We start from the raw sequence: 115,343 nt of genomic DNA, 5'->3' as shown, positions 1-115,343 counted from the left end.
CTGTTCTACGACAACTACTTCGTGCCCCGCGGCTACGCCTTCGTCGGCGTCGACCTCGCCGGCACCGACCGCTCCGACGGCTGCGTCGACGTCGGCGGGCGCTTTGACATCGGGTCCGCGAAGGCCGTCGTCGACTGGCTGAACGGCCGCGCCCGGGCGTACACCAGCCGTACCGGCGGCACCCCGGTACGGGCCGGCTGGACCAACGGCAGAACCGGCATGATCGGCAAGAGCTGGGACGGCACCATCGCCAACGGCGTCGCCGCCACGGGCGTCAAGGGCCTGAGGACCATCGTCCCGATCAGCGCCATCTCCTCCTGGTACGACTACTACTTCGCGCAGGGCGCCCCCCTCTACGACGGCGGCCCCGACGAACTGGCCGGCTACGTCGAGAGCGACGACGCGCAGGCCCACTGCGCCGCAGTCCGGCAGAAGCTCGCCGACGGCAGCCCGCGCAGCGGCGACTGGACCCCGCTGTGGACCGAACGGGACTACGTCAAGGACGCGGGCAGAGTACGCGCCAGTGTGTTCCTCGTCCCCGGCATGCAGGACCTCAACGTCCGCACCAAGCACCTCGGCCAGTGGTGGGACGCCCTCGCCGAGCACGGCGTCCAGCGGAAGATCTGGCTGTCGCAGACCGGTCATGTCGACCCGTTCGACTACCGGCGCGGCGCCTGGGTCGACACCCTGCACCGCTGGTTCGACCACGAACTCCTCGGCTACGACAACGGCATCGACCGCGAGCCCACGGCCGACATCGAACGCCACCCCGACCAGTGGGTCACCTCGGCGGCCTGGCCCCCGCGCGGCACCCGCGCCACCGTCCTGCACCCGGCGTCCGGCACGCGGGCCGGCGTCGGCACGCTCGGGCTGCGCCCGGCCGCCGGCACCGAGACCTTCACCGACGACCCGCGGCATAGCGAGACCGACTGGGCCGCGCACCTCACCATGCCCACCCCCGAGAAGGCCGGGTTCCTCACGGCACCGCTCACCCGCGACCTGCGCCTGTCCGGCTCCTCCCGGGTGACGGTCACCGCGACCCCGACCACCACCTCCGCCCACCTGTCCGCCGTCCTGGTCGACCTCGGCCCGGACACCATCCGCGACTACGCCGACAGCGCCGAGGGCATCACCACCCTCACCGACCGCACCTGCTGGGGTGCGAGCACGGCCGGGGACAGCGCCTGCTTCAAGGAGACCCGGGCCAGGACGGCCGCCGTCGACCACACCGTGTTCAGCCGTGGCTGGGCCGACCTAGGCCATCACGCCTCCCTGGACAAGGGCGTCCCGCTCACCCCCGGCAAGCCGTACACGATCACCCTCGACCTCGCGGCCACCGACCACGTCGTACCCGCCGGACACCGGCTCGCGCTGATCGTCGCCGGCACGGACCGCGACCTCATCGACCCGCCCGCGTCGGCCGCGCCGACACTCACGGTGAACCTGTCCGGTACGAGCGCGCGGCTCCCGCTGGTCGGCGGTGCGGCGGCGTTCGCCCGCGCCACGTCCGGCAACGCCACGGCTCCCGCGCCGACGCCCCTGTCCGGCGTCCGCGCACCCCGCGTCATCCACCACGTCCCGGCGGCCTGACGGCCCGGCCCCCACCGACCACGCCCTCCGGCCGCCTGCCCACACCACAGGCGGCCGGTCCGCGCGCCCCTACGGCCGGAGCCCGCTCGTCCGGCCGGGAACACCAGCCCGTCTGCGACGGGGGCCCCGGGAACACGAGCCTGCCCCGCGACGGGGACCCCCGGAACACGAGCCCGCCCCCGCGACGGGGACCTCCGGGAACACCAGCCCGCTCACCCGGCCGGGAACACCAGCCCCCCCCGCGACGAGAAACCCTGGAAACACGCGACCTGAAACCTCGGGCCCTACCACTCCCACTCACACCCCCGGGTACGCCAGTTCGGCCGCTTCGCGGGCGCAGCCCCAGGCCACCGTGATGCCGGCGCCGCCGTGGCCGTAGTTGTGCACCAGGGCGCGGCCGTCCGGCAGGGGCCGGCGTTCCAGCCGTACCGCGTCGCGGGCCGGCCGCAACCCCACCCGGTGGGCGAGCACCCGGGCCCCGGTGATCTCCGGACGGACCGCCGCGCAGCGGGCGACGATCGCCGCGGCGGTGTCCGGGTCCGGCTCCAGCGACCAGTCGTCCTCCTCCGCCGTACCGCCGAGGAGCAGCCCGCCCGGCTGCGGGATGAAGTAGGCGGAGGCGGCCGAGGAGTGGTCGACGGACGTGAACCAGGTCGTGACGCCCGGGTTCTCCACCACGACCAGTTGCCCGCGCACGGGACGCAACGCCGGATCCGGCACCAGCGAACGGGCGCCCAGACCGGAGCAGTTGACCACCACGGCGGCGGGCACCGCGGCCAGGTCGGTCACCTCCCGCACCTCCACCACCCCGCCCGCCCTCACCAGCCGCTCCCGCAGCTACGCCAGATGCACCGGCATGTCGATGACCGGAAGCCGTGCCGCAAGCCCGCCGGACACCGCCCGCAGCCCCGGCACCCGGCCCGCCCACGCGCCCAGCCCGTCCAGCCGCGCCCCCTGGTGCACGCCCTCCACCAGGCGTACGCCCGTCTCCCCGGGCCGCGCCGCCAGCTCCTCGTACACCGTCAGGGAGTGCAGTGCCCACGCGCCGACCAGCGGCTCCGGCTCGATGCGGTACGGCCACCACAGCCCGCCCGCCAGCGCGGAGGTCGTCCGCTCGGCCGGCTCCCGCGCCCACACCCGCACCCGCCGCCCGGACTCGGCCAGCAGCACGGCCGTCGTCAGCCCGGCGATCCCGCCTCCGACCACGATCACTTCGTCACTCGGCTCGCTGTCCACGCCAGGACGATAGGCCCCGCGGGTGTCCGGCGGCACCCCGCGGCCGAAGGGGCGGGCCGGCGTACCCGGCGCCCCGGTGAGCGGCGGAAACGGGGCCGAGCCACGTACGTACGGCCATTAGGATCGACGCCTGATGACTGCCACCCTCGTTGCCAAGAACCTCGCCGCCGGCCATGGCGACCGCTCCCTGTTCTCCGGGCTCGACCTGGTCGTCGCGCCCGGCGACGTCATCGGGCTGGTCGGCGCCAACGGCGCGGGCAAGTCGACCCTGCTGCGGATGCTCGCCGGCCTCACCCCGCCCGAGCAGGGCGAACTCCGACTGTCCCCGCCGGCCGCGACCGTCGGCCACCTGCCGCAGGAGCCGGAGCGCAGGCCCGGAGAGAGCGTCCGGGAGTTCCTGGCCCGCCGTACCGGTGTCACCGAGGCCCAGCGGGTCATGGACGAGGCCACCCAGGCACTGGTCGACGGCGCGCCCGGCGCCGACGACGCCTACGCGACCGCCCTCGAACGGTGGCTCGGTCTCGGCGGCGCCGACCTGGACGAACGCGCCGAGGAGGTCGCCGGTTCCCTCGGCCTCGCCGTGGACCTGGAGCAGTCGATGACGTCGCTCTCCGGCGGCCAGGCGGCCCGCGCCGGTCTCGCGTCCCTCCTGCTGTCGCGGTACGACGTCTTCCTCCTGGACGAACCCACCAACGACCTCGACCTGGACGGCCTGGAGCGTCTGGAGCGGTTCGTCACCGGCCTGCGCGCGGGCACGGTCGTCGTCAGCCACGACCGCGAGTTCCTCACCCGCACGGTCACCAAGGTCCTCGAACTGGACCTCGCCCAGCGGCGGATCAACCTCTACGGCGGCGGATACGAGGCCTATCTGGAGGAGCGGGACGTGGCCCGCCGGCACGCCCGCGACGAGTACGAGGAGTACGCCGACAAGAGGGCCGGCCTCCAGGACCGCGCCCAGACGCAGCGGTCCTGGATGGACAAGGGCGTCAAGAACGCCCGGCGGAAGGCCGGCAACGACAACGACAAGATCGGCCGGAAGTTCCGCAGCGAGGCCAGCGAGAAGCAGGCCGCCAAGGCCCGCCAGACCCAGCGCATGATCGAGCGCCTGGAGGTGGTCGAGGAGCCGCGCAAGGAGTGGGACCTGCGCATGGAGATCGCGTCCGCGCCGCGTTCCGGCGCGGTCGTGGCGACGCTGCGGGACGCCGAGGTGCGGCGCGGCGGCTTCTCCTTCGGCCCGGTGTCCTTGCAGATCGACTGGGCCGACCGGGTCGCGGTCACGGGCGCCAACGGCGCGGGCAAGTCCACGCTGCTCGGCGCCCTGCTGGGCCGGGTCCCGCTCGACGCGGGGCACGCGGCCATGGGCTCCGGTGTCCTGGTCGGCGAGGTCGACCAGGCCCGCCGGCTGTTCCACGGGCCGGAGTCCGTGCTCGACGCCTTCTACGCGGCCGTGCCCGACACCGAACCGGCGGAGGTCCGCACGCTGCTCGCCAAGTTCGGCCTGAAGTCCGGTCACGTCCTGCGCCCGGCGGCGACCCTCTCCCCGGGCGAACGCACCCGCGCCGGACTCGCCCTGCTCCAGGGCCGGGGCGTCAACCTCCTGGTCCTGGACGAGCCGACGAACCACCTGGACCTGCCGGCCATCGAGCGGCTGGAGTCGGCCCTCGACGCCTACGAGGGCACTCTGCTGCTGGTCACCCACGACCGGCGCATGCTGGACGCGGTCCGGGTGACCCGGCGCCTCGAGGTGGCGGCCGGCAAGGTGACCGAGCGCTAGACCGGTCCGGGGCGGATCGCCTGGGGGGCCGGAGCCGGGTGGCTCCGGCCCCGCCCGGTCAGCGCTTCTTCGGGTTCAGCAGGCCCGCGCGGCGCAGGGCGTCGGCCATGGCGCTGTTGGCCGGTGCCGGTGCCGGCGCCGGCGCCTGCCGTCCGCCCCTGTCACCGCCCGCACGTCCCTGCCGCTGCCCCTGGTCGCCGCTCTGCCGCCGGCCCTGGCCACCGCCACCGCCGCTCTGCCGCTGGCCCTGGCCGCCACCGCTCTGCCGCTGCTGGGGCGGCCGGGTGCCGCCGCGCTGCGGCCTGCCGCCGCCCTCGCCCTGGGGTGCCGCCTCGTCGTCCAGGCGCAGGGTCAGCGCGATCCGCTTGCGCGGGATGTCGACGTCCAGGACCTTCACCTTGACGATGTCACCCGGCTTCGCGACGTCGCGCGGATCCTTGACGAACGTCTTCGACATGGCGGACACGTGCACCAGGCCGTCCTGGTGGACACCGACGTCGACGAACGCGCCGAACGCGGCCACGTTCGTCACCACGCCCTCCAGGACCATCCCGGCGGACAGATCGGAGATCTTCTCCACGCCGTCCTTGAAGGTGGCCGTCCGGAAGGCGGGACGCGGGTCACGCCCCGGCTTCTCCAGCTCCCTGAGAATGTCGGTGACGGTCGGCAGACCGAACGTGTCGTCCACGAAGTCGGCGGGCCGCAGCGAACGCAGGACACCCGTGTTGCCGACGAGGGACGCCACCTCCTGACCCGTGGTCTTCACCATGCGGCGCACCACCGGGTAGGCCTCGGGGTGCACGCTGGAGGCGTCCAGCGGGTCGGCGCCGCCCCGGATACGCAGGAAGCCCGCGCACTGCTCATAGGCCTTCGGGCCGAGCCGCGGCACCTTCTTCAGCTCGCCGCGCGAGACGAAGGGGCCGTTGTGGTCCCGGTGCGCGACGATGTTCTCGGCGAGTCCGGCGGAGATGCCCGACACGCGCGACAGCAGCGGCACGGACGCGGTGTTGACGTCCACGCCGACGCCGTTCACACAGTCCTCGACGACCGCGTCCAGCGAGCGGGACAGCTTCACCTCGGACAGGTCGTGCTGGTACTGCCCGACACCGATCGACCTGGGGTCGATCTTCACCAGTTCGGCCAGCGGATCCTGGAGGCGCCGGGCGATGGAGACCGCGCCGCGCAGCGACACGTCCATGTCGGGCAGCTCCTGGGAGGCGTACTGCGAGGCCGAGTACACGGACGCGCCCGCCTCGGACACCATCACCTTGGTGAGCTTCAGTTCGGGGTGCCGGGCGATGAGTTCACCGGCGAGCCGGTCGGTCTCACGGGAGGCCGTGCCGTTGCCGATCGCGACCAGCTCGACCGCGTGCTCCCGGGCCAGTCGCGCCAGCCGGTCGATCGCCTCATCCCACTTGTTGGCCGGCACGTGCGGGTGGATCACGTCCGTGGCGACGACCTTGCCGGTGGCGTCGACGACGGCGACCTTCACGCCCGTACGGAAACCGGGGTCCAGGCCGAGCGTCGCGCGGGTGCCGGCCGGCGCGGCCAGCAGCAGGTCGCGGAGGTTCGCGGCGAACACGTTCACCGCCTCGTCCTCGGCCGCCGTACGCAGCCGGAGGCGCAGGTCGATGCCGAGGTGGACCAGGAGGCGGGTGCGCCAGGCCCAGCGGACCGTGTCGTTGAGCCACTTGTCGCCCGGGCGGCCCCGGTTCGCGATGCCGAACCTCGCGGCGACGACACCTTCGTACGAGGACGGGCCCTCCGTGGGCTCCTCCGGCTCCAGGACGAGGTCCAGAACCTCCTCCTTCTCGCCGCGCAGCATCGCCAGGACACGGTGCGAGGGCAGCTCGGTGAACGGTTCGGCGAAGTCGAAGTAGTCGGCGAACTTGGCGCCCGCCTCCTCCTTGCCCTCCCGGACCTTCGCGACCAGCCGCCCGCGCACCCACATGCGTTCGCGCAGCTCGCCGATCAGGTCGGCGTCCTCGGAGAACCGCTCGGTGAGGATCGCCCGCGCGCCCTCCAGCGCGGCCTGCGCATCGGCGACGCCCTTGTCCGCGTCGACGAACGCCGCCGCGGCGGCCGTCGGATCGACGCCGGGATCGTCCAGCAGCCGCTGGGCCAGCGGCTCCAGGCCCGCCTCACGCGCGATCTGCGCCTTGGTGCGCCGCTTGGGCTTGTAGGGCAGGTAGACGTCCTCCAGGCGGGCCTTGGTCTCGGCGCCGCGGATCCGGGCCTCCAGCTCCTCGGTCAGCTTGCCCTGCTCCCGCACCGACTCCAGGATCGCGGTCCGCCGCTCCTCCAGCTCCCGCAGATAGCGCAGCCGTTCCTCGAGCGTGCGTAGCTGCGCGTCGTCGAGCATCTCGGTCGCTTCCTTGCGGTAGCGGGCGATGAAGGGCACCGTGGAACCGCCGTCGAGCAGTTCCACCGCGGCCTTCACCTGCCGCTCCCGTACGCCGAGTTCCTCGGCGATCCTGCCTTCGATGGACCCTGCTGCCAGGGAACCGGGTGTCGTCACGATCCCGTACCGCCTTCTCCACTGAGGTTGCGCGGCAATTGTGGCAGGTGACACCGACAACCGGGGATCAGGGCGATGCGCGGCGGGGCGCCGGTGTGACTGGTCGGGATAGTTGCTTCCAACATGAATGGCAATGCGCTGAACGTCGACACGGGTCCGTCCCGAACGTCTCATGCATGTACTGCGTGATCAGCCGGACCTCGGACCGCGTGGATCGCCTCACGGGCCTCCTTATCGACCTTCCGGCTGGAACTGCTCCTCCCAGCGGATCAGCGTCCGAAGCCCGACCGACCTCTGCCAGGTGTTCCGGCTTGACCGACTTCAGCCGGTTGCGGCGTCAGGCCGCCCAGGCTCCTGGGCTGGCGGCCTCGGCACCTCGGTGACAACCATCTCGACCAGTCACAGCCGGTCCCCGGCGCGGACACCCGGCCGCACGGAACCCCGCATGGCCGAAAAGGTGGGAAACGCGTCATTGCGGCCATCGGCGGGGCCGCGAACAATCGGTGCCATGCCGCAGCGATCCGTACTCCTCACCGTCTTCGACGGCCTGCAGAGCCTCGACGTCACCGGCCCCGTGGAAGTCTTCGCCGGTGCGGAGCGGCACACCCCGGGCTCGTACCGGATCCGTACGGCTTCGCCGGACGGCGGGCCCGTGCGCACTTCCAGCGGGCTGACCCTCGTACCGGACGGATCCCTGGCGGATGCGGCGGATCCGCACACCCTGGTGGTCCCCGGCGGGGCGGGCACCCGTGACCCGGATCCCCGGCTGGTGGAGTGGCTGCGCGTGCACGGTCCCCGGGCCACGCGGCTGGTCTCCGTCTGCACCGGCGCCATCCCGCTGGCCCGGGCCGGGCTGCTGGACGGCCGGCGCGCCACGACCCACTGGGCGTACTGCGACAGACTCGCCCGGGACCACCCCGCCGTCCGTGTCGACCCCGACCCGATCTTCGTCCGGGACGGCAACGTGGCCACCTCGGCCGGGGTCACCGCGGGCATCGACCTCGCCCTCGCGCTGGTGGAGGAGGACCTGGGCCGGGAGGCGGCGCTGACCGTCGCCCGCCACCTCGTGGTGTTCCTGCGCCGGCCGGGCAACCAGGCCCAGTTCAGCGCCCAGCTAGCCGCCCAGACGGCCCGGCGGGAGCCCCTCCGGGACATCCAGCAGTGGATCACCGAGCACCCGGACGGCGACCTCGGCGTCGAGGCGCTGGCCGCCCGCGCCGCCCTCTCCCCGCGTCACTTCGCCCGCGCCTTCCGGGCCGAGACCGGCATGACACCCGGCCGGTACGTCGACCGGGTCCGCCTCGAACACGCGCGCCGCCTGCTGGAGGACACCACCGACGGCATCGGGCAGGTCGCCCGGGCCAGCGGCCACGGCACGCCGGAGGCCATGCGCCGCGCCTTCCTGCGCACCCTCGGCACCTCTCCGGCCGAGTACCGCCGCCGCTTCCGCCCCGCCCCCGTGACCTGACCCGGGCTGCGCCGACCCATGATCACCGACCCCAGAGAAGGAAACAGCGTGCAGATCGCCGTCGTCCTCTACGACCGCTTCACCGCCCTCGACGCCGTCGGCCCCTACGAGACCCTCGGCCGGCTCCCGGACTCCGAGACCGTGTTCGTCGCCGAACGGACCGGACCCGTCCGCACCGACACCGGGAACCTCGCGCTCACCGCCGACCGCACCCTCGCCGACGTGCCGCGCCCGGATATCGTGATCGTGCCCGGCGGTCCCGGCCAGACGGCGCAGATGGACAACCCCGTCCTGCTGGACTGGCTGCGCACGGCCGACACCACCAGCGCCTGGACCACCTCGGTGTGCACGGGCTCGCTGCTGCTGGCCGCCGCGGGGCTGCTGCGGGGCCGCCGCGCCACCTCCCACTGGCTGGCCCTGGAGCAGTTGCGCGGCTTCGGGGCCGAGCCGACGGGGGAGCGGGTGGTCGTGGACGGCAAGTACGTCACCGCGGCGGGCGTGTCGTCCGGCATCGACATGGGCCTCACACTGCTCGGCACCATCGCCGGCGACGAACACGCCCAGTCCGTCCAGCTATTGACGGAGTACGACCCGCAGCCGCCCTACGACGCCGGGTCGCCGCGGAAGGCGCCCGCCCACCTCGTCGCGGAGTTCCGCTCCGCGAGCCGTTTCATCCTGACGTAGACACGCTCCAGGTGAAGCGCGGCTGCCTGCGCTCCAGGAACGCGGCGACCCCCTCCGCGGTGTCGCCGCTGCCCCGCGCCTGCCCGGCCCAGTGGGCGTCCCGGTCCGTGCGGCCGTTCGCGAACTCCTTGGCGGCGGCCTGCGTCAGCAGCGAACGGGACACCAGGACCCGGGCCAACTCAGCGACCCGGTCCTCCAGTCCGCCCTCCGGCAGCACCTCGTCCACGAGACCGGTCCGCAGGGCCCGCCCGGCGTCGATCAGTTCGGCCGTGAACAGCAGATACTTGGCCGTGGCCGGGCCGACCAGGGCCACCAGCCGGCGGGTCGAGGAGGCCGGGTAGACGATGCCGAGCTTCGCCGGTGTCACCCCGAACAGCGCGCCGTCCTCCGCCAGCCGCAGGTCGCAGGCCGCCGCGAGCTGCGCCCCGCCGCCCACACAGTGCCCGCGCACCGCGGCGACGGTCGGCTTCGGGAACGCGGCCAGGGCCTCCTCGGCCGCCACCGCGAGGCCCGGCGCCAGGGTCGGCGAACCCCGCAGCGTGGAGATGTCGGCGCCCGCGCAGAAGGTGCCGCCCTCGCCGGTCAGCACCAGCGCCCGCACGCCCGGGTCACGCGCCAGCGCGTCCAGCAGCGGCGGCAGGGCCCGCCACATCTCCGCCGTCATGGCGTTGCGCTTGGCGGGATGACGGATCACCACCGTGGCGACGGAGTCGGTGAGCCGGTGGGACAGTTGGGGCTCCATGCGGCGGATCGTACCCAAGGGGTCGTTCCGCTCGGCACGCGGCGCAGCGACTCGGAGACGGGGCGGCGTGGCCGCGGTGGGCGCCGTATCGTCGGACTAGTTCGCGAACCGCCGCCCGGGCGCCAGAAACGGTCCTGCCCGCGACCTCGTCATACGCACTCGGTCAGAAACCGTTCGATACCCGCTGACTTGCGTTCAGGCGTCCGGACCGAAGCGGATTGTTACCAACACTCGACGCGTGGTGACAATCGAGTGCGAGGGTGGCGACCTGACGATGGACATCCACGGGCGCGCGGACGGCCGGCGCCCAGCGGGGGGCGGCGACCGGCCGCCCGATCCACTGCCGTACGAAGGCGTCTGGCGGTTCACCGCGGCCGCGGTGGACGCCTCGGTCCCGCAGGCCCGGCACGCGGTACGGGACCTGCTGCTGCGCCAGGGCGTACCGGTCCCCGACGACCTGGTGCACGGGCTGCTGCTGATCGTCTCCGAGCTGGTCACCAACGCGGTCCGGCACGCGGCGCTGCTGTCGCCGGTGCTGGCCGTCGAGGTCGCCGTCGGAGCCGAGTGGGTACGGGTGTCCGTCGAGGACAACCACCCCTACCGGCCGACCGCCCTGGAGGCCGACCACGGCCGGACCGGCGGCCGGGGCCTGCTCCTGGTCCGTGAGGTGGCCCGGGAGGCGGGCGGGGTGGTGGACGTCGAGCACACCGCGAGCGGCGGCAAGGTGATCTGGGCCGCCCTGCCGCTCAAGCCCGACTTCTCCTGAGCACCTCTCCTGAGGATCCCTACCAGCCCGCGGACGGGCCCGTCAGCTCCCTGATCGCCGGACGGGCCGCGTCCAGCACGGTCATGAACCAGGCCGAGAAGGGGTCCTGGGCGTGCCGCTCGGCCAGTTCGGCGGCCGTCACGAAGGCCGTCGAGGCGACCTCCTCCGGGTCCGGCCCGAGCGCGGCCTGCACCAGGCCGACGAACAGGTGGTTGTACTCCTGCTCCACCAGGCCCGAGGCGGGGTCCGGGTGGTTGTACCGGACCGTGCCGGCCTCCGCGAGCAGTGACGGCGACACGCCCAGCTCCTCGTACGTGCGCCGAGAGGCCGCCGCGAACGGCGCCTCACCGGGGTACGGGTGACCGCAGCAGGTGTTGGACCACACACCGGGGGAGTGGTACTTGCCGAGCGCCCGCTGCTGCAACAGCAGCCGGCCCCGCTCGTCGAAGAGGAACACCGAGAACGCACGGTGCAACTGTCCCGGCGGCTGATGGGCGGCGAGCTTCTCCGCCGTACCGGTCGTCACGCCCTTCTCGTCGACCAGTTCCAGCAGAATCGCCTCTTCGGTGCCCTCCGACGAGCTGTGCGTCGCGGTGGCAGGTGTGATCGGCATACCCATCCTTCGCCTCGGTCTTCGCACCCCAAGTCTGCCGTACGAATCCGGCACTCCCGGCACTTCCCGGCACGGGACGTCCCCGCGCACGGCGCGGCACCCGGAGCCGGACCCGGTGGGTCATCGTGCCCACCGGCCGCCACCGGGAACCGCCCGCGGCGCCTCGAACGGCCGTGCGGACGGTCAGTGGCACAGCCGCGCTTCGTGCTCCGCGTGCCCGCCCGGCTCAAGCTGGAAGGTGCAGTGCTCCACGTCGAAGTGGTCGCCCAGGCAGCCCTGGAGTTCGTGCAGCATCTTCTCGTTGCCGATGGCGTTCAGCACCTCCGAGCTGACCACCACGTGCGCCGACAGCACCGGCATGCCCGAGGTGATCGTCCAGGCGTGCAGGTCGTGGACGTCCTCCACGCCGTCCAGCGCCAGGATGTGCGCCCGGACCTCCGCCATGTCGACGTCCTTCGGCGCCGCCTCCAGCAGGACGTCGAGCGTCTCGCGCAGCAGCCTGACGGTCCGCGGCACGATCATCAGCCCGATCACCAACGAGGCGACCGGGTCGGCGGGCTGCCAGCCGGTGGTGAGGATCACGGTCGCCGAGATCAGCACCGCCACCGAGCCGAGGGCGTCCGCCGCCACCTCCAGGAAGGCGCCGCGCACGTTCAGGCTCTCCTTCTGCCCGCGCATCAGCAGCACCAGTGAGACCGAGTTCGCGACCAGGCCGACCAGACCGAACACGATCATCAGCCCGGCCCGGGTGTCCGCCGGCTCGACGAACCGCTGCACCGCCTCGTACACGACGTATCCGCCGACCCCGAGCAGCAGCAGGCAGTTGGCCAGCGCGGCCAGGATCTCCGCGCGGGCGAGGCCGAAGGTGCGGTTGGTGCTCGGCGGGCGGCCCGCGAAGTGGACGGCGAGCAGTGCCATTCCGAGCCCCACGGCGTCGGTCGCCATGTGCGCCGCGTCCGCGATCAGCGCGAGCGAGTCCGCGAGCAGGCCGCCGGCGATCTCGACCAGCATGACCGTGAGCGTGATGCCCAGCGCGATCCGCAGCCGGCCCCGGTACGCGGCCGTGGCCGTACCCGTGGCCGGCACGTGGGAGTGCCCGTGCCCGTGGTCGTGCCCTGCCCCCATGACTACCGCCTTCCGTGTGCCTGCCGGGAGGCCAGTCAACTACGGGGCGGGGGTATCGGGCAACGCGGCACTGAACACCGTTGTCATGTGCCCTGACCTGCGGAAACGTTCCGCAGGTCAGAGCGCTGCGGCCCCGTCGCCCCGCGTGCCGTGCCGGTTCACCCGCCGTGGTGCAGGCGCCAGCCCTGCCAGGCAGACTCGGCCATCTCCCGCACCCCGCGCCGGGCCCGCCACCCCAGGGCCTCGGCGGCCCGCTCGGCCGAGGCCACCGCGCGGGGCGCGTCACCGGGGCGGCGGCCCTCCACCACGGGCGCCCTGCGGTCCCCGGTGACCTCCCCTATGACCGTGATCAGCTCGCGCACCGAGACGCCCTCACCCCGGCCGATGTTCAGCGTCAGGTCACCGGCGGCGTCGCCGTCGGCCAGCCGCCGCGCCGCCGCGAGGTGGGCCTCCGCGAGATCGGCGACATGGATGTAGTCCCGCACGCAGGTGCCGTCCGGCGTCGGATAGTCGTCGCCGAAGATCCGCGGGGCCTCGTCCCGGGTGAGCCGGTCGAGGACCATCGGCACGATGTTGAACACCCCCGTGTCCGCGAGTTCCGGCGCCGCCGCGCCCGCCACGTTGAAATAACGCAGGCACACGGTGGAGATGCCGTGCGCCCGCCCCGCCGCCCGCACCAGCCACTCCCCGGCCAGCTTGGTCTCGCCGTACGGGTTCACCGGGGCGCACGGGGTGTCCTCGGTGATCAGGTCCACGTCCGGGTTGCCGTACACCGCCGCCGACGAGGAGAACAGCAGCCGGCCGACGCCCGCCTCGGCGACCGCGTCCAGCAGTGTGGCCAGCCCGCCCACGTTCTCCCGGTAGTAGCGGGTGGGCTGCGCCACCGACTCCGCGACCTGCTTGCGAGCCGCGAGGTGCACGACGCCCGTCACGCCGTACTCGGTGAGGACCCGCTTCAGCAGTGCCCCGTCCAGCGTCGAGCCCCGGACGAGCGGGACCTCGGCCGGGAGCCGCGCGGGCACGGCGGCCGACAGGTCGTCCAGCGCCACGACGCTCTCCCCGGCGCCTGTCATGGCCCGTGCCACGTGCGCCCCGATGTATCCGGCTCCGCCGGTGATCAGCCACGTCATGGTCGCCCACCCTATGCCGAGCCGCCCGGTGTCCCGGATGCCCGGGTCTGCGCCCACGGGTTTGTGGGCCGGGCCCCGGATCCCCGATGATGATCGCGGCAAAGGCCGGGGCAGCCCCCGTGGGCCGGGCCGTGAACGGCCGGTGAACACGGCCTCCGGCCCATCCGATAGCCTCTGCCGACATGCCGCCCGGGTGCCGCAGGCAGGGCGCCCCACCACGCAGAAGACCGGCGCCCGCGCGCCGGCACCCAGGGAGTGAGTTCGGTTGTCGACCGCCATCGTCACCGGTCAGCCGGTGCCCGGATCGTCACTCGAGAACGATCTGCGGTCCCTCGGCTTCGACGTGCGTGTGGCCGCCGACGCCGCCGAGGCGGAGGCCCTGCTGGCCGCGGTGCCCGCCGACCGGCGCGTGGCCCTGGTCGACTCCCGCTTCGTCGGCCACCCGCACGCCCTGCGCCTCGGCCTGACCGACCCGCGCTTCCCGCTCGCCGCCGTCCCCGGAGCCGTCACCGCCCAGCCGGCCGCCCGGCAGGCGCTCACCCGGGCCGTGGCCCGCGAGACCTCCGCGGGCACCGGTACGGCCGGCGAGCCGGCGCCGCTCGCCCCGGGCGGCGCCCCCGCGCTCGCCCCGGACAGCCTCGCCGACCACGTCGTCACCGCCCTCGACGCCGAGGGCGGCGCGGTGCACCGGCCCGAGCTGGGCAGCCTGGTCGCCACCGTGCCCGCCGACCCGCAGGCCCGCAACGAGGCCCGGCAGGCCGTAGCCGCCGTGGACGACGAGGCCGTACGCCTGAAGTCGGCCGTCAAGGCCCGCGACGGCTTCTTCACCACGTTCTTCATCAGCCCCTACTCGCGCTACCTCGCCCGCTGGTGCGCCCGCCGGGGGCTGACCCCGAACCAGGTCACCACCGCCTCGCTGCTCACGGCCCTGATCGCGGCCGGCTGCGCGGCCACCGGCACCCGCGGCGGCTTCGTCGCGGCCGGCGTGCTGCTCATCGCGTCCTTCGTGCTCGACTGCACCGACGGCCAGCTCGCCCGCTACGCCCTGAAGTACTCCACGCTCGGCGCCTGGCTCGACGCCACCTTCGACCGGGCCAAGGAGTACGCCTACTACGCCGGCCTCGCGCTCGGCGCGGCCCGCGGCGGTGACGACGTGTGGGCCCTCGCCCTCGGCGCGATGATCCTCCAGACCTGCCGGCACGTGGTCGACTTCTCCTTCAACGAGGCCAACCACGACGCCACCGCCAACACCAGCCCCACCGCCGCGCTCTCCGACAAGCTCGACAGTGTCGGCTGGACGGTCTGGCTGCGCCGCATGATCGTGCTGCCGATCGGCGAGCGCTGGGCGATGATCGCCGTCCTCACGGCCGTGACGACGCCGCGGATCACCTTCTACGTCCTGCTCGTCGGCTGCGCCTTCGCGGCCACCTACACCACGGCCGGCCGCGTGCTGCGCTCGGTGACCCGGCGGGCCCGGCGCACCGACCGGGCGGCGCAGGCGCTCGCCGACCTCACCGACTCCGGCCCGCTCGCCGAGGCGGTCGGGCGCGTGGCCGGGCGGGGCCTGCCCGGTCTCGCCGTGCCCGCCGTCGCCCTGCTCGGCGGTGCAGCGGTCGTGGCCTGCTCGGCGCTGACCGGCTTCGGCGGCGTCGTACCGGTCGCCGGGGCCCTCGTGTACGTCCTGACCTCCGCCCTCGCCGTCGCCCGCCCCCTCAAGGGCGCCCTCGACTGGCTGGTGCCGCCCTTCTTCCGGGCCGCCGAGTACGGCACCGTGCTCGCCCTGGCCGGCAAAGCGGGGGTGAACGGGGCGCTTCCCGCGGCCTTCGGCCTGGTGGCCGCCGTCGCCTACCATCACTACGACACGGTGTACCGCATCCGCGGCGACGCCGGAGCGCCCCCGGCCTGGCTGGTGCGTGCCGTCGGGGGGCAGGAGGGGCGGACGCTGCTCGTCACCGTCCTGGCCGCGGTGCTCACCGCCTCGCAGTTCAAGGCCGCGCTCACGGTCCTCGCCGTGGCCGTCGCCCTGCTGGTGCTCGTCGAGAGCATCCGCTTCTGGGTGTCCGCCCACAAGGGCGGCGCGCCCGCCGTACACGATGAAGGAGAACCCGCATGATCGGCCTCGTGCTGGCGGCCGGCGCCGGACGGCGTCTGCGCCCCTACACCGACAGCCTTCCCAAGGCTCTGGTGCCGGTGGGCCCCGCGGGCATAGAGGGCGAACCCACGGTCCTGGACCTGACCCTCGGCAACTTCGCCGAGATCGGGCTGACCGAGGTCGCGATCATCGTCGGCTACCGCAAGGAGGCCGTGTACGAGCGCAAGGCGGCCCTGGAGCAGAAGTACGGCCTGAAGCTCACGCTCATCGACAACGACAAGGCCGAGGAGTGGAACAACGCCTACTCGCTGTGGTGCGGTCGTGACGCCCTGAAGGACGGTGTCATCCTCGCCAACGGCGACACGGTGCACCCGGTCTCCGTCGAGAGGACGCTGCTCGCCGCCCGTGGCGAGGGCAGGCGGATCATCCTCGCGCTGGACACCGTCAAGTCCCTCGCCGACGAGGAGATGAAGGTCGTCGTCGACCCCGCCAAGGGCGTCCGTAAGATCACCAAGCTGATGGACCCGGCCGAGGCGACCGGCGAGTACATCGGTGTCACCCTGATCGAGGGCGACGCCGCCCCCGAGCTGGCGGACGCGCTGAAGGCCGTCTGGGAGAGCGACCCGCAGCAGTTCTACGAGCACGGGTACCAGGAGCTGGTGAACCGCGGCTTCAGGATCGACGTCGCGCCGATCGGCGATGTGCCGTGGGTGGAGATCGACAACCACGACGACCTCGCCCGGGGACGGGAGATCGCGTGCCAGTACTGACCCGGCTCATTCCCTCGCCGGTCGTCGTGGACATCCGCCCGGGTGCCCTCGACGACCTGGCCGGTGTCCTCGCCGACGAGCGCATCTCGCAGTCGGGCCGGCTCGCCATCGCCGTCAGCGGCGGATCGGGCGCCCGGCTGCGCGACCGGATCGCCCCCTCGCTGCCCGGCGCCACCTGGTACGAGGTCGACGGCGGCACCATCGACGACGCGGTCCGGCTGGCGGGTGACATAAAGGCCGGCCACTACGACGCGGTCGTCGGCCTCGGCGGCGGGAAGATCATCGACTGCGCCAAGTTCGCGGCGGCCCGCGTCGGCCTGCCGCTGGTCGCCGTCGCCACCAACCTCGCCCACGACGGGCTGTGCTCGCCGGTGGCCACCCTCGACAACGACGCCGGCCGCGGCTCGTACGGCGTGCCGAACCCGATCGCGGTCGTCATCGACCTGAACGTGATCCGTGAGGCGCCCGTACGGTTCGTGCGCTCCGGCATCGGCGACGCCATCTCCAACATCTCCGCGGTCGCGGACTGGGAGCTGTCCCACCGCGTCAACGGCGAGAAGATCGACGGCCTGGCCGCCGCCATGGCCCGCCAGGCCGGCGAGGCGGTGCTCAGGCACCCGGGCGGGGTCGGCGACGACGGCTTCCTCCAGGTACTGGCCGAGGCGCTGGTCCTCACCGGCATCGCCATGTCGGTGTCGGGCGACTCCCGCCCGTCCTCCGGCGCCTGCCACGAGATCAACCACGCCTTCGACCTGCTCCATCCCAAGCGGGCAGCCGCCCACGGTGAGCAGTGCGGTCTCGGCGCCGCCTTCGCGATGTACCTGCGCGGCGCGCACGAGGAGGCGGCGTACATGGCCGGGGTGCTGCGCCGGCACGGGCTTCCGGTGCTGCCGGAGGAGATCGGCTTCACGGTGGACGAGTTCGTCCGCGTGGTGGAGTTCGCCCCGGAGACCAGGCCCGGCCGCTACACGATCATCGAACACCTCGACCTCAAGACGAACCAGATCAAGGACATCTACGCCGACTATGTCAAGGCCATCGGTAGCTGAACTCCGTCCGGTCGTCCACCCCGCGGGGGTGAAGGACCGGCGCAGCGGTGAGCACTGGGCGGGACGCCTCTACATGCGTGAGGTGTCCCTGCGCGTCGACCGCTACCTGGTGAACACCAGGGTCACGCCCAACCAGCTCACGTACCTGATGACCGTCTGCGGTGTGCTCGCGGCCCCGGCCCTGCTGGTGCCGGGGATCGCGGGTGCCGTCCTCGGGATCGTCGCCACCCAGCTCTACCTCCTGCTGGACTGCGTCGACGGCGAGATCGCCCGCTGGAAGAAGCAGTACTCGCTCGGCGGGGTCTACCTGGACCGCGTGGGCGCCTACCTCACCGACGCGGCCGTGCTGGTCGGCCTCGGCCTGCGCGCCGCCGACCTGTGGGGCAGCGGCCGTATCGACTGGCTGTGGGCCTTCCTCGGCACCCTCGCCGCGCTCGGCGCCATCCTGATCAAGGCCGAGACCGACCTGGTCGGCGTCGCCCGCCACCAGGCCGGGATGCCGCCCGTGCAGGACGCGGCGGGCGTCGCCGAGCCGCGTTCCGCGGGCATGGCGCTGGCCCGCCGGGCCGCCTCGGCGCTGCGGTTCCACCGGCTCATCCTCGGCATCGAGGCCTCGCTGCTCATCCTGGTCCTCGCCATCGCGGACCAGGCCCGCGGCGACCTGTTCTTCACCCGTCTGGGCACCGCCGTCCTCGCCGGCATCGCCGTGCTCCAGACGCTGTTGCACCTGGTGTCCGTCCTCGCCTCCAGCAGGCTGCGGTGAGCGCCGTGAAGGTCGGCGCCGTCGTCATCACCATGGGCAACCGGCCCGAGGAGCTGCGGGCCCTGCTCGACTCCGTCGCCAAGCAGGACGGCGACCCCGTCGAGGTCGTCGTCGTCGGCAACGGCTCGCCGGTCCCGGACGTGCCGGCCGGCGTACGCACCATCGAGCTGCCCGAGAACCTGGGTATCCCCGGCGGGCGCAACGTCGGCATCGAGGCCTTCGGTCCCAGTGGGCGCGACGTCGACATCCTGCTCTTCCTCGACGACGACGGCCTGCTCGCCCGGCACGACACCGCCGAGCTGTGCCGGGAGGCCTTCGCCGCCGACCCGGCGCTCGGCATCATCAGCTTCCGCATCGCCGACCCCGGCACCGGCGAGACCCAGCGCCGGCACGTGCCCCGGCTGCGGGCCGCCGACCCGATGCGTTCCTCCCGGGTCACCACCTTCCTCGGCGGGGCCAACGCCGTACGCACCCGTGTCTTCGCCGAGGTCGGCGGGCTCCCGGACGAGTTCTTCTACGCCCACGAGGAAACCGACCTGGCATGGCGGGCCCTCGACGCGGGCTGGATGATCGACTACCGGTCGGACATGGTGCTGTACCACCCGACGACCGCGCCCTCGCGGCACGCGGTCTACCACCGCATGGTCGCCCGCAACCGCGTCTGGCTGGCCCGCCGCAACCTGCCCGCCCTCCTGGTCCCCGTCTACCTCGGGGTCTGGCTGCTGCTCACCCTCCTGCGCCGCCCTTCGCGGCCGGCCCTGAAGGCCTGGTTCGGCGGGTTCCGGGAAGGCTGGGCCACACCGTGCGGTCCGCGCCGCCCGATGCGCTGGCGTACGGTGTGGCGCCTCACCCGACTGGGCCGTCCCCCGGTCATCTGACAAGCTCGTCCGTGAGGGCATGCGCGCCCGCCGACGGACGCACCGGACGACGAACTCGAACGCGAACCCGAAGACGAAAGTTTCCACCTGTGAGTGAGACCACGCACGACGGCACGGTCGCGGTGACCGCGGCCCCGTCGCCCGACGAGGGAGTGACGGCGGACCAGCTTGCCGCCAGGTACGGGCTGACCGTGAGCGGTGCCCGGCCCTCGCTCGTGGAGTACGTCCGTCAGCTCTGGGGGCGCCGCCACTTCATCCTCGCCTTCTCCCAGGCGAAGCTGACGGCCCAGTACAGCCAGGCCAAGCTGGGCCAGCTTTGGCAGGTGGCCACGCCGCTGCTGAACGCGGCAGTGTACTTCTTCATCTTCGGGCTGATCCTGCACGCCAGCCGCGGCATGTCCCGGGACGTGTACATCCCGTTCCTGGTCACCGGCGTGTTCGTGTTCACCTTCACGCAGAGTTCGGTGATGTCGGGGGTCCGGGCCATCTCCGGGAACCTCGGTCTGGTGCGGGCCCTGCACTTCCCGCGCGCCTCGCTGCCGGTCTCCTTCTCGCTCCAGCAGCTCCAACAACTGCTGTTCTCGATGATCGTGCTGTTCGTCGTGGCGATCGGCTTCGGCAGCTACCCGAGCCCGTCCTGGCTGCTGATCCTGCCCGTGCTGGTGCTGCAGTTCCTGTTCAACACCGGACTGGCGATGATCGTGGCCCGCATGGGCGCCAAGACGCCGGACCTCGCGCAGCTCATGCCGTTCCTGCTGCGCACCTGGATGTACACCTCCGGCGTCATGTTCTCGATCAACAAGATGCTGGAGGGGCGCCCCGAGTGGATCGTCCGGCTCCTCCAGGTCAACCCGGCCGCGATCTACATGGACCTGATGCGGTTCGCGCTGATCGACGGCTACGGTGCCTCGAACCTGCCGCCGCACGTGTGGGTCATCGCGCTGTTCTGGGCCGTGGCGGTCTTCGCCGGCGGCTTCGTGTACTTCTGGAAGGCGGAGGAGCGGTACGGCCGTGGCTGAACACGACAACGACGAGCGTCGCCCGACGGTCATCGCCGACGAACTGCACATCGTCTACCGCGTCAACGGCGCCAGGACCGGCAAGGGCAGCGCGACGGCGGCCCTGAGCCGGATCCTCCGGCGCGGCTCCGACGACACGGCGCGCGGGGTGCGCAAGGTGCACGCCGTGCGGGGGGTGTCCTTCGTCGCCTACCGCGGCGAGGCCATCGGCCTGATCGGCTCCAACGGCTCCGGCAAGTCCACCCTGCTGCGCGCCATCGCCGGCCTGCTGCCCGCGGAGAAGGGCAAGGTCTACACCGACGGCCAGCCCTCGCTGCTCGGCGTCAACGCGGCCCTGATGAACGACCTCACCGGCGAGCGCAACGTCATCCTCGGCGGCCTCGCCATGGGCATGTCCCGGGAGCAGGTCAAGGAGCGCTACCAGGACATCGTCGACTTCTCCGGGATCAACGAGAAGGGCGACTTCATCACCCTGCCGATGCGCACGTACTCCTCCGGCATGGCGGCCCGGCTGCGGTTCTCCATCGCCGCCGCCAAGGACCACGACGTGCTCATGATCGACGAGGCGCTGGCCACCGGTGACCGCAAGTTCCAGAAGCGCTCGGAGGAGCGCATCCGGGAACTGCGCAAGGAGGCCGGAACGGTGTTCCTGGTCAGTCACAACAACAAGTCGATCCGCGACACCTGCAACCGCGTGCTGTGGCTGGAGCGCGGTGAGCTGCGCATGGACGGGCCGACCGACGAGGTCCTGAAGGAGTACGAGAAGTTCACGGGCAAGTGACCCGTTTCGGCCAGGGCCCCGCCGGTATCCGTCCGGCGGGGCCCCGCGTCTGCAAAGGAAACGTCAACTCCGGCTGCCGGTAGGAATCTTGGAGCCAATCGGTGTGTTGTTGTGATGTGCAGGACACCCCGGCGGTCCGTGCTGCGTTGTACAACGTAAGCTGTACCGGCGCCGGAACCCGGCAAGTGGGGCGATAACGCGCGACACCCGCCGTCAGGGCGCCTCGCGCGCGGACGGGCGGCGTGTCCGAAATAGTGGGTATTAGGTCGGCAGTGTAGAACGGGAGATGTGACGGCAATGGCTACGGAGACTCCCCTGCTCGACGCAGCATGTGCCGTCCCCGCCCCGGGCAGCGTGCGATGACGGCCACCGACCCGGCGCCGGACCTGGAACGCGCCACCCTGGACAAGGCCGCGAGCGAGAACTTCCCCGTGGCCCCCTTCTTCCTGCCCCGGGCGTGGCGCGAGGACCTCATGGCCGTCTACGGCTTCGCCCGTCTGGTGGACGACATCGGCGACGGCGACCTCGCCCCCGGCGGCGGCGACGCCCGTCTGCTCGGCGTGTCGCCGGACGCGGCCGAGGACCGGCCGGCCCTCCTCGACGCCTTCGAGACGGACCTGCGCCGCGTCTTCGACGGCACCCCGCGCCATCCGCTGCTGCGCCGCCTCCAGCCCACCGTCCGCCGCCACGCCCTCACCCCCGAACCGTTCCTCGCGCTGATCGCCGCCAACCGCCAGGACCAGCTCGTCACCCGCTACGAGACCTACGACGACCTCCTCGCCTACTGCGAACTGTCCGCCAACCCCGTCGGCCGCCTCGTCCTCGCCGTCACCGGCACCTCGACCCCCGAGCGGATCCGGCTCTCCGACGCGATCTGCACCGCCCTCCAGATCGTGGAGCACCTCCAGGACGTCGCCGAGGACCTCGGCCGCGACCGGATCTACCTGCCCGCGCAGGACATGAAGCGCTTCCACGTCCGGGAAACGGACCTCGCCGCGAGAACCGCGGGCGCATCGGTGCGCGCCCTGGTCGCGTACGAAGCACAACGCGCCCGCGATCTGCTGAATGAAGGCGCCCCCCTGGTGGGTAGCGTCCACGGCAGGCTGAAACTGCTGCTCGCAGGATTCGTGGCGGGGGGGAGGGCGGCGATCCGGGCGATCGCCGCCGCCGGATTCGACGTACTTCCCGGCCCGCCCGAGCCCGGCACGTTCCAGTTGCTGCGTGAGGCGGGCGTGATCCTGCGAGGAGAGGGGTGATCCGGACCGTGGATTCTCCGCCGCACGTCTCCGCACCGGTACTCGCCGCCTACAGCTACTGCGAGGCCGTCACCGGGCAGCAGGCCCGGAACTTCGCCTACGGCATCAGGCTGCTGCCGACGGCCAAACGCCGCGCCATGTCGGCGCTGTACGCGTTCTCCCGGCGCGTGGACGACATCGGCGACGGCGACCTGGCCCGCGAGGTCAGACCGGCCCGCCTCGAGGACACCCGGACGCTGCTCGCACGGGTCAGGGACGGCAAGGTCGAGGAGGACGACACCGATCCGGTGGCCGTCGCCCTCGCCCACGCGGCACAGGCCTTCCCGATCCCGCTCGGCGGCCTCGACGAGCTGATCGACGGCGTCCGGATGGACGTGCGCGGACAGACCTACGAGACCTGGGACGACCTGAAGGTCTACTGCCGGTGTGTCGCCGGTGCCATCGGCCGCCTCTCGCTCGGCGTGTTCGGCACCGAACCCGGGGCGCGCGGCGCCGAGCGTGCCCCCGAGTACGCCGACACCCTCGGGCTCGCGCTCCAGCTCACCAACATCCTCAGGGACGTCCGCGAGGACGCCGAGGACGGCCGTACCTATCTGCCCGCCGACGACCTCGCCAAGTTCGGCTGCTCGGACGGGTTCCAGGGGCCGACGCCACCGGACGGCTCCGACTTCGCGGGCCTCGTGCACTTCGAAGTGCGCCGCGCCCGCGCCCTGTTCGCCGAGGGCTACCGGCTGCTGCCCATGCTCGACCGGCGCAGCGGTGCCTGTGTGGCCGCGATGGCCGGCATCTACCGCCGGCTGCTGGACCGCATCGAGCGCGACCCGGAGGCCGTGCTGCGCGGCCGGGTCTCGCTGCCCGGGCACGAGAAGGCCTACGTCGCCGTGCGCGGCCTGTCCGGACTCGACACCCGGCACGTGACCCGCCATGTCTCCCGGCGGTCCGTCAGGAGGCGCGCCTGATGGACCTCCCCGGACCGGACGGCAGCGGCCGGGCAACCCCGCGCAGCGGCGTGGCGTCCCTCACTGCGACGGCCGGGCGTGCACCGTTCGACCAGCACGTCCGGCACGCACGGAAGGACGCACGATGAGCGATGGTTCACGCCCCGCACCGGCGCATGCCGCCACCCCGCAGCCGGCGGGGCGCAGCGCCGTCGTGGTCGGCGGCGGACTCGCCGGCATCACCGCGGCGCTCGCCCTCGCCGACGCCGGCGTCCGCGTCACCCTGCTCGAAGGCAGACCCCGGCTGGGCGGCCTCGCCTTCTCCTTCCGGCGCGGCGAGCTGACCGTCGACAACGGCCAGCACGTCTACCTGCGCTGCTGCACCGCCTACCGCTGGTTCCTCGACCGGATCGGGGGCGCGGCCCTCGCACCGCTCCAGGACCGCCTGGACGTGCCCGTCGTCGACGTCACCAAGCCCGCGGGCAGGCGGCTCGGCCGGCTGCGGCGCGACCCGCTGCCCGTCCCCCTCCACCTGGGGCGCAGCCTGGCCGCCTATCCGCACCTCTCGCTCGCCGAGCGCGCGGCCGTCGGGCGTGCCGCGCTCGCGCTGAAGGGACTCGACCTCGCCGATCCCGCCCTGGACACACAGGACTTCGGTAGCTGGCTGGCCGCCCACGGCCAGTCGGCACGCGCCGTCGAGGCTCTGTGGGACCTGGTCGGGGTCGCCACCCTCAACGCGGTCGCCGGCGACGTCTCGCTCGGGCTCGCCGCGATGGTGTTCAAGACCGGTCTGCTGTCCGACCCTGGCGCGGCCGACATCGGCTGGGCCCGCGTCCCGCTGGGCGAACTGCACGACCGGCTGGCCCGCAGGGCGCTCGACTCCGCGGGCGTGCGTACCCAGGTCCGTGCACGCGTCACCTCCCTCTCTCTCCACGCGAACGGGTCCTGGAGCGTTCAGCTCCCCGGCGAGACGCTGGAGACCGACGCCGTCGTCCTCGCCGTACCCCAGCGCGAGGCCCACGAACTGCTGCCGTCCGGCGCCCTCGACGCGCCGCAGCGGCTGCTGGAGATCGGCACCGCGCCGATCCTCAACGTCCACGTCGTCTACGACCGCCGGGTCCTGGCCGGACCGTTCTTCGCCGCGCTCGGCACCCCGGTGCAGTGGGTCTTCGACCGCACCGACGCCTCGGGACTGCGCACCGGCCAGTACCTCGCCCTGTCCCAGTCCGCCGCGCAGGACGAGATCGACACCCCGGTCGCCGAACTCCGCGAGCGCTACCTGCCCGAGCTGGCACGACTGATCCCGGGGGCGCGTACCGCCGTGGTGGAGGACTTCTTCGTGACCCGGGAGCGCACGGCCACGTTCGCCCCCACCCCCGGCGTCGGGCGGCTGCGGCCCGGCGCCCGCACCAAGGCCACCGGCCTGTACCTGGCCGGAGCGTGGACCGCCACCGGGTGGCCCGCGACCATGGAGAGTGCGGTCCGCAGTGGAGTGAGCGCGGCCGACGCCGCGCTCGGCGCCCTGGGCCGGCCCCGCCCCCGCCGCCTCTTCGGATTCGAGGAGGCGGCCTGATGCCCGATCAGCAGGCGGCGGGCCCCCGCACCCCCGGTACCGCAACAAGAGGAGAGACTGTGCCCACTGTGCCCCCGGCCTCGACGCCCGCTCCACGGGCCGCGGTGGACGTGACCGCGTTGCTGGAGCGCGGCCGGACCCTGGCCACACCGGTCCTGCGTGCGGCCGTCGACCGCCTGGCGCCTCCCATGGACACCGTCGCCGCCTACCACTTCGGCTGGATCGACGCCGCCGGCAACCCGGCCGACGGTGACGGCGGCAAGGCCGTCCGTCCCGCGCTCGCCGTTCTCTCCGCCGAGGTCACCGGCGCCGCACCCGAGGCGGGCATCCCGGGCGCGGTCGCCGTCGAACTGGTGCACAACTTCTCCCTGCTGCACGACGACCTGATGGACGGCGACGAGCAGCGCCGGCACCGGGACACCGTCTGGAAGGTGCACGGCCCCGCCCAGGCCATCCTGGTCGGCGACGCCCTGTTCGCCCTCGCCAACGAGGTCCTGCTGGAACTCGGCACCGTCGAGGCCGGCCGCGCCACCCGCCGGCTGACCACCGCCACCCGCGCCCTGATCGACGGTCAGGCCCAGGACATCTCCTACGAGCACCGCGACCGCGTCAGCGTCGAGGAGTGCCTGGAGATGGAGGGCAACAAGACCGGCGCCCTGCTCGCCTGCGCCTCCTCCATCGGCGCGGTCCTCGGCGGCGCCGACGACGCCACCGCCGACGCGCTGGAGCGCTACGGGTACCACCTGGGCCTGGCCTTCCAGGCCGTCGACGACCTCCTCGGCATCTGGGGCGACCCGGAGGCCACCGGCAAGCAGACGTGGAGCGACCTGCGCCAGCGCAAGAAGTCCCTGCCGGTGGTGGCCGCGCTCGCGGCCGGCGGCCCCGCCTCGGAGCAGCTCGGCGAGATCCTCGCCGCCGACGCCAAGAGCAGCGACTTCGAGAACTTCTCCGAGGAGGAGTTCGCGGCCCGCGCGGCCCTCATCGAGGAGGCCGGCGGCCGCGAGTGGACGGCGCGGGAGGCACGCCGTCAGCACACCATCGCCGTCGAGGCCCTCGACGCCGTCGACATGCCCGACCGGGTACGGGACTCCTTCACGGCGCTCGCCGACTTCGTCGTCGTACGGAAGAGATGACCGTCCTCGGCTCGACAGGCCTCGCGTAGTCGCCGGCCGGTGACGAGCTTTCGCACACCGGCCGACGGCGTTCCCACAGCAGCACGACTTCGCACTGCACGAAGGGGAAGCCATGACAGCGACGACCGACGGAAGCACCGGGGCGACCTTGCCGTCCCGCGCTGCCGCGGCCAGCGACACCACCTTCACCATCCCCGAGGCGGCCGGGGTACGGGAAGCCGCCGCACGCGCCGCGCAGCGCGCCACCGACTCCCTGCTCTCCCGGCAGGACGTCCAGGGCTGGTGGAAGGGCGACCTGGAGACGAACGTCACCATGGACGCCGAGGACCTGCTGCTGCGTCAGTTCCTGGACATCCTGGACGAGAGCACCACGCAGGCCGCCGCCAGGTTCATCCGCGGCGAGCAGCGGGACGACGGCACCTGGGCCACCTTCTACGGCGGGCCCGGTGACCTGTCCGCCACCGTCGAGGCCTACGTCGCCCTCCGGCTGGCCGGTGACGCGCCCGACGCCCCCCACATGGCGAAGGCGTCGGCCTGGGTCCGCGAGCGCGGCGGCATCGCCGCCGCCCGCGTGTTCACCCGGATCTGGCTCGCCCTGTTCGGCTGGTGGAGATGGGAGGACCTGCCCGAACTCCCGCCGGAACTCATCTGGTTCCCCACCTGGATGCCGCTCAACATCTACGACTTCGGCTGCTGGGCCCGGCAGACCATCGTGCCGCTCACCATCGTCTCGGCCAAGCGCCCGGTCCGCCCGGCGCCCTTCCCGCTGGACGAACTGTGCACACCGACCCCGCCCGCCCCGTTCCGCCCAAGCCCCGCGCCCCGCTGACCAGTTGGGACGGGGCCTTCCAGCGTCTGGACAAGGCGCTGCACCGGCTGCGCAAGGTCGCCCCGCGCCGGGTCCGCAAGGCGGCGATGGACTCGGCGGCCCGCTGGATCATCGAACGCCAGGAGAACGACGGCTGCTGGGGCGGCATCCAGCCCCCGGCCGTGTACTCGGTCATCGCCCTGTACCTGCTCGGGTACGACCTCCAGCACCCGGTGATGCGTGAGGGCCTCGCCTCCCTGGACCGTTTCGCCGTCTGGCGCGAGGACGGCGCCCGGATGATCGAGGCCTGCCAGTCCCCGGTGTGGGACACCTGCCTGGCCACCATCGCCCTCGTCGACGCCGGACTCCCGGTCGACCATCCCGCAACTGGTCAAGGCAGCCGACTGGATGCTCGGCGAGGAGATCGTCCGGCCCGGCGACTGGGCCGTCAAGCGCCCTCATCTCCCGCCGGGCGGCTGGGCGTTCGAGTTCCACAACGACAACTACCCGGACATCGACGACACCGCCGAGGTCGCGCTCGCGCTGCGCCGGGTCCGCCACCACGACCCCGAGCGCGTGGACCGGGCCATCGGCCGGGCCGTCCGCTGGAACCTGGGCATGCAGTCGAAGAACGGCGCCTGGGGCGCGTTCGACGCCGACAACACCAGTCCGTTCCCCAACCGGCTGCCGTTCTGCGACTTCGGCGAGGTCATCGACCCGCCGTCCGCGGACGTCACCGCGCACGTCGTGGAGATGCTCGCCGCCGAGGGCCTGGCCCACGATCCGCGCACCCGGCGCGGCATCGCCTGGCTGCTCGCCGAACAGGAGGCCGACGGCTCCTGGTTCGGCCGCTGGGGCGTCAACTACATCTACGGCACCGGGTCGGTGGTGCCCGCGCTCACCGCGGCCGGACTGCCCGGCTCGCACCCGGCGATCCGGCGGGCCGTGGTCTGGCTGGAGAGCGTCCAGAACGACGACGGGGGCTGGGGCGAGGACCTGCGCTCCTACAAGTACGTCAAGGAGTGGAGCGGCCGGGGCGCCTCCACCGCCTCCCAGACCGCGTGGGCGCTGATGGCCCTGCTCGCGGCGGGCGAGCGGGACTCCAAGGCCGTGGAGCGCGGCATCCGGTGGCTGACCGCCACCCAGCGGGCGGACGGCACCTGGGACGAGCCGTACTTCACCGGCACCGGCTTCCCCTGGGACTTCTCCATCAACTACCACCTCTACCGGCAGGTGTTCCCGCTCACCGCGCTCGGCCGGTACCTGCACGGGGACCCCTTCGAGCGGAAGCTGCTCGCCCGGGCCGGGAAACCGCTCACCGAGGCCAAGGGGGCCTGAGGTGAGAGCCGCGCCCGTCGCCGCCCCGCTGCTGATCGCCTGCGCGCTCGGCATCGAGCACCTCGCCCTGCGCACCGGCGACCGGAGCGGGGCGGACGGGCCGGTCACCGTCGTCCGCACGGGCATGGGCCCCCGCGCGGCGGAACGCTCCGTCACCCGGCACCTCGGCGGTCCGGCCCTGGCCGGCGCGGCCGTCCTGGCCACCGGCTTCTGCGCCGGACTCGCCCCCGGCATGCACCCCGGCGACCTCGTCGTCGCCGAGGAGACCCGGGACCCGCGCGGGACCGTCCCGTGCGCGGGCACCGCGGCGCTGGTGGAGGAACTCGTGCGCCGGCTGCCCGGACGCACGGTGCACACCGGTCCGCTCACCGGCTCCGACCACGTGGTCCGGGGACACGAGCGGTCCGACCTGCTCGCGACCGGCGCGATCGCGGTCGACATGGAGTCGGCGGCGACGCTCCTCGCGGCCGTCCGCGCGGGCCCGCGCCCAACTGCGGCCGTCCGGGTGGTCGTGGACGCTCCCGAACACGAACTCGTCCGGATCGGCACGGTGCGCGGTGGAATATCAGCTTTCCGTGTCCTCCGTTCCGTTCTTCCCGCTCTTTTCGAATGGCACCGTTCTTTGCCGCTCCCCCGGAGGTGAGCCAGATGGCCATGCCGTTGCGTCAGTCCATCAAGGTCGCTACATACCTGGCTGAACAGAAGCTACGCAAGCGGGACAAGTTCCCGCTCATTGTCGAGCTGGAACCGCTCTTCGCCTGCAATCTCAAGTGCGAGGGCTGCGGCAAGATCCAGCATCCGGCCGGTGTGCTCAAGCAGCGCATGCCGGTCGCGCAGGCGGTGGGCGCGGTGCTGGAGTCCGGCGCGCCGATGGTCTCCATCGCCGGCGGTGAACCGCTGATGCATCCCCAGATCGACGAGATCGTACGGCAGTTGGTGGCCAGGAAGAAGTATGTCTTCCTGTGCACCAACGCGATGCTGCTGCGCAAGAAGATCGACAATTTCACGCCGTCGCCCTACTTCGCCTTCGCGGTGCACATCGACGGGCTGCGCGAGCGGCACGACGAGTCGGTGGCGAAGGAGGGGGTGTTCGACGAGGCGGTGGAGGCCATCAAGGAGGCCAGACGGCGCGGCTTCCGGGTGACCACCAACTCGACCTTCTTCAACACCGACACCCCGCAGACGATCATCGAGGTGCTCAACTTCCTCAACGACGACCTCCAGGTCGACGAGATGATGATCTCGCCCGCCTACGCCTACGAGAAGGCACCGGACCAGGAGCACTTCCTCGGCGTCGAGCAGACCCGCGAGCTGTTCCGGAAGGCCTTCGCGGGCGGCAACCGCCGCAAGTGGCGGCTCAACCACTCCCCGCTCTTCCTGGACTTCCTGGAGGGCAAGGTCGACTTCCCGTGCACCGCGTGGGCGATCCCCAACTACTCGCTCTTCGGCTGGCAGCGCCCCTGCTACCTGATGAGCGACGGGTACGTGCCGACGTACCGGGAGCTGATCGAGAAGACCGACTGGGACAAGTACGGCCGCGGCAAGGACCCGCGCTGCGCCAACTGCATGGCGCACTGCGGGTACGAGCCCACGGCCGTCCTCGCCACCATGGGGTCCCTGAAGGAGTCGCTGCGGGCGATGCGCGAGACCGTCTCCGGCAACCGCGACTGACGCGACGACCGCCGTCCCCCGGGGACATCCCGGGGTGCCGGCCCGTCCGGTCGCACCGCACCGGCAGTCGCGGCGGACCCGGACCGGGCCGACGGCGGTCGGGGGCGGCGCGGCGGCACAAGTGGTTGAGGCAGGGCACGGACCGAGAGGGCGTCGAGCGTGACCATTCTGGAGAGCATCCGGGGACCACACGACCTGAAGGCGCTGTCCGAGGCGAGACTCGGCGAACTGACCGACGAGATACGCGAGTTCCTCGTGCACGCGGTGTCGAGGACCGGAGGTCACCTCGGACCCAATCTGGGCGTGGTGGAACTGTCCGTCGCGCTCCACCGGGTCTTCGACTCACCGGCCGACCGCATTCTGTGGGACACCGGCCACCAGAGCTACGTACACAAACTGCTGACGGGACGTCAGGACTTCTCGAAACTGCGCGGCAAGGGCGGCCTGTCCGGCTACCCCTCGCGTGCGGAGTCCGAGCACGACGTCATCGAGAACAGCCACGCCTCCACCGCGCTCGGGTGGGCCGACGGCCTCGCCAAGGCCCGCCAGGTACGCGGGGAGAAGGGCCATGTGGTCGCGGTCATCGGGGACGGCGCGCTGACCGGCGGCATGGCCTGGGAGGCGCTCAACAACATCGCCGCCGCCAGGAACCGGCCGCTGATCATCGTCGTCAACGACAACGAGCGGTCGTACGCCCCCACCATCGGCGGCCTCGCCCGCCACCTGGCCACCCTGCGCACCACCGACGGCTACGAGAAGGTCCTCGCCTGGGGCAAGGACGTGCTCCAGCGCACCCCGGTCGTCGGCAACACGCTCTACGAGTCCCTGCACGGCGCGAAGAAGGGCTTCAAGGACGCCTTCGCCCCGCAGGGCATGTTCGAGGACCTGGGCCTGAAGTACGTCGGCCCGGTCGACGGCCACGACATCGGCGCCGTCGAGTCCGCGCTGCGCCGGGCGAAACGCTTCCACGGGCCGGTCCTGGTCCACTGCCTCACCGAGAAGGGCCGCGGCTACGAGCCCGCCCTGGCGCATGAGGAGGACCACTTCCACACCGTCGGCGTGATGGACCCGCTGACGTGCGCACCGCTCGTGCCCTCCCGGGGGCCTTCCTGGACCTCGGTGTTCGGTGACGAGATCGTACGGATCGGGGAGGAGCGGGAGGACGTCGTCGCCGTCACGGCGGCCATGCTGCACCCGGTGGGCCTCGGTGAGTTCGCCGAACGCTTCCCCGACCGGGTGTGGGACGTGGGAATCGCCGAGCAGCACGCGGCCGTCTCCGCGGCCGGTCTCGCGACCGGCGGCCTGCACCCGGTCGTCGCCGTCTACGCCACCTTCCTCAACCGCGCCTTCGACCAGCTACTGATGGACGTCGCCCTGCACCGCTGCGGGGTCACCTTCGTCCTGGACCGGGCCGGCGTCACCGGTGTGGACGGCGCCTCCCACAACGGGATGTGGGACATGTCCGTCCTCCAGGTCGTCCCGGGGCTGCGGATCGCCGCCCCGCGCGACCCCGACCAGCTTCGCGCACAGCTACGCGAGGCGGTCGCCGTGGACGACGCGCCGACTCTGGTCCGCTTCCCGAAGGAGTCCGCCGGCCCGCCCGTCCCGGCCCTTGACCGGGTCGGCGGCATGGACGTCCTGCACCGCGCCGCACACCCCGACGTGCTGCTCGTCGCCGTCGGCGTGATGGCCCCGGTGTGTCTCCAGGCCGCCGAGCTGCTCGAAGCCCGCGGCCTCGGCTGCACGGTGGTGGACCCGCGGTGGGTCAAGCCCGTCGACCCAGCCCTGCCCGGCCTCGCCGCCGGACACCGGACGGTCGCCGTGGTCGAGGACAACAGCCGTGCCGCGGGCGTCGGTTCGGCCGTGGCCCTGGCCCTCGGTGACGCCGACGTCGATGTGCCGGTGCGGCGGTTCGGTATCCCGGAACAGTTCCTCGCACACGCCAGACGTGACGAGGTGCTGGCCGACATCGGTCTCACGCCCGTCGAGATCGCCGGCCGGATCAGCGCCGCCCTGGCTGTCAAGGACGCCGGCGGCACAGCCAAGGAGAGTCAATGACCACCGAGTTCGACCTCGGCGCCCTGCTCGCCCAGCGCGGAGCCGAACGCTACGAGCTGCACGCGAAGCACCTCAACCCGCAGCTCCCGCGCATGCTGCACACCATCGGCTTCGACAAGGTCTACGAGCGGGCGGAGGGTGCCCACTTCTACGACGACGAGGGCAACGACTACCTGGACATGCTCGCCGGGTTCGGTGTGATGGGGCTCGGCCGTCACCACCCGGTCGTCCGCAGGGCGCTGCACGACGTCCTGGACATGGACCTCGCCGACCTCACCCGCTTCGACTGCCAGCCGCTGCCCGGCCTGCTCGCCGAGCGGCTGCTGGCCCACAGCCCGCACCTGGACCGGGTGTTCTTCGGCAACAGCGGCACCGAGGCGGTCGAGACGGCGTTGAAGTTCGCCCGGTACGCCACCGGACGGCCCCGCATCCTCTACTGCGACCACGCCTTCCACGGCCTGACCACCGGGTCGCTCTCGGTCAACGGCGAGAACGGCTTCCGGGACGGCTTCGACCCGCTGCTGCCCGACACGGCCGTACCCCTCGGTGATCTGGACGCGCTCGCCCGGGAGTTGAGCAAGGGCGACGTGGCCGGCCTGATCGTCGAGCCGATCCAGGGCAAGGGCGTGCACCCGACCCCGCCCGGCTATCTGCGCGCCGCTCAGGGGCTGCTGCGCCGGTACCGGGCGCTGCTCATCGTCGACGAGGTGCAGACCGGGCTCGGCCGCACCGGCGACTTCTACGCCTACCAGCACGAGGACGGCGTCGAACCCGACCTGGTGTGCGTGGCCAAGGCGCTGTCCGGCGGCTACGTCCCGGTCGGCGCCACCCTCGGCAAGGAGTGGATCTTCAGGAAGGTCTACTCGTCCATGGACCGGGTCCTGGTCCACTCGGCCAGCTTCGGCTCCAACGCCCAGGCGATGGCGGCCGGCCTGGCCGTGCTGTCGGTGATGGAGAACGAACAGATCGTCGCCGGGGTGCGCAGGACGGGGGAGCTGCTGAAGTCCCGGCTGACCGCGCTCATCGACCGGTACGAGCTGCTCGCCGACGTCCGCGGCCGGGGCCTGATGATCGGCATCGAGTTCGGCCGGCCGTCCTCGCTGGCGCTGCGCAGCCGCTGGACCGTGCTCCAGGCGGCACGCAAGGGGCTGTTCGCCCAGATGGTCGTCGTCCCGCTGCTGCAACGGCACCGGATCCTCACCCAGGTCTCCGGCGACCACCTGGAGGTGATCAAGCTCATCCCGCCGCTGATCGTCGACGAGGCCGACGTGGACCGGTTCGTGGACGCCTTCACCGCCGTCATGGACGACGCGCACAACGGGAGCGGCCTGCTGTGGGACTTCGGCAAGACCCTGATCAAGCAGGCGGTGGCGAACCGCTGACCACGAGGCCGCCGGCCGGCCGGTTCAGCCGGACAGCGCCATGAGGAGGACGAAGAGGTAGAGGAAACCGACCGCACCCAGGGCGGTGCCCGTCACGGCGGTCCAGAGCCGGCCGACGCCCTGCCGGGCTTGGTGGACGCCCATCAGGCCGAACGTGACGGCGAGTCCCCCGGCGATGGGCATCACCGGCAGCAGGGCGAACGTCAGGGTCGGCCACACGCCCGCGGCGGCCACGGTCCCCAGGACGAGTGCGGTGGGGCCGAGGCCGACGGCGGGTGCGTCGGCCCGGCCGGGCGTGGTGCTCGCGGACATGGTATCCCCTGTTTTTTGAACTTGTTCAAATTCAGGGCTCGATCGTAACAGGGCGCGGCGGAGGGAGGCGTGTGGGGACGGGGTGTCGGGGGACGGGGGTCGGAAACAGGCGGGGCTGCCGGGCGGGGCGGCCCCGCGGCCGGAACCGGGCGAGGCTCCACGGCGGGGAGTTATTGCCTCTGAGGCAATAAAATTGCCGCACGGGCAAAAAGCGGGCTCAATGGAGGCATGAACGCCTCAGACGTCCCGCCGCCGACGGGACCGGGTGACGACCTGCCCGCCGTCGCGCCCCAGCTCCGCGCCCTGCGCCGGCGTGCGGGGCTGACGCTGGAGGCCGCGGCGCGTGCCGCCGGACTCTCGCCGGCCCACCTGTCCCGCCTGGAGACCGGGCACCGCCAGCCCTCGCTGCCGATGCTCCTCGCGCTCGCCCGTATCTACGGTACGACCGTCTCCGAGCTGCTCGGCGAGACGGTCGCCGACCGGGACGCGATCGTGCGGGCCGCCGACATGGAGCCCACGCGGGCGGGCGGATGGACGTACACGCAGGCCGGAGCCTCCGGCCGCGGCATGCAGGCCCTGCGGGTGCGCGTGCCCCACGGCTCGCAGGGCGACATCGTGCGCGTCCATCCCGGGGAGGAGTGGCTGTACGTCCTGAGGGGGCGGCTGCGGCTGCGGCTCGGCGACACGGCGCATCTGCTAGCCCCCGGCGACAGCGCCCACTTCGACTCCCTCACCCCGCACCGCCTCGCCGCCGAGGACCAGGACGGCGTCGAGCTGCTGTTCGTCCACACCCTGTTGCAGAGTCCCACGGCCACGCTGTGCCTGGGGCCGCTGACCGGAGAGCTGCCATGAGCGACTTCGAGACGAAGTTCCCCCGATCCCTGTGGATCCGGCTGATCATCTACATCGCCCTCGGGCATGTCCTGGCCGCGTTCCTGTACCTGCTGTTCACGGTGGGCGCCAAGTCGTGAGCCGCCGGGCGCCCACCGCCGGGCCGGTGTTACCGGTCAGTCCAGCAGGCGCTCGCGGAGCCGTTCCCGGGTCCCGGGGGAGAGGTCCAGGCCCTGGCGCAGGTAGGTGTCGACGTCCCCCCAGGTCTCCTCGATGCTCTCGAACGCCGCTTCCAGGTACTCGGCGCGGGCGTCGAAGAGCGGGTCGAGCAGCTCCATGACCTCGGGCGTGTACGCGGAGTCCGCGCTGCCGCTGCGACGGACCTTGTAGCGGCGGTGCGTGGCGTTGGACTCCAGGTAGTCCGCGACGACGGCGTCCCGCTCCACCCCCAGGGCGAGGAGTGTCACCGCTATGGAGATGCCCGCGCGGTCCTTGCCGGCCGCACAGTGCATCAACGCGGGCACGCTGTCGTCGGCGAGCGCGTGCAGTACCCGGGAGTGCTCGGCGGTGCGCTCCCTGACGATCTTCCGGTAGGAGGCGATCATCCGGGCCGCTCCCTTGCCGTCGTCCAGGATCGCGCGGAGCTGGTCGAGGTCGCCGTCCCGGACCATCGTCCAGAACTCGGCGCCGTCCGCCGGGTCGCTCAGCGGCAGGTTCACGTTCCGCACGCCGGGCAGCTCGACGTCGGGGCCCTCCAGCCGCTGGTCCGCCGTGTTGCGGAAGTCGAACACCGTGTGCAGGCCCAGGGAGGCGAGGAACGCCGCGTCGTCCTCGGTCGCGTGCGCCAGATGCCCGCTGCGGAACAGCACGCCGTAGCGCACCCGCCGTCCGTCCGTGGTGGGCAGCCCGCCCACGTCACGGAAATTGCGCACTCCGGCCAGCTCCGGCTCGGTCGACGGGACCTGCTGCGTCACGGGGGCTCCTCCCGGTCGGCCCCGCCGGCGCGGCTCACCGGCGGGCACTCCGACGACCATACGACATCGATTTCCCCAGGCGACCAGTTGTCCACAGGCATGGTCACGCCGTCCGGCGCCCTCGATGATGTCGGTGTCTGAGCGGGACCGTGACATCTGTGAGGTCTCGATGGCGGACATCGCCGAAGACGGTCGTACGTGGCTCCTGTCGGGCCCCCGCAGCAGTTACGCCCCGCACCTCACCGACGCCGGCGAACTGCTCCGTCTGCACTGGGGCCGCGGATCGTCCCCGCCGACGCCGAAGCCCTCGCGGTCGACCCGCTGTCCGTCCACCGGCCCTTCGAGTCCCCGCTCGACGGCCGGGAGGAGCATCCCGTCGAGGCGGCCCCCGCTCCGTCCGCCCCGCCCTGTCCGTGCGCACCGACGAGCGGCGCGGCACCGAGTGGCGTTCCGTGGCGTACGACACTTCCGGCCGCGTCGCGTCTGAGTCGTGTGCCCGAATTGCGACTCTGTGCACAACTCGCAGCGGAAGGGGTGGATATGGGAAGGCCTCGCGTGATCAGCGTCATATCCGTGACCGTGCGTCGCGTGGCATGTCCACGTAATAGCGCTAAGGGCGGGGGAATTTCGAGGGACGGGGGAGAGGGAAATGCACGCAGGGTGACGATGAGTTCCCGTATCCCGTCACCCGAAACACGAACAGCGGGAACCAGGTGCTTGTTTCCTCACGTCCCGCTCGCTTACGTTCACCACCAATCCGGACGGAACGCCGAATCCTGCCGCCGCCCGGAGCCCCACACTTGACCCGCGTCCGGCAGGAGCGGGGGACCCACCAGGTACGACTGCCTGTCCCGGTCTCCGCGACAGGCTATGGGGTGCAGCCGTGCAGCACACGGCCGGGCAGCTCCAGCCCGAACCCGACAGCTGACCTCGCAGGCGCCGGAGAGGAACCGAGTTATGCCCGCCAAGGGTAAGCACCGACGCCCCAAGCCCCAGCGTTTCTCCCGTTCCCTCGCCGCCGCCGGAACCGGCGGTGCCGCACTGGCCCTCCCGCTGATCGGGGCCACCGGCGCACACGCCGCGCAGGCCGCGGCCCCCGAGCATGCCGTGTCCGGCAAGACCGTGCAGTCCCTCCCGGACACGGCGGACAAGACCGCCGCGCGGTCCGGCCCGGAGCTGCGCACCTACACGGTCCGCAGCGGTGACTACCTCTCGAAGATCGCCGGCGAGCAGCGTGTCAGCGGCGGCTGGCAGCGGCTCTACGACGACAACCGGCAGGCCGTCGGCGCCGATCCGTCGCTGATCCACCCGGGCCTGAAGCTCAGCCTCGGCGGAAAGGCCGCGCAGACCCGCACCGAGTCCGCGACCCCGCGGCACGCCCCGGCAGCCCCGAACTCCACCCGGTCCGCCCCGGCCAGGCAGTCCGCCCCGGCCTCCGAATCCGCCTCCACGCCCACCTCCGCCGGTTACACCCTCCCGGTGGCCGGCGCGGTCACCGGCACCGGCTACCGCGTGGCCGGCGGCATGTGGTCCAGCGGCTACCACACCGGAGTCGACTTCGTCGTCCCGACCGGCACGCCCCTGAAGGCCGTCGCCGCGGGCACCGTCGTCTCCGCCGGCTGGGGCGGCGCGTACGGCAACCAGGTCGTCATCCGGCTGAACGACGGCTACTACGCCCAGTACGGCCACCTCTCGCACCTCTCCGTCTCGGCCGGCCAGAGCGTCACCCCGGGCCAGCCGATAGGCCTGTCCGGCGCCACCGGCAACGTGACCGGCCCGCACCTGCACTTCGAGATCCGCACCACGCCGGCCTACGGCTCCGACATCGACCCGGTCGGCTACCTCCGCCGGCACGGCCTCGCCGTGGGCTGACACCGCGCCCCTCCCGCACCACCCGCCCGACACGCCGCCGAAGGCCGGACCCCGATCCAGGGGCCCGGCCTTCGACGTTCCGGTTGCGGGGCGTTCAACGCACCTGACGGCGGCCCTATTCCGTGGTTGGCGGATTCTTTAGGAGTGGCTCATCTCACCGTTCGTCAACCCCCGCTTACGGTCGCGTAGGTCACATCCGAAGGTGAATCATGGTCCGACGTGGAAGACGATTCGAAGAATGACAACAGATCAGTGATCGGGTCGTACGTGGCGGTGGGGGACAGCTTCACCGAGGGCGTCGGCGACCCCGGCCCCGACGGAGCGTTCGTGGGCTGGGCCGACCGGTTCGCGGTACTGCTCGCCGACCGGCGTCCCGAGGGCGACTTCCAGTACACCAATCTCGCCGTGCGCGGCAAACTGCTGGACCAGGTCATGGCGGTCCAGCTCCCCAGGGCCGTCGAACTGGCCCCGGACCTGGTCTCCTTCTGCGCGGGCGGCAACGACATCATCCGCCCGGGCACCGACCCGGACGAGGTGGCCGAGCGCTTCGAACGCGCCGTGGCCCGGCTGACCGAGGCCGTCGGCACGGTGCTGGTGACGACCGGTTTCGACACCCGCGGCGTGCCCGTGCTCAAGCACCTGCGCGGCAAGATAGCCACGTACAACGGACACGTCCGCGCCATCGCCGACCGGTACGGCTGCCCCGTGCTCGACCTGTGGTCCCTCAGGTCCGTGCAGGACCGCAGGGCCTGGGACCGCGACCGGCTGCACCTCTCGCCCGAGGGGCACACGCGCGTGGCGCTGCGGGCCGGGCAGGTCCTCGGCCTGGACGTCCCGGCCGACCCAGAGCAGCCGTGGCCGCCGCTGCCGCCCCGGGGCACCCTGGACATCCGCCGCGACGACGTGCACTGGGCCCGCGAGCACCTCGTCCCCTGGATCGGGCGCCGGCTGCGCGGCGAGTCCTCCGGCGACCACGTGATCGCCAAGGGGCTGCTGTCGCCGGACGACATCAGGATGCGGATCGCGACCGTGGCCTGACCCCACGGCCGACCGTGCCCCGTACCGCCCGCCCGGCACACGCGGGGCGGGCGGTACGCGGCATGGCGCAGGGTCCGGCCTCGCCGCCCGTGCGGTGCGGACCGCCTCGGGTGGGTGCGCTCAGCGTTCGCGGCCGGCCAGCGCCTGGCGGTCCAGGCCGAGTTCGCGGGCGAGGGCGTCGTCCACCCACTCCTGGGCCCGGCCCCGCGGCACCCCGCCCGGGTAGGACGTCAGCTGCACGGCCAGACCGTCCAGCAGCGCGGTCAGCCGCAGCGCCGCACCGGCCGGGTCCGCGCACGCGAACTCACCGGCGGCGACACCCTCGGCGATGACCGCCGTGATGGCCGCCTTCCACTGCTTGTCCAGTTCCCGGGTGACATCGCGCAGGGCGGGCTCGCGCAGGGCCACCGCCCAGCCCTCGATCCAGAGCCGCCAGCCCTTGGCCTGCCCGGTCGGCGCGTACCAGCGCACCGCCGCCCGCAGCCGGCGCAGCGCGGACGTCCGGCGCCCCAGCAGCCCGCGCAGATGCGCGAGATCGTCCGCCGCCGCGTAGGTGAAGGCGGCGGCGACCAGCTTCTCCTTCGTCGAGAAGTGGTACAGCACCAGCGCGTTGCTCACGCCGAGGGTCGCGGCCACGTCGGCGATCCTGACCGCCGCCACGCCCCGCGCCTCGATCTGCTCGATGGCGGCCCGCAGCAGTTCCTCCCGCCGCTCCGCCACGCTCAACCGCACTCTCGCCACGCGGTCACCCTAGCCGTTGTCACCCGGGCCCCGAAGCCGTCGGACGTCCCCCGCCCTTCCCCGGGCTCGTCACCGGTACCAGCCGAAACGCTCCGCGATCAGCGGCAGCCGGTCGGCCGCCAGGGCGTGCGCGGCCACGCGCGGGCTCGTCCGGTCGGCCGACGCGCGGTCGAGCGTCAGGCCGACCAGGGCGCGCATCGAGCGGCGGATGTACGCGAACGCCTCCTCGGCGTCGGCACCGATGTCGCCGAACAGCGTCCACCACCACCAGGCGTTGGTCCCGGAGTTGACGACCACGTCCGGCAGCACCGTCACCCCGCGCGCGGCGAGCAGCTCCTCCGCCTCCGGCACGACCGGCATGTTGGCGGCCTCGACGATCCAACGGGCGCCGATCTCCCCCTGGTTCAGGCTGTCGATCGCGTACGACACGGCCGCCGGCACCAACACCTCCGCCTCCGTGGACAGCCACGCGTCGCCGGGCAGTTCGAGGTCGTCCGGGCGCAGCACCCGCCGGTCCACGGTGCCGTGGCCGTCCCGTGCGGCCAGCAGAGCCTCGACGTCGAGCCCCGCCGGATTGGCGATCGTGCCCTTGATGTCGGCGACGGCCACCACCGTCAGGCCCGCGCGCACGAGGAAGCGGGCGGTGGCCCCGCCCATCGTGCCGAGACCCTGCACGGCGACCCGGGTCCCCGCGTACGGCACGGCCGCCCGGTCCAGGGCGGCGAGCACCGACTCGGCGACCCCGCAGCCGCCGGCCAGCTCGTCCAGGCCGATGCCGTCGACCTCGACCGCGAAGGCGTCCGCGAGCCGCCCGCGGGCCGCCGCCTCGTCGTCCAGCAGCGGATACACCGCCTGGACGGAGGAGACCAGCCCCACCTCGGCCGCCGCGCGGTCCACCGTCTCCTGGCTGAGGCCGAGGTCCTCGCCGGTGGTCCAGAGGGTCTCGATGTACGGCCGTACGGCGCGCAGGTACCGTACGAGGAGGCCGTACGCCGCCGGGTCCCGCGGGTCGCAGTCGATGCCGCCCTTCGCGCCGCCGAGCGGGATGTAGCGGCTCCCGGGGCGGTAGTGCAGGGCCTCCTTCATCGTCATGCCGCGCGCGAGTCCCGTCACCTCCTCCAGCGTGCAGCCGGGCCGCATGCGCAGCCCGCCGCTGGCCACACCCCGCACCAGCCGGTCCACGACCAGGAAGGCCCGGCGGCCGGTGACGTGGTCGGTCCAGACGAGCGACATCCAAGGGGCGGTCACGGGGTCTCCAGGGGGCCGGGGCGCAGCTCCGAGGGTGCCGGCCGGACGGTGCGACAGTGCTTGTTACTGAATGGTGGGTCAGTATTCGGAGCCGGTCCGACAACTGTCAACGTACCGGGCGGGATCCTGCCTGCGACAGGTGGCGACCCGGCACGTCGGGAGTGTCGGCGGGGCCGACCATAATGGAGGGCCTCACCCACTCCACCGGGAGGTACCGTGACCGGTTTGCGTTCCCCGAACTCCGGGATCCGCGCGCTGCGGCCCGCGGCCTTCGGCGCGGACCCGGGCGGAGAGCGCATGGCACGCATCCGCCGCTCGCCCCACTTCAAGGACGGTGTCTTCCAGAACCCGGGCGGCCCCGCACACACCCGGCCCTCCGGCTCCACGCTCGATGTCGCCAAGGTGTTCCTCGACAAGGACACCCGGCCCCTGCGCGCCCCCAGGGGCACCGTCCCGGTGCACCCCATGACCTACGCCGACCTGGCCCGGCCGCCCGCCACCGGCCTCCGGCTCACCTGGGTGGGCCACTCCAGCGTGCTCGCGGAGATCGACGGCCACCGGGTCCTGTTCGACCCCGTCTGGGGCGAGCGCTGCTCCCCGTTCCCCTTCGCCGGGCCCAAGCGGCTGCACCCGGTGCCGCTGCCGCTGGCCGCGCTGGGACCGGTCGACGTCGTCGTCATCTCCCACGACCACTACGACCACCTGGACATGCCCACGATCAAGGCGCTGGCCGGCACCGACACCCTGTTCGCCGTGCCGCTGGGCGTCGGCGCCCACCTCGAACACTGGGGCGTCTCCCCGGACCGGCTGCGCGAACTGGACTGGCACGAGTCCACCCGGGTCGGCGGCCTCACCCTCACCGCCACCCCGGCCCGCCACTTCTGCGGCCGTGGCCTGCGCAACACCCAGCACACCCTCTGGGCGTCCTGGGTCGTCGCCGGCGAGGAGCACCGGATCTACCACAGCGGTGACACCGGCTACTTCGACGGCTTCAAGGACATCGGTGCCGGGCACGGCCCGTTCGACGCCACGATGATCCAGATCGGGGCGTACAGCGAGTTCTGGCCCGACATCCACATGACTCCCGAGGAGGGTCTGCGCGCCCACCTCGACCTCCAGGGCGGGGTGCCGCACGGCGCGCTCCTGCCGATCCACTGGGGCACCTTCAACCTGGCCCCGCACCCCTGGGCCGAGCCGGGGGAGTGGACGCTGGCCGCGGCCGAGGCGGTCGGACAGGCGGTCGCCCTCCCTGTTCCGGGCCGGCCGTTCGAGCCCGCCGGGGTCCTCCCCACACGTCCCTGGTGGCGGGACGTGTCCTCGCCGCTGAACCGCACGTGGCCCGTTCCGGAGACCACTCCGGTCGCGCCTCGTGAAGACCTCGACTTCGTCAGCGAGGGCTGACCGCGGACGGACCCGGGCAAGCAGGGGTGCGTCGGCTCCTGTCAGGGCAGTGGGGCGCCGCGTGCGGCGACCCACAACTCGTACCCTTGCGCCGGGCGAGGTCCGCGACGAGCCGGTTCACCCCAGTCGAAGGCCGTGATGCCGGCGGCCAGAGCCGATTCGATCGCGGTCTCGGCGTGCTGGACGTCCTCGCGTGTGTACGGCTCGGTGTCCCAGCCGCCGCCGAGTCCCATGCAGCCGTGGACCAGCTTGTGCGCGCGTATGTCGGTCTCTGCCGCCATGGCGGTCTCCGTGGTGAGTGCGGGTGGGGGCGGGGCGGTCGGGCGCGAAGGATGTCGGCGAGCATCTCGGCGACGGCCAGGACCGGCAGTTGCGTGTTGGCGGCGGGCACGGTCGGCAGGACGGAGGCGTCGGCGACGCGCAGGCCTGCCACCCCATGGACGGCGCCCTGTCCGTCGGTGACGGACCGCAGGTCCTCGGCCGGGCCCATGGCGCAGGTCCCCACCGGATGCCAGTAGGTGCCCACCCGGCCGCGCAGGTCGGTGTCGGACAGCTCCTGGACCGGGGTGCCGTCCGAGGGGTCCGCCAGCGGCTTCATGGCCGCGGCGAGTTCCCGTACCTTCTCCGGCCACGCCCGGACGACGGGGTGTCGCGGCCGGCGGGATCCGTCAGGAAGGCGGGGTCGATCTCGGGAGGCTCCAGGGGATCGGCCGAGCGGAGCCGGACGTGGCCGCGGGAGACCGGCTTCATCAGGAACGCGGAGATACCGGCCTCCTACCGGCCGGGCGGCAGCGAGCCGAACAGCGGCGGGCCGGCCGTGGGCAGCAGATGCAGATCCCAGGCCCCGTCCGGGCAGTACTCGCTGGCCGCCCGGATCAGCATGCGGCTGACGTACAGTTCCCCGGCCGACTCCTTGGCCGCCAGCCCCCTGTTCAGGCCGTCCGTGGGCACCAGGGGCACGAAGACACCCGGTTATGGACGGCTTCTCGGCGGAGGTGCAGGCTCCGTTCAGCTCGCCCGACGACCGTGCGGCGATGACGCTGGCGGTGGCCCACCTGGTCTCCCTGGGCCACACCCGCATCGGCCTGGCCGTGGGCCCCAAGCGGTTCGTCCCCGTGCAGCGCAAGATCAAGGGCTTCGTACGGGCGCTGGAGGACCAGCTCAACCTGACACCGGACGCGATCGAGCCGAAGCTGATCCAGCACTCCCTCTACTCCCTGGAGGGCGGCCAGGCCGCCGCGGCGGCCCTCATCGAGCGGGACTGCACGGCGGTGGTCTGTGCCAGCGACATGATGGCGCTCGGAGCGGTACGGGCGGCCCGGCAGCGCGGCCTGGGGTTCCGCGGGACTTCTCCGTCGTCGGCTTCGACGACTCGCCCCTGATCGCCTTCACCGACCCGCCCCTGACCACGATCCGCAAGCCGGTGCCCGCGATGGGCCAGGCCGCGGTGCGCGCGCTGCTGGAGGAGGTGGGCGGGACGCCCGCGCCGCACAGCGAGTTCGTGTTCATGCCGGAGCTGGTGGTCCGCGGCTCCACGGCATCGGCCCCCAGGAGACGACACCTCGCCGGCTGAACCAGGCCCTGTTGAACGGCCGGTCCCGCATGTCGATCAAAGGCCAGAACGTCACACTCGGTGATTGTCGGCGAGGGTGGAGGGCGCCCTCGGGGGGCGTGGGGAGCGTGCGCGGGGCGCGCCGAGAGTCAGGTGTCCGCCGGACGGCGACCAGGATCCGCCCCTCGGCCCCCTCCAGCACCCCTTCCCTTTCCGACAGCTTTTGAGCAGCTCTTTTCGTCTACCTCCGAAACGGTCGTAGTCGTTCCGTCGGGTTATCGGTCCTGCGTACGACGCTTAATACCAGAGCGGGACGCTCGTCGGGGGACTTTGTCAACTGCCCACCACTCATGATGCTGGGGCAACTACTGTGAGTGTCCGTCGGGCGACGCACGGCCGGATTCCCCGGTCCCGCCGCCGACGGCGCGATGACGCATGCCCGCAGTGCGCACCGCAGGACACTCCCAGGCCCGACGGACCAGTACGAGGACGCAGATGTCTCACCTCCGAGCACCGGCCACCCGTGCCGAGCGCCGCGAGGGCGGCCGGCACGGGCGGCCGGTCGCCCGACCCGCTCCCGCACTGCCCGAGACGCACATACGGCCGCAGCTCATGCGGCTCGCCGTCCTGCCGCCCCTCGCCGTCGCCCTCGGCGCCACCGCCGCCGTCCTCTTCAGCATCCGCTCGACCGGCGTGCGCACCGGCCCCACCCTGTGGGCCGTGCTCGCCGGAGCGGTCACCGTGGCCGTCGCCGGCATCCTCATCGCCGCCGTGGCCGCCGACCGCGCCGCCCGCTCGGTCGCCGACCGCGTCGACGCCCTGCGCCGCACCGCCGCGTTCGGCGAGGCCGACCTGCACGACCTGGTCGACGCCCTGCGCCAGGGGGAGACCCCGCCCCGGCGCGGCCCGCGCCGCCGGCCGCCCGCGGACGCCGACGACTTCGAACTGCTCGCCGCCGACCTGGCCCGCGCGCACGACGGCGCCGTCACCGCCGTCGTGCGCGCCGCCCAGCTCTCCAGCCAGGCGGGCAGCGAGCAGAAACTCGAGGTCTTCGTCAACCTCGCGCGCCGGCTCCAGTCCCTCGTGCACCGCGAGATCTCGATCCTCGACGACCTCGAGAACGAGATCGAGGACCCGGACCTGCTCAAAGGCCTGTTCCACGTCGACCACCTGGCCACCCGCATCCGGCGGCACGCGGAGAACCTCGCCGTCCTCGGCGGCGCGGTCTCCCGGCGGCAGTGGAGCAACCCGGTCGACATGACGGAGGTGCTGCGCTCCGCCATCGCCGAGGTCGAGCAGTACTCCCGGGTGAAACTGGTGCCCCCGATCGACGGCGAACTGCGCGGCCACGCCGTCGCCGACGTCATCCACCTGCTCGCCGAACTCATCGAGAACGCCACCGTGTTCTCGGCTCCGCACACCCAGGTGCTGCTGCGCGCCGACCTCGTCACGGCCGGGCTCGCCGTGGAGGTCGAGGACCGCGGGCTCGGCATGCCCGTCACCGAGCAGAACCGGATGAACGCCCTGCTCGCCGACCCCGACCAGGTCAACGTCGCCAGCCTGCTGGCCGACGGCCGCATCGGCCTCTACGTCGTCTCCCAACTCGCCCGCAGGCACGGCATCCACGTCCGGCTGCAGTCCAACATCTACGGCGGTGTGCAGGCCGTCCTCGTCGTCCCGCAGGCGCTGCTCGGCGGCGCACCGGCCGCGCCGGGCGCGGACGCCGCTCCGCCGCCACAGCCGCAGTCGCCCGCGCAGACACCGGGAGGCGGGCCGGGCGCCGGCATCCCCGAACACGGCGGTGCCGGGCGCGTGGGCACAGCGCTGACGGGTGCCGCGGACCTTCCCGTCGCCGGGGACGCGACCGGAGCCGGAGCCATGGCCGGGGCAGGGGCAGGGAGTCCGCCCGTCGCGGGAAGCCCGGCCATGCCGGGAAGCCCGGCCGCGCCGGGAAGCGGGGCCGGGCCGGACCGTGACGCCAGGAGCGGCTCCGCCGTCGCGGGCGCGCCCGAGGCCGGGGCGGGTGCCGGGCAGGCCCCGGCCACCGGCCGGCGACGGCATGCCCAGCGCGGGCCCGGACGGCACGGCGCGGAGAGCGGAGCCGGGCGGTCCGGCGCCGACAGCGACTACGGATTGCCCGGTGCCGACAGCGGCTCCGGGGGGCGTACGGCCGAGGGCGCCGGACACCGAGCGCAGGGCGGTGTCCCGGCACCGCTTCCCGTGCGCGGCGCCCGGGAGACGCGGCTCACCCCCGCCGCGGCCCTGCCCGGTGTCAGCGCCGCGGACCGGCCGGTCGTGGAGGCGCATGCCGGCATCCTGCCCACCCCGCGCACCGACGCCGTACGCGGCACCATGGGCAAGCCCCAACTACCGCGCCGTCGTGCCCAGGAGCACCTCGTGCCCCAACTGCGCGGCGGCCCCGCGCCCCGCCAGGGCACCGACACCGTCGTCGGCCACGACCCCGGCCTGATGGCCGCTTTCCAACGCGGAATCGGACTCGCCGAGGCCCGGCAACACCTGGAGGCGACGTACGGGGATCCGGCGTACGGGGAACAGGCTCATGGGGAGCAGGCTCATGGGGAACCGGCGTACGAGGACTCGGCGTGCGGGGAATCGGCGCGTGTGGACTCGACGTACGGGGACCTGGGGTACGAGGACCCGGCCTCCGGGGAAACCCCGGCCGCCACGGAGCCTTCAGACATGGGTTCGCCCCACATGGGTCCCAGCCACATGGGTTCCCCGCACACGGACGCCGGCCCCATGGATGCCGAGCACATGCCGGTCGGTCACCTCCAGGCCCCCGCGCCGCAAGCCACCCAGCCCACACGCGCGCGTCCCGCCCTCCCCGGCCCGCACCACCCGGATCCACTTCACACGGACCCCCACGACACGGGCCCGGAACACCAGACCCCGGCACCCACGGCGTCAGGGCACACGGCGTCAGGGCACACGGCGTCAGACCACACGGCGTCGGAACACATGGCGTCAGGACACACGGCTCCGGCCCCCACACCCCAGCCGCATCCCCACCTGCCCGGGGCCGGCGGCAGTCGCGGTGCCGGCCGGAGCGAGGGGAGCGCGCCGGCCGTATGACCACCCCCGCACGCGTACGCCGCGCCCCCGCCCCCAGCGCGCCCCCACACCTTCGTACCGCAAGGAGTCGATCCACCATGGCGAGCGAAGCGCCGACCGTCCACGCATCCGACCTCGACTGGCTGCTGAGCGGCCTCGTGCAGCGCGTCCCGCACACCAGCAGCGCGGTGCTCCTGTCCTGCGACGGACTGGTCAAGTCCGTGCACGGCCTGGACCACGACAGCGCCGACCACATGGCGGCCCTGGCCTCCGGCCTGTACTCCCTCGGCCGCAGCGCGGGCGTCCGGTTCGCCGACGGCGGCGACGTCCGGCAGGTCGTCGTCGAACTCGACTCCACGCTGCTGTTCGTCACCACCGCCGGCTCCGGCACCTGCCTCGCCGTGCTCGCCGGCCGCGAGGCCGACGCGGCGGTGCTCGGCTACGAGATGGCGATGCTGGTCAAGAGCGTCCGCCCCTACCTGGTGACCGCGCCCCGGCAGCACACCGTCGAACCCACGGTGACGAGGCCTTGAGCGTGACCGCGGCCGGTGACGGGCCCTGGCTGGACGCCGCGGCCGGACGCCTGGTGCGGCCGTTCACGGTCAGCGACGGCCGTACCAGACCCAGCGTCGCCCTCGACCTGATGTCGCAGGTGATGGCCACGGGCGTCACCCCCCTGGGCTACCTCGGGCCGGAACACGCGCAGGCCCTCGACCTGTGCCGCGCGCCGGTCTCGGTCGCCGAGCTGGCCGCCCAGCTCCGACTGCCCGCCGTGGTGACCAAGGTGCTCCTCTCGGACCTGCTCGACTCCGGGGCGCTGACCACCAAGCCGCCCGCGTACCACCACACTCCCACTGACCGGTCTCTGCTGGAGGCAGTGCTCGATGGACTACGACGACAGCTCTGACCCGTTCCCCACCGCGCTCAAGATCCTCGTCGCGGGCGGGTTCGGGGTCGGCAAGACGACCTTCGTGGGCGCGGTCAGCGAGATCGCGCCACTCAGCACGGAGGAGCTGCTCACCACGGTCAGCGTCGGCACGGACAGTCTCGACGGCATCGAGAACAAGATGGAGACCACCGTCGCCATGGACTTCGGCCGGATCACCCTCGATCCGCAGCACGTGCTGTACCTGTTCGGCACCCCGGGGCAGGAGCGGTTCTGGTTCATGTGGGACGAGCTGTCCGAGGGCGCGCTCGGCGCGGTCGTCCTGGCCGACACCCGGCGACTCGAGGACTGCTTCGCCGCCGTGGACTTCTTCGAGGAACGCGGGCTCGCCTTCGTCGTCGCCGTCAACGAGTTCGACGGCTCCTACCGTTACGACGCCGATGAGGTGCGCTCCGCCATCGACCTCGACCCGCAGGTGCCGGTGATCCGCTGCGACGCCCGGATCTCCAGCTCCGGCGTCCAGACCCTGCTCACCCTCGTACGCCATCTTCTCGCCCACGCCCCGGCGACCGCGCCCACCTACGGCGGCCACAGGTGATCCCGCCCTCCCACCTACGGAGCCCCCACATGAGGTACGCCCACAGCGACGGAGCCCGGCCATGAGCTACGAGCCGCCCCGGCCGGTCCGGGGCCTGCTGCTCACCCCCGAGGACAAGGAGGCCCCCGCCCGCGTCCACCGGCTGCGGCGGCTCGGTCTGGCGGACCGGCCCGATCCCTTGCTCGACGCCTTCGCCGGGCACCTCGCCCAGCTCACCGGCGCGCCGTACGCCATGGTGAACTTCGTCGGCGAGGACCACCAGTTCTTCGCGGGCCTGAGCGCCCCCGCCACCGCCCCGGTCGTGAGGGAGGACGGCAGCAGGGCCCGTATCGGCCGGGTGCTGCCGCGCGACCATGGGTTCTGCCCCCATGTGGTGGTACGCCATAAGGCGCTGGTCCTGGAGGACGTCCGCGACTATCCCCGGTTCGCGGGCAACCCGGTCGTCGACGCGTACGGCATCCGCTCGTATCTCGGCGCCCCGCTCATCGACAGCTCCGGTATGGCGCTCGGCACTGTGTGCGCCGCCGACATGGCGCCCCGCGCCTGGGGCAGGCCGGGCCTGGAGACCATCAAGGGGCTGGCCGCCGATCTCGTCGTACGCCTCGAACGGAGCGCGGCGGACGGCCTGCCCCTCTGATGCGAAGGGCAGTGTGCGGGGCCTGAAGGAAAGCTGAGGCGGCGGTTAAGAAAAGCTCGATGGACCCCGGCCCTCGCATACGGCAGATTGCAGGGTGATTTCACCCCTCTGACCCGGTGCCGGGCTGCTTCGGCGTGCCCGCGGGCCGGGCCTCAACCACAGGAGCCGTAGCGTTGAAGGCGCTGGTCAAGGAGAAGGCGGAGCCGGGACTCCGGCTGACGGACGTCCCGGAGCCCGTCATCGGCCCCGGTGACGTACTGATCAAGGTCATGCGGACCGGTATCTGCGGCACCGACCTGCACATCCGGGCGTGGGACGGCTGGGCGCAGCAGGCGATCCGCACGCCGCTCGTGATCGGACACGAGTTCGTCGGACAGGTCGTCGAGACCGGGCGCGACGTGGCCGACATCCGCATCGGCGACCGGGTCAGCGGCGAGGGCCACCTGGTGTGCGGCAAGTGCCGCAACTGCCTGGCCGGCCGCCGCCACCTGTGCCGGGCCACCGTCGGTCTCGGCGTCGGCCGCGACGGCGCGTTCGCCGAGTACGTCGCTCTGCCCGCGTCCAACGTCTGGGTGCACCGCGTGCCCGTCGACCTCGACGTCGCCGCGATCTTCGACCCGTTCGGCAACGCCGTGCACACCGCGCTGTCCTTCCCGCTGGTCGGCGAGGATGTCCTGATCACCGGCGCCGGCCCGATCGGCCTGATGGCCGCCGCGGTGGCCCGGCACGCGGGTGCCCGCAACGTCGTCATCACCGACGTCAGCGAGGAGCGCCTGGAGCTGGCCCGCAAGATCGGCGTCAGCCTCGCCCTGAACGTCGCCGAGACTTCGATCGCCGACGGGCAGCGGGAGCTGGGGCTGCGCGAGGGCTTCGATGTCGGCCTGGAGATGTCCGGCCGTCCCGAGGCCATGCGGGACATGATCGCCAACATGACGCACGGCGGCCGGATCGCCATGCTCGGCCTGCCCGCACAGGAGTTCCCGGTCGACTGGGCGCGGATCGTCACCTCGATGATCACCATCAAGGGTATCTACGGCCGGGAGATGTTCGAGACCTGGTACGCGATGTCGGTGCTGCTGGAGGGCGGCCTGGACCTCGCCCCCGTGATCACCGGCCGGTACGGATACCGCGACTTCGAGGCGGCCTTCGCCGACGCCGCCGGCGGCAAGGGCGGCAAGGTCGTCCTCGACTGGACCGCGTAGCCCGTACAGGACACGACTCCCCTTCTCCGTCAGCGCCTTCAGGAGCACCCATGTTCGACACCGTCCGCGACGACCTGCGCGCCACCCTCGACGAGATCCGCGCCGCCGGTCTGCACAAGCCCGAGCGGGTCATCGGCACCCCGCAGTCCGCGACCGTCGGCGTCACCGCCGGCGGCCGTCCCGGCGAGGTCCTCAACTTCTGCGCCAACAACTACCTCGGCCTGGCCGACCACCCCGAGGTGATCGCCGCCGCCCACGAGGCCCTGGACCGCTGGGGCTACGGCATGGCCTCCGTCCGCTTCATCTGCGGCACCCAGGAGGTGCACAAGGAACTGGAGGCCCGGCTGTCGGCGTTCCTCGGCCAGGAGGACACGATCCTGTACTCCTCCTGCTTCGACGCCAACGGCGGTGTCTTCGAGACCCTGCTCGGCGAGGACGACGCGGTGATCTCCGACGCCCTCAACCACGCCTCCATCATCGACGGCATCCGCCTGTCGAAGGCCCGCCGCTTCCGCTACGCCAACCGCGACCTCGCGGACCTGGAGACCAAGCTCAAGGAGGCGTCCGACGCCCGGCGCCGCCTGATCGTCACCGACGGCGTCTTCTCCATGGACGGCTACGTGGCCCCGCTGCGCGAGATCTGCGACCTCGCCGACCGCTACGACGCCATGGTCATGGTCGACGACTCGCACGCCGTCGGTTTCGTCGGCCCGTCCGGCCGCGGCACCCCCGAGCTGCACGGCGTCATGGACCGCGTCGACATCATCACCGGCACCCTCGGCAAGGCCCTCGGCGGCGCCTCCGGCGGTTACGTCGCCGCCCGCGCCGAGATCGTCGCCCTGCTGCGCCAGCGCTCCCGCCCGTACCTGTTCTCCAACACCCTCGCGCCGGTGATCGCCGCCGCTTCCCTGAAGGTCCTCGACCTGCTGGAGTCGGCCGGCGACCTGCGAGTCCGCCTCGCCGACAACACCGCGCTGTTCCGCCGCCGGATGACCGACGAGGGCTTCGACATCCTCCCCGGCGACCACGCCATCGCCCCCGTCATGATCGGTGACGCGGCGAAGGCGGCCCGCATGGCCGAACTGCTGCTGGAGCGCGGCGTCTACGTGATCGGCTTCTCCTACCCGGTCGTCCCGCAGGGCCAGGCGCGCATCCGCGTCCAGCTCTCCGCCGCGCACTCCACGCAGGACGTCGACCGCGCGGTCGACGCGTTCGTCGCCGCGCGCGCCGAACTGGAGGCCTGACCGGGCCGGACACCCTGGGATAATCAGGGGCATGATCGAGGCACGGCGGCTCCACATCCTCCGTGCGGTGGCCGACCACCGCACGGTCACCGCGGCGGCCGCCGCGCTCTACCTCACGCCCTCGGCCGTCTCCCAGCAACTGACGGCGTTGGAGCAGGAGACCGGGCACCGGCTGGTCGAGCGCGGCGCCAAGGGGGTACGGCTCACCCCGGCCGGTGAGATCCTGCTCAGCCACACCAACGCGGTCCTCGCCCAACTGGAGCGGGCCGAGGCCGAGCTGGCCGCCTACGGATCGGGCGAGGCGGGCACGGTCACCGTGGCGGCGTTCGCGACCGGCATCGCCCAGGTCGTGGCCCCCGCGGTGGCCCGCCTCGCGGCCCTGGCGCCCGGCATACGCATCCGGGTGCAGGACGCGGAGGGCGACGCCAGCCTGCCCATGGTCCTGGACCGGCAGGTCGACGTCGCGGTCGCCGTCGAGTACCGGGGCGCCCCGGCCGCCGGCGACCCCCGCCTGACCCACGTTCCGCTGTACGCCGAGCCGTTCGACGCGGTAGTCCCGCTGGGGCACCGGCTGGCGGACGCCAGCGAGGTTCCCCTCGCCGACCTGGCCAAAGACCCGTGGATCGGCCCCTACCCCGGCAACCCCTGCCACGACGTGGTCGTTCTCGCCTGCGAGAGCGCCGGTTTCCAGCCCCGCCTCGAACACTCCTCCGACGACTTCCGTGCCGTCGTCGCCCTCGCCTCGGCCGACGCCGGCGTGGCGCTCGTACCGCGCTCCGCGCTGCGCGGCATGGATCTCACCCACGTGGTCGTGCGGCCCGTCGACGGCGTCGCCCCGACCCGCAGGGTCTTCGCCGCCGTACGCCGTGGAGCCGAGGGGCACCCGCTGATCCGTCCCGTGCTGGAGGCCCTGGGCGAGGCCGCGCGGGAGTGAGGACTCCGTAACCCGGCCGTCTCATGTCCGGGATAGCGTCCCGGATATGAGAAGCGAGGACACCGTCGATCACCTCATCGGTGCCCGGCTGGCCGAGCTGCGCACCCAACGCGGCTGGACGCTGGGGGAGTTGGCGGAGCGCAGCGGGGTGAGCCGGTCCACCCTGTCCCGCGCCGAACGGGCGGAGACCAGTCCGACCGCCGCCCTTCTGAACCGGCTCTGCCATGTCTACGGCCGCACGATGTCCCAGCTCCTCAGCGAGGTCGAGGCGGAACCGGCCGCGCTGGTGCCGGCCGCGGGCCAGCAGGTGTGGGAGGAGCGCGCCTCCGGGTTCGTCCGCCGGTCCGTGTCGCCCCCGCACGCCGGACTGCGCGGCGAACTGGTCGAGGGCCGGCTGACCGCGGGCGCGGACATCGCCTACGACCGCCCGCCCGTGCCCGGCCTGGAACAGCACGTGTGGCTGCTGGAAGGGGCCCTGGAAGTGACCGTCGACGGCCGGGTCCACCAGCTCGCCGCGGGGGACTGCCTGCGGATGCGCGTCCACGGAGCGACCCGGTTCCGCTGCGCCGGGCCGGACGCGGCGCGGTACGTGCTGGCGGTGGTACGGCCATGAGGGTGGAGCGCTGGGACGGAGCCCGCGTCCGCGACCGGGCCGGCGAACTGGCGGCGCTGCTGGCCGACACCGTGGCCTCCGGCGCCTCCGTGGGTTTTCTCGCGCCCCTCGGCCATGCGGAGGCGGTCGCCTGGTGGCGGGAGCGGGCGGACGCCACGGAAGCGGGCCACTTCGCAGTCTGGGCGGCCGTGGACCCCGCGGACCGGGTGACCGGCACGGTCGGCCTGGCCTTCCCCGGCAAACCGAACAGCCGGCACCGCGCGGAACTCGTCAAACTGATGGTGCACCGCTCCGCGCGCGGGCGGGGACTCGGCCGCCGGCTGCTCACCGCCGCCGAGGACGCCGCCGTGGCCGGCGGGATCACCCTGCTCCACCTCGACACCGAGACCGGCAGCCCCGCCGAGGGGCTGTACCGCTCGGCGGGCTGGACCGTGGCCGGCACGATCCCCGACTACGCGGCCGCTCCGGCGGGCGGGCTGCGGCCGACGACGCTGTACTACAAGCGGCTCGGAGGGTGACTGTCAGTGGCAGGAGCTACGGTGCGTGGCATGCCGGATGCAGAAGACGTACGCCGCATTGCCCTGTCCCTGCCGGAGACCACGGAGAAGACCGCCTGGAACATGCCCACCTTCCGGGTGGCGGGGAAGATGTTCGCGACCCTGCCCGAGGAGGAGACCTCCATCGCCGTGCGCTGCCCCAAGGAGGAGCGCGCCGAACTGGTGCTGGCCGAACCGGAGAAGTTCTGGGTCGCCGGCCATGAGGCGCAGTTCGCCTGGGTGAGAGCGAGACTCGCCGCCCTGGAGGACGAGGACGAGCTGCGGGACATCCTCGCCGACTCCTGGCGCCAGGCCGCCCCGCCCCGACTCCTGGACGCCCACCCCGAGTTGCTCCTGTCCGGGGAGTGAAAACCCCGGTGCGCCCGGCCGGGGCGTGACATGATCCCGCCCGACGGAATCGGGGCCGGGCGGCACCGGCGCGCGGGCGGAGCGTGGGGCGCGGGGCACCGGCGGGACCGTGGGGGTGGACACGGGGGCGGACACGGGGGCGGAGGCGGCGCGGGGGAGCGGCACCGCCGGACCGCACGGCTGGACGGCCGGCCGACGGGGTGCGGAGCGCGGGGTGTGACGGCCGACGACGGGCTACGGAGCGCGGGATGGCTGGGAGGGGAGCGCGGGTGATGACGGGAGCGGACGTGCGACGCGGCAGTGCCGTACGGGATGTGTGCGGCACCCCGGACGGCGGCCCGGCCGTCTGGTCCCGGGACTTCGCCCTGTTCTTCGTCGCCCGGGCCGTCGCCCGCCTCGGCGACACCATGCTGCCCGTGGCCCTCGCCACCGGCCTGCTGGAGCAGGGGTACGGCGCGGGCGCGGTCGGTCTCGCCATGGCAGCCACGACAGCCGCGTTCGCCGGACTGGTCGTCTTCGGCGGGGTCATCGCCGACCGGTTCAGCACCCGGAAACTGATGATCGGCGCCGACCTCGTCCGGCTCGGCACCCAGTCGGTCGCCGCGGTCCTGTTCTTCACCGGGCACGTGGTGCTGTGGCAGCTCTGTGCCATCGGCGTCGTCAACGGCGCGGCCGGTGCCGTCTTCCAGCCGGGCGTGGCCAGTACGGTGCCCCGTCTCGCCGCCGACATCCAGGGCGCGAACGGCGCCATCCGCATCGCCGAATCCGCCGCCCAGCTCGCCGGCCCGGCCGTCGCCGGAGTCCTGGTCGGCATCGCCTCGCCCGGCGGTGTCTTCGCCGCCCACGCCGCCACCTACACGGTCAGCGCCCTGTGCCTGCTGCTGCTCCGGCTGCCCCCGCCGCCCGCGGGCACCCGTGCCGTCACCGGCTCCGGCCTGCGGGCTTTTTGCGCCGAACTCGTCGACGGCTGGCGGGAGTTCCGGTCCCGTGCCTGGCTGTGGGGCGTGATCGCCGTCTGGTGCCTCTACATGATCGCCGTATGGGGTCCGGCCGTCCCGCTGGTGGCCACGGAGGTCGTCCGGCACCACGGTCCGGGCGCCTACGGTCTGGTCAACTCCGCCCTGGGCGGGGGGACGGTGATCGGCGGCCTGATCGCCCTCCGGCTGCGGCCCCGCCGCATGCTCCGGGCGGGCGCCGTCGCCCTGTTCGCCTTCTTCGGCTTCCCCGCGGCCGTCGGGGCGGGCCTCGGCGTACCGGCCATGGCGGCCGGGGCCGCGCTCGCCGGTGCCGGGATGTCGTTCTGGAGTGTCATGTGGGCGACCAGCGTGCAGACCCAGGTCCCGGCCGATGTCCTCAACCGCATCCACGCCTACGACGTGGCCGGTTCGCTCGCCATGATGCCGATCGGCCAGGCCCTCGCCGGCCCCGCGGCCGGAGCGCTGGGCGCCGACCACGTGCTGCTGATCGCCGGCGCGGTGAGCCTGGTGGTGGCGGCGGCCCTGCTCGCGGTCCCGGCGATCCGCGACCTGGTCAGGGCGGACGCGGACGCCCCCGCCCGCTGAGACGACGGCCCGCGGTCCCCGTGCGCGCGGCTTCCGCCCGTGCCGTCACCCGCCGGTGGTCAGGGCGGTGGTGCGGCCGGCGGCCAGGTAGCCGGTGATCCGCCCGCGCAGGGCCGCCGGGTCCAGTCCGTGGGCGGCCACGTGCTCCTCGATCGTCCCGTAGCGGCGCAGTTCGCGACGGCCCACGCCCAGGCCGAGCACCCGGTGCGGGACATCGGACAGCGCCTCGCTCACCGCGGCCGTCGACGTCCCCGCGAGATACGGCTCGACCAGCACGACGTCCGGGCCGGCGGCCGCCGTCGCCCGGCGCAGCCCGGCCACGTCGAAGGGCCGCACGGTCGTCGCGTAGAGCACGGTCACGTCCAGGCCCCGCGTGGCGGCGAGGACGGCGTCCAGCATCGGGCCGACGGCGACGACCACCCCGGAGCGGCCCTCGTGGACCGTGTGGAAGTGCCCCCCGTCGACGGCCCGCCCCTGCCGGTTGGACTGCACGGACAGCCGCACGTACACCTTGTCTTCGCCCGCGGCGACCGCGTGGCGCAGCAGCGTCTCGGCCTCGTCGGGATGCCCGGGGACATGGACGGTCCAGCCGTCCAGCGTGTCGAGGAGGGCCACGTCGCCGGGCGCCATGTGGGTGAAGCCGCCGGCCGGCCAGTCGAACGAGGCGGCCGCACTTACCAGCACCGCCCCCGCGTCCTGGTGTCCCAGATCCAGCTTGACCTGCTCGAACGGCCGCTCCACGAGAAAGCTGGCGAAGGTGTGCACGACGGGCCGCAGCCCGGTGAGCGCCAGCCCCGCCGCCGTCCCGATCAGTAGCTGTTCACGGATGCCGACGTTGATCACCCGGTCGGGGTGGCGGCGCCCGGTCTCCCGGAAGCCGTCGGCACCGATCTCGGCGAGGACGACGGCGACCCGGGGGTCCTCGTCCAGCAGCCGGGAGACGACGGGGGCGAAACGGTCACGCATGGTGTCCATCAGAGGGAACCTTTCCCTAGCGACGAAGAAGGGGGGCTGCGGAAGTCAGGCGTCCTTCGGTTCGACACGGGCCACGACCACGTGCGGCCGGCCGGGATGCGGTGCGGTGAACGCGGCGTACAGGGCGTCGTGGTCGCGTCCGTCGACACTCACCGTGGACCAGCCCGCGGCCTCGAACCGGGCGGCGATCCCGCCGGGCCGCGCATGACTGGCGGAGGAATTGTCGATCACCACGGTGTGCAGCCGGTCCAGTCCGGTGGGCCCGGCGAAGGCGATCGCCTCGTGGTTGCTGCCCTCGTCCAGCTCCGCGTCCCCGATCAGCACCCAGACCGCCGGACCGGGCAGGCCCTGCGCACGCAGGCCCAGGGCGGTACCCACGGCGATCGGCAGCCCGTGCCCCAGCGACCCGCTGCCGATCTCGGCGCCCGGCACCAGCACCCGGTCCGGGTGGTGCCCGAGCGGGGAGTCGTACGACCCGAAGCCGGGCAGCCAGGCGGCGGGGACGAACCCCTTCGCGGCCAGTACGGCGTAGTACGCCATGGGTCCGTGCCCCTTGCTGAGCAGGAAGCGGTCGCGGGCCGGGTCGTCCCGCCGCTCGGGGGTGACCCCGAGCACGCGGTCGTAGAGCACCCACAGCACGTCGAGCGTGGAGGTGGCCGCCGGGCCGTGCTTCTCGTCACCGGTCATCAGCCCCAGCAGGCGGGGCAGGTCGTCGTATCCGTACGTACGGTTGTCGTCCGCTGTGAGCGTCATGCAGATGATCGTGCGACCTCAAGCGGACTTGAGGTCAACAGGGAAAGAGGCGCACGACCACCGATCCGAGTGCGGTATTCTTTCCCTGCGCGTTCGGCCGGGGGAAAGCCCAGGTCAAACAGCATCGGGACGTGGCGCAGCTTGGTAGCGCACTTGACTGGGGGTCAAGGGGTCGCAGGTTCAAATCCTGTCGTCCCGACTCGTGAGAGTCGCAGATCAGGGCCGGTATCGGAGACATCCGAAACCGGCCCTCGTTCGTTTCCGCGGACAGTCGGGAAGCGCGCGACCCGCAAGCGCGGCAAGCGTCGCCCCGGCGGTGCGGCCCACGAGCCGAAGTCGTTGGACACGCCGTCCCCCTCGCCTTGAATGGATGGCCCACTTGTAGCGATGCAGCTAACATAAAGTGCGTTATCTATGTCTGTGAGGACGGTGACGAGTGCCAAGTGTCAAGGCGGAGCGAGCCGCGCGGACGCGACAGAAGATCCTGCTGGCCGCGGCCGAGGTCTTCGACGAGACCGGTTACGAGAAGGCGGCGGTCACCCAGGTCGTGGAGCGGGCGGGGCTCACCCTTGGCGCGCTCTACTTCCACTTCGGTTCGAAGCAGGGGCTGGCCGAGGCACTGATGAACGCCCAGCCGACGACGATAGAGCCTCATCTGGAGTCGACCGGGCTGCAGCGCGTGGTGGACATCACTCTGGTGTGGGCGGACCGCATGAAACGCGACCCGATCCTGCGCGCGGGAGTCCGCCTCGCCGTCGAACAGGGCAGCCACGGCATGAACGACGCCTCCTCCTTCGAGGAGTGGCGGACGCTCATGCGCAGCCACCTCGACGTCGCGCGCGCCGACGGTGAACTGCGTGCGGCCGTCGACCCCGACCAACTGGCCCGTTTCGTCGTCGGCGCCTGCACCGGCATGCAGGTCTACTCCCAGCTCGCCACCCAGCGTGCCGACCTCATGGAACGCGTCCAGGACATGTGGGAGCTGCTGCTGCCCAGCGTCGCCCGCGAGTCGCTGGCCGACGAGATCCAGGTCGACTCCGAGCGCGTCCCCGCCTCATGACCGCTACAGCGACCACGTCCCGGCACATCGTGCTCACCGGAGCCACCGGACAGATCGCCCCGCTGGTGGTCCGGCATCTCGCGGCGCACCACCGCCTCACCCTCACCAGTCGCACGGCCCGCACGACCACGCGGCGTCCCGGCGCCGAGCACGTCGCCTGTGACTACGACGCTCCCGAGAGCCTCGTCGACGCGTTCCGCGGCGCCGACGCCCTCTTCGTCGTGACGAACGATCCCACCCGCCCCGAACACGACCGGAACATTCTGAAGGCGGCTGTCGAGGCCTCGGTGGGGCACATCGTCAAGCTCTCCGCGGCGGCGGTGCACGACCGCGGGGCGCAGGACCTCGTCACCCGGTGGCAGCGCGACAACGAGGAGCGCATCCGGAGAAGCGGCATCCCGTGGACCATGATCCAGCCACGCCTGTTCATGTCACATGCCCTGGCCTGGGCGTCCAGCATCAGAACCGCCGGTGTCACCTACGCGTTGCACCCTCATAGCCGCAACGCGTGCATCGCGCCGGAGGACATCGCCGAGGCGTCCGCCCGCGTCCTCGGCGACGCACAGCACCACTTCCGGTCCTATGAGCTCACCGGTCCGCAGTCGCTCACGGCTCACGAACAGTCCGCGGTCCTGGCCGAACTGCTGGGGCGCCCCCTCGTCTGCCGGGAGCTGTCCCGTGCGGAGGCACACGCGAGCTACTCGCGCCGGTACCCGACGGCGATGGCCGACGCGCTGGTCGCCAGCGCCGAGCGGCAGCTCGCCGGTGCCAAGGCCCGGACCACGGACACGGTCGAGCGCCTCACGGGCAGACCCGCGACCACCTTCGCCGAGTGGGCGGCCCGCCACAGGGACCGCTTCGTCTGAGACGAGTGGGCGCGGCGGACACGGAAGCCGAGCTCGAGGCGACACCGAGACACACGCTCCGTCCCCGGTGGGGGAGGTGCGATTCCCACATCAAGGAGAACCATGCCCGCACAGGGCCTGCTGCACGGCAAGACAGTCATGATCACCGGAGCGAGCAGCGGCATCGGCGCGGCGGCGGCTCGGCTCTTCGCCCAGGAGGAGGCCCGCGTGGTGCTGACCGCCCGCCGTGAGGACCGGCTGCGCGAGGTCGTGGACGAGATCGGCGCGGCAGGCGGGCAGGCCACCGCCGTGGTGGCCGACGTGACCCGGGCCGAGGACATGCGCGCGGCCGTACGGACGGCATTCGAGACGTTCGGCAGCCTCGACGCCGCCTTCAACAACGCGGGATGGACCTCCACCGGAACTCCGATGCACCTCATGCAGGATGAGGAGTACGACCGCATCATGGACGTCAACGCCCGGGGTGTGTGGAACGCGATGCGGGCACAGATCACCGTGATGCTCGAACACGGCGGCGGCTCCATCGTGAACACGTCGAGCGTCGCCGGAGTCCGCGCGACCGGCGCCTCGGCGCCGTACATAGCCGCCAAACACGCCGTCATCGGCCTGAGCCGGGCCGCGGCCGACGAGTACGTGAAGCAGCGTATCCGCGTGAACGCCATCGCCGTCGGCAGCACCCGGACCGAGCTGATGGACCAGGTGCTCTCCGACACCCCTTCGCTCCTCGGGCCCTTCACCGAGCGCGCCATGCAGCAGCGTCTGGCGGACCCCGTCGAGATCGCTCAGACGGCCGCCTGGCTCTGCTCGGACCGCTCCTCGTTCACCACGGGCGCGGTCATCGCGGCCGACGGAGGATGGACCGCCCGGTAGCCGCACCCACCGCGCCGGCCGGGCGGGCGCGGGCGCCGTCTGCGCTCGGGACGGAGGAGGCGCGCACCCGGGAGTAGGTGAAGGCGGCGGACACCAGGGTCGTGTGGTGATGCCAGCCGGGGAACGACCGGCCCTCGAAGTCCTGGAGCCCGAAGTCCCCGCTCAGGGTGTCGACCGCGAGCGTCGCCAGTCGCGGCTGGCGCATCAGCGGCAGCAGGTCGGGCAGCGGTCGGTCGACCAGGTTGGTCAGCCACGTACGTGCCGAGCCGGACGGGCTTCGCTGCGCCAGCAACCGCAGCCGGACCCGTCCCCTGGCGGGGCCGGGAAGGGCCACCGCGAGGCTCAGGACGTGCTGCCGCTCCCCGCCGTCCGCCGCGCGGTCCGCGAGCACCTGCCGGACGGTGCGCGTCGGCGAGCCGGCCGACTGGGACGTCGCGTGCTTGACGTGCACGATGTCGGGGACCTCGACGACGAAGGGCTGCTCGCTCCGGACCAGATGGGCGAGGAAGGCTTCGCGGTCCGGCAGCCAGGACAGTTCGGCCGTGACCGGGACCTGCCGGCCGGGGAACCCCGAGCCGACCCGTTGCAGGACTTCGGCGGCCTGTGACCACAGGGGTCCGCAGACCTCGTCCGGCACCCGCACCTTGGCCCGTAGCGCGGAGTCCGTCGCCCAGTCGTGCGGGATGTACAGATTCCAGTCGACCGGCAGCGGGCCGTGGTCGCCCGTGGCCAGCACGACCATGCCGAGCTGGCAGTTCGACACCCGGCGCAGCCCGGGGTCGTACCTCCTGTGCACTCCGGCGGAGTGCTCGCCGCGCTTGGGGATGAAGGCGGGTGCCAGTGTCCAGGCCCGCACCGCCGGGCTGGTCTGCCTCACCCAGCGAAGCAGGCCCTGGCGTGCCGCCGACCAGTCCCAGGGGCTGGCGTTCACGAACTGGTGCATGGCCTGGGCGGCCGTCGGGGAGTCGCTGACGGATCGCGCCAGCCGCCGTACCGACTTCTTGCCGGGAGTCCGCAGCAGCGCCTCGATGTACCGCTCCGCCCACCTGCGCTGGTCCACCCGCGGCAGGCAGTCGAAGACCGTCTCGGTGAACGCTTGGAGCTGCGACGTCTCACCGCCCTCGGCCGACGTTCTCGGTGCCGGCCCGTGCAGCAGTGTCATCGGTACGGTCCCTCCCGCCGCTGTCCCCGATTCGCGTGCGGACAGCCTCGCCGCCGGCGACGGGGGATTCACCCGGCGGCGAGGCTGAGCCAAGCATAAATAGCGCTATTTATGTATGTCCACGCGAGGGGGGAAGTGATGCGACTTTGGCAAGTCCGGCGGCGCGAATCGCCTCAGAAGCCGTAAGCGGCAGCACGTGCGCGACCCCCGGACGGCAGTGCGCGAGGGCCTCGGTGACACGACCGTCTCCCGATGAGTTGCGAATCGAAACCGGCATGCCCTACCGTTAAAAACAGTTGCGATCTGCTACTGATTGGGATGTGAGTGTGATGGACGCCTGGCGACGGTTGCTGCTCGCGGTGGTGTGCGGTGTCGCGGTGGCGAGTATCTACGCCGCGCAGCCGATTCTGGAGCCGATGGGACACGATCTCGGGCTGTCGCCGGGACTCGCCGGGTGGATCGTCGCGACCGGCCAGTTCGGCTATCTGGCGGGGCTGGTGCTGCTGGTCCCGCTCGGCGACGTGGTCGACAGGCGCCGGCTCATCGCCGTGCACCTGGCGGTCACCGCGGCGGGCATGATTCTGACGGCCTCGGCGTCAGCCGCATGGGTGGCGTTCGCCGGGCTCGCGACGGCCGGGGTGTTCGCGGTCGTGGTGCAGACCACGGTCGCCTATGCCGCGTCGGTCTCACTGCCCGCCGAACGCGGACGGAACATCGGCGTCGTGACCTCGGGCGTCGTCGTCGGGATTCTGGGCGCGCGGGTCGCCACCGGCACGCTCGCCGAGGTGTGGGGCTGGCGGAGCGTCTACGTCGTGCTCGCGGTGCTGTCGCTCGGGCTCGCGGTCCTCGTCCTCGCCGTCCTGCCGTCGGAGGAGCGCCCCAGCCGGCCCGCGGGGTACGGGCGGGCCGTCGCCTCGATCGGCGGACTGTTCGGGCAGCGCCTCTTCCTGACCCGCGGGCTCATCGCGTTCTTCCTGTTCGCCTCGTTCGGAACGCTGTGGAGCGGACTGTCCCTGCCGCTGGCGGCCGACCCGTGGCAGTTGAGCGAGAGTCAGATCGGACTGTTCGGCATCGCCGGTCTCGCCGGCGCGCTGGGTGCGGCACGCGCGGGACGGTGGGCGGACGCGGGACGGGCGGTCCCGGTCACCGGTCTCGCGCTCACCCTGCTGATCGTCTCGTGGGCGGCGGTCGCACGGCTGCCTTCGTCGCTGTGGCTCCTCACGGTCGGGATCGTGCTTCTCGACTTCGCGGTCCAGGTCGTCCACGTGAGCAACCAGCACCTGCTCACCACCGCGCATCCGGATCGCATCAGCAGCGTCATCGGCAGCTACATGGTCTTCTACTCGCTCGGCTCCGCTCTCGGCGCGGCCGCGACCACCGCCGTCTTCAGCGCCCACGGCTGGGCGGGTTCCAGTCTCCTCGGGGCCGCGTTCGCGGCCTGCGCGCTGGCCGTCTGGGCCATCGACAGGCGACCGTCCCCCGGCAGTGCGAACCCCGGATCCCAGGAAGCGGGCGCGCGGCAGGAGCGGGAGCGGGCGCGAGCGGCCGACCGGGCCGGACGCGCCCTGTGAGTGTCTCCCCGGCCGCACTCGTGGCGCCGGGGCCAGGCCTTTCTCCCGGTCGCTCGTCCTGGGCGCGGGTGCGGCACGGAGTCCGGTGATGATCGTCGTACAGCCTCCCGCGGCACGCGCGGGCTCCGTCGATCACGGCCCGCCACTTACGGCTTCTGGGGCGATTCGCACCACTGGACTTGGCCAAGTCGCATCGCGTATGCCCTTCCCGTTACACATACATAGCGTTCTTTATGCTTGGCTGAGTCTCGCCGTCGGGTGAATCCCCCGGCGCCGGCGGCGAGGTCGTCCGCACCTGATCCGGGGGCAGCGGCGGAGGGACAGTACCGATGGCACTGCTGCACGGACCGGCACCAGGACCGTTCGCCGAAGGCGGTGAGGCCATCCGGCTCCGACCGTCCGCCGTCAGGCCGTGGGCGGGGTATGGCGGTCCACCGGGTTCCAGTGACGCACCGGCACCGTTCGCGCCGGGCGCCTCGGCGGGCTCACCGCTCACAGGCTCCGCTTCCTGCGTGCCGCACCCGCGGGCCACCGCCTGGAGCGCGTGTACTCCGACACCGGGCGCTACCTCCTCCCGTCAGTAGCGGATCGCCGCCATTTTGCCCCATGCGGCATAATGGTTTCGATCCGCAACTCATCGGGAGGTGTCATGGCGAGCAACACCACGCGCGCCGCGGACCCTGGCTGGACCGACCCGGACTGCCCCGTCGCCCGAACGCTCGACCTCGTCGGCGACAGGTGGAGTCTCCTCGTCATCCGCGACGCGATGGACGGGGCGCGATCGTTCACCGAGTTCCAGCGACGCACCGGGATCGCCCGCAACATCCTCACCGACCGACTCCGCAAACTCATCGCTCACGGGCTGCTCGCGCAGCGCACCGCGCCCTCGGGCCGCCGCCAGGAATACGTGCTCACCGACACCGGCCGCGACCTCTTCCCGGTCATCCTCACCCTGCGGCAGTGGGGCGAACGCCATGCCTTCGCGCCCGGCGAGACCCACTCCGTCCTTGTCGACCAGCACGGCACCCCTGTGCCGGAGATCGCGCCGACCAGTGCCGGCGGCACCCTGCTCGACAGCGAAACCACCCACGTGCAGAAGACCCGATAGAAAGCGGACCCCTCGGTGCCTTCAGACCCCGGCTCCGCTGCACCCACCGTGCGGGCGGCGGACGCCGTCACGCCACAGGCCGCACACGACTCCAGGCTCGCCGCCACCGGCGACGCCGGGACCGGGGCGAAGGATGCCCGGCAGGGCGCCGCGGCGCCGCCGTGTCTCGCGCCGCCGGTCCTCCGCCGCGGCCCAGGAATCCGCTAGCACCCACCGACCCCACCGCGAGGCCGGGCGCGGCACGCCCTCACGGGCGGGGGCGACGGAATTCCGACCGGCCGACGCCGTGAGACGCCGTCCGTCCGGCGGTCCGTGAAACGTGACCTTGCCGCCGTCTCGACCGACAAGCCGATCGGCCGGCCGTTCCCATGGCCATTCAGAGTGAAAATCGATTGCCGAGATCGAGAGGAAACGGGTTCTGTGTCCGGCCCGCCCTGCGGCGGGAGTGTTCAATTCGCGTGCGTTGTATTAGGGGGACTGGTGATAGGTCATTCGGAGACAACGGCCCGGAATCTCGATGCCGCGACGGGAGGCGAATGCGCCGACGTACACCTGGTGCCGGTCGATTCCGTGGTGCCTGCCGACTCGCCCCGTCTGGGCGGGATAAGCCAGGAGCATGTCGAGGTTCTCGCGCAGCGAGATATCGAGCCGATCCTGGTGCATCGGGACACACGGTATGTGGTCGACGGAATGCATCGCCTCAAGGCCGCCAGGCTTCGCGGAGAGGAGACGATTCCGGTCCGGTATCTGGACGGGCCGGTCAGTGAGATCTTCCTTCGCGCGGTGGAGGCCAACGTCACCCACGGTCTGCCGTTGACGCTCAAGGACAGAAAGGCCGCGGCCGGGCGGATCCTGGCCTCGCACCCGGATCTGTCGGACCGCGCCGTCGCACGCATCACCGGACTCTCACCCAAGACCGTGGGCGCCGTGCGGCGCGCTTCGAGTGAGGACGTTCCTCAGTCGGAGGTCCGGGTCGGGGCGGACGGCCGCTCCCGCCCGCTCGACGCGGCACGACGCCGGGAGGCGGCACGCGCCTTCCTCGCCGAGTGCCCCGGCGCCACCCTCCACCAGATCGCCGCCAGCGCGGGGGTGTCCATCAGCACCGCGTGCGAGATCCGGCAACGGGTGCGGCGCGGCGAGCAGGATCCTGTGCCGACACGGCTGCGTGTCACCCGCAGGCGTCGGGACCGCAACCGGGCGGACGGCACCGGGGCACCGGCCCCCGACCGGTCGGCACGGACCGCTCGGGCGCAGCGCATCGAGACCCTGGCGAAGGACCCGTCACTCAGGTTCACCGAGTCCGGGCGCGCGCTGCTGCGCTGGTTGAACGAACACGCGCCGGACCTGGAGGCGGGCCGGCAGCTTATGGCCGCGGTGCCGCCGCACTGCGCCGTCGCGGTCGCGGACCTGGCCGACTCCTACGCCCGGGAATGGCAGCGGTTCGCCAGCGCCCTGGACGAGGCCGTCGGCGACGGCAAGGGCCCGGAACAATCTCGCCCAAGCCCGGGAACAGCCTCCTGATCGTGCTCAGAAATGCGGACGGGCGGAGTTCCGACTTCTTTTCTTGACGGCGTGATCAGGCCCCTGAATGATGAAATAGCACTCGGCGGAAGGTTCCTTGACCGAGGAAAGGACCCGCTGCGGTGCTTTGTGTCAGCGAGCGTGAAATGCAGGGTCATCAACCGGCTGACCGGCCACGGAACAGAGGTAGCCGAGCTGTTCGACCGAACGCTAAGAAGGCCTGGAGTCCAGGATGAATCAAGCGGGAGATCGAGTGAAGACGATCGTAGCCGGTGCGGAGACGGGCGCGGACGTGGCCGTCGTCGGAGCAGGTCCGGCCGGCCTGTACGCCGCCTATTGTGCGGGATTCCGCGGGCTTTCCAGCGTGATAGTCGATGCGTTGCCTGAGCCGGGCGGCCAGATGGCGGCCCTGTACCCGGAGAAGAAGATCCACGACGTCGCCGGCCATGTGGCCGTGCGCGGCCGGGAACTGACCGACGACCTGGTCGCCCAGGTCGCGCCGTTCGATCCGCACTACCTGCTCGGCCGGACGGCGGCTTCCCTGACGCCCGACGAGAGTGCGGGCTGGGTGCTCGGGCTGGAGGACGGCGGGCGGGTGCGCGCCGGGGCTGTCGTGATCGCGGCCGGACTCGGCCGTTCGACGCCACGCGTGCTGCCCTGCCTGCGGCCCTACGAGGGGCGTGGCGTGGCGTACCACGTGCCGCGCCTCGAAGAGCACCGGGACCGCGACGTGGTGATCGTCGGCGGCGGTGACAGTGCGGTCGACTGGGCCCTCGCTCTCGCGCCGGTCGCCCGGTCCGTCACCGTCGTCCACCGGCGCCCGGCCTTCCGCGCCCACGAGCACAGCGTCAAGCAGATGTACGCGGCCGACATCCGCGTGCTGACCGACGCTCAGGTGACGGGCTGCGAAGGCGTGGACCACCTGGCAGAGGTGCGGGTCCGGACCGGCGAGGAAGAACTGACGCTGCCCGCACGGACCGTCGTCGCGGCACTGGGGTTCATCACCAACCTGGGCCCGATCGCCGACTGGGGGCTCCGGATGGAGAACCGCCAGATCGCGGTCGACCGGGCGATGCGGACCAACCTCCCGCGGGTCTACGCGGTGGGCGACATCTGTACCTACGAGGGTCGTGTCCCGCTCATCTCCGTGGGCTTCGGCGAGGCGGCGACCGCGGCGAACCACGCGGCCGTCGAGCTGCGTCCCGGCTCCCGCCTCGCGCCGGAGCACTCCACCGACCGCGAGGCCGCGCTGCTGTCATGACCCTGAAAAAGCTGACCATCCTTCCGACGGGAACCGAGATCCTGCTGCCCGTGGGATCTCCCCTCACCGAAGTCGAGTACGAGACCCCGCAGCGGCTCATCCCCTTCGGATGCCGCTCCGGATCGTGCGGCGCGTGCGTCGTGCAGGTGCTGGAGGGCTTCAGCTCCCTCGGCGAACCCGACGACGACGAACTCGACTTCCTCGAAGACCTCGGCCGGACCGGCGGAGACCACCGCCTGGCCTGCCAGTGCCGGCTGCGGGGCGACGCGACCGTCCGCGTCGCCGACGACATCTGAACCGCTCGTACCCAACGTCCGGGCGTCCACGAGAAACACGAGAAGGGTGACATCATGCCGAACCGCGTCACGAACGTCGGCTACGGGGACCGCACCCCGTTCCTCACCGCGGGCGCCTCGGCGCAGTTGCGCGCCGAGATCGACCAGCAGCTCGACCAGCAGGTCCTCGAGTGGTACGCCAACGTCCCCGAGGCCGCGCACCTCGAGGGCCGCAACGTCGACTCCGAGTACTACAAGCGGAACCTGATCGAGACCGCCTGGCGTATCCGGCTGCTGCGCGTGGCCGAGGCCAAGGCGCTGGTGGAGGTCGCCAAGCGCAGCCCGGAGGCGGCACAGGTCTGGGCCAACTACGAACAGGAGGAGATGCTCCACGACGAACTGTTCATCGCCGACCTGGAGAAGGTGGGCGTGTCCCGCGAGCAGTTCCTGGCCACCGAGCCCTACCTGTCGACCAAGCTGCTGACCGGCTACTTCTCCTACCTCCTGGACCACGAGGGCCCGCTCGGCGTGGTGGCGTACTCCTACCTCGTCGAGTACGTGAACGTGAAGCTGGAGCCCAAGAAGCTGGAGGCGCTGAAGGGTTCGGTCGGCGAGGGCAACATCGGCGGCCAGATCAACCACTCGCACACCGACATCAACGACGACCACCCCGGCGAGGTGTGGGCTGCCGTCCGGCACCTGCTGCGCAGCGACGACGACATCGTCGCGTTCAAGCGGTACCTCCGCGAGCACCAGACGATCCTGGCGCAGTACTTCGAGGAGCTGTACCTGGACACCATCGCCAAGGCCGAGCAGCCGGCCTGACCCCTGTCCTGAGCGGGGGCGCGGCGCGAGAGCGCCGCGCCCCCGCCCACCGGTGAGGAGGCCGGATCGAGCATGGAAAACGCCAGGGGAGTGCTGCTGCTCAGCCATGTGGGGTTCTCGTTCATGGAGGACCTCGTCGGCACGGTCACGGCGCGGGGGCTGAAGGCCTACGTGCTCAGCTCGCTGCCGGAGCCACAGCACCAGGAATCCAGGCCACGAGCGCTGGCGGACCTCGCCGACGACGTCCGGACGACCGCCGGGCACGTGCTGACCCCGCGCGACATAGAGGACTACCTCGACCACCTGGAGGCCGCGGGCGCGTCGGTGCTGTGCTGCCTCACCGTCTGGGAGGGCTACCGGCACCTGATGGCGCTGGCCAACGCCCGTCTCGGGGTGCCGGACCTGGACGAGAAGCAGGTCCTGCAACTGCGCGACAAGCTGACGCTGCGCAACCGCCTCGCCGACGCCGGCCTCAGCCGGGGCCGGGCGTCCGCGCTCACCCCCGAGACGCTCGCCGCACGGCGGCGCGAGGACGGCCGCTACTTCGTGAAGCCGGTCAGCGGCATCGCCTCCTTCGGAACCTTCCCGCTCACCCCCGACACGACCTGGGCCGACCTGGAACGCATCGCCGCCGAGGCCCACTCCGACACGGTCTACGCCAGCGCCTTCACCACCGACCCCGGCCTCGGCGCCCCCGCGGGTCAGGGACCGCACCCGCGCACGGCCGCGGACAACGGCGCGAAGCAGGATGCGCCCGCGGGTGACCACGTGGGCCTGGGGGTGGACTTCCTCGTCGAGGACTACGTGCCCGGACAGGAGTTCAGCTTCGAGGTGATCGTCGTCGGCGACGAGCCGCACGTGGTGGCCGTGCACGAGAAGTGCGAGGTGACGGAGGCGGCGGGCACCGTGCTCGAGAACGCCTGCGTCAGCCCGCCCACCAGCCTGTCACAGGAGGAGACCGCCGCCGGGATCCGCTGGGTGGCGAGCGTGCTGGACGTCCTCGGTCTGGGCTGGGGCTGTTTCCATGTCGAGGCGCGGCACGCCCCGTCCGGCTGGGATCTGATCGAGGTCAACCCGCGCGTCGGCGGCAGCCTCATCTCGCCCAGCGTGGCAGCGCTGACCGGCGGCCCCGGCCTGCTCGACCTCTGGCTGGACTCCCTGCTCACCGCCCGCCGGCCGGCCGGGTTCCTGAAGACGCTGAAGGGCCTGTCGTTCGAGGCGGACGGCACCACGCAGTGCGCGAACGCGACGTTCTTCCGCGTCTTCTTCGCCGACCCCGGCACGATCCGCGAGGTGGGACCGAACGACGACCTCCCGCTCCAGCCGGTCATGTCGCACGTCCTCCTCAAACCCGGCGACGTCGTGGAGTCGTCCTCGCGCGAGGTGTTCCTCGGCCAGGTGCTCTGGCGCATGGACCGAGCCGACCGGGAGGCGGTCCTGCCCGAGCTGGTACCCGCCTCCGAACGAGCGATCGAGATCGTGTACGGGACGGAGTGCGGATGACCAGGCCGATCCTCCTCATCGTCGACTACAACCTGAGCCGGATCGACGAGGTCCGCCACCTGCGGGACCACGCGCACGCACGCCACGGCGCGACCGTGGTCCTGATCCGCGCCGCTCCCACCGAGGCCGACGACTCCATCGCCGACGAGGTGATCGACCTCGACCCGCTGCGCGACGACTTCGCCGAGATCGGCGAGAAGCTGCTCGGTGACCGGCGCGAGCGGATCAGGGCGGGCATCGTCTTCTCCGACAACGCCGTGCGCAGCGGGGCCGAGCTGCTGGAGCGGCTGGGCGTCCCGGTCGACTCACCCCGACTGGCCGAGGGCGCCTTCTCCAAGTACCGCTACCGGCTCGGTGAGGCACGCGTGGCCGACCTGCTGACGGCGCAGCGCATCATGGTGCCCGCCTTCGCCGAGATCGCCTCGCTCGACCAACTGAGGGACTTCGCGCGCGCGCACCCCGACGGCTTCGTCGTCAAACCCGCCGCGGAGGGCAACAACCGGGGCGTCGTCGTCGTCCGCCCCGGCGACGACCTGACGGCGGCGTTCGCCGAGGTGCTCCCCTACCTGGAGGGCGGGGTCATCTGCGAGGAGTTCATCCCGTACCGGCGCGAGTACTCGTACGACGGGCTGGGCTCGCTGGCGTTCCTCACCGAGAAGATCAGCGCGCGCGGCCGGTACCCCGTCGAGATCGCGCAGGTGCTGCCCGCCGGGGTGGACGAGCACGAGCGCGCGACGCTGGAGCGGGCGGGACGGCAGGCGAACTGGCTGGTGGGCCAGTGCGACGGCCCGTTCCACAACGAGATCAAGCTGAGCGACGACGGGCTGTGCGCCGCGATCGTGGAGCCGAACCGGCGGCCGGGCGGGATGAAGATCTGGTCGCTGGCCCGCTGGGTCTACGGCATCGACCTGCACCACCGCTGGGTCGACACGGCGTTCGGCACGGCTGCCGACGCGGGGCGGCTGGTGCCCGGCTGCTCGGCGGCGACGGTGATGCTCGGCGTCGGCAGCGACCGCTCGTTCTCCCCGGACGACGTCGCCGCCGGCGCGGAGCCGTTCGCGGACGCCGTCCGGGCCACCGCCGAACGGTTCGGCCTGACCGACGGCGAGCTGACCGTCACGGAGTTCTCCTGGCTGTCGCCCGAGCGCCGCCACCTGCATGCCGTCGCCCGCGACAACGCGGACTTCACGGCACAGGGCTGCATCGTGCTGCGCGGCGACCGCGCCGACATCCGCACCGTCGTCCACGCGCTGCGGGAGGCCTGGTCGGACGCCCTGGACCGGGCCCTCGCCCTCCCCGCTCCCGTCAGGAAGGCCCGATGAAGATCCTCATCCTGCACCGCGTGCCCTACTTCAAGATCGAGTACCACCGGGGGATCTCCCACGACCGGCACGAGGTCACCTACCTCGGAACCGACCAGGCGCTGGCCACCCTGCCGCCCGGCCTGCGCTGCGAGCGCGTGAGCCGGCCGGGCACGCGCCCGGCCTTCGAGGAAGCCCGGGACTGGCTGGCACAGCAACCCCGCGACTTCGACCGGGTCATCTCCATGTCGGAGTACGAACTGCTCGACGCCGCCCGGCTGCGCGAGCACCTGGGCGTCCCCGGCGCGCCGGTGGACCAGGTCGCGCTCGCCCGCGACAAGGTCCTGATGAAGCAGGCGGTCGGGGAGGCCGGTCTCCGCGTGCCGCGCTTCGTCCCGTTGCCGCGCTTCCTCGAACCGGACGGCTCGGTGCCCTGGCACGGCCGGACCGTCATCAAGCCGCACCGCGGCGCGTCCAGCGAGGACGTGCTCGTGTTCGACACCCCGCGTCAGGCCGCCGCGGCGGTCACCGAGGGCCGGACCGGGGTCGCCCTCCTCGACGACGGGAGCGGCCTGGAGGACTTCGAGGCGGAGGAGTTCGTCGCCGGGCCCATCAGGCACTACGACGGTCTGGTGCAGGGCGGCGAGGTCCTGGTCCTCAGCGCGAGCGAGTACGTGGGCACCTGCCTGCAGTACGCGCAGGGCCTGCCGATGGGATCGTTCCAGATCCCCTTCTCCGCGGAGACGCGAACCTGGGTGTCGCGTGCCCTGGCCGCCGTACGGATCGAGGACGGCAGCTTCCATCTCGAGGCGATCGTCCACGAGGGGCGGCTGGTGTTCCTGGAGGTCGGCAACCGGGTCGGGGGAGCCGATGTGGTGGCGACCGTCGAGCTGGCCACCGGCGTCCACCTGCCCTCGTACGAGCTGCGCGTCCTGCTCGGCGAGCCCGTGGCCGGCATGCTCCCCGAGCCGCCGGCCCACCAGCGCCGGTACGGCTGGTTCGTCCACCCCGGCCACCACCTGGCCGGCCAGGAGTTCCGGGGCCTCGACGGGGCCCTGGCGTTCCGGGCCGGCCCGCGCGTGGTCGCCTGGAACGAACTGCCGTCCGGCGCGCCACTGCCCGACCACATCACCTACCAGGCCGGAGAGACGGTCCTCGCCGGGATCGTCACGAGCGACACCTCCGAGGAGACCCGGGACTGGATCGTCGACCTGTTCGGCTCCGTCTCGGTCCGCACCCGCCCGGCCGCCCTCACGACAGCGAAACAGGTTCTGGCATGAAGAAACAGCACATCCTGATCGCGGTGGCCATCACCGCGATCTGGGGCCTCAACTTCTCGATCATCAAGATCGGGCTCGAGAGCGTCGACCCGCTCATCCTGGCCGGGATCAGGTTCGCGCTCAGCGCGCTGCCCGCGGTCTTCTTCCTGAAGCGGCCGCAGGTGCCGTGGCGGTACACCATCGGCTACGGGCTGGTGTTCGGCGTCGGCCTGTGGGGTGTGGTGAACCTGGGCATCAAGGCCGGGCTGTCCTCGGGGATCGCGTCCCTGGTGCTCCAGTTCAGCGCGTTCCTGACGATCGTGCTCGGAGCCGTGGTGTTCCGCGAGTCGCTGTCGCGGTTCCAGTACCTGGGGATCGCGGTCGCGCTGGTCGGCCTGTTCTCGATCACGTTCGTCACCGACGGCACGGTGACGCTCGCCGGTGTCGCGCTGGTGCTGCTCGGCGCGGTCTCGTGGAGCGTCGCCAACGTGATCCTGAAGAAGGCCGCGCCCAAGGAGACGCTGGCGTTCATGGTCTGGTCCAGCCTGTTCTCCCCGCTCCCGCTCTTCCTGCTGGACCTGGTCGTGAACGGCACCAAGGGCTATGCCGAGCTGCCGCACCAGATCGGCTGGGCCGCGGTCCTGTCCATCCTCTTCCAGGCGTACCCGAACACCGTTCTCGGCTACGCCGTCTGGAACTGGCTGCTCCGCGAGTACCCGGTGTCCACCGTCGCGCCGCTCTCCCTGCTCGTCCCGATCTTCGGCGTACTGGGCTCCGTGCTGATCTTCGACGAGTCGCTGCCGCCGCTCAAGCTGGTGGCCGGAGCACTGGTCGTCGCCGGCCTGGTCATCGGGCTGTACGGCAAACGGCTGGCGGGGTCCGGGACCGCCGTCCGGCTACCGTCGCCGAGCCGCTCCCGATGACGACCGCCCTGAACGCTCTCGCGGACCGGTACATGGACGAGATGGCCGCGCTCGATCCGTGCCTGGCCGCGGTGATGGGCATCGCCGGGCAGGAGGAGCGGCTGACCGACTTCGGCCCGCGGGCGGCGCGGGCGCGGGCGGAGCTGGCACGTCGCACCCTGCGGGCGGTCGACGGCACGCCGGTCGCGGGGGAGACGGAGCGCGTCGCGGCGGCGGTACTGCGTGAGCGGCTCGCCACGGAGGTGGCGCTGGCCGACGCCGACGCCTACGGCACCCTGCTGGACACCATCGACGGGCCCGTCCAGCGGGTGCGGCAGGCGGTGGCGCTGCTGGATCAGGGCGGCGACACCGCGTGGGAGACGTTGCTGGCTCGGCTGCGGGCCGTCCCGGCAACGCTGGCGGGGCTGCGCGAGAGCCTGGAGGAGGCGCGGCGCGGCGGCCGGGTCGCACCGTACCGGCAGGTGGTCCGCAACGCCCGGGACTGCCGGGACATGCGGTCGTACCTGGCGGGGCTGCCCGCCGGGCACGGCGACGGCGGGTTGCGCGGCGCTCTGGAGGAGGCCGCGGCGGCCGCGAACGAGGCGTTGACGGCGTTCGCGGCGTACCTGTCGCGGCAGCTCGCGGCGGACGCACCGCGGCTGGACGCGGTGGGCGAGGACCGCTACCGGCTGGGGGTGCGGGAGTTCCTCGGCACCCGGCTGGATCTGGCGGACACCTACGCCTGGGGCTGGGACGAACTGGCCCGGGTACGGCGGGATATGACGAGTGCGGCCGAACAACTCGCGCCCGGCGAACCGGTGCCGGCGGTGCTCGCGGCGCTCGACAGCGACCCGCGGTACCAGGTGACGGGCGCGGCGGCGTTCCGCGACTGGCTCCAGGAGCTGGCCGACGGCGCCATCGCCGACCTCGACGGGACACACTTCGCCATCCCCGAGCCGCTGCTGCGGATCGACTGCCGGGTCGCCCCCTCCGACGGGCCCGCCTTCTATCTGGCGCCCAGCGAGGACCTGTCGCGCCCCGGGGCGGTCTGGTGGCCGCTCACCGACCGGGACACACCCATCCCGACGTGGACGGTGCCGAGCACGATGTTCCACGAGGGCGTCCCGGGCCATCATCTGCAGCTCGGCGTGACGACCCTCAACACCGGCACCCTCAACCGGTTCCAGCGGCTGTCGTGCGAGCTGCACCCGGGACACTGCGAAGGGTGGGGCCTGTACGCCGAGCGGCTGATGGACGAGCTGGGGTACTTCGCCGACCCGGCACACCGGCTGGGGATGCTGGCCGGCGGGCAGCAGCTACGCGCGGCGCGGGTCGTGCTGGACATCGGGCTGCACCTGCGGCTGCGCATCCCCGCGGGCACCGGGTTCCACGAGGGGGAGCGGTGGACGCCGCGGCTGGGCCGCGAGTTCCTCGCCGAGTACTGCGGGCTGGGTCCGCCGGGGTTCGTCGACTTCGAGATCGACCGGTACCTGGGGCGCCCCGGGCAGGCCCTCGCCTACAAGCTGGGGGAGAAGGTGTGGCTCCAGGCGCGGGACGCGGCACGCCGCCGCGACGGGCCCGCGTTCGACCTCAAGCGGTTCCACCAGCACGCCCTGGACCTCGGACCGATGGGCCTGGACCTGCTGCGCGCCGAACTGACCCGCTAGGCCGCCGAACGCCTCCGCCCGCACACGCCGGGTGAGATCCCCCCTCTTCGCACAGCCGTCCTGACGGATCGAACCGGATTCCGTTGCCTCTCTGGAGGAGTGATCGTGTCTCTTTCGCGTCGCAAGATACTGGCCGGCTCCGGCATCGCGGCTTCCTCGCTGGCCCTGGGGGCAGCGGGGAGCGGGGATGCCGCCGCCGCGACGAAGGGCGCCGCGCCCCAGCCCTTCGTGCCGCACGACTGGAAGTCCGTCCGTGCGCAGTTCCTGCTCTCGCCCGACCTCGCCCATCTGTCGAATTTCTTCTTCGCCTCGAACCCGGCCCCCGTCCGCGCCGCGATCGCGAAATACCGGAAGGCGTTCGACGAGAATCCGTACAGTTCCCTCGAGGACAACATGTTCGCGCGCGACGAGGACATGCTGTGGCGCAAGGTGTGCGCCGCCGCCGCCGAGTACGTCGGCGGGCAGCCGGACGAGATCGCCCTGACCAGCAGCACCACGATGGGGCTCGCCCTCATCTACAACGGCCTCCGGCTGAAGCCCGGTCAGGAGGTTCTGACCACCACGCACGAGTTCTACCCGCACCACGAATCCATTCGTCTGGCCGCCGCCAAGTGGGGCGCGAGCATGCGCAAGATCCCGCTCTACGAATCGTCGCTGAACTTCTCCCCGGACGAGGCCATCGCGCGGATAGGTGCCGCCGTGCGCCCCCGGACCCGGGTCGTCGGCGTCACCTGGGTCCATTCCGGCACCGGCGTGCGGCTGCCGATAGCCGAGGTCGCGGCCGCCATCAAGGACCTGAACCGCAACCGCGACGAAGCGGATCGCATCCTTCTGGTGGTGGACGGCGTCCACGGCTTCGGCATGGTGGACGAGGACGTCGCTAAGATGGGCTGTGATTTCTTCTCCGCGGGAACGCACAAGTGGATCCTCGGACCGCACGGGACCGGAATCATCTGGGCCAAGCCGGAGAACTGGGCGCTTCTCCAGCCGACGATCCCCAGCCTGATGGCCGGCGAGACGCTCGACGCCTGGCGGCAGGGCCGCCCACCCGCCGGCCCGACCCGGGCCGCGTGGGTCAGCCCGGGAGGCTTCTTCGCCTACGAGCACCAGTGGGCCACCGTCGAAGCCTTCCGCTTCCACCGGCAGATCGGACGCAAGCGGGTCCAGGACCGCATCGCCGGGCTGAACAGCCAGATCAAGGAAGGTCTGGCCCGCATGAACCACGTCACGCTGCACACGCCGCTCGACCCCCAACTGTCCGCGGGCATCGTCTGCTTCGACGTACGGGGCTACAAGCCCGAGGACGTGGTGCGGATCCTGCGCGACAACCGGGTCATCGCCAGCAGCACGCCGTACGCGGTTCCGCACGTGCGCCTGTCGGCCGGAATCGTCAACTTCCCGGAGGACATCGACAGGGCGCTGAAGGTCATACGGTCCCTGGCCTGACGGTCCGCGATCACCGGCCACCCCCGGATCACCGGCACGCTCCGGCCCCGCCACGCGAAGAGCAGCGCCCCTCTGGTTCCGGTACGTAGAGGAGGATCATCAATGGATGTCATGACGGCCGTGCTGACCCGCCGCAGCGAACATCACCTGGTCGAACCCGCTCCGCAGGACGAAGAGTTCGCGTATCTCCTGCGTGCGGCCGCCACAGCGCCCGACCACGGCAGGCTCCGGCCATGGCGGTGGATCCTGGTACGCGACGAAGGCCGCGTCGCCCTGGGGCGCTGCTTCGCCGAGGGGTGTGCGGGGTCCGGGGCGCGACGGGACGAGATGGAGGCCAAGGCCCCCAGAGCACCCCTTCTCGCCACGCTGGTGTTCTCGCCCGTGCGGGACGACACCGGTCACGGCGGTCCCGTCCCGGAATGGGAACAGCTCGCCGCGACCAGCGCCATGACCAGCTCCTTGATACTGCTGCTGCACGCCCGTGGGTTCGGCAGTGTCTGGCGCACCGACAGTTTCACCGAGTCCGGACCGGTGCGCCGGATCCTGGGCCTGCGCCGGGAGGAACGCCTGCTGGGCTGGCTGTACATCGGCACGCCGCAGCGGGTCGGGCCGTCGAAGCGGCGGGTGCCCGAGGACGTCACCGACCGGATCTCCGTCTTCGCCCCCGAACTGATGGGCACGTAGGAGAGCCGTTCGCCGGTCGGAGGCGGCTTCGGAGGCGATCCGAAGCCGCCTCGGTCGTTTCAGGACACGACACCGACATGGGCGAGCGCCTGCTTCAGCAGGGCCCCGTGCCCGCCCGGCATCTCGTTCTGCACCGCCGGCGAGGCGGCCTCCTGGGGGCTGAACCAGACGAGGTCCAGCGCGTCCTGGCGGGGCCGGCAGTCACCGGTCACGGGGACGACGTAGGCCAGGGAGACCGCGTGCTGGCGCGGGTCGTGGTACGGGGTCATGCCGGCCGTCGGGAAGTACTCGGCGACGGTGAAGGGCTGGAGCGAGGCCGGGACGCGGGGGAGGGCAACCGGGCCGAGGTCCTTCTCCAGATGGCGCAACAGCGCGTCGCGTACCCGCTCGTGGTGCAGGACGCGGCCGGAGACCAGGGCCCGGCTGACCGTTCCGTCCTGGCCGATGCGCAGCAGCAGCCCGATGCTGGTGACTTCACCGCTGTCGTCGACGCGCACGGGCACGGCCTCGACGTACAGGATCGGCATCCGGGCCCTGGCCATCTCCAGCTCGTCCGAGGTGAGCCAGCCGGGCGTGGTTTCGGTCATGTCAGACATTGCTTGATCATACTTTCCGGGTGGGGCGCCCGCTGGGATCGCGGGCCGGTTCGGATACGGGCGGTCCGTACAGCCGGCGGGCGTTGTCGCGGCCCGTCCAGGCCGCGATGCGCAGGGCGTCGGCCAGGCTCAGTTCGTCGGCGTCCACACGGTCCTGGAGCAGACCGGCGAGCCCCTGCCGGAAACACAGGGCGCCCAGGTGGTGGAACTCGGCCACACCGTAGGCGTCCGAGCTGTACAGGAGCTTGCGGAACGGCGTGATCTCCAGCGCCTCCTCCAGCACGGCCCGGCAGCGGGCCGGGCCGGTGTGGTGCAGGGCGAGGCCGACGTCCAGGTACACCTGCTCGAACACCGCGGCCAGCCAGGCGGCTTGGCGCTGGTACGGCCAGCAGTGCAGCAGCAGCACCGGGATCGTGCCGGCGGTCCGGTGCAGCCAGTCGGCGAGGAGTGCGGGGTCGGCGCGGTGCAGCCGTACGTCCGCGTCGCCGAAACCGGTGTGCAGTTGGAGCGGCAGCCCCAGGTCGACGGCGGTCCACAGCAGGTGCCGGACCAGCACCGGGTCGGTGAGCCGGCCGCCGCCCGCGAGCCAGCGCCCGGCCGCCCGCGTGACCTCGGTGTCCGCCGGGCGCTCCGGGTCCAGGGCGAAGCCGGTGCGGTACGCGGCGATGGACTTCACCGCCACCACGCCCGGCCGGCGCACGGCCTCCTCGGCGGTGGCGCGCAGCACGGCCGCGTACTCCCCGGCCCGCACGCCCCGCGCGGCCACCGCTTCGGCGAGCTGTTCCAGCCGTACGACCTCGCAGGCGGTGGCGCCGGCCGCCGCGGCCAGCTCGGCGGGGGTGGTGACCGGGTGCGGGGCGTAGCCGGTGTCCACGCAGAACACCCCGGTCCCGGACGCCGTCAGGAAGCGCCGGTTCACCTCCTGCCAGCCCAGTCGTGCGCGCCGGGCCAGGTAGTCGGCGGGCGGCGCGTGCCGGGGCAGGTCCAGCAGGGGTGCGCAGTGGCGGCGGACGGCCACGCCGACGGGGCTGTCGAAGGTCGAGACGCCGGGCCAGGTGTCTCCCTCGGTGAGCAGCGACTCGAAGTCCCCGGCGTCCAGATCGGCCGTCACCGCGCCGTGGCAGTGGTGGTCCACCAGCGGCAGCGCGGCGAGGGCCTCGTGGACCGGTCCCGCTGCGGCCATGGTCAGTACCTCCAGCGGTAGGCCGCCGCCACCCGGTTGTCGTCGAGGCCGTCGACGGCCGCGGCCTCGCCGAGCCGTACGGCGGTCACCGCGTCCGCGAGGACCGGGCCCAGCGCCGCCCGCAGCACCGGGTCCGTGCGGAACTCCTCGGCGGCCTCCGGCAGCGACCGCGGCAGCCGCCGTACGCCCAGGGCCGCCGCCTCCTGCGGGCCGTACCGGGCCGGGTCGCCGGTGATCTCCCGGGGAAGGACGCGGTCGGCCGTCATGCCGTCGAGTCCGGCGGCGATCACGCAGCCGAGGGCCAGATAGGGGTTGGCGGCCAGGTCGACCGGCTTGACCTCCAGGTTCGCGTCCTGGGTGTGACGGCCCGCCGTGCCCGTGATCACGCGCAGCGCGGCCTCGCGGGTCTCGCGGCCCCAGGCGGTGAACGCCCCGGCCCACCGGGAGGGTCTGAGCCGCAGATAGCTGGCCGGGCTCGGCGCGGTGACCGCCGTCAGCGCGGGGAGGCGGGCGAGCACCCCGGCGGCGAAGGCCTCCGCCTCGGCCGTCATGCCGTACCGGCGGTCGCCGCCCGCGTGCAGGTTCACCCCGTCGCGCCAGCAGGACAGGTGCAGATGGCCGCCGTTGCCGACGCCCTCGGCGGTCACCGCGGGTGCGAACGACACCCTCAGGCCGTGCCGCTGGGCCACCGCCCGGATGGTCTGGCGGACCAGCACGCTGCGGTCGGCGGCGGCCACCGGGTCCCGCGCGCCCACCGAGATCTCGAACTGGCCGGCCGCGTACTCGGGGTGCAGTTGGTCGACGTCCACGTCCTGCGCGGCGCACGCGGCCAGCAGGTCGGCGGTGTAGTCGCTCAGCTCGACCTGCCGGATCGCGCCGTACGCCGGTCCGTGGACCGCCGGCACGAACTCCCCGGTGGGCGCCGAGCCGGCGCCCACCGACCACTCGATCTCGATCGCCGCCTTGAGGGCGAGGCCGTGCCGTTCGGCGGCGTCGGTGACGACCCGGCGCAGGAAGGTCCGGCTGCACCCGGGGTGCCGGGTGCCCTCCTGGGTGATCCGGTCCACCGGCGCCCACGCCCAGCCGGGCTGCCCGGCCAGCGCCACCAGCCGGTCCAGGTCCGGGTAGAGCCGCAGATCGCCGTCGGGAGAGCCGAGGACGTCGGTGGTGACGACGGAGTCGCCGGCGAGGAACGTGTCGAACACCGGGGACATGCCGACGCCCCAGGACACGGCCGCCTCCAGCCGGGCCGTCGGGATCGTCTTCACCCGGCCGACGCCCGCCGTGTCGACGTAACCCAGCACGATGCCGTGCACGCCCTGCGCGGCCAGGCCGGCGGTGAGGGGCGCGACCCGGCGCAGATCCGCGGGACGGCCGCCGGGCACGGGGTCGGCCAAAGTCGTCATACGTCCTCCTCGGCGGGCTCGGCGGCGCACGCGGCCGGGATCAGGGTCGCACGGCGGCCGTGCCGGACCGCGGCACCGGTGCGGCCGGCGCCGGCCCGGCGCGCCACCCCGGATGGGGCACGAGGCCGGGCGCGGCCGGCTCCGGGGCGCCGGGGAGGGCGACGGGTCCGGCGGGCCCGCGGGTGGCGGCCGGTGGGGCGTGGTCCTCGCTCACATGTCCGCCCTTCAACCGTGCGGTGTTCCGTCGTCATTGTGCCGCCCGCTGATCGCCCGTGCCGGGAAACGGGCACCCTGGGCGGTTCCGGGCACGTGCGCGAACCGGGTCCCCGCCGGTCCCGGGCGTGCCGTGGGCATGAGGAACACTGGACCGGTAGCCCGGCCCCCGACCGAGAGCAGGACATGCCCGCCACGCCCGCGCCCCTGTACGACACGTCCGGCCTGCGTGCCGGCCCCGCCGACATCCGGCTGATCGTCACCGACATGGACGGCACGCTGCTGGACGACGCCAAGCGGATACCCGGCGGGCTGTGGCCGATGCTCGCCGAACTGCGCCGTCGCGGAGTGTTGTTCAGCCCGGCCAGCGGCCGTCAGTACGCGACGCTGGCCCGGCAGTTCGCCGACGTCGCCGAGGGCATGGTGTTCATCGCGGAGAACGGCACGTACGTGGTCCGCGACGGTGTGGAGCTGAGTTCCGACCCGCTGGACCGGTCCGTCGCCGCCGCGGTCGCCCGGACGGTACGGCGGCTGGTCGCGGGCGGCGCCGACGTCGGCGCGGTCGTCTGCGGCAAGCGGGCGGCGTACGTCGAGCGGACCGACGAGGCGTTCCTCTCCGAGGTGCGCACCTATTACGCCGAACACCGGATCGTGGACGACGTCACCGCCGTCGACGACGAGATGATCAAGGTGGCCCTGTTCGACTTCGGGCCCGCCGAGCGCACCACCGCCCCCGCCCTCGCCGGGTTCGCCGCCACGCACCAGGTCGTCGTCTCCGGTGAGCACTGGGTGGACGTCATGAACCGCACCGCCAACAAGGGCACGGCCCTGCGCGCCCTCCAGCGGGCGCTCGGCATCAGCCCCGCGCAGACCATGGTGTTCGGCGACTACCTCAACGACCTGGAGATGCTCGACGCCGCCGACTGGTCCTTCGCCATGGCGGGGGCCCACCCCGAGGTGATCCGCCGGGCCCGCCACCTGGCCCCGTCCAACAACGACGACGGCGTACCGCGCACCATCGCCCGCGTCCTCGGACTGTAGCCGGGCGGCGTCCGGCGTCAGGGCTTTCGCGCCACCCCGCCGTACAGCGAGATCCGCTCCCGCGGTTCCTCCTCCGGGCGCCACTCCGCCACGGACACGATCCCGGGTTCCAGCAGTTCCAGTCCCTCGAAGAAGACACCCACCTCGGCGTGCGAGCGGGCGACCAGGGTCACTCCGCCCGCCGCGTAGGCCGCGATGCCCGTGTGGACGTTCTCCGGGTCGAAGTCGGCGGTCATGGTCGACAGCGCCAGGAAGCTGCCCGGCGCCAGCACGTCGACCAGGGCGGCCACCAGGTCGTGGGCGCCGTCCTCGTCGGCGACGAAGTGCAGCAGCGCGATGAGGGAGAGGGCCACCGGGCGGTCGAAGTCCAGCACGCGGCCGGCCTGTTCGAGGATGGTGTGCGGATCGCGGGCGTCGGCCTGCACGTACTCCGTCACACCGTCGGGGGTGCCGCGCAGCAGCGCGTGCGCGTGGGCCAGCACGATGGGGTCGTTGTCGACGTAGACCACCCGGGCGTCCGGGGTGACGGACTGGGCGATCTGGTGCAGGTTCGGCTCGGTCGGTATGCCGGTGCCGATGTCCAGGAACTGGCGGATCCCCGCCTCCGCGGCCAGCGCCCGGGTGGTCCGGCGCATGAACGCCCGGTTCGCGCGGGCGGCCTTCGGGGCGCCCCCGTCGATCGCCGTGATCCGGCGGGCCAGTTCCTCGTCGACCGGGTAGTTGTCCTTGCCGCCGAGGAACCAGTCGTACACCCGTGCCGGATGCGGCCGGGTGGTGTCGATGTGCTGGCTGTCCGGCTCGGTCCCCGTCACGTGCTGCTCCTCCGCGCGTCCGGTCCCGGTGGTCGCTCCGGGACGTGCGGGGAGCAGTCTGACACGATCACGCGGCACGGCGCGGACGGGCGCCGGTCGCCTGCCCGCCGGGTGCCGCCCACGCCAACACGGCGGACGGCACGGGCCGTTCGGCGTACCCGGCCGGCTTCCCGGTGTGATCCGGGGAGCCGGCCGGCGCCCTGCCTCGCGGGTACCCGCGGGCGGCTGCCCGCCTACGGCCTGAGCGGGTCGTGGCCCAGCGTCATCAGCCGGTGCCGGCGGCGGGTGTCCTCCGGCGTGGTCTCGGGTGCGGGCTCGTTCTCCAGGTCCGCCGGGTCGTCGACCGTGTCGACGACCCGGTGCATCACCCGGATGTCGTCCTCGGTGAGGTCGGTACGGCGCTTCTGGAGGATCGCGAGGACATGCCGTCCGGTGGGCGAACCCGACGCCTCCGGCAGCGGTTCCGTCTCCTCGGCGGCGTCCCGGACCGTCAGCCAGGCCGCCAGTTCCGCCGAGGTCATGTTGACCACGCGGTGGAAGTCCTCCCACAGCGCGTCGAGTTCGAGGGCGTCGGCCATGGTCCTCCCTTCCGTCGTGCGGGCGGACGCGCTAGCTGGAGGCCTGCTCGGGCGAGTGGTTCTCGGCCTGGAACATCCAGCGCTGCTTCTCCAGGTCGGCAGTGATGGTGATCAGCAGATCCTGGCTGACCGGGTCGGCCTTCTCGGTGGCCTCGATCCGCTCGCGCAGCCGGTCGACGGCCGTCCCCAGCGATTCGACCATCAGCTCCACGACCTCCGTGTCGCGCTGCCAGCCGTCCTTGGTGCCGGGCAGCGCGAAGGCCGCGGCGATGGTCTCCGGCCGGCCGTCCGGCGACACTCCCAGCGCGGCGGCCCGTTCGGCGACCGTGTCCGAGTGGTCGCGGGCGGTGGTGACCACCTCGTCAAGCTGGAGGTGGATCGACCGGAAGCGCGGGCCGACGATGTTCCAGTGCGCCTGCTTCCCGATCAGTGACAGTCCGAGCAGGTCGACCAGGGTGTCCTGGAGGGCGGTCCCGGCGGCGCGGAGCGCCTCCTCGGGCAGCGTGCTCTTGACCACGGTCATGGTGGGTCGGTCCCCTTTCGTCAGCATTCCGGGTCACGTCCGAAAGGGCGGGTGCCCCGGCGCACCGGGGGGCAAACGCGCTGATCAGCGAGGCAGCACCCGGTTCAGGAAGTCCAGCGTCTCCGCGAGGACCGCCTCCTTGCACGTCTCGTGGAACACCTCGTGCCGTGCCCCGGCGAAGATCCGCTCGGTCAGCGGGCCGCCGCTCAGCCGCCGCACCCCGGGCCGGCTGCCGGGCAACGGCACCAGCCGGTCGTCGTCCCCGTGCAGCCACAGCAGCGGCAGCCGCCCGACGTCACCGCCCCGGGCGACGGTCTCCAGGGTCCGGGCGAACGCCTCCAGCGTCGGCCGCTTCATGGGCCCGTGCCAGACCAGCGGATCGGCCGCGTACGCGGCGCCCACGGCCGGGTCCCGGGAGAGCGCGGACGGGCTGACCGGCAGGTCCGGGATCTCGTCCAGGGCGAGCAGCCGCCCCGGCAGTTCCCAGGCGCCGATCACCGGACCCGACAGCACCAGCGCGCTCAACTCGTCGCCGTACCGCTGGGCGTACCGGGCCGCGACGAGGCCGCCCATGGAGTGACCGATCAACACCAGGGGCAGGCCGGGGTGGGCGGCCCGGGCCAGGTCCGCCGCGCGGTGCACGTCCGTGACCACGTCCTCGAAGTCCTCGATCAGCACCCGCTCGCCCGCCGACCTGCCGTGGCCGGTGTGGTCGGGTGCGTACACGGCGGCGCCGTGCCCGGTGAGGACGGCGGCGAGTTCCGCGTAGCGCCCGGCGTGCTCGCCGTACCCGTGCGCCAGGATGACGAGGCGGCGCGGCGCCGGGTGCGGCCACTCGTGCACGGCGAGAGGTCCGTGCGTGCCGTCGAGCAGGTGCTCGCGGACGTGGGGCATGTCTCCTCCAGCGGAGTCGGTGACGGCCGGGGGAATCTTCCCAGCGGGGCGGCCGGAGGTCTATAGTCGAAAACTAGCAGTGCTAATTAACAGGTGCAGAACCGGTCCGTGCTGATCCACAGCGTCGTAGGTCAGGAGTCCAAGCCGTGCGTCCCGTCCACTTCGCGGCCGCCCGCCGCACCCCCATCGGCAAGCTGCGCGGAGCCCTCTCCTCCGTCCGGCCCGACGACCTGGCGGCGACCGTGATCCGCCACCTGGTTGCCGGTGTGCCCGCCCTCGACCCGGCCCGCATCGACGACGTCTACTGGGGCGCCGCCAACCAGGCCGGCGAGGACAACCGCAACGTCGCGCGGATGGCCGCCCTGCTCGCCGGGCTCCCCGACTCCGTGCCCGGCGCGACCGTCAACCGGCTGTGCGCCTCCGGACTCGAAGCGGTCACCACCGCCGCCCGGACCATCGCCGCCGGCGAGGCCGACGTCGTGATCGCGGGCGGCTCGGAGTCCATGAGCCGCGCCCCCTTCGTCCTGCCCCGGCCCGACGAGGCCCTGCCCCAGCGCATCGAGACCCACGACACCCGGCTCGGCTGGCGGCTGGTGAACCCCGCCATGAAGGAGCTGCACGGCCTCCTCGCCATGGGTGAGACCGCCGAGGAGGTCGCCGCCCGCCACGGCATCTCCCGCGCCCGGCAGGACGAGTTCGCCCTGCGCAGCCACCGACTCGCCGCCACCGCACGTAAGAACGGCCACTTCGACGACGAACTCCTGCCCGTCGAACGCCCGGACGGGCTCCTGGTCGAGCAGGACGAGTGCGTCCGCGAGGACACCTCGCTGGAGAAGCTCGCGCGGCTCAGGCCGGTCTTCCGCGCGGACGGCACCGTCACCGCCGGCAACGCCTCACCGATGAACGACGGGGCCGCCGGCCTGCTCCTGGTCAGCGAGGAAGTCCTCGACGAGCTGGGCCTGGAGTCCCTCGGGCGGTATGTCGCGGGCGCCTCCGCCGGCGTCCACCCCGACGTGATGGGCCTCGGTCCCGTGCCCGCCACCCGCAAGGTGCTGGGCCGCGCCGGCTGGGAGACCGGAGACTTCCAGGAGGCCGAGTTCAACGAGGCGTTCGCCGCGCAGGCCCTCGCCTGCGTCGACCAGCTCGGCATCGACCCCGACCTGGTGAACCCCACCGGCGGCGCCATCGCCCTCGGCCACCCCCTCGGCTGCTCGGGCGCCCGCATCCTGACCACCCTGCTGCACCGCATGCGGCGCACGGGATCGCGGCGCGGGCTGGCGACCATGTGCGTGGGAGTGGGGCAGGGCAGCGCGGTGCTGGTCGAAAGGGACTGAGCCGCCCGCAACGGGGGCCCCGCAAGGGGATCGGTAGTACGAGCCGCAAGGAAACGGAGCAGCACTCCATGGCAACCCTGTCCGTCGCCGCCATCCTCGCCGAGAACGCCCGGCGCCGCCCTGGCAGGACCGCCCTCGTCGAAGGCGACCTGCGGCTCACCTTCGCCGAGGTGTGGCAGCGGGCGCTGGCGCAGGCGGGCGCCCTCGCCGGCCTCGGCGTCCGGCCCGGCGACCGGGTGGCCCTGATGGCCCCCAACACCGCCGACTTCCCGGTCGCCTACTACGCGATCGCCGCGGCCGGCGCAGTCGTCGTCCCCGTGCACCTGCTGCTCTCCGCCGAAGAGGTCGAGCACGTCCTGAAGGACAGTGGCGCCACCCTGCTGCTCGTCCACCCGGCCCAGGCGGACACCGGCCGAGCCGCCGCCGGCACCGCCGGAATCCGGGCCCTCACCCTGGGCGAGGAGTTCGGCAAGCTCACGGCCGACGCCGAACCGCTGCCGTCGTACGTCACCCGGGCCGCCGACGACCCGGCGGTCGTCTTCTACACCAGCGGCACCACCGGCGTCCCCAAGGGCGCCGTGCTGAGCCACTTCAACCTGGTGATGAACGCGACCGTCAACGCCTTCGACGCCAACGACATCCGGCCCGACGACATCGCACTCGGCGCGCTGCCGCTGTTCCACGCCTTCGGTCAGACGGTGTCGCTCAACTCCACCTGGCGCGGCGGCGCCACGCTCGTCCTGCTGCCCCGCTTCGACGCCGCCCGCGCCCTCGCGCTGATGGTGCGGGAGGGCGTGAACACCTTCCACGGCGTGCCCACCATGTTCGTCGCCCTCGCCGCGGCGGCGGCGGACGCCGACCGGCTGCCCGAACTGCGCGTGTGCGTCTCCGGCGGCGCCTCGCTGCCGGTCGCCGTACTGGAGCGGTTCGAGGCCGCGTTCGGGGCGAAGATCTACGAGGGGTACGGCCTGTCCGAGACCTCACCGACCGCCACCGTCAACCAGCCGGTGTTCGGCACGAAGGCCGGCACCATCGGCCACCCCCTCTGGGGCATCGACGTGGAGATCGCCCGCGCCGAGCTGGAGGGCCGGATCGAACTCCTGCCGCCCGGCGAGCTGGGCGAGGTGGTCGTCCGCGGGCACAACGTCTTCTCCGGCTACCTCGGCCGCCCCGAGGCCACCGCCGAAGCCGTGGTGGACGGCTGGTTCCGCACCGGCGACCTCGGCACCAAGGACGACGAGGGCTTCCTGCGGATCGTCGACCGCAAGAAGGACGTCATCATCCGCGGCGGCTACAACGTCTACCCGCGCGAGGTCGAGGAGGTCCTGATGCGCCACCCCGAGATCGCCCAGGCCGCCGTCATCGGCCTCCCCGACGAACTGCACGGCGAGGAGGTGTGCGCCGTCGTCGTCCCGGCGCAGGGCACCACGCCCGACGCCACCGAGCTCACCGAGTGGTCCAAGCAGCACCTCGGGCGGCACAAGTACCCGCGGCGCGTGGAGTTCACCGACGCGCTGCCGCTCGGACCGAGCATGAAGGTGCTCAAGCGGGAACTGCGGGCGCGGTACACGGGCCGGTAGCGGCACCGGCACCTGGCCCGGGGACCGGACGGCGAGACGCCGCTTACGCGGAACGCATGCGTGTGCATAGCATCGGTTCCTCCATGAACACGATGACGCTCTGGCACCTCTCGGGCTGGCAGTTCGCCGCGCTCGCCGCCGCCGCCCTCCTCGTCGGCTTCTCCAAGACCGCCGTGAGCGGGGCCAACACGGTCAGTCTCGCGGTCTTCGCGGCGGTCCTGCCCGCCCGGGCCTCCACCGGAGTCCTCCTGCCCGTCCTGATCGCCGGCGACCTGCTCGCCGTCGCCACCTACCGGCGGCACGCGCACTGGCCGACACTGTGGCGCCTGTTCCCGGCCGTCGCGGTGGGCGTGGTGGCGGGCACCCTGTTCCTGGTGTGGGCCGACGACGGTGTCGTACGGACCTCGATCGGCGCGATCCTGCTGCTGATGGCCGGGGTGACGGTGTGGCGCCGCCGGACGGCCGGGACCCCTCAGGCGCCGGACGCGGTCACCACCCGGGCGGGCCGCGTCAAGGCACGCTCGTACGGCGTCCTCGGCGGGTTCACCACGATGGTCGCCAACGCGGGAGGACCGGTGATGTCGCTGTACCTGCTCTCCACCGGCTTCCGCAAACTCGGCTTCCTCGGCACCTCGGCCTTCTTCTTCCTCATCGTGAACGTGTCCAAGGTGCCGTTCAGCGTCGGCCTCGGCCTGATGGACCGCCGCTCCCTGCTCCTGGACGCCGCGCTCGCGGTGTTCGTGGTGCCCGGCGCCCTGTTCGGCAAGTGGGCCGTGCCCCGGATCAACCAGCGGCTCTTCGAACAACTGGTGATCGCGGCGACCGTCGTGGGCGGTCTGCAACTGCTGCTCCGCTAGGCCGTCGGGTCCCTGCCCGGCCCGGCGGCCGCGTGACCGGTCCGTGGGGACCCGGGCGGCCGGCCGGGCCGTCTGCCTCGTACGCTCACCCCATGCCCGCGCACGTGCTGATCCTCGGCGGCACCACCGAGGCCCGCCGCCTCGCCGCCGACCTCGCCGCCCGCCCCGGGGTCCGCGTCACCACCTCCCTCGCGGGCCGGGTCACCCGGCCCGCGGCACTGCCCGGTGAGGTGCGGACCGGCGGCTTCGGCGGCCAGCGGGGGCTCGCCGACTGGCTGCGCGCACACCAGGTGGACGCCGTGGTGGACGCCACCCATCCCTTCGCCGAGTCGATCACGGCCAACGCCGTCCGGGCGGCCCGGACCGCGGGCGTCCCCGCCGTCGTCCTGCGCCGCCCCGGCTGGCGGCCGGGCCCGGGCGACCGGTGGTACGACGTCCCGTCCCTGGCCGGGGCCGCCGAGATCCTGCCGGGCCTCGGCCGCCGGGCGTTCCTCAGCACCGGGCGCCTCGGCCTCGCGGCGTTCGCCCACCTGAACGGCCTGCACTTCGTCGTCCGGTCGGTCGAGCCGCCCGAACCGCCCCTGCCGCCGGACACCCGGGTCATCCTGGCCCGGGGCCCGTTCACGGTCGCCGACGAGACGGAACTCCTGCGCGCCCACCGCGTCGACGTCCTGGTCACCAAGGACAGCGGCGGTGCGGCCACGTCCGCGAAACTCACCGCCGCCCGCGATCTCGCGCTCCCCGTGCTCGTCGTCCGCCGGCCACCGCTGCCGGAGGGCGTACAGGCGGTGCCGGACGTGGCGGGGGCACTGGAGCGGCTGGGCCTCGCTGCGACAGCGGGCTCCGGGGAGGGGCGGGGTGCGCCCGGCTGACAGGTGCGTCGGCCGACAGTACGCCTGGCTGACGGTTGTGCCCGGCTGACAGTGCGGCCCGCTGACCGGGCGCGGGGGCGCGGGGGCTGGGCACGGGTGCGCGGCGGTGCGTCCCCGGGCGTCGGCGGCCGCGGCCGGTGCCGGCGTCACCGGGCACGGTCGGTGTGGCGGGTGCGCGCGGGTACGGGTGCCGGTGGCGGCCGGTACGGCAGTGGCGGCGGGCGCCTGGTGCGGGCGGGGGCGTCAGTCCTTCGCGGGGTGGCGGCGCAGCAGATACGTGTCCATGATCCAGCCCTTGCGCTCCCGCGCCTGGGCCCGCACCCGTTCGATGCGCGGACCGGCCTCGGCGAGCGGACCGGAGACGAGGATCTCGTCCGGCGTGCCGATGTACGCACCCCAGTAGATGTCCATGTCCTCGTCGGCGTACCGCCGGAAGGCCTGGTGGGCGTCCAGCATCACGACCACGTCGTCCACCCCCTCCGGGAAGCCCTCGGCCAGCCGCCGCCCGGTGGTGATCTGCACCGGCCCGGCGACCCGGTTCAGACCCGTGCGGTGCCGGGCGACCAGCGCGGAGACGCTGCTGATGCCGGGCACCACGTCGTACGCGAACTCCACCTCGCCCCGCTCCAGCACCTCCTGGAGGATGCCCAGCGTGCTGTCGTACAGCGCCGGATCCCCCCAGACCAGGAAGGCGCCGGTGCCGTCCTCGTCCAGCTCCTCGGCGATCAGCCGCTGGTAGATCCCGGCGCGGGCGCTGCGCCAGTCCCCGACGGCGGGTGAGTAGGCCGCCCCGCCCGCCTTCCGGTCCCGGTCCGGGTCACGGGCCTCCACCACCCGGTACGACCCCGCCGGCAGATGCGCGTCCAGCATGTCCAGGCGCAGCCGCGTGAGATCGCTCTTCACCTCGCCCTTGTCGAGCAGGAAGAACACGTCCGTGCTCCGCAGCGCCCTGACCGCCTGGAGGGTCAGCTGGTCGGGGTCGCCCGCGCCGATACCGATGACATGAATCTTTCGCACGCCCCGAGTCTGCCGCATGCCACTGACAGTGCGTCCACCGCCTCCGCACGCCGCGACGGCCTACCGGTCAGGGGCCCAGCCGGGGCGCCTCGGTCCGCGCGTCCACCGGTGCCGAGTCGTGCTCGACCCGTTCGGCCAGCTCCACGGCCCACCGGGTCAGCCCCGGCAGGTCCATGCCGTACGGCCGGTCCTCGCCCCGCCCGGTCTGCCACTCCTCGACGGCGTGCGCACCCCGCCGCAGCAGGCGGGCCCCGCCCAAGGCGTTCCCGCGGGCCGCGTGGGTGAGCCCCACGGCTAGCTGGGCCAGCCCACGCCACAGCGTGCGCTCGTCCGGCGGGCCCGACTTCCAGGCGTCCTCGAAGACCTCGTGCGCGTGGAAGGGCCGCCCCTTGGCCAGCAGCACCTGTGCCTCGGAGACCGTTTCCCGCGGCGTTCGTACGAGCCCTTCCGGCTGCCGGGGCACACCCTCGGCGCCGTACGGCAGCGGCCGGCCCAGCCCGTCCCGGGGCCGCGAGTTCCGGGCCCGCCCGTCCACGTCCCGGTCCCTGGCGTCCGATGCGTCCGCGTTCGTCATACGGCCGATTGTCCCCCGTTCCACCCGGTCTCCTTCGGCACATTCCGTGGCGTGGGGTAAAGTGCTGTCCGCACGATCACGCGGGGCACCGCGGGAGAGAGCGACGGGACGTGGCGCAGCTTGGTAGCGCACTTGACTGGGGGTCAAGGGGTCGCAGGTTCAAATCCTGTCGTCCCGACTCGTGAGAGTCGTAGAACAGGGCCGGTCACGGAGACATCCGTGACCGGCCTTCGATCGTTCCCGGGTCGGTCGTCCGGGCGGAGCCGGCGCGCCGGGCGATGGTCGGCGAACCAGGTCGAACCCGGCCCCCCGGGCATGCCGCCGATGGCGTCGTCCGTGATCGTGGAGACAGTGGTCTTCGGCACCTCGGCCGCCCTTTCTTGATGGTCCACGGCTGAAACGAGCCGATTCGATCCCGCGGAACAAAGGTCTCGACCGGTCCCACATGGAGGAGAACGGTTTTCGGCCTAGTGTCATTACGGATGTTTGTCGCTCACCGCCTTGTCCCGGCGACTGCCGATCATTGACCCGAAGTCAGTTCGGCATCGTCAATCGTTTCCGATGGCGGTGTGCCACGGGATCACTGACGGGAAGAGACCGCCGTATTCGACCGCCCGCAGACCGCCGGTAGGGAAATCCGTGGCCGAACAGACGGTCGAACGGGGCGCCCAAGGGATGCGTATGAGCCTTTCTGGAGGGCCGTCACGGCCGGCCGCGTCGGGTGGCCGGCCGCGGTTCGCCGCCTCCGGCCGTCTGTCGTCGGCGGCCTCGCGTGGGCGGTGGCCGACGCCGGCCGTGGACCGGTCCGATGTGCGGTCGCGGGCCGTCCGGCCACCAGGCGTTTCGGGCTCGGCGAGCACGTCTGCCTCGGCTCCGTAAGTGAACTGACTTGGGCACAAAGGGTGTTGGCGGTGGCTAGGAGATCCTCGGCGCCATCGGCCGGCTTTTGTCCGACTCGATATCGCCTGCGAGCGGAAGGGGCGCGGCGCGTGAATGCGGTCGAGGTCCGGGACGGGGCGCGGCCGGAGGAGTGACCAGAGAAGGCGTGGCCGAAAGTCGACTTGCTGCGCGAACCCCCGCCATTCAAGGATCTTTCTACACTCTTGTCTTCCGCAGAGTCGCGGATCTGACGAAGCGTCGTCCGAAAGTTGCCCGTAGATGTCGTAGATATTGCGGATGAGATGCCGTCCGCTCGCCGCCCGAAGAGGTGCGGCTCTACGTTCAGTGTGAACTCAATCTCACTCTGTGATGGCCGTTCGGGGAAATCATGTCACCAGGGCGGACAGACGCTCTGGCTATATTGGATTCATGATCCTCATTTCGGTGTTGTGTGGGTGTGTCGGCATCCCGGATATGACGCGGGGGGAGATGTGACACGAGGAGAAGGCCGCCCTACCGCCGGCGGTGTCCTGGAAGCGACGGCAGTGGTGCCCTTACCGTCGGGGCGGTCGTCGGGCGGTCCCGAGGTCCATGCCGGTCACGACTCGTCGTGGGGCACCGTGCTGATGGAACGCGAGGAACAGATCGCGCCGGTGCAGGCGTGGTTGACCGATCCCCAGCCCATGGTGGGACAGGTGCTCCTGCTCGAGGGAACAGTGGGCGTGGGAAAGACGGAGTTCCTGCGCGCGGTGACCGAGCGCGTCCTGTCGGCCCGGGCGGTCCTGCTGCACGCCGTCTGCTCCCCCGAGGAGCGGGATCTGCCGTTCGGTATCCTCCGTCAACTGTTCGACAGCCCGTCGCTGCCGACGGACGTGCGAAGGCGCGTCGCGCCGGTGCTGCGCGGCCTCATGGAGTCGGCCCGCGCCGAGGACATGCACGAGGCCGTCGAGCGGCACAGGGCCACCATCCTGTACGACCTCTTCCCGCCGATCACCGAACTGGCCGCCACCACCCCGGTCGTGGTGTGCGTCGACGACATCAACCACATGGACGTGGCGTCGCAGCAGTGCCTGCTGCACCTGGTCCGTCGCATGAGTTCGACCCCCCTGCTGATGGTGCTCACCGAACTCGCCGAGCCGCGTCGCACACACTCACCGTTCCATGCCGAACTCCTGCGTCAGTCCTCCTTCGTCTCCACGCGGCTCGCACCGCTCTCACCGGAGGGTGCGCGAGCGGTGATCGACCAGCGCCTCGGCGCGGAGGCGGCCCGGAGGCTGGGCGACGGCTTCCTCGAGTACAGCGGCGGCAACCCGCTGCTGCTCGACGCGTTGATCAACGACGAGCGGCTGTACGGCCAGGTGTGCCAGCAGGGTTACGGGCGGGCGCTGTTGGCCTGTCTGTACCGCAGCGGGCCGGACACGTTGCGGGTCGCCCGCGCCATGGCGGTGTACGGGGACGACGCCACGCCGAAGGAACTCGGGACGCTGATCGACGCGGACGTCGCTACCGTGGAACGGGCCCTGCGTTCCATGACGGAGGCCGGACTGCTGCGGCTCGACCGCTTCCGGCACGCGGTGGCCCCACGCACGGTGCTGGACGATCTGCCCGCCCCGGACCGTGCGGAACTGCACCACCGGGCCGCGCGCCTGCTGCGCGGACAGGGTGCCTCCGCGGTCGACATCGCCGCTCATCTGGCCGAGGCCGGTCAGGTACCGGAGCCCTGGGCGCTGCGCGTACTGCTGGAGGCGGCCTCCGAGGCCCTGCAGCACGACGAGGCGCACCGTGCCGTGCGGTACCTGGACGCGGCGCAGCGCTCCTGCACGAGCGAGGAAGACCGCTGGACGATCCAGGCCAGGCTCGCCCAGGCCGAATGGCAGCTCAACCCCCTGGCGTCGCTGCGGCATCTCATGGCCCTCACGGAAGCGGCGCGCGCCGGTCGGCTGGACCACGACGAGGCGATACTGCTGGTACGGCAACTGCTGTGGCTGAACCGCACGCACGAGGCCACGGACGTGCTCACCCTGCTCCGCAGGAGGGCGGCGCGGCAGCAGGCCGACACGGTCCCGGCCCCGCCCGGCGCCCCGGAGGTACCGGCCGAGCTGCACGACGTGGAACTCTGGCTCGCCTGCACCTACCCGCCGCTCGCGGGACGGGTGCCGGTCGGGGCCGCACCGACCGGTCCCGAGGGCGCGCCCACCACCCGGGGCAGGACGTTCTGGCTGCAGACGATCGGCGCGCTCTCCGGCGGGCTCATCCGCAGGCGCGGCGGCGAGACCCAGGAATGGGCTTCGCACGCCCTCGGCCAGCTCGACCTCAACCACCATGCCCCGTGGGCCGAGGAAGCCACCCTCCTCGCGCTGATGTCCCTGGTCTACAGCGGTCGTCTGGGCGAGGCCGCCGACCGGTGCCGCAGCCTGGCCGAGCGCCGCAACGGGCCTCCCTCGCCGATGTGGCAGAGCGTCTTCGACGCGGGCGAGGCGGAGGTCCGGCTGCGCCGGGGCGAGTTCCCCGAAGCCGTGAAGCGCGCCAGGTCGGCCCTGGAGCACATACCGGTCCAGGGGTGGGGCACCGCCGTCGGCCTGCCCCTGGGCACCCTGATTCTGGCCCACGTCCGCATGGGCGAGTTCGACGAGGCCACCGCGCTCGTCACCCGCAGCATCCCCGACGACATGTTCCAGAGCCGGTACGGACTGCACTATCTGCACGCACGCGGACACTACTATCTCGCCACGAACCGGACGCGTGCCGCGCTCGGGGACTTCCTCTCCTGCGGGGAGCTCATGCGCAAATGGGGCCTGGACCTGCCCGGCATCGTGCCGTGGCGGACCAGCGCGGCCGAGGCGTGGCTGTTGCAGGGCAACCGGGACCGGGCCAAGCGCCTGGTGAAGGACCAACTGGCCATCCCCGGACCGGAGGACGCCGTCAGCCGGGCTCTGGCGCTGCGGCTGATGGCCGCGTTCAGCTCGCTGGGCCAGCGTCCGCGTCTGCTCGGCGAGGCGGCCGACATCCTGGAGGCGGCCGACTGCTACTACGAACTGGCCAGAACACTGTCCGACCTGGGCCGGGCCCACCACGCGCTGGGCAAGCACCGCCGGGCCCGGGTGGTCGTCCGGCGTGCCTGGCACGTGGCGCGTCTGTGCAAGGCGGAACCGCTGTGTCAGGAGCTGTTGCCGGACATGGGCGGCGAGGCCCGGCCGGCGGAGGAGACGGACGGGACGACGGCACTCGCGTCGCTCACCAACAGCGAACGGAGGATCGCCTCGATGGCGGTCAAGGGCTACACCAACCGTGAGATCGCGGAGAAGCTGTTCATCACGCCCAGCACGGTGGAACAACACCTGACACGTGTCTATCGCAAGCTGGCCGTCAAGAACCGCCAGAGCCTGCCGGGGTATCTGCGCAGCGACGCGGGCTGACACACCGGGGCCGCCCGGCCCGGAGCGGGGGCCGGCGGTCACCGCTGTGGCCGCGCGGGCGAGGACGGTGCGTGCCGCTTCGCCCGAGGCGCCGGGTTCCGGGCGATGCGGTGCGCGGCGCGCAGTCCCTGCGCGGTGGCCCGTACGGCGTTGAGGCCGTCGGTGCCGGCGGCGCCGCCGGCGGTCTCGAAGGGGACGCCGGCCCGGTGGAGCGTGGCGACGACATCGCGTTCGCTCTCCTGGCCGGTGGCGAGGACGACGTGGTCGGCGTCGACGAGCTGCCGGTTGCCGTCGGCGCCGACGACGATCACGCCGTCGCGCGTGATCTCCTGGTACGCGATGTCGGTGAGCAGGCGTACTCCGGCGGCGCGCAGCTCCTCCATCACCACCCACCGGGTGGAGGGACCGATGCCGGCGCCGATCCTGCCGCTGCGGCGCATGACCGTCACCCGGCGGGGTGTTTCGGCCGGTCGACCGCTCGTCCCGGCGACCGGGGTCGTCCGGGACGAGGTGGTGAAGGCATGGGAGGCGAGGAACTCCTCCCGGGTCGGGGCGGTGGAGGAACGACCGGTGAGGAGGTGGGCCAGGTCGACGGCGATTCCGCCGCCACCGATGATGGCGATGCGCGGGCCGAGTGCGTCGGGGTCGGCGAACGCTCGGGGGTAGTCGAGGACGTGCGGCAGGGCGAGGCCGGGCAGTTCCGGCCGGCGGGGGCGTACGCCGGTGGCGACAATGACGCCGTCCATGGTGCGCAACAGGTGCACGTCCCCGGCCCCGACGCGGTGCCCCAGGTGGAGGGGGACGCGCAGTTCGGCGAGTTCCCGGACCCGCCGCCGTACGGTCTCGCCGAAGTCCGCCTTGCCCGGCACCCGGGCGGCCATCCGGAACTGGCCGCCGGGCTCGTCGGCTGCTTCGTACACCTCGACCTCGTGCCCGAGTCCCGCCAGGGTGCGGGCGGCTTCTAGCCCCGCGAGCCCGGCGCCGATCACGGCGTACCGGCCCCGGTACGTGAGGGAGCTTCGAGCGGGGAGCCGGGGGAACTCCCGCTCGTACCCCGCCCGGGGATTCACCAGGCAGGACACCCTCTCGGTACCGAAAGACCGGTCGATGCACGCCTCGTTGCAGGCGATGCAGAGGTCCACCGACGCGTCGCGGCCGGCCCGGGACTTGCCGACGACGGCCGCGTCCGCGAGGAACGGGCGGGCCATGGCCACCAGGTCGATGTCGCCCCTGGCGAGCGCCTCCTCCGCCTGCGCGATCCGGTTGAAGCGGTTGGACGCGATGACGGGCAGCTCGCCGTGGCCCGCCCCGCGCAGCGCCCGTTTGACCCCCTCGGCGTACCCGGCCCACGTGCCCGGCGGCACCTGGGCCTGCACGGTCGGCACGGGCGACTCGTGCCAGCCGATGCCCACCGCCAGCGCGTCGGCCCCGGCCTCGGCGAGTGCGACGGCCAGCGCGGCCGTCTCCTGCCACGGGGTGCCGTCGGTGACGAGGTCGGCGCCGGACATCCGGAAGAGCACCGGGAACGCCGTGCCCACCGCCGCCCGTACGGCCCGCAGCACCTCGACGGGCAGGCGGCGCCGCCCCTCGGCGTCACCGCCCCAGCGGTCGCTCCGCCGGTTGGTGAGCGGCGCGGTGAACTGGTTCAGCAGATAGCCCTCGGAGCCCATCACCTCCACGGCGTCGAAGCCCAGCTCGCGCGCCGTCCTCGCGGCCCGCGCGAAGTCGGCGACGGTCCCGGTGATCTCCTCCTCGGTCATCGCCCGCGGAACGGTGCGGGAGAACCGGCTGTACACGGCGGACGGCGCGAGCGGCGTACTGCCGTGCTCACCGGGGAGCGCGTACCGCCCGGCGTGGAAGAGCTGGAGGGCGACAAGACCGTCGGCGTCGTGCACCGCGCGGGCCGCCCGGCGCAGCACGGACCTGTGGTCCTCGTCGTCGAGCACGCCGTACCCGGGCCCGCCGGCACCCGCCCCGTTCACCGCGGTGCCGCCGGTGACGATCAGTCCGGCACCGCCGCGCACGCGTTCCGTGTAGAAGGCGGCCAGGGCCGCACCGCCGTCGTCCAGGGTCTCCAGGTTCAGGTGCATGGCGCCCATGACGATGCGGTGCGGCACGGTGAGAGCGCCGATGTCGCAGGGCTTGAAGACATGATCGAACACCTGCGGTCCCCCTCCCGGGATCCTCGGCTCAGTCGCCGCGAGTCGGCCGGGGCGGCAGCACGAGCGCCTCGCCCGCGTCCGCGAAGAACGGCGGTGCGACGACGCTGAGCCCGCCGTCGACCACGAGGGTCTGCCCGGTGATGTAGCCGGCTCCGTCGCCGAGGAGGAAGGCGATGGTGTCGGCCATCTCCTGCACGGTGCCCGGCCGGCGCGCGGGGATACGGTCGAGGACGCCTTGCATGGGCGGCATGCCTTCGAGGCCGTAGAAGAAACTCCAGGGAGTCGGAGTCGATGAGCCCGCCGTTGACCGCGTTGACGTTGATGCCGTACGGGGCGAACTCCACCGCCATGTACCGCACCCACGACTCGATGGCGGCCTTCATGCCGCCGAGCATCGCGTAGGTGGGATAGGCGCGGATCGAACCGTAGGAGGACAGCGCGACGATCCGCCCGCCGTCGTCCATCAGCCGCACGGCCTGCTGCGCCCCCAGCACGAACGGCCGCAGGTTCATCGCGTACGAGCGGTCCAGGTGGTGCGGGCCGAGGTCGACGATGTTCTTGAACGCGCTCGCCGCCGCGTTGGAGACGAAGTGGTCGAGCCGTCCGCAGCGCTGTGCCACCTCGTCGAACAGCGCGGTGATGCCCTCGGGGGTCTCGACGTCCGCCTGGACCGTGAAGCCACGGCCGCCGGCCTCCTCGACGTCGGTGACGGTCTTCTGTGCCAGGTCGGCGTTCTTCTTGTAGTTGACCACCACCGTGCCGCCCTGCCGGGCGAGGGTGAGTGCCAGGGCGCGGCCGATGCCGCGCGAGGCACCGGTGATCAGCGATACCCGCTCGCGCTCGGGCGTCTGCCGGTGCTGCGCGTCCTGGTGGTTGTTCATCGGCTCGTTCCTTCCCCGTCACAGGCCGCGGCGCGTTGGAGCAACTCGCGGAAGACCACTGCCTTCTGCACCTCGTTGGTGCCTTCCTCGAAGCGTTGGGCACGGGCGTCGCGGTAGACGCGCTCGATCTTCTGCGACTTCCAGTAGCCGAGCCCACCGTGCACCTGGAGCGCCTTGTCGGTGACGTTCGTCAACATCGTCACGGCGTGCATCTTCGCCATCGACGACTGCATGGACGCGTCGTCCGCGCCCTCCTCGAAACGGCGGGCGGCGTGCAGGGTCAGCTGTCTGGCGGCCTCGATGTCCGCCGCGTTCTCGGCCAGCATGAACTGGATCGCCTGGCGCTGGGTGAGTGACTTGCCGAAGGTCACCCGGTTCCGGGCGTACTCGACGGCAAGCTGCTGGGCGCGCTGGGCGAGACCGACGCAGCTCATCGCCACGGAGATCCGGGACGGGGTGAGGAAGCCACCGAGGAACACCTCCAGGCCCTCGCCCTCCGCCCCCAGTCGGTGGTCCACCGGTACCGGGGTGCGGTCGAAGGTCAGCGACGCGTGGTCGGTACCCGTGACTCCCATCGTGCGGGAGGTGTCCTCGACCGTGACGCCCGGGGCGTGCCGCGGCACCAGCAGGGCCACGGTGCCCGCGTGACCGGTGCTGCCCTCGACGCGGGCGGCCAGCAGGTAGTAGTCGCAGCGCACTCCGAAGGTGATCAGATGCTTGCGCCCCGACAGGTAGTACGTGTCACCCTCGCGCACCACCGAAGTGGTGATGTCCGCGCCGGTGCCGTTGCCCGGCTCGGTGAGCGTGAAGGCGATCTTGATGTCGCCGGTGACCGAGGGGATGACGAAGCGCTTGCGCTGCTCGTCGTCGGCGTGGCCGTCCATGGAGCGCCAGATGCCGTTGACGACGTGCACGATCATGCGCACGGAGCCGTGCGAGCGGGAGAAGATCTCCATCAGCTCCATCCAGCGCGCGAAGCCGAGGCCGTGGCCGCCGTACTCCTCGGGAGCCGCCAGCCGCAGGAAGCCCAGGCCGTTCAACTCGGCCCACAGCTCCTCGGGTACCTGCCCGGTCTCCTCGATGCGTTCGGCCCACCGCTCACCCGGTCCCTCCACCCACTGCTCGACCTGGGTGCGCAACTCGTGGAACTGCCGCTCGTCCGTCATCTGCTGCCTCTGTCCTCTTGCGTCGTCGGGGTGTGATGTCCTCCCGTCCCCGCCGGTCACCGCGGCGGGGACGGGCGGGGTGTCAGACAGGGTCCTCGTCGTGCGGCCGAAGACCGTGGGCCAAGGCCCGCAGCTCGAACTTCTTCACCTTGCCGATCGGGTTGCGCGGCAGCGCGTCGATCGGCACGAGGCGTTCCGGCCAGTACTGCTTGGCCACCTGGTGCCCGTCCAGGTAGCGCCGCATCTCCTCGAACGTCAGCTCGGCCCCGCCGTCCGGAACCACGAACGCACAGGCACGCTCGCCGAGACGCTCGTCCGGCATGGCCACCACGGCCACGTCCGCCACCAGGGGGTGCCCGAACAGCAGTTGCTCGATCTCCGCGACGGGGATCTTCTCACCGCCGCGGTTGATCACGTCCTTCACGCGTCCGGTGATCCTGAGGAAGCCGGCACCGTCGATCGTCGCCAGGTCACCGGTGCGGTACCAGCCGTCCTCGGTGAACGCCTGGGCCGTCAGGTCGGGACGGTCGAGATAGCCCCCGAAGACCGTGGGGGAGCGCAGCTCGAAGTTGCCCTCCTCGCCCGCGGCCAGGACACGCCCCTCGTCGTCCGTGATCCTCAGCTCGACGCCGTCCAGTACACGGCCGTCGGAGCCCCAGCGCTGCCGCGGCTCGTCCCCGGGCGCCGACAGTGCGCCCAGGCAGGTCTCGGTGGTGCCGAAGGCCCCGCACACCTCGGCGCCGAGCACGCGCCCCGCGCGTTCGGCGAGACCACGCGGCACCATCGCCCCCGTCGCGACGAAGATCCGCAGATGGCGCGGCGTCTCGCCACTCTCCTCCACCGCCTTGACCAGGTCGGACAGGAACGGTGTCGCCGCCTGCACGAACGTCGCACGGTGTTCGTTGAGCGACTGCAGCGCCCGCTTGGCGTCCCAGTCGGGCTGGAGGATCTGCGGCACGCCCAGCACCAACGCCAGCACCATGCCGTACAGGAAGCCCGTCTGGTGGGCGAGCGGTGACGGCACCCAGATCGCGTCCCGCTCTCCGAGCCCGAGGTGTCGTACCTCCATCGCGGCGGCCCTGACCAGGTTGCGCGTGGGCTGGGTGACGCCTTTGGGCTCGCTGGTGGTGCCCGAGGTGAACAGTAGCTGCGCCGTCATGTCCGGCGTCGGCACGATCGCGTCGAGCGCCGTGCGGTCGATCTGCGTCGTCTCCAGCGCCCGCGGCCAGTCGTGCACGGATATCCCGCCGACCGAGGTCTCGGGCAGCTCGGCGGAGCCTCCCGAGGTGGCCAGCACCACCACGTGCTCCACGCTCACGTCCGAGCCGTCCTCGGCAGCCAGGTCCAGCACCTCCTGCGCCGGCCGACGTGAGCGGTGGCGGTCGGCCACCACCAGCACCCGGGCCCTGGAGCGCCTGAGCACGAACCCGACCTCGCGCTCCCGGAAGAACGGGATGACGGGGCAGCACACGGCTCCGACGCGCAGTGCCGCCAGCGACAGCACCACGAACTCCAGGCGGTTGGGCAGTTGGTACGCCACGTTCTCACCCGGCCGCACACCGAGACGCAGCAGCAGGGCCGCGGCGCGGTCCACCTGGTCCGCCAGCTCACGCCAGGTGACCACCTCGTCGTGGTCGGACCGTACGTCCACCACGGCCGTGTCATCGGGCCGGGTGACGGCCTGCCGGCGCAGCCGCTCCGTCAGCGTGATCCGCGACGCGGCTTCGGGGTCGGCCGGCTTCCGTGCCAGGTGCCCGGCGCGGGTGCCCTCCCCGGCGGAGACCGCCGAGCCGTTCTCCACGGACATCGGAACACCGAGGGTGTTCATCGCGTCGAGGAACGTCGGGTACGAGATGCGGTACGCGTTCGGATAGGTCAGCGTCGAACGGCCGCGGGCCCGGGAGGACGCGACCGCGAGCGACATCAGGACACGGTGGTCGTTGAACGACGACAACTTCGCGCCGACCAGCCCGTCCACACCCTGCACCCGCAGTTCGTCGCCCGACAGTTCCAGGCGACCGCCCATGGAGTTGAGCTGGAGCATGGCCGCGGCGCGGTCGGACTCCTTGAGCCGGGTGTGCGCGATGTTGCGGAACACCGACCGGCCGTGTGCGAACGTGCCCAGCGTGGACAGGATCGGCAGCATGTCCGGCACGTCGCGGCAGTCGACGTCGACCGCCGTCAGCCGCGGTGCGTCCTGCTGTATGCGCAGGCCGCCGGCCTTCTCGTCCACTTCCATCGGTACGCCCATGGAGCGCGCGATGTCGAGGAAGTGGAACTCCGGGTGGTCGGCCGGGCCGCCGCGGAGGCCCGTGATCCCGCGCAGCAGTACGTCGCAGGGGTGCAGTGCGGCGGTCGCGATGCCGAACGCGGCCGAGCCGATGTCGGGCGGCAGCGTCAGCTCGACGGCACGTACCCGCTGGCCGGGTTCGATGTCGAAGCGCCGCCAGTCCTCGGACACGGTCACTTCGAGGCCGAACTGCCGCATCATCGCCACGGTCAGCTCCAGGTAGGAGCGCTCATTGAGTTCGCCCTGCACCTCGATGGTGGTGCGCCTCGTCGCGAACGGTGCCAGCAGGATCAGGCCCGATACCCACTGGGACAGGGTGCCCGCGATCGTGACATGACCGCCCGAGGGCCGCCGGCCCCGCACGTGCACGGGCGGACAGCCGTCCGCCGACTCCAGTCGGACACCCATCTGTTCCAGCGCGTGCAGCAGGGGCCCCACCGGGCGTCGCCTGAAGTACTTCTGCCCGGTCACCGACACGTCGCGGTCGGACAGCGAGGCCAGGCCGATCATGAAGTAGAGCGTGGTGCCGGAACTGCCCGCGGAGACGGTCTCCCGACGCGGCCTGTAGCGCCCGCCGAGACCGTGTACGACGACCGTGTCACCGTCTTTGGTGATCCGCACGCCGAGATCGCGCAGCAGCCGCACGGTGTACCCGACGTGCCGGGCGTCGGACAGCCCGTGGACGCGGCTGACGCCGTCGGCCAGCGAGGCGAGGATCAGCGCACGATGCGCGTGGTACTTCGAATGAGGAACGAGAATCTCACCGGTTACCCGGCGCCGGATTCCGTTGACAAGAAGATGCATGGGACCTGTTACTCCCTGACCATGGACAGGTGGCCGAGACAGGAAAGGAAATCGGCCCGATCTCCCTGCCGCGCACCGACGCCGGAGCACCGGGGACACGCAGGCGAAAACCGGAAGCCGACCTGCCATGGCCGATGACAGAACCGCAGAATCGGTGACTCGTCCCGCTCGTGGAGGCTGACATGAAGTCCGGATTCCCAGCCCCATGCGCAGTGGTCCTAAGCGTGGTGGAGCCGCACCTCGGAGTGGTCGCGGGTCCCGGACACCTCCCGGTCGGACCAGGCGGGGATCAGCGCCACGGCCTGCTCGGTGTTGAGGCGCGGGTCGCACAGGCTGGTTCGCCGGACGGTCGCCCCTTCGAGCACGGACATGTCAGTGACGCACTCGAGCACGTCGTCGGGTGTGGTCTCCAGGTGAAGTCCGCCCGCCACGCCGCCGGCAGCGGCCACGGCCCGGCGGAATCCGCGGATCTCCCGTGCCAAGGTGCCCAGCACGCGGGTCTTGTGGCCGTCCGGGGCGGCAACGGTGTTGCCGTGCATGGGGTCACTGAGCCAGATCACCGGATGGCCGGCCGTCCGGACCGCCTCGACCAGCGCGGGCAGCCGGTCGGTGACCACTTCGGCGCCCATGCGGACGATGAAGGTCAGGCGGCCCGGCTCCCGCAGCGGATCGAGCCGTTCGCACAGGGCGGTGATCTCCTCCGCCGTGGTGGTGGGGCCGATCTTCACGGCGACGGGGTTGACGATGTCGGCGACCAGGTCGATGTGGGCGCCGTCCAGTTGACGGGTCCGCTCGCCGATCCACGGCCAGTGGGCGGAGCCGAGCCAGCGGCGACCGTCACCCAGGTCACGGACCATCGGCAGCTCGTAGTCGAGGACGAGCGCCTCGTGGCTCGTCCACACCCGGGGTTCGGTCAGCCGCCGGGTGCCGTAGGCCGCCGGGCCGCGCCATCCCAGGTGCTCCATGGCGTCGCTCGCCGCCATGTAGGCGGTCAGGATGCGTACGGGATCGTGACGGCGGCTTTCCGGATCCGGCTCCGGGCCGTTGACCATGTGCCCCCGGTAGACGGGCAGTTCCACGCCGCCCACCCGCTCGACGGGCTTCGAGCGGGGCTTGGCGAACTGGCCCGCGATGCGTCCGACCCGTACGACCGGCTTGTCGGTGACCGTCCGCAGTGCCTCCGCGAGCAGGTCGAGTACGGCGGACTTGCGCCCCACGTACTCCGCGCCGCATTCGCCCGGGTCCTCGGCGCAGTCCCCGGCCTGCACCACGTGGGCCTCACCCCGGGCCACCTGGGCCAGCAGGGCCCGCAGCGCACGCACGTCCGCCACCTCGACCAGCGGCGGACGGCCGGCCAGGATCTCGCGGATGCGCCGCGTCTGTGACGGGTCGTCCCACTCGGGCTGCTGCTGGGCCGGCTTGCGCAATTCCGTGACGGCTTTTCCCACGTCGGGTCTCCGGTGAAATGTCGGTCGGGATGTGACTGCGCTCATAGGAGAACGATCCTCGAAGGCCCTTCGGCAGCCTCTGCCGGGCGCCGCAACAGGTCGGGAACGGATGGTGACCCCTGTGCGGTGTACTCCACCGAATCTCCTCTCCCGGATTTCCGGAGCGGTGATTCTCAGGGGGTCGGAAGTATTTCCTCGCGACAGCCCGGTCGATAGGCCGGCGCCCCGCGAATGGTCCTGTTCGAGCCTCTCACCGAAGCGCCGCCGCCCCAATCCCCTGGGGATCCCCTACTGCCCCCCTAACTGCCGCCGTGACGCGCATGTCGAAGCCTGGTCAGGTGGCATGCCCCCGCTGGGAGGGGTGGCCGCCGCGGCCGGTGCGCGAGGCGGTCGGGCCTGCGGGCGGAGCCGGCGGGAAATGCGAAGACCCCGCCCTGAGGGGCGGGGTCGGTGCGGCAGGCCGGTCGGTCAGAACGTCCGGGATGCGCCGACGCACACCTCCAGCAGCTCCGACGGCTTGCGCAGGACGATGTCGGGATCCTCGGCAAGGAGGGTCTCCTCGTCGCTCTCGCCCCACAGGGCGGCGATCGCGGCGACGCCCGCGCCCCGCGCACTGGCGAGATCGGTGACCGCGTCGCCGATCATGACCGTCCGCGACGGGTCGGAGCCGAGCACACCCAGGGCCTTGAGCACGATGTCCGGTGCCGGCTTGGGGCGCTCCACCTCGTCCGAACCGATCACGACGGTGAACAGGTCGAGCAGGCCGAGCTGTTCGAGGAGCGATCGGGCTCGCGGACCGCTCTTGCCGGTGGCCACGGCGAGCCGGATCCCCTGCGCCCGCAGCTCCCTCAGCATCTCGGGAACACCGTCGAAGACCGGGACGAGGTGTGCGAGCCGATAGCTCTCACGGACGAACGGCCCCTCCATCTCCAGCGGCAGGCCCATGATCCGCATGATGTCGGGAAAGTAGCGGCCCAGGTGCCGCTCGTACTCCTCGAACGGCGGCTCGCCGTGCCCCACCACCTCGGCGTAGGCGGTGTGGAACGCCTCGCGCATCACCGCGAAGCTGTCGACGAGCACCCCGTCGAGGTCGAAGACGACCGCGCCGACGGGTTCCGCCCGCTGGGCACGGGCGCCGGGGGCGGCGGGGTCTTGGCTGGTTCCAAGACTGTCCATGGTGCTGTGGCGCTCTCTTTCGTGGGACGGCGGGGACGGGCGGGGAACCGCTCGCGCGGGGGTGGGGGCAGCGGCACCGACGGACCGGCGGCCGGTCACGCCCGCGTCGGCTGCGATGTCTTCCGCGCGGCACGGGCCGAGGCGTAGACCCGCTCGATCGCACCGATCGTGCGGCGCACCTCCTCGATCGCCCGGCCCGGCCCGGACGGGTCCCGCAGCCGGGTGGACAACTCGTCGAGCTGCCGGTCGTACTCCGTGCCGATGGGCTCCTCGGGCACCGGAACCGTGCGGGTCCCGCCGTCGCGGGTGAGGGTCAGCTCCGGGCGTGCCAGCCGGTTGGGGCTGAAGCCGAACGTGCACCGCAGGGTCGCGCTGCCCGCGCTGCCGTCGACGCGGACCCGGGTGACGTCCAGCTCCTCGTGCGACGCCCAACTGGCGTGCAACGACAGCGAGATGCCGTCCTCGGTGACGAGGAACGCGCGGGCGGTGTCCTCGACGTCAGGGGGGACGGAGGCCGCGCGGCCGGACTGCCCGGCCTCCTCCTCGGCGCGCCAGGAGACCCGCGCGCCGGCCTGTGCGATGAAGTCGCCGGAGACCGCACCGGTGACCTGCGCGAAGTCCGCGGAGCCCAGCAGCGGCGCGGCGATGTCGAACAGATGCCAGCCCAGGTCCAGCAAGGCCCCGCCGCCCGACAGCCGGCGCCGGGTGAACCAGCCGCCCGCGTCGGGCACGCCCCGGGCGCGAACCCAGGACAGCTCGACGTGACGGACGTCGCCCAGTTCGGCGACGCTCGCCAGGAGCATCCCGATGTCGGCGCGGTGGCGGGCTGCGCTGCCCGCCAGGAGCCGCGCCCCGCCGACGCGTTCGGCCTCGGCCAACTGCTCCGCCTCCGCCGACGTCAGGCACACCGGCTTCTCGAGGAAGACCGGAACACCCTTGAGCAGCAGGCTGCTCGCGATCTCGCAGTGCAGGTGGTTGGGGACGGCCACGACGGCCAGGTCCGCCTGCGCGGGATCCACGTCGTGTACAGCCGCCAGGAGCGGAGTGCCGGCGTGGTCCGCGGCGACGGCCGCGCGCGAGGCCGGGTCGGGATCCACCGCGGCGTTCACGGTGAACGCGGGATGCCGACTCAGGCGGGGCAGCCAGATGGACCGTGCGGCCCAGCCGAGGCCCACCACGGCGGTGCGGATCGGCCTGGCGCCGAGAGGCGCGGCGCTCATGAGCCGAGCACGTCGGCGATGACGGCGGCGACCTCGTGCATCTGCTCCTCGGTGCCGAGCAGCGTCCGGTGGTGCAGCCACAGGCAGTCGGAGGTGAGCGCCTCGGAGTGGGGGCAGCGGCGGGCGAGATCCTCGACGGACAGGTCCGGCGCGCCGGCCTCCCAGAAGGCGTCCGTGCGGTACACCGAACGGAACGCGACGAAGGCTGGGAGACCGCGCTCGATGAGGGTGTCGACGACCTGGGCACGCCGCTCCTCGGTGATGCCGGGGACGCGGAACATGGCCATGTAGTGCGGGTTGCGGTCGCAGCGGTGGTCCAGCCGCTGCGGCACCACGCCGGGGATCCCGGCGAGCAGCGAGGACAGCAGCGGCCAACGCTCCTCACGCGTGGCGATCTGCTCGTCGAGGCGGCCGAGCTGGGCGCGCAGCACAGCGGCGGAGAACTCGTTGAGCCGGAAGTTGGAGCCCGAGGTGCGGTGGAAGTAGCCGCGGTCGCCGCGGGGGCGTCCGCAACTGTGCCGGATGAATCCCTGCTCCGCCGTCTCGGCGTTCGGGAACAGCACGGCCCCGCCCTCTCCCGCGGTCATGAGCTTGCCGTTCTGGAAGGAGAACGCCGCGACCGAGCCCAGCTCGCCGACCCGTCGGCCGTTCCAGGTGGCGCCCTGCGCGTGCGCGGCATCCTGGATCAGCGGGACGCCGGAGTCGGCGGCGACCTTCTCCAGGGCGTCCATGTCGGCGAGTTGGCCGGCCATGTGAACGGGCATGATGGCGCGGGTCCTCGGCGTGATGGCCTTCTCGGTCTCGGCCGGGTCGATGCAGTAGGTCTCCGGGTCCACGTCCACCGGCACCACGACGGCTCCCAGGCGCTGCGCGGCCTGGGAGGAGGAGATGAAGGTGAAGGCCGGGACGATCACCTCGGTACCGGGGCCGACGCCCATGACCTCCAGGGCCAGTTCGAGCGCGTGCGTGCCGTTGGTGACCGCCAGCGCGTGCTCGCTGCCGTGGTACTCGGCGAACTCCCTCTCGAAGGCGTCGACCTCACCGCCGCCCATGCGCCACCACTGCCCCTGCTCCAGCGCACGGATCAGGCCGGTCCGTTCCGCGTCGTCGTACTGCGGCCATGCCGGAAGGTCTGAGCTCAGTCGCACACCACTGCTCATGCTGTTCCCTACTCCTCGGTCTATGCGCATGCGAATTGCTTCCGCATCGATCGTCACGGAGGTCGACACCGCCTGCCTCCCGTGGACCGGGTGTCCACGCGGACGCCGGTACCGGAAAACGCCCTCGGCAGTCACCCCCGGCGGGGTCGTCGCGATCGGCACGCTAACCCGGTGGCCGAAACGGCGTATTCCCCTGGGGACCCCCCTATGTGTCCCCTTGCTCGCAGTGACCCCGAGGTTCACGCGTCGATGCCGTGCTATAAAAAACACTTCCGCAGCAGTCCGGTATAGGGCGAGGTGCGCATTGAACAGGCTCCTGTTGTTCAACGGGCCGAATCTCGGCATACTCGGTAGCCGTCAGCCCGAGATCCACGGAACGGACGCGCTCGCCGACTATCCCCGCCCGTGGATCGAGGCCCACTTCTCCGACGTCCGGGCGCGCGAGCACTTCCGCCACGACTCGGTGACCGGCCCCCTCGCCCCTGAAAGTGATCTCCGGCCCGGACACCGCGGGCTACCGGCTCGCGGCCCGCGCGCTGCCGGAGAAGGACACCGACAGCCGACCGGCGCCCGGCACCGCGACCAGGACGCCCCCGTCTCCCGCGGAGCGGCTCCTCCGCGACGTCGCCACGGACACGACTGAAAGCCGAGGACAGGACACCATGCACCAGGGAAAGACGGCGGAATCGGTACTGGCCGCCCACCGCGACCGGCTGCGCCCCGTCGACCGGATGATCCCCGAGGCCGATCCGCTGCCGGAGCCCGCCGACGGCCAGGAGATGCTGGAGGTCGACGGCGCGCACGGCCTGCTGACCCACACCCGCGTCGCCGCCGACGAGTTGGAGGCCGTGCTCGGCCCGCTGGACCGCTGGGAGTTCGCCCCCAGGGTCTCCGGACCGGATGAGATGGCCGCGCTGCTCACGCGCCTGAACCAGTACCTGGAGAGCCACCCGGAGCGCCCCGGTGAGGACTCCATGGCCGCCGTCGAGTGGCCCAGCCGTGACGTCGGGATGACCGCGGTCTTCCGCGCCTTCGGGTTCGTCCCCGAGTTCGTGATGATCGGCCGGCTCAGGGGCACCGACCTTGTGGCCGAGCCGGGGAACGTCCGTGTGCGGCGCGCCACCCCGGAGGACAGCGACGAGGTGTACGCGCTGCAGATGGTGGAGACGCGCTTCGACGCTGCCGTCAGCGGCGCCGTCGAACGCGACAACACGGAGGAGCTGTTGCGCGCGCAGCTCGCCGAGTCGCTCAAGCTCGACGAACCGATGATCTGGGTCGCCGAGTACGAGGGCCAGGTCGTCGGTATGCACCGCGGCGAGGAACCCTCCGAGCCGCAGCAGGCATGGCTCGCGACGCGGATCACCGCTACGCCGGTGGCGCACCTGATCTGCCAGGCCGTCAAGGAGGAGTACCGCGGCCTCGGCGTCGGCACCTCCCTCGCCAACCATGTCCACACCGAGCTGGACGCCATGGGCATCGGCGCGGCGGTCGGCTACCACGCGATGTTCAATCCGGTCTCCATGCCGTTCTGGCACCGCGTCGGCTGGCGGCCGTACTGGAACCGCTGGGTGCGCACCCCGGCCGTCTGACCGCACCGCCGCGAGAATCCGTACGAGCCCTGTGGAGTGGACATGCTGGTGAAGGCGCTGGAGGAGCGGGCCGACACCGCTCCCGACCGTACGGCCCTCGAATGCGAGGGTGTGGAGCTGACGTTCCGGGAGGCGCACGAGCGGGCCAACCGCCTCGCCCGCCACCTGGTCGCCCTGGGGGTGGGGCCGGACAGCGTCGTCGCGGTGATGCTGCCCCGCTCCACGGACCTGCTGGTGACGCTGCTCGCGGTGCTCAAGGCGGGCGGGGCCTACCTCGCGCTCGATCCCGAGCACCCCGCCGAGCGCGTGACGTTCCAGGTCCGTGATGCCGCCCCGGTCGTGCTCGTGACGTCGGCGCGCATCGACGCCGACCGCACCGACCTGGGCATCGCCCGGGTCGTGCTGGACGACCCCGCGACCGCCGAGACGCTGGCGGCGCTGCCCGCCGGTCATCTGGCGGACGCCGAGCGGGCCGCCCCGGCGGGGCCGGAGGATCTCGCGTACGTCATCTACACGTCGGGTTCCACCGGCACCCCCAAGGGCGTCGAGATACCCGTGCGCGCCCTGCACAACCTGCTGGAGGCGATGCGGGAGCGGCTGGCCCTGGGGCCCGGTGACCGCATGCTGTCGGTCACCACCGCCACCTTCGACATGTCGGTCCCCGAGCTGTTCCTGCCGTACTACACCGGTGCCCGCGCGGTCATCGCGCCGCGTGCCACCGGGCAGGACCCGCGTGAACTGGGCGACCTGATCGTCCGCAGGGAGATCGGCACCGCCCAGGCCACCCCCACCCACTGGCACATGCTGGCCACCGTCAGCCCCGAGGCACTGCGCGGTCTGCGCATCCTCATCGGCGGCGAGGCGCTGCCGGAGAAGCTCGCGGCGACGCTCCTGGAGCTGGGCGCCGAGGTCGTCCAGTGGTACGGGCCCACCGAGACCACCGTGTGGTCCACCGTGCACCCGGTCACCACGCCCGAGGCGGCAGCCGTCATCGGCAAGCCCCTGCGCGACACCCGGCTGTACGTCCTCGACGAGGATCTCGCGCCCGTCGAGCCCGGAACCGAGGGCGAGTTGTTCATCGCCGGCGCGGGCGTGGCCCGCGGTTACCTGAACCGGCCGGAGCTGACCGCCGAGCGCTTCCTGCCGGACCGGTCCGGTGCCGGGACCGGTCTGATGTACCGCACGGGTGACGTGGTGCGGATGCGCCCGGACGGCGACCTGGAGTACGTCGGCCGCGCCGACCACCAGGTCAAGTTGCACGGCTTCCGGGTGGAGCTCGGCGAGATCGAGGCCGCTCTGGAGCGCTCCGAGGACGTCGACCAGGCCGCGGCGACGGTCCGCGAGGACCGGCCGGGCGACCGGCGTCTCGTGGCCTACGTGACGGCCGCGGCCGGCCGGGTGCCGGACGTCAAGGAGCTGCGCGACTCCATGGCGCGGACGCTGCCGCTGTACATGGTGCCGTCCGCCGTGGTGGCCCTGGAGGAGTTCCCGCTCACCCCCAACGGCAAGCTCGACCGCAAGGCCCTGCCGGCACCCGTCGTCGGGCACAACGCCATGGTCGAGACGCACCTGACGCAGTCGGAGCTGATGCTCAGCCGGCTGTTCGCCGAGGTCCTCGGCGTGGAGCAGGTGGGTCCGCGCGACAGCTTCTTCGACCTCGGCGGTTCCTCGGTGCTCGCGGCACGGCTGCTGGCGCGGGTGCGCGCGGAGATGGACCTGGAACTCCCGATCCGGATGCTCGTGGAGTCCCCGACGCCGGCCGAGCTGTCCCGGCGGCTCACCGGTGAGGAGCCGCAGGACTCGTTCGCCGTACTCCTGCCGTTGATGACGAAGGGCTCCGCGCGGCCGCTGTTCTGCATGCGCCACCTCGGCGGCACGGCCTGGTGCTACGGGGTTCTCGCCCAGCACTTCAGCCTCCACTACCCGATCTACGGCCTCCAGTCGCACACCTTCCAGGAGTCCGGCACGCCCGTCGACAGCATCTCGGCCATGGCGGCGGACTACGCGGACCGCATCCGCGGCGTGCAGCCCCACGGCCCCTACCGCATCCTCGGCTGGTCCTTCGGCGGCGTCCTGGCCCACGCCGTCGCCGCCGAGTTCCAGAAGCGCGGCGAGGAGATCGAGTTCCTCGGGGTGTTCAACACCAACCCGCACATCACGGACAAGGAGGACCGGGACGAGCAGGGGCTCATCGAGCTGATCCTCCTGATCAACGGCAAGGATCTCGCCGACTACGAGCGTCCGCTCACGTACGAGGACATCGCCGAGTTCGCCGACATGGCGACGAACTACGCCTGGCGCGGCAGGAAGAGCGCGGCGGAGACCTTCGTCGAGACCATGCTGACCGACCTCGGCGCATGGAAGAACCACCGGCCCGAGAAGTACAGCGGCACCATGCACCTGTTCGCGGCCGACCCCAGCCCGGTGGCCGAGACCGCCTCCAGCGAGGCCTGGGCGCCCTACGTGGCGGGTGAGATCGTCCGCCACGAACTGGGCTGCGGCCATGAGGAGATGCTCAGCAGCCCGCGGGTGCTGCGCAAGGCCGCCGAGATCGTCACCGGCCACCTGGGCGACTGACCCCGCCGGGAGCCGGCGAACTCTCCTTGTCCGGTTGTCTCCCTTCTCTGTCGTTCTGTCGTCGACGGAAGGCTTTCGGGGAGGAATTCTTTCTCCCCTAAAGTCCGCGTCAATCGCGAGCCGTTTTACAACGGGCGTATTCGGGCGGACGGCAGATAATGCAATGGCCGATCGTACGGCATCGGAGCATATTGCCGGCGGTCCGTCCTCCTAAACTCCACCGACATGAATTCTCGCCCCTCTGGTCGGGGAGATGTAGGGGGGGATAGGGGGCTGTCGAAGGGCGCCGTAAGGCACAACAATTCCGGATAGGGCGAATCATCTGCCATTGCGGGCTGCCCGTCTGCTGTCACCCCGGAGGGATGACGACACATGTTGCGCACGGAGCTGATCCGGCCGCTTCCCGAACTGCTGGTCCGCCAGGCCCGTCGCTTCGGGGCCAAGGTCGCCTACAGCGATGACCGGCGCAGTGTCAGCTACACCGAGCTGGAGCTGCGCACCCGTCGGCTGGCCGGCCACCTGGCGGAGTTGCGACTGCAACCCGGCGACCGCGCGGCCATCTGTCTGGGCAACCGCGTCGAGACCGTCGAGAGTTACCACGCGATCACCCGGGCCAGCGCCATCGGCGTCCCCGTCAACCCGCAGAGCAGCGACGCGGAACTCACGCACATCCTCGACGACAGCGGCGCCCGGATCGTCATCACCGACCACCTCCACGTGGAGCAGCTACGGCGACTGCTGCCGGACCGCCCGCACCTGACGGTCGTCCTGGTCGGCGACGAGGAGGTGCCGTCGGACTTCCTGCCGTACGAGACGTTCGCGACCCGTGACCCGGCCACCCCGGCCCGCGACGACCTAGGCCTGGACGACCTGGCATGGATGCTGTACACCTCGGGCACCACCGGCAGGCCCAAGGGCGTGCTCTCCACCCAGCGCAACTGCCTGTGGTCGGTGGCCGCCTGCTATGTGCCGGTGCCCGGACTCGGCCCCGAGGACCGCGTCGTGTGGCCGCTGCCCCTCTTCCACAGCCTGTCGCACATCGCCTGCGTGCTGTCCGTCGTGGCCGTGGGCGCCAGTGCCCGCATCGTCGACGGCCTCTCGGCCGAGGACGTGCTGACCGCGCTGCACGAGGAGCGCGCCACCCTGCTCGCCGGCGTCCCCACCCTGCTGCACTACCTTCTCGACGCCGCCCGTGAACGCGGCTTCGCCGCACCCCGGCTGCGCGTGGCCCTCGTCGGCGGCGCGGTCACCACCGCCTCGCTGCGCCAGTCGTTCGAGCGCGTCTTCGGCGTCCCGCTCATCGACGCCTACGGCTCCACCGAGACCTGCGGATCCATCACCGTCAACTGGCCCTCCGGCGAGCGTCCCGAGGGCTCCTGCGGCCTGCCCGTGGTGGGCCTTGGCGTACGGCTGGTGGACACCGAGACCGGCGAGGACGTCGCCGACGGCCAGGAGGGCGAGGTGTGGGTGCGCGGCCCGGGCGTCATGGCCGGCTACCACAACCAGCCCGAGGCCACTGCCGCCGCCTTCCAGGACGGCTGGTACCGCACCGGTGACCTGGCCCGCCGCGACCAGGCCGGCTACTTCACCATCACCGGCCGCAAGAAGGAACTCATCATCCGCGCCGGCGAGAACATCCACCCGGGCGAGGTGGAGGAGGTCCTGCGGACCGTCCCCGGCGTCGCCGACGTCGCGGTCGTCGGCAAGCCGCACGACGTCCTGGGCGAGGTCCCGGTCGCGTTCATCGTCCCCGGCCCGCAAGGACCGGACACGGAACGGATGTTCGCCGAGTGCCGCGAACGGCTCTCCTACTTCAAGGTGCCCGAGGAGCTGTACGAGATCGAGTCGATCCCGCGCACCGCCTCCGGCAAGATCATGCGCCATCGGCTGCTGGAGACCCACGCCCGGCTGCGCGCCACCAGCAGCGGCCTGTACGACTCACTGTTCCGCGTCGACTGGATCCCGAGTTCCCCGCTGTCCCTGGGCGGTCTCGAGCGCGCACCGGGCCGCTGGGCGCTGGCGGGTCCCGACCCCCTCGGCCTGGCCGGCGCCCTGGACGAGGCCGGCGTACGTTGCGACGTCCACTCCGACCTGGCCGCCGCCCACGCGGCGGTCCGCCCCCCGGCACAAGGCGGCCCCGACGTCCTGCTCGTGGACCGGACCGCCGACGCACCCGGCACGGCGGACATGTCCGGGTCGGGCGTACGGCGACTGGCCGCGGCCCTGGAGGACTGGCTCGCCGACGAGCGGACCGAAGGTGTCACGCTCGTGATCCTCACCCGCCGCGCCGTGGCCGCCGGGAACGGCGAGGACGTGCAGGACCTCGCGCACGCCCCGCTGTGGGGCCTGATCCGTGCGCTGCAGACCGAGCATCCCGGCCGGCTGGTGCTCGCCGACCTCGACGTGGACGGCCTCGGCGAGCACGGCGCACGGCCGTTGACCGCCGCCGTGGCCGCGGGTGAGCCGCAGCTCGCCATCCGCTCCGGCGTCGTCCTGCTGCCGCGCCTCGCCCGCGTCTCCATGGACCGGGAGGAACAGCCGCCCCCGCCGCTCGACCCGGACGGCACCGTGCTGGTCAGCGGCGCCGCCACCGCCCGGGGCAGCGCGCTCGCCCGGCACCTCGTGGCGGCGCACGGCGCCCGCCACCTGCTGCTGACCTTCGCCCCCGGCCACGGCGACGAGACCGTGCAGACGCTGCGCGCCGAACTCGTCGCGGCCGGGGCCCAGGTCACCGCCGTCGCCTGCGACCCGGGCGATCGGGCCGGGCTCGCCGCACTGCTCGCGGACGGTGAACGGCCGCCGCTGACAGCCGTGGTGCACGCCGAAGAGGCCACCGGTACCGGCACCGCGGCCGAGGCGGCACACGCCCTGCACGACCTGACCGCAGACCACGACCTGGCCGCGTTCGTCCTGTGCACCTCGCCCCTCGGCGTCCTCGGCGCTCCCGGCGCCGGCGAGGCCGCGGCCGAGAGTGCCGCGCTCGAGGCGCTGGCACAGCACCGGCGCGCCCACGGTCGGCCCGCACTGTGTCTGGCCTGGGGCCCTTGGCAGGACGCCGCGACCGAGGGCACCGGGGACGCGGTCCCCTTCGCGGCCGGCGAACTGACCGAACAGCAGGCCCTGGTGATGTTCGACGCCGCGCACGCCGCCGACGAGGCGGCGTTCGTCGCGATGCGCCTCGACAACGCAGCCCTGCTCGGCGGCCCCGTCCCCGCCCCGCTGCGCGGCCTGGTCGACACCACGGTCCGGCAGGCCCCCGCGGCGGCCACGGACCTGCGCGACCGCCTCGCCGATCTGCCCGCGCAGGAGCGCGAGGAGACGCTGCTGCGGCTCGTGCGCGCCGAGACGGCCGAGGTCCTCGGCCGCACCGACACGGACGGCATCCCGGCCGACCGGGCTTTCAAGGAACTGGGCTTCACCTCCGTCATGGCCGTCGCCCTGCGCGACCGGCTCGGCGCGGCAACCGGACTGCGACTGCCCGCCACCAGCGCCTTCGACCACCCCACCCCCGCCGCCCTGGCGCACCGGCTGCTGCGCGAGGTCCTCGGCGAACCCGCCGACGGTCCCGCCCGGCCCCTGCCCGCGGCGGCCGGCACGGCATCAGACGACCCGATCGCCATCGTCTCGATGGGCTGCCGGCTGCCGGGCGGTGTCACGTCGCCCGAGGAACTGTGGCGCCTGGTCGCCGAGGGCGCCGAGGGCCTCTCACCTTTCCCGGCCGACCGCGGCTGGAACCTGGAGGAGCTGTACGACCCCGACCCCGACGCCGCCGGCACGTCCTACGTCGAGGTGGGAGGCTTCCTCGACGACGCCGCGGGCTTCGACGCCGGCTTCTTCGGCATCTCCCCGCGCGAGGCGCTGGCCATGGACCCGCAGCAGCGGTTGCTCCTGGAGACCTCGTGGGAGGTCTTCGAACGCGCCGGCCTGGACGTGACCGCCCTGCGCGGCACGGACGTCGGTGTCTTCGCCGGGGTCATGTACCACGACTACACCTCGCGGGCGGTGCGGCCCGCGAAGGAGATCGAGGGCTACCTCGGCGTCGGCGGCGCGGGCAGCGTCGTCTCCGGCCGGGTGGCGTACACCTTCGGCTTCGAGGGTCCCGCGGTGACGGTGGACACCGCTTGCTCCTCGTCACTGGTGGCCCTGCACCTGGCCGCCCAGGCGCTGCGCTCGGGGGAGTGCTCCCTGGCGCTGGCCGGCGGTGTCGCGGTGATGTCGACACCGGGCAGCTTCGTGGAGTTCTCCCGGCAGCGGGGTCTCGCCGCCGACGGCCGCTGCAAGGCGTTCGCCGCCGCGGCGGACGGCACCGGCTGGTCCGAGGGCGTGGGCCTGCTGCTGCTCGAACGGCTTTCGGACGCCCGCCGCAACGGCCACGACGTCCTGGCGGTCGTGCGCGGCAGCGCGGTGAACCAGGACGGCGCGTCCAACGGCCTGACCGCGCCCAACGGCCCCTCCCAGCAGCGCGTCATACGCCGGGCCCTCGCCAACGCCGGCCTGACACCCGCGGACGTCGACGCCGTCGAGGCGCACGGCACCGGCACCTCCCTCGGCGACCCGATCGAGGCACAGGCCCTGATCGCCGCCTACGGACAGCACCGCCGGACCGGCGAGCCGCTGTGGCTGGGCTCGCTGAAGTCCAACATCGGGCACGCCCAGTCGGCCGCCGGTGTGGCCGGTGTGATCAAGATGGTGGAGGCGATGCGCCACGGCGTGCTGCCGAGGACGCTGCACGTGGACGCGCCGACGCCCGAGGTCGACTGGTCCGCCGGCACGGTGGAGCTGCTGACCGAGGCCCGGGACTGGCCCGAGACCGGCCGCCCCCGCCGCGCGGGCGTGTCCTCCTTCGGCATCAGCGGCACCAACGCCCACGTCGTCCTGGAACAGGCCACCGACGAACCCGCCCCGGCCGGCACCACCCCCGGCGGCACGCGGGAGCGTGCGCTGCCCGAGGGGCTCGTCCCGCTCGTGCTCTCCGCCAGGTCGGCGGACGCACTGCGCGCCCAGGCCGCACGCGTCGCCGCCCTCCTCGCGCAAGATCCCGCCCCTTCGCCGGCCGATGTGGCCCTCACGCTCAGCGGCCGGGCCGCCTTCGAGCACCGCGCGGCCGTCGTCGCCGACTCTCCGGAGGAGGCCCGGCGCGGCCTGACGGCCCTCGCCGAGGGCGACGACACGGCCGACGTCGCCACCGACGGCAAACTCGCGATCGTCTTCGCCGGACAGGGCGCGCAGCGCGTCGGAATGGGCCGCGAACTCCACGCCGCCTTCCCGGTGTACGCCCGCGCCTTCGACGAGGTCTGCGCCGCCCTGGA

The 115,343-nt window shown here is 72.4% G+C and carries 94 protein-coding genes, 2 tRNA genes, 7 pseudogenes and 1 riboswitch (2 of these 104 cut by a window edge); of the genes and pseudogenes, 69 read left to right on the top strand and 34 right to left on the bottom strand.

Going from position 1 to position 115,343, the window contains the following annotated elements:
* Window positions 1–1,590: the 3' portion of a Xaa-Pro dipeptidyl-peptidase gene (locus D9753_RS05225; protein WP_121785936.1), read on the top strand. 360 nt of this gene lie to the left of the window's left edge; 1,590 of the gene's 1,950 nt are visible here — the last part of the coding sequence; its start codon lies off the left edge, out of view; it ends in the stop codon at window positions 1,588–1,590.
* 297 nt (window positions 1,591–1,887) lie between these two features.
* On the opposite strand, the pseudogene D9753_RS05220 reads toward D9753_RS05225, so the two are convergent.
* A pseudogene (locus D9753_RS05220) lies at window positions 1,888–2,802 on the bottom strand (FAD-dependent oxidoreductase).
* Window positions 2,803–2,959: 157 nt separating this feature from the next.
* Between D9753_RS05220 and D9753_RS05215 the strand changes: the two are divergent.
* Entirely contained in the window at window positions 2,960–4,600 is a 1,641-nt protein-coding gene (locus D9753_RS05215; RefSeq protein WP_121785935.1) for an ABC-F family ATP-binding cassette domain-containing protein, read from the top strand.
* Between the two features lie 58 nt (window positions 4,601–4,658).
* Here D9753_RS05215 and D9753_RS05210 read toward each other — a convergent pair whose 3' ends face one another.
* Window positions 4,659–7,118 carry a Tex family protein gene (locus D9753_RS05210; protein ID WP_121785934.1) on the bottom strand — a complete coding sequence of 820 codons (2,460 nt, stop codon included), beginning with the start codon at window positions 7,116–7,118 and terminating at the stop codon, window positions 4,659–4,661.
* Window positions 7,119–7,626: 508 nt separating this feature from the next.
* Here D9753_RS05210 and D9753_RS05205 point away from each other — a divergent pair.
* Both D9753_RS05205 and D9753_RS05200 read left to right on the top strand, forming a co-directional pair.
* Window positions 7,627–8,586 (top strand): GlxA family transcriptional regulator, encoded by a 960-nt coding sequence (locus D9753_RS05205; protein ID WP_121785933.1) that lies wholly within the window; start codon window positions 7,627–7,629, stop codon window positions 8,584–8,586.
* Between the two features lie 48 nt (window positions 8,587–8,634).
* Complete coding sequence (locus D9753_RS05200; RefSeq protein WP_121785932.1) at window positions 8,635–9,270, top strand: DJ-1/PfpI family protein; 636 nt, start codon at window positions 8,635–8,637, stop codon at window positions 9,268–9,270.
* On the opposite strand, the gene D9753_RS05195 is transcribed toward D9753_RS05200, so the two are convergent.
* On the bottom strand, window positions 9,257–10,012 hold the full coding sequence (locus D9753_RS05195; RefSeq protein WP_121785931.1) for an enoyl-CoA hydratase/isomerase family protein: 756 nt from the start codon (window positions 10,010–10,012) through the stop codon (window positions 9,257–9,259). The two genes, D9753_RS05200 and D9753_RS05195, sit on opposite strands and share 14 nt — an antisense overlap.
* A 274-nt stretch (window positions 10,013–10,286) precedes the next feature.
* Between D9753_RS05195 and D9753_RS05190 the strand changes: the two genes are divergently transcribed.
* Window positions 10,287–10,778: an ATP-binding protein gene (locus D9753_RS05190; RefSeq protein WP_121790911.1), complete on the top strand. Its 492-nt coding sequence runs from the start codon at window positions 10,287–10,289 to the stop codon at window positions 10,776–10,778.
* Window positions 10,779–10,797: 19 nt separating this feature from the next.
* Here the strand turns inward: D9753_RS05190 and idi are convergent, their stop codons facing one another.
* From idi to galE, 3 genes are all read right to left on the bottom strand, one after another.
* Window positions 10,798–11,391 (bottom strand): isopentenyl-diphosphate Delta-isomerase, encoded by a 594-nt coding sequence (gene idi / locus D9753_RS05185; RefSeq protein WP_121785930.1) that lies wholly within the window; start codon window positions 11,389–11,391, stop codon window positions 10,798–10,800.
* A gap of 183 nt (window positions 11,392–11,574) precedes the next feature.
* The gene (locus tag D9753_RS05180) at window positions 11,575–12,516 is read right to left on the bottom strand and encodes a cation diffusion facilitator family transporter (protein WP_121785929.1); all 942 of its coding nucleotides are present in this window, start codon (window positions 12,514–12,516) and stop codon (window positions 11,575–11,577) included.
* Between the two features lie 158 nt (window positions 12,517–12,674).
* The gene (gene galE / locus D9753_RS05175) at window positions 12,675–13,646 is read right to left on the bottom strand and encodes a UDP-glucose 4-epimerase GalE (protein WP_121785928.1); all 972 of its coding nucleotides are present in this window, start codon (window positions 13,644–13,646) and stop codon (window positions 12,675–12,677) included.
* 265 nt (window positions 13,647–13,911) lie between these two features.
* Between galE and D9753_RS05170 the strand changes: the two genes are divergently transcribed.
* The 17 genes and pseudogenes from D9753_RS05170 to D9753_RS05095 all read left to right on the top strand — a co-directional run bounded on the left by D9753_RS05170 (window position 13,912) and on the right by D9753_RS05095 (window position 33,155).
* Entirely contained in the window at window positions 13,912–15,759 is a 1,848-nt protein-coding gene (locus D9753_RS05170; RefSeq protein WP_121785927.1) for a DUF5941 domain-containing protein, read from the top strand.
* Entirely contained in the window at window positions 15,756–16,508 is a 753-nt protein-coding gene (locus tag D9753_RS05165; RefSeq protein WP_121785926.1) for a phosphocholine cytidylyltransferase family protein, read from the top strand. Before D9753_RS05170 ends, D9753_RS05165 begins: the two co-directional genes overlap by 4 nt.
* Window positions 16,496–17,557 (top strand): iron-containing alcohol dehydrogenase family protein, encoded by a 1,062-nt coding sequence (locus D9753_RS05160; RefSeq protein WP_121785925.1) that lies wholly within the window; start codon window positions 16,496–16,498, stop codon window positions 17,555–17,557. Before D9753_RS05165 ends, D9753_RS05160 begins: the two co-directional genes overlap by 13 nt.
* Window positions 17,535–18,320 carry a CDP-alcohol phosphatidyltransferase family protein gene (locus D9753_RS05155; protein ID WP_121785924.1) on the top strand — a complete coding sequence of 262 codons (786 nt, stop codon included), beginning with the start codon at window positions 17,535–17,537 and terminating at the stop codon, window positions 18,318–18,320. Before D9753_RS05160 ends, D9753_RS05155 begins: the two co-directional genes overlap by 23 nt.
* Window positions 18,321–18,325: 5 nt before the next feature.
* Window positions 18,326–19,198: a glycosyltransferase family 2 protein gene (locus D9753_RS05150; RefSeq protein WP_121790910.1), complete on the top strand. Its 873-nt coding sequence runs from the start codon at window positions 18,326–18,328 to the stop codon at window positions 19,196–19,198.
* Window positions 19,199–19,287: 89 nt separating this feature from the next.
* Entirely contained in the window at window positions 19,288–20,217 is a 930-nt protein-coding gene (locus D9753_RS05145) for an ABC transporter permease (protein WP_121785923.1), read from the top strand.
* Window positions 20,210–20,998 carry an ABC transporter ATP-binding protein gene (locus D9753_RS05140; RefSeq protein WP_121785922.1) on the top strand — a complete coding sequence of 263 codons (789 nt, stop codon included), beginning with the start codon at window positions 20,210–20,212 and terminating at the stop codon, window positions 20,996–20,998. The genes D9753_RS05145 and D9753_RS05140 overlap by 8 nt, the downstream gene beginning before the upstream one ends.
* A 359-nt stretch (window positions 20,999–21,357) precedes the next feature.
* The gene (gene hpnC / locus D9753_RS05135) at window positions 21,358–22,254 is read left to right on the top strand and encodes a squalene synthase HpnC (RefSeq protein WP_121785921.1); all 897 of its coding nucleotides are present in this window, start codon (window positions 21,358–21,360) and stop codon (window positions 22,252–22,254) included.
* Window positions 22,251–23,213, top strand: a complete 963-nt coding sequence (gene hpnD / locus D9753_RS05130; protein WP_163010628.1) for a presqualene diphosphate synthase HpnD — start codon at window positions 22,251–22,253, stop codon at window positions 23,211–23,213. The genes hpnC and hpnD overlap by 4 nt, the downstream gene beginning before the upstream one ends.
* Window positions 23,213–23,341, top strand: a complete 129-nt coding sequence (locus tag D9753_RS39260; protein WP_394346687.1) for a DUF6380 family protein — start codon at window positions 23,213–23,215, stop codon at window positions 23,339–23,341. The genes hpnD and D9753_RS39260 overlap by 1 nt, the downstream gene beginning before the upstream one ends.
* On the top strand, window positions 23,338–24,765 hold the full coding sequence (gene hpnE / locus D9753_RS05125) for a hydroxysqualene dehydroxylase HpnE (protein WP_121785920.1): 1,428 nt from the start codon (window positions 23,338–23,340) through the stop codon (window positions 24,763–24,765). Before D9753_RS39260 ends, hpnE begins: the two co-directional genes overlap by 4 nt.
* A complete protein-coding gene (locus D9753_RS05120) occupies window positions 24,765–25,898 on the top strand; it encodes a polyprenyl synthetase family protein (RefSeq protein WP_121785919.1) in 1,134 nt (377 codons plus the stop codon). The genes hpnE and D9753_RS05120 overlap by 1 nt, the downstream gene beginning before the upstream one ends.
* Before the next feature lie 112 nt (window positions 25,899–26,010).
* Window positions 26,011–28,044 (top strand): annotated as a pseudogene (shc, locus tag D9753_RS05115) (squalene--hopene cyclase).
* A gap of 1 nt (window position 28,045) precedes the next feature.
* Entirely contained in the window at window positions 28,046–28,687 is a 642-nt protein-coding gene (locus D9753_RS05110) for a phosphorylase family protein (RefSeq protein ID WP_121785918.1), read from the top strand.
* Between the two features lie 5 nt (window positions 28,688–28,692).
* On the top strand, window positions 28,693–29,715 hold the full coding sequence (gene hpnH, locus D9753_RS05105; RefSeq protein ID WP_121785917.1) for an adenosyl-hopene transferase HpnH: 1,023 nt from the start codon (window positions 28,693–28,695) through the stop codon (window positions 29,713–29,715).
* 159 nt (window positions 29,716–29,874) lie between these two features.
* Window positions 29,875–31,773, top strand: a complete 1,899-nt coding sequence (gene dxs / locus D9753_RS05100) for a 1-deoxy-D-xylulose-5-phosphate synthase (RefSeq protein WP_121785916.1) — start codon at window positions 29,875–29,877, stop codon at window positions 31,771–31,773.
* On the top strand, window positions 31,770–33,155 hold the full coding sequence (locus tag D9753_RS05095) for an aspartate aminotransferase family protein (protein WP_121785915.1): 1,386 nt from the start codon (window positions 31,770–31,772) through the stop codon (window positions 33,153–33,155). Before dxs ends, D9753_RS05095 begins: the two co-directional genes overlap by 4 nt.
* 24 nt (window positions 33,156–33,179) lie before the next feature.
* Here D9753_RS05095 and D9753_RS05090 read toward each other — a convergent pair whose 3' ends face one another.
* Window positions 33,180–33,467, bottom strand: coding sequence for a hypothetical protein (locus D9753_RS05090; RefSeq protein ID WP_121785914.1), 288 nt, complete (start codon window positions 33,465–33,467; stop codon window positions 33,180–33,182).
* Between the two features lie 228 nt (window positions 33,468–33,695).
* Between D9753_RS05090 and D9753_RS05085 the strand changes: the two genes are divergently transcribed.
* Entirely contained in the window at window positions 33,696–34,319 is a 624-nt protein-coding gene (locus D9753_RS05085; RefSeq protein WP_121785913.1) for a helix-turn-helix domain-containing protein, read from the top strand.
* A complete protein-coding gene (locus D9753_RS05080; protein WP_121785912.1) occupies window positions 34,316–34,438 on the top strand; it encodes a DUF6126 family protein in 123 nt (40 codons plus the stop codon). The genes D9753_RS05085 and D9753_RS05080 overlap by 4 nt, the downstream gene beginning before the upstream one ends.
* Window positions 34,439–34,474: 36 nt before the next feature.
* Here D9753_RS05080 and D9753_RS05075 read toward each other — a convergent pair whose 3' ends face one another.
* Window positions 34,475–35,272, bottom strand: a complete 798-nt coding sequence (locus D9753_RS05075; protein ID WP_163010627.1) for a tyrosine-protein phosphatase — start codon at window positions 35,270–35,272, stop codon at window positions 34,475–34,477.
* Window positions 35,273–35,441: 169 nt separating this feature from the next.
* On the opposite strand from D9753_RS05075, the pseudogene D9753_RS37640 reads away from it, so the two are divergent.
* The 3 genes and pseudogenes from D9753_RS37640 to D9753_RS05060 form a co-directional block, all read left to right on the top strand.
* Window positions 35,442–35,745 (top strand): annotated as a pseudogene (locus tag D9753_RS37640) (alpha-galactosidase); the annotation flags it as partial.
* 323 nt (window positions 35,746–36,068) lie between these two features.
* A riboswitch (cyclic di-AMP (ydaO/yuaA leader) is annotated at window positions 36,069–36,226 on the top strand.
* Window positions 36,227–36,229: 3 nt separating this feature from the next.
* Window positions 36,230–37,144 carry a M23 family metallopeptidase gene (locus D9753_RS05065; protein WP_121785910.1) on the top strand — a complete coding sequence of 305 codons (915 nt, stop codon included), beginning with the start codon at window positions 36,230–36,232 and terminating at the stop codon, window positions 37,142–37,144.
* Window positions 37,145–37,396: 252 nt separating this feature from the next.
* A complete protein-coding gene (locus tag D9753_RS05060; protein ID WP_121785909.1) occupies window positions 37,397–38,182 on the top strand; it encodes an SGNH/GDSL hydrolase family protein in 786 nt (261 codons plus the stop codon).
* A gap of 120 nt (window positions 38,183–38,302) precedes the next feature.
* Here D9753_RS05060 and D9753_RS05055 read toward each other — a convergent pair whose 3' ends face one another.
* Together D9753_RS05055 and D9753_RS05050 are read right to left on the bottom strand one after the other, a co-directional pair.
* Window positions 38,303–38,923, bottom strand: coding sequence for a TetR/AcrR family transcriptional regulator (locus D9753_RS05055; RefSeq protein WP_121785908.1), 621 nt, complete (start codon window positions 38,921–38,923; stop codon window positions 38,303–38,305).
* A gap of 69 nt (window positions 38,924–38,992) precedes the next feature.
* Window positions 38,993–40,171 carry a glutamate dehydrogenase gene (locus D9753_RS05050; RefSeq protein WP_121785907.1) on the bottom strand — a complete coding sequence of 393 codons (1,179 nt, stop codon included), beginning with the start codon at window positions 40,169–40,171 and terminating at the stop codon, window positions 38,993–38,995.
* Between the two features lie 216 nt (window positions 40,172–40,387).
* Between D9753_RS05050 and D9753_RS05045 the strand changes: the two genes are divergently transcribed.
* The gene (locus tag D9753_RS05045) at window positions 40,388–41,572 is read left to right on the top strand and encodes an MBL fold metallo-hydrolase (RefSeq protein WP_121785906.1); all 1,185 of its coding nucleotides are present in this window, start codon (window positions 40,388–40,390) and stop codon (window positions 41,570–41,572) included.
* Window positions 41,573–41,613: 41 nt separating this feature from the next.
* On the opposite strand, the gene D9753_RS37635 is transcribed toward D9753_RS05045, so the two are convergent.
* From D9753_RS37635 to D9753_RS36390, 3 genes and pseudogenes are all read right to left on the bottom strand, one after another.
* Entirely contained in the window at window positions 41,614–41,853 is a 240-nt protein-coding gene (locus tag D9753_RS37635) for a hypothetical protein (RefSeq protein ID WP_240468049.1), read from the bottom strand.
* Between the two features lie 80 nt (window positions 41,854–41,933).
* Window positions 41,934–42,413: pseudogene (locus D9753_RS39255) on the bottom strand (GMC oxidoreductase); the annotation flags it as partial.
* Entirely contained in the window at window positions 42,347–42,532 is a 186-nt protein-coding gene (locus D9753_RS36390) for a hypothetical protein (RefSeq protein ID WP_163010625.1), read from the bottom strand. The pseudogene D9753_RS39255 and the gene D9753_RS36390, both read right to left, overlap by 67 nt.
* An 11-nt stretch (window positions 42,533–42,543) precedes the next feature.
* On the opposite strand from D9753_RS36390, the pseudogene D9753_RS05035 reads away from it, so the two are divergent.
* From D9753_RS05035 to D9753_RS04970, 13 genes and pseudogenes are all read left to right on the top strand, one after another.
* Window positions 42,544–43,145, top strand: a pseudogene (locus D9753_RS05035) (substrate-binding domain-containing protein); the annotation flags it as partial.
* A 474-nt stretch (window positions 43,146–43,619) separates the two neighbouring features.
* On the top strand, window positions 43,620–46,217 hold the full coding sequence (locus tag D9753_RS38925; protein ID WP_240468048.1) for an ATP-binding protein: 2,598 nt from the start codon (window positions 43,620–43,622) through the stop codon (window positions 46,215–46,217).
* 77 nt (window positions 46,218–46,294) lie between these two features.
* Window positions 46,295–46,729, top strand: coding sequence for a roadblock/LC7 domain-containing protein (locus tag D9753_RS05020; RefSeq protein ID WP_121785903.1), 435 nt, complete (start codon window positions 46,295–46,297; stop codon window positions 46,727–46,729).
* A 2-nt stretch (window positions 46,730–46,731) separates the two neighbouring features.
* A complete protein-coding gene (locus D9753_RS05015) occupies window positions 46,732–47,103 on the top strand; it encodes a DUF742 domain-containing protein (RefSeq protein ID WP_121785902.1) in 372 nt (123 codons plus the stop codon).
* Window positions 47,081–47,680, top strand: a complete 600-nt coding sequence (locus D9753_RS05010) for a GTP-binding protein (RefSeq protein WP_121785901.1) — start codon at window positions 47,081–47,083, stop codon at window positions 47,678–47,680. Before D9753_RS05015 ends, D9753_RS05010 begins: the two co-directional genes overlap by 23 nt.
* A 61-nt stretch (window positions 47,681–47,741) precedes the next feature.
* Window positions 47,742–48,317 carry a GAF domain-containing protein gene (locus D9753_RS05005; protein WP_121785900.1) on the top strand — a complete coding sequence of 192 codons (576 nt, stop codon included), beginning with the start codon at window positions 47,742–47,744 and terminating at the stop codon, window positions 48,315–48,317.
* A 173-nt stretch (window positions 48,318–48,490) separates the two neighbouring features.
* Window positions 48,491–49,519, top strand: a complete 1,029-nt coding sequence (gene tdh / locus D9753_RS05000; protein ID WP_121785899.1) for an L-threonine 3-dehydrogenase — start codon at window positions 48,491–48,493, stop codon at window positions 49,517–49,519.
* Between the two features lie 50 nt (window positions 49,520–49,569).
* Window positions 49,570–50,763 carry a glycine C-acetyltransferase gene (locus D9753_RS04995; RefSeq protein ID WP_121785898.1) on the top strand — a complete coding sequence of 398 codons (1,194 nt, stop codon included), beginning with the start codon at window positions 49,570–49,572 and terminating at the stop codon, window positions 50,761–50,763.
* 31 nt (window positions 50,764–50,794) lie between these two features.
* The gene (locus D9753_RS04990; RefSeq protein ID WP_121785897.1) at window positions 50,795–51,697 is read left to right on the top strand and encodes a LysR family transcriptional regulator; all 903 of its coding nucleotides are present in this window, start codon (window positions 50,795–50,797) and stop codon (window positions 51,695–51,697) included.
* 46 nt (window positions 51,698–51,743) lie between these two features.
* A complete protein-coding gene (locus tag D9753_RS04985; protein ID WP_121785896.1) occupies window positions 51,744–52,310 on the top strand; it encodes a helix-turn-helix domain-containing protein in 567 nt (188 codons plus the stop codon).
* Window positions 52,307–52,828: a GNAT family N-acetyltransferase gene (locus D9753_RS04980; protein WP_121785895.1), complete on the top strand. Its 522-nt coding sequence runs from the start codon at window positions 52,307–52,309 to the stop codon at window positions 52,826–52,828. Before D9753_RS04985 ends, D9753_RS04980 begins: the two co-directional genes overlap by 4 nt.
* A 30-nt stretch (window positions 52,829–52,858) precedes the next feature.
* On the top strand, window positions 52,859–53,215 hold the full coding sequence (locus D9753_RS04975; protein ID WP_163010624.1) for an MmcQ/YjbR family DNA-binding protein: 357 nt from the start codon (window positions 52,859–52,861) through the stop codon (window positions 53,213–53,215).
* Between the two features lie 272 nt (window positions 53,216–53,487).
* Window positions 53,488–54,777 (top strand): MFS transporter, encoded by a 1,290-nt coding sequence (locus tag D9753_RS04970; RefSeq protein WP_121785893.1) that lies wholly within the window; start codon window positions 53,488–53,490, stop codon window positions 54,775–54,777.
* A 45-nt stretch (window positions 54,778–54,822) separates the two neighbouring features.
* Here D9753_RS04970 and D9753_RS04965 read toward each other — a convergent pair whose 3' ends face one another.
* Entirely contained in the window at window positions 54,823–55,752 is a 930-nt protein-coding gene (locus tag D9753_RS04965) for a transketolase family protein (protein WP_121785892.1), read from the bottom strand.
* Window positions 55,753–55,797: 45 nt separating this feature from the next.
* Window positions 55,798–56,505, bottom strand: a complete 708-nt coding sequence (locus D9753_RS04960) for a thiamine pyrophosphate-dependent enzyme (protein ID WP_121785891.1) — start codon at window positions 56,503–56,505, stop codon at window positions 55,798–55,800.
* A 125-nt stretch (window positions 56,506–56,630) separates the two neighbouring features.
* Between D9753_RS04960 and D9753_RS04955 the strand changes: the two genes are divergently transcribed.
* The 4 genes from D9753_RS04955 (at window position 56,631) to D9753_RS04940 (ending at window position 59,301) form a co-directional block, all read left to right on the top strand.
* Window positions 56,631–56,704, top strand: a tRNA-Pro gene (locus tag D9753_RS04955).
* 237 nt (window positions 56,705–56,941) lie between these two features.
* Entirely contained in the window at window positions 56,942–57,565 is a 624-nt protein-coding gene (locus D9753_RS04950) for a ScbR family autoregulator-binding transcription factor (RefSeq protein ID WP_121785890.1), read from the top strand.
* Window positions 57,562–58,431 carry an NAD(P)H-binding protein gene (locus D9753_RS04945; protein ID WP_121785889.1) on the top strand — a complete coding sequence of 290 codons (870 nt, stop codon included), beginning with the start codon at window positions 57,562–57,564 and terminating at the stop codon, window positions 58,429–58,431. Before D9753_RS04950 ends, D9753_RS04945 begins: the two co-directional genes overlap by 4 nt.
* A gap of 102 nt (window positions 58,432–58,533) precedes the next feature.
* Window positions 58,534–59,301 (top strand): SDR family NAD(P)-dependent oxidoreductase, encoded by a 768-nt coding sequence (locus tag D9753_RS04940; protein ID WP_121785888.1) that lies wholly within the window; start codon window positions 58,534–58,536, stop codon window positions 59,299–59,301.
* On the opposite strand, the gene D9753_RS04935 is transcribed toward D9753_RS04940, so the two are convergent.
* Window positions 59,267–60,463 carry an IS701 family transposase gene (locus D9753_RS04935; RefSeq protein ID WP_121785887.1) on the bottom strand — a complete coding sequence of 399 codons (1,197 nt, stop codon included), beginning with the start codon at window positions 60,461–60,463 and terminating at the stop codon, window positions 59,267–59,269. The two genes, D9753_RS04940 and D9753_RS04935, sit on opposite strands and share 35 nt — an antisense overlap.
* Window positions 60,464–60,792: 329 nt before the next feature.
* Between D9753_RS04935 and D9753_RS04930 the strand changes: the two genes are divergently transcribed.
* From D9753_RS04930 to D9753_RS04870, 13 genes are all read left to right on the top strand, one after another.
* On the top strand, window positions 60,793–62,034 hold the full coding sequence (locus D9753_RS04930; RefSeq protein WP_121785886.1) for an MFS transporter: 1,242 nt from the start codon (window positions 60,793–60,795) through the stop codon (window positions 62,032–62,034).
* A gap of 649 nt (window positions 62,035–62,683) precedes the next feature.
* On the top strand, window positions 62,684–63,142 hold the full coding sequence (locus D9753_RS04925; protein ID WP_121785885.1) for a winged helix-turn-helix transcriptional regulator: 459 nt from the start codon (window positions 62,684–62,686) through the stop codon (window positions 63,140–63,142).
* A 420-nt stretch (window positions 63,143–63,562) separates the two neighbouring features.
* Window positions 63,563–64,663 (top strand): ParB/RepB/Spo0J family partition protein, encoded by a 1,101-nt coding sequence (locus D9753_RS04920; protein ID WP_240468047.1) that lies wholly within the window; start codon window positions 63,563–63,565, stop codon window positions 64,661–64,663.
* A 232-nt stretch (window positions 64,664–64,895) separates the two neighbouring features.
* Window positions 64,896–65,924 (top strand): NAD(P)/FAD-dependent oxidoreductase, encoded by a 1,029-nt coding sequence (locus tag D9753_RS04915; protein ID WP_121785884.1) that lies wholly within the window; start codon window positions 64,896–64,898, stop codon window positions 65,922–65,924.
* Window positions 65,921–66,220, top strand: a complete 300-nt coding sequence (locus D9753_RS04910; protein WP_121785883.1) for a 2Fe-2S iron-sulfur cluster-binding protein — start codon at window positions 65,921–65,923, stop codon at window positions 66,218–66,220. Before D9753_RS04915 ends, D9753_RS04910 begins: the two co-directional genes overlap by 4 nt.
* Before the next feature lie 54 nt (window positions 66,221–66,274).
* Entirely contained in the window at window positions 66,275–67,024 is a 750-nt protein-coding gene (locus D9753_RS04905) for a hypothetical protein (RefSeq protein ID WP_121785882.1), read from the top strand.
* Window positions 67,025–67,096: 72 nt separating this feature from the next.
* Window positions 67,097–68,527: an ATP-grasp domain-containing protein gene (locus D9753_RS04900; protein ID WP_240468045.1), complete on the top strand. Its 1,431-nt coding sequence runs from the start codon at window positions 67,097–67,099 to the stop codon at window positions 68,525–68,527.
* Window positions 68,524–69,849 (top strand): ATP-grasp domain-containing protein, encoded by a 1,326-nt coding sequence (locus D9753_RS04895; RefSeq protein WP_121785880.1) that lies wholly within the window; start codon window positions 68,524–68,526, stop codon window positions 69,847–69,849. Before D9753_RS04900 ends, D9753_RS04895 begins: the two co-directional genes overlap by 4 nt.
* Window positions 69,846–71,108: an ATP-grasp domain-containing protein gene (locus D9753_RS04890; RefSeq protein ID WP_121785879.1), complete on the top strand. Its 1,263-nt coding sequence runs from the start codon at window positions 69,846–69,848 to the stop codon at window positions 71,106–71,108. Before D9753_RS04895 ends, D9753_RS04890 begins: the two co-directional genes overlap by 4 nt.
* Entirely contained in the window at window positions 71,105–72,010 is a 906-nt protein-coding gene (locus tag D9753_RS04885) for an EamA family transporter (protein WP_121785878.1), read from the top strand. Before D9753_RS04890 ends, D9753_RS04885 begins: the two co-directional genes overlap by 4 nt.
* Window positions 72,007–73,656, top strand: a complete 1,650-nt coding sequence (locus D9753_RS04880) for a DUF885 domain-containing protein (protein ID WP_121785877.1) — start codon at window positions 72,007–72,009, stop codon at window positions 73,654–73,656. The genes D9753_RS04885 and D9753_RS04880 overlap by 4 nt, the downstream gene beginning before the upstream one ends.
* A gap of 105 nt (window positions 73,657–73,761) precedes the next feature.
* Window positions 73,762–75,102 (top strand): aminotransferase class V-fold PLP-dependent enzyme, encoded by a 1,341-nt coding sequence (locus D9753_RS04875; protein ID WP_240468044.1) that lies wholly within the window; start codon window positions 73,762–73,764, stop codon window positions 75,100–75,102.
* Between the two features lie 102 nt (window positions 75,103–75,204).
* The gene (locus tag D9753_RS04870) at window positions 75,205–75,786 is read left to right on the top strand and encodes a nitroreductase family protein (RefSeq protein WP_121785876.1); all 582 of its coding nucleotides are present in this window, start codon (window positions 75,205–75,207) and stop codon (window positions 75,784–75,786) included.
* 59 nt (window positions 75,787–75,845) lie between these two features.
* On the opposite strand, the gene D9753_RS04865 is transcribed toward D9753_RS04870, so the two are convergent.
* The 3 genes from D9753_RS04865 to D9753_RS04855 are packed head-to-tail and all read right to left on the bottom strand — an operon-like array spanning window position 75,846 to window position 78,971.
* On the bottom strand, window positions 75,846–76,373 hold the full coding sequence (locus D9753_RS04865; protein ID WP_163010906.1) for an NUDIX hydrolase family protein: 528 nt from the start codon (window positions 76,371–76,373) through the stop codon (window positions 75,846–75,848).
* A gap of 16 nt (window positions 76,374–76,389) precedes the next feature.
* Window positions 76,390–77,565 carry an amidohydrolase family protein gene (locus D9753_RS04860; protein WP_121785874.1) on the bottom strand — a complete coding sequence of 392 codons (1,176 nt, stop codon included), beginning with the start codon at window positions 77,563–77,565 and terminating at the stop codon, window positions 76,390–76,392.
* A gap of 2 nt (window positions 77,566–77,567) precedes the next feature.
* A complete protein-coding gene (locus D9753_RS04855) occupies window positions 77,568–78,971 on the bottom strand; it encodes a type I glutamate--ammonia ligase (protein ID WP_121785873.1) in 1,404 nt (467 codons plus the stop codon).
* A 399-nt stretch (window positions 78,972–79,370) separates the two neighbouring features.
* Here D9753_RS04855 and D9753_RS04850 point away from each other — a divergent pair, with 399 nt between their 5' ends.
* The gene (locus D9753_RS04850; protein WP_121785872.1) at window positions 79,371–80,225 is read left to right on the top strand and encodes a Cof-type HAD-IIB family hydrolase; all 855 of its coding nucleotides are present in this window, start codon (window positions 79,371–79,373) and stop codon (window positions 80,223–80,225) included.
* A 17-nt stretch (window positions 80,226–80,242) separates the two neighbouring features.
* On the opposite strand, the gene D9753_RS04845 is transcribed toward D9753_RS04850, so the two are convergent.
* From D9753_RS04845 to D9753_RS04830, 4 genes are all read right to left on the bottom strand, one after another.
* The gene (locus tag D9753_RS04845) at window positions 80,243–81,037 is read right to left on the bottom strand and encodes an SAM-dependent methyltransferase (RefSeq protein ID WP_121785871.1); all 795 of its coding nucleotides are present in this window, start codon (window positions 81,035–81,037) and stop codon (window positions 80,243–80,245) included.
* Between the two features lie 233 nt (window positions 81,038–81,270).
* Window positions 81,271–81,615, bottom strand: a complete 345-nt coding sequence (locus D9753_RS04840; protein ID WP_121785870.1) for a DUF3140 domain-containing protein — start codon at window positions 81,613–81,615, stop codon at window positions 81,271–81,273.
* A gap of 31 nt (window positions 81,616–81,646) precedes the next feature.
* Window positions 81,647–82,138: a Dps family protein gene (locus D9753_RS04835; RefSeq protein WP_121785869.1), complete on the bottom strand. Its 492-nt coding sequence runs from the start codon at window positions 82,136–82,138 to the stop codon at window positions 81,647–81,649.
* 84 nt (window positions 82,139–82,222) lie between these two features.
* Entirely contained in the window at window positions 82,223–83,032 is an 810-nt protein-coding gene (locus D9753_RS04830) for an alpha/beta hydrolase (protein WP_121785868.1), read from the bottom strand.
* A gap of 146 nt (window positions 83,033–83,178) precedes the next feature.
* On the opposite strand from D9753_RS04830, the gene D9753_RS04825 reads away from it, so the two are divergent.
* From D9753_RS04825 to D9753_RS04810, 4 genes are all read left to right on the top strand, one after another.
* The gene (locus D9753_RS04825; protein WP_121785867.1) at window positions 83,179–84,366 is read left to right on the top strand and encodes a thiolase family protein; all 1,188 of its coding nucleotides are present in this window, start codon (window positions 83,179–83,181) and stop codon (window positions 84,364–84,366) included.
* 68 nt (window positions 84,367–84,434) lie between these two features.
* Window positions 84,435–85,946 carry a long-chain-fatty-acid--CoA ligase gene (locus D9753_RS04820; protein ID WP_121785866.1) on the top strand — a complete coding sequence of 504 codons (1,512 nt, stop codon included), beginning with the start codon at window positions 84,435–84,437 and terminating at the stop codon, window positions 85,944–85,946.
* Window positions 85,947–86,029: 83 nt separating this feature from the next.
* Complete coding sequence (locus D9753_RS04815; RefSeq protein WP_121785865.1) at window positions 86,030–86,803, top strand: sulfite exporter TauE/SafE family protein; 774 nt, start codon at window positions 86,030–86,032, stop codon at window positions 86,801–86,803.
* A 92-nt stretch (window positions 86,804–86,895) separates the two neighbouring features.
* Entirely contained in the window at window positions 86,896–87,675 is a 780-nt protein-coding gene (locus D9753_RS04810; protein ID WP_121785864.1) for a cobalt-precorrin-6A reductase, read from the top strand.
* Window positions 87,676–87,918: 243 nt separating this feature from the next.
* Here D9753_RS04810 and cobF read toward each other — a convergent pair whose 3' ends face one another.
* Window positions 87,919–88,692, bottom strand: a complete 774-nt coding sequence (gene cobF / locus D9753_RS04805) for a precorrin-6A synthase (deacetylating) (RefSeq protein ID WP_205614059.1) — start codon at window positions 88,690–88,692, stop codon at window positions 87,919–87,921.
* Window positions 88,693–88,759: 67 nt separating this feature from the next.
* Window positions 88,760–89,266: a DUF309 domain-containing protein gene (locus D9753_RS04800; RefSeq protein WP_121785862.1), complete on the bottom strand. Its 507-nt coding sequence runs from the start codon at window positions 89,264–89,266 to the stop codon at window positions 88,760–88,762.
* 104 nt (window positions 89,267–89,370) lie between these two features.
* Here D9753_RS04800 and D9753_RS04795 point away from each other — a divergent pair.
* A tRNA-Pro gene (locus D9753_RS04795) sits at window positions 89,371–89,444 on the top strand.
* Window positions 89,445–89,630: 186 nt separating this feature from the next.
* Here D9753_RS04795 and D9753_RS39670 read toward each other — a convergent pair.
* Window positions 89,631–89,753, bottom strand: a pseudogene (locus D9753_RS39670) (transposase); the annotation flags it as partial.
* Between the two features lie 694 nt (window positions 89,754–90,447).
* Between D9753_RS39670 and D9753_RS04785 the strand changes: the two are divergent.
* A complete protein-coding gene (locus D9753_RS04785) occupies window positions 90,448–93,561 on the top strand; it encodes a helix-turn-helix transcriptional regulator (protein ID WP_121785860.1) in 3,114 nt (1,037 codons plus the stop codon).
* A 38-nt stretch (window positions 93,562–93,599) separates the two neighbouring features.
* Here D9753_RS04785 and D9753_RS04780 read toward each other — a convergent pair whose 3' ends face one another.
* The 8 genes and pseudogenes from D9753_RS04780 to D9753_RS04745 all read right to left on the bottom strand — a co-directional run bounded on the left by D9753_RS04780 (window position 93,600) and on the right by D9753_RS04745 (window position 105,868).
* Entirely contained in the window at window positions 93,600–95,723 is a 2,124-nt protein-coding gene (locus D9753_RS04780) for an oxidoreductase (protein ID WP_121785859.1), read from the bottom strand.
* Window positions 95,724–95,751: 28 nt separating this feature from the next.
* Window positions 95,752–96,604 (bottom strand): annotated as a pseudogene (gene chcA / locus D9753_RS38620) (1-cyclohexenylcarbonyl-CoA reductase).
* Window positions 96,601–97,770, bottom strand: a complete 1,170-nt coding sequence (locus D9753_RS04770) for an acyl-CoA dehydrogenase family protein (RefSeq protein ID WP_121785858.1) — start codon at window positions 97,768–97,770, stop codon at window positions 96,601–96,603. The pseudogene chcA and the gene D9753_RS04770 overlap by 4 nt, the downstream one beginning before the upstream one ends.
* An 82-nt stretch (window positions 97,771–97,852) precedes the next feature.
* Window positions 97,853–100,864, bottom strand: a complete 3,012-nt coding sequence (gene aroA, locus D9753_RS04765) for a 3-phosphoshikimate 1-carboxyvinyltransferase (RefSeq protein WP_121785857.1) — start codon at window positions 100,862–100,864, stop codon at window positions 97,853–97,855.
* 218 nt (window positions 100,865–101,082) lie between these two features.
* Window positions 101,083–102,312 (bottom strand): 3-deoxy-7-phosphoheptulonate synthase, encoded by a 1,230-nt coding sequence (locus D9753_RS04760; RefSeq protein ID WP_121785856.1) that lies wholly within the window; start codon window positions 102,310–102,312, stop codon window positions 101,083–101,085.
* A 468-nt stretch (window positions 102,313–102,780) separates the two neighbouring features.
* A complete protein-coding gene (locus tag D9753_RS04755; RefSeq protein ID WP_121785855.1) occupies window positions 102,781–103,488 on the bottom strand; it encodes an HAD-IA family hydrolase in 708 nt (235 codons plus the stop codon).
* A gap of 95 nt (window positions 103,489–103,583) precedes the next feature.
* Window positions 103,584–104,708, bottom strand: a complete 1,125-nt coding sequence (locus D9753_RS04750) for a Gfo/Idh/MocA family protein (RefSeq protein WP_121785854.1) — start codon at window positions 104,706–104,708, stop codon at window positions 103,584–103,586.
* A complete protein-coding gene (locus D9753_RS04745) occupies window positions 104,705–105,868 on the bottom strand; it encodes a DegT/DnrJ/EryC1/StrS family aminotransferase (protein ID WP_121785853.1) in 1,164 nt (387 codons plus the stop codon). Before D9753_RS04745 ends, D9753_RS04750 begins: the two co-directional genes overlap by 4 nt.
* Here D9753_RS04745 and D9753_RS38920 point away from each other — a divergent pair.
* From D9753_RS38920 to D9753_RS04725, 4 genes are all read left to right on the top strand, one after another.
* Window positions 105,759–106,511 (top strand): type II 3-dehydroquinate dehydratase, encoded by a 753-nt coding sequence (locus tag D9753_RS38920; protein ID WP_338057960.1) that lies wholly within the window; start codon window positions 105,759–105,761, stop codon window positions 106,509–106,511. The genes D9753_RS04745 and D9753_RS38920 overlap by 110 nt on opposite strands.
* 19 nt (window positions 106,512–106,530) lie before the next feature.
* On the top strand, window positions 106,531–107,457 hold the full coding sequence (locus D9753_RS04735) for a GNAT family N-acetyltransferase (protein ID WP_240468431.1): 927 nt from the start codon (window positions 106,531–106,533) through the stop codon (window positions 107,455–107,457).
* A gap of 42 nt (window positions 107,458–107,499) precedes the next feature.
* The gene (locus D9753_RS04730) at window positions 107,500–110,034 is read left to right on the top strand and encodes an amino acid adenylation domain-containing protein (protein ID WP_121785852.1); all 2,535 of its coding nucleotides are present in this window, start codon (window positions 107,500–107,502) and stop codon (window positions 110,032–110,034) included.
* Between the two features lie 372 nt (window positions 110,035–110,406).
* Window positions 110,407–115,343: the 5' portion of a type I polyketide synthase gene (locus tag D9753_RS04725; protein ID WP_121785851.1), read on the top strand. 4,603 nt of this gene lie beyond the right edge of the window; only the first 4,937 of its 9,540 coding nucleotides appear in the window; its start codon is at window positions 110,407–110,409; the stop codon falls past the right edge of the window.

Origin of the sequence: Streptomyces dangxiongensis (assembly GCF_003675325.1) — a bacterium.
GTDB classification, from domain to species: domain Bacteria; phylum Actinomycetota; class Actinomycetes; order Streptomycetales; family Streptomycetaceae; genus Streptomyces; species Streptomyces dangxiongensis.
The sequence above is the reverse complement of the archived record's forward strand: the minus strand, read 5'-3'. Positions and strand labels throughout refer to the sequence as shown.

Excerpts from the sequence above, each read along its gene's own strand:
- D9753_RS04850 (WP_121785872.1), top strand. The coding sequence starts at position 79,371 with ATGCCCGCCACGCCCGCGCCCCTGTACGACACGTCCGGCCTGCGTGCC.
- D9753_RS04975 (WP_163010624.1), top strand. The coding sequence starts at position 52,859 with ATGCCGGATGCAGAAGACGTACGCCGCATTGCCCTGTCCCTGCCGGAG.
- D9753_RS04860 (WP_121785874.1), bottom strand. The coding sequence starts at position 77,565 with ATGGCCGCAGCGGGACCGGTCCACGAGGCCCTCGCCGCGCTGCCGCTG.
- D9753_RS04935 (WP_121785887.1), bottom strand. The coding sequence starts at position 60,463 with ATGACACTGCTGCACGGGCCGGCACCGAGAACGTCGGCCGAGGGCGGT.
- D9753_RS04970 (WP_121785893.1), top strand. The coding sequence starts at position 53,488 with ATGACGGGAGCGGACGTGCGACGCGGCAGTGCCGTACGGGATGTGTGC.
- D9753_RS05005 (WP_121785900.1), top strand. The coding sequence starts at position 47,742 with ATGAGCTACGAGCCGCCCCGGCCGGTCCGGGGCCTGCTGCTCACCCCC.
- D9753_RS05120 (WP_121785919.1), top strand. The coding sequence starts at position 24,765 with ATGCCCGATCAGCAGGCGGCGGGCCCCCGCACCCCCGGTACCGCAACA.
- D9753_RS04900 (WP_240468045.1), top strand. The coding sequence starts at position 67,097 with ATGGAAAACGCCAGGGGAGTGCTGCTGCTCAGCCATGTGGGGTTCTCG.
- D9753_RS05205 (WP_121785933.1), top strand. The coding sequence starts at position 7,627 with ATGCCGCAGCGATCCGTACTCCTCACCGTCTTCGACGGCCTGCAGAGC.
- galE (WP_121785928.1), bottom strand. The coding sequence starts at position 13,646 with ATGACGTGGCTGATCACCGGCGGAGCCGGATACATCGGGGCGCACGTG.
- idi (WP_121785930.1), bottom strand. The coding sequence starts at position 11,391 with ATGCCGATCACACCTGCCACCGCGACGCACAGCTCGTCGGAGGGCACC.
- D9753_RS04750 (WP_121785854.1), bottom strand. The coding sequence starts at position 104,708 with ATGAGCGCCGCGCCTCTCGGCGCCAGGCCGATCCGCACCGCCGTGGTG.
- D9753_RS04755 (WP_121785855.1), bottom strand. The coding sequence starts at position 103,488 with ATGGACAGTCTTGGAACCAGCCAAGACCCCGCCGCCCCCGGCGCCCGT.
- D9753_RS04985 (WP_121785896.1), top strand. The coding sequence starts at position 51,744 with ATGAGAAGCGAGGACACCGTCGATCACCTCATCGGTGCCCGGCTGGCC.
- D9753_RS05085 (WP_121785913.1), top strand. The coding sequence starts at position 33,696 with ATGAACGCCTCAGACGTCCCGCCGCCGACGGGACCGGGTGACGACCTG.
- hpnH (WP_121785917.1), top strand. The coding sequence starts at position 28,693 with ATGGCCATGCCGTTGCGTCAGTCCATCAAGGTCGCTACATACCTGGCT.
- D9753_RS04930 (WP_121785886.1), top strand. The coding sequence starts at position 60,793 with ATGGACGCCTGGCGACGGTTGCTGCTCGCGGTGGTGTGCGGTGTCGCG.
- D9753_RS04880 (WP_121785877.1), top strand. The coding sequence starts at position 72,007 with ATGACGACCGCCCTGAACGCTCTCGCGGACCGGTACATGGACGAGATG.
- D9753_RS04815 (WP_121785865.1), top strand. The coding sequence starts at position 86,030 with ATGAACACGATGACGCTCTGGCACCTCTCGGGCTGGCAGTTCGCCGCG.
- D9753_RS37635 (WP_240468049.1), bottom strand. The coding sequence starts at position 41,853 with ATGGCGGCAGAGACCGACATACGCGCGCACAAGCTGGTCCACGGCTGC.
- D9753_RS05090 (WP_121785914.1), bottom strand. The coding sequence starts at position 33,467 with ATGTCCGCGAGCACCACGCCCGGCCGGGCCGACGCACCCGCCGTCGGC.
- D9753_RS04895 (WP_121785880.1), top strand. The coding sequence starts at position 68,524 with ATGACCAGGCCGATCCTCCTCATCGTCGACTACAACCTGAGCCGGATC.
- D9753_RS04830 (WP_121785868.1), bottom strand. The coding sequence starts at position 83,032 with ATGCCCCACGTCCGCGAGCACCTGCTCGACGGCACGCACGGACCTCTC.
- D9753_RS04995 (WP_121785898.1), top strand. The coding sequence starts at position 49,570 with ATGTTCGACACCGTCCGCGACGACCTGCGCGCCACCCTCGACGAGATC.
- aroA (WP_121785857.1), bottom strand. The coding sequence starts at position 100,864 with ATGCATCTTCTTGTCAACGGAATCCGGCGCCGGGTAACCGGTGAGATT.
- D9753_RS38925 (WP_240468048.1), top strand. The coding sequence starts at position 43,620 with ATGTCTCACCTCCGAGCACCGGCCACCCGTGCCGAGCGCCGCGAGGGC.
- D9753_RS05180 (WP_121785929.1), bottom strand. The coding sequence starts at position 12,516 with ATGGGGGCAGGGCACGACCACGGGCACGGGCACTCCCACGTGCCGGCC.
- D9753_RS04800 (WP_121785862.1), bottom strand. The coding sequence starts at position 89,266 with ATGACGAACGCGGACGCATCGGACGCCAGGGACCGGGACGTGGACGGG.
- D9753_RS04890 (WP_121785879.1), top strand. The coding sequence starts at position 69,846 with ATGAAGATCCTCATCCTGCACCGCGTGCCCTACTTCAAGATCGAGTAC.
- D9753_RS04960 (WP_121785891.1), bottom strand. The coding sequence starts at position 56,505 with ATGACGCTCACAGCGGACGACAACCGTACGTACGGATACGACGACCTG.
- D9753_RS04910 (WP_121785883.1), top strand. The coding sequence starts at position 65,921 with ATGACCCTGAAAAAGCTGACCATCCTTCCGACGGGAACCGAGATCCTG.
- D9753_RS04990 (WP_121785897.1), top strand. The coding sequence starts at position 50,795 with ATGATCGAGGCACGGCGGCTCCACATCCTCCGTGCGGTGGCCGACCAC.
- D9753_RS05080 (WP_121785912.1), top strand. The coding sequence starts at position 34,316 with ATGAGCGACTTCGAGACGAAGTTCCCCCGATCCCTGTGGATCCGGCTG.
- D9753_RS05190 (WP_121790911.1), top strand. The coding sequence starts at position 10,287 with ATGGACATCCACGGGCGCGCGGACGGCCGGCGCCCAGCGGGGGGCGGC.
- D9753_RS04945 (WP_121785889.1), top strand. The coding sequence starts at position 57,562 with ATGACCGCTACAGCGACCACGTCCCGGCACATCGTGCTCACCGGAGCC.
- D9753_RS04925 (WP_121785885.1), top strand. The coding sequence starts at position 62,684 with ATGGCGAGCAACACCACGCGCGCCGCGGACCCTGGCTGGACCGACCCG.
- hpnE (WP_121785920.1), top strand. The coding sequence starts at position 23,338 with ATGAGCGATGGTTCACGCCCCGCACCGGCGCATGCCGCCACCCCGCAG.
- D9753_RS04915 (WP_121785884.1), top strand. The coding sequence starts at position 64,896 with ATGAATCAAGCGGGAGATCGAGTGAAGACGATCGTAGCCGGTGCGGAG.
- D9753_RS39260 (WP_394346687.1), top strand. The coding sequence starts at position 23,213 with ATGGACCTCCCCGGACCGGACGGCAGCGGCCGGGCAACCCCGCGCAGC.
- D9753_RS05165 (WP_121785926.1), top strand. The coding sequence starts at position 15,756 with ATGATCGGCCTCGTGCTGGCGGCCGGCGCCGGACGGCGTCTGCGCCCC.
- D9753_RS04870 (WP_121785876.1), top strand. The coding sequence starts at position 75,205 with ATGGATGTCATGACGGCCGTGCTGACCCGCCGCAGCGAACATCACCTG.
- D9753_RS04840 (WP_121785870.1), bottom strand. The coding sequence starts at position 81,615 with ATGGCCGACGCCCTCGAACTCGACGCGCTGTGGGAGGACTTCCACCGC.
- D9753_RS04865 (WP_163010906.1), bottom strand. The coding sequence starts at position 76,373 with ATGACCGAAACCACGCCCGGCTGGCTCACCTCGGACGAGCTGGAGATG.
- D9753_RS04730 (WP_121785852.1), top strand. The coding sequence starts at position 107,500 with ATGCTGGTGAAGGCGCTGGAGGAGCGGGCCGACACCGCTCCCGACCGT.
- hpnC (WP_121785921.1), top strand. The coding sequence starts at position 21,358 with ATGACGGCCACCGACCCGGCGCCGGACCTGGAACGCGCCACCCTGGAC.
- D9753_RS04940 (WP_121785888.1), top strand. The coding sequence starts at position 58,534 with ATGCCCGCACAGGGCCTGCTGCACGGCAAGACAGTCATGATCACCGGA.
- D9753_RS04785 (WP_121785860.1), top strand. The coding sequence starts at position 90,448 with ATGCCGTCCGCTCGCCGCCCGAAGAGGTGCGGCTCTACGTTCAGTGTG.
- D9753_RS04820 (WP_121785866.1), top strand. The coding sequence starts at position 84,435 with ATGGCAACCCTGTCCGTCGCCGCCATCCTCGCCGAGAACGCCCGGCGC.
- D9753_RS04855 (WP_121785873.1), bottom strand. The coding sequence starts at position 78,971 with ATGACGACTTTGGCCGACCCCGTGCCCGGCGGCCGTCCCGCGGATCTG.
- D9753_RS04835 (WP_121785869.1), bottom strand. The coding sequence starts at position 82,138 with ATGACCGTGGTCAAGAGCACGCTGCCCGAGGAGGCGCTCCGCGCCGCC.
- D9753_RS05155 (WP_121785924.1), top strand. The coding sequence starts at position 17,535 with ATGTCAAGGCCATCGGTAGCTGAACTCCGTCCGGTCGTCCACCCCGCG.
- D9753_RS05215 (WP_121785935.1), top strand. The coding sequence starts at position 2,960 with ATGACTGCCACCCTCGTTGCCAAGAACCTCGCCGCCGGCCATGGCGAC.
- D9753_RS38920 (WP_338057960.1), top strand. The coding sequence starts at position 105,759 with ATGCGCCACCACTGCCCCTGCTCCAGCGCACGGATCAGGCCGGTCCGT.
- D9753_RS04770 (WP_121785858.1), bottom strand. The coding sequence starts at position 97,770 with ATGACGGACGAGCGGCAGTTCCACGAGTTGCGCACCCAGGTCGAGCAG.
- D9753_RS04965 (WP_121785892.1), bottom strand. The coding sequence starts at position 55,752 with ATGGACACCATGCGTGACCGTTTCGCCCCCGTCGTCTCCCGGCTGCTG.
- D9753_RS04905 (WP_121785882.1), top strand. The coding sequence starts at position 66,275 with ATGCCGAACCGCGTCACGAACGTCGGCTACGGGGACCGCACCCCGTTC.
- D9753_RS04745 (WP_121785853.1), bottom strand. The coding sequence starts at position 105,868 with ATGAGCAGTGGTGTGCGACTGAGCTCAGACCTTCCGGCATGGCCGCAG.
- D9753_RS04980 (WP_121785895.1), top strand. The coding sequence starts at position 52,307 with ATGAGGGTGGAGCGCTGGGACGGAGCCCGCGTCCGCGACCGGGCCGGC.
- D9753_RS04735 (WP_240468431.1), top strand. The coding sequence starts at position 106,531 with ATGCACCAGGGAAAGACGGCGGAATCGGTACTGGCCGCCCACCGCGAC.
- D9753_RS04810 (WP_121785864.1), top strand. The coding sequence starts at position 86,896 with ATGCCCGCGCACGTGCTGATCCTCGGCGGCACCACCGAGGCCCGCCGC.
- D9753_RS05195 (WP_121785931.1), bottom strand. The coding sequence starts at position 10,012 with ATGGAGCCCCAACTGTCCCACCGGCTCACCGACTCCGTCGCCACGGTG.
- D9753_RS05020 (WP_121785903.1), top strand. The coding sequence starts at position 46,295 with ATGGCGAGCGAAGCGCCGACCGTCCACGCATCCGACCTCGACTGGCTG.
- D9753_RS05095 (WP_121785915.1), top strand. The coding sequence starts at position 31,770 with ATGACCACCGAGTTCGACCTCGGCGCCCTGCTCGCCCAGCGCGGAGCC.
- D9753_RS05010 (WP_121785901.1), top strand. The coding sequence starts at position 47,081 with ATGGACTACGACGACAGCTCTGACCCGTTCCCCACCGCGCTCAAGATC.
- D9753_RS05065 (WP_121785910.1), top strand. The coding sequence starts at position 36,230 with ATGCCCGCCAAGGGTAAGCACCGACGCCCCAAGCCCCAGCGTTTCTCC.
- D9753_RS04885 (WP_121785878.1), top strand. The coding sequence starts at position 71,105 with ATGAAGAAACAGCACATCCTGATCGCGGTGGCCATCACCGCGATCTGG.